This window comes from Blautia sp. AM28-27, from assembly GCF_003480905.1.
GTDB lineage: Bacteria > Bacillota > Clostridia > Lachnospirales > Lachnospiraceae > Fusicatenibacter > Fusicatenibacter saccharivorans.
The window spans coordinates 57,672-173,014 of record NZ_QUJK01000002.1; the positions used below are offsets into that span (position 1 = coordinate 57,672).

General features: G+C 47.3%; 111 protein-coding genes, 2 tRNA genes and 1 pseudogene (2 of these 114 cut by a window edge). 93 read left to right on the plus strand and 21 right to left on the minus strand.

The window, feature by feature from the left end:
* Positions 1-550, minus strand: partial view of a DUF1846 domain-containing protein gene (locus tag DW743_RS04425; protein WP_117509441.1) — the start only. The gene continues 911 nt to the left of window position 1, outside the view; only the first 550 of its 1,461 coding nucleotides appear in the window; it begins with the start codon at positions 548-550; the stop codon falls past the left edge of the window.
* 574 nt (positions 551-1,124) lie between these two features.
* On the opposite strand from DW743_RS04425, the gene DW743_RS04435 reads away from it, so the two are divergent.
* The 4 genes from DW743_RS04435 (at position 1,125) to DW743_RS04450 (ending at position 4,270) form a co-directional block, all read left to right on the plus strand.
* On the plus strand, positions 1,125-1,859 hold the full coding sequence (locus tag DW743_RS04435) for a DedA family protein (RefSeq protein WP_242998601.1): 735 nt from the start codon (positions 1,125-1,127) through the stop codon (positions 1,857-1,859).
* Between the two features lie 307 nt (positions 1,860-2,166).
* Positions 2,167-2,586, plus strand: coding sequence for a hypothetical protein (locus tag DW743_RS04440; RefSeq protein ID WP_117509394.1), 420 nt, complete (start codon positions 2,167-2,169; stop codon positions 2,584-2,586).
* 178 nt (positions 2,587-2,764) lie between these two features.
* Positions 2,765-3,451 (plus strand): tRNA (N6-threonylcarbamoyladenosine(37)-N6)-methyltransferase TrmO, encoded by a 687-nt coding sequence (tsaA, locus tag DW743_RS04445; protein WP_117509440.1) that lies wholly within the window; start codon positions 2,765-2,767, stop codon positions 3,449-3,451.
* Positions 3,452-3,607: 156 nt separating this feature from the next.
* Positions 3,608-4,270 (plus strand): YkgJ family cysteine cluster protein, encoded by a 663-nt coding sequence (locus DW743_RS04450; protein WP_117509393.1) that lies wholly within the window; start codon positions 3,608-3,610, stop codon positions 4,268-4,270.
* 103 nt (positions 4,271-4,373) lie between these two features.
* On the opposite strand, the gene DW743_RS04455 is transcribed toward DW743_RS04450, so the two are convergent.
* Positions 4,374-4,781: a LytTR family DNA-binding domain-containing protein gene (locus DW743_RS04455; protein WP_158554971.1), complete on the minus strand. Its 408-nt coding sequence runs from the start codon at positions 4,779-4,781 to the stop codon at positions 4,374-4,376.
* 428 nt (positions 4,782-5,209) lie between these two features.
* Between DW743_RS04455 and DW743_RS04460 the strand changes: the two genes are divergently transcribed.
* From DW743_RS04460 to DW743_RS04580, 25 genes and pseudogenes are all read left to right on the plus strand, one after another.
* On the plus strand, positions 5,210-5,662 hold the full coding sequence (locus DW743_RS04460; protein WP_022461015.1) for a hypothetical protein: 453 nt from the start codon (positions 5,210-5,212) through the stop codon (positions 5,660-5,662).
* A gap of 62 nt (positions 5,663-5,724) precedes the next feature.
* Positions 5,725-6,804: pseudogene (locus tag DW743_RS04465) on the plus strand (UDP-N-acetylglucosamine 4,6-dehydratase family protein); the annotation flags it as partial.
* On the plus strand, positions 6,801-7,589 hold the full coding sequence (locus DW743_RS04470) for a tyrosine-protein phosphatase (protein WP_055266469.1): 789 nt from the start codon (positions 6,801-6,803) through the stop codon (positions 7,587-7,589). The pseudogene DW743_RS04465 and the gene DW743_RS04470, both read left to right, overlap by 4 nt.
* A 45-nt stretch (positions 7,590-7,634) precedes the next feature.
* On the plus strand, positions 7,635-8,510 hold the full coding sequence (locus DW743_RS04475; RefSeq protein ID WP_055266467.1) for a hypothetical protein: 876 nt from the start codon (positions 7,635-7,637) through the stop codon (positions 8,508-8,510).
* A gap of 11 nt (positions 8,511-8,521) precedes the next feature.
* Positions 8,522-9,925 (plus strand): polysaccharide biosynthesis tyrosine autokinase, encoded by a 1,404-nt coding sequence (locus DW743_RS04480; RefSeq protein ID WP_055266465.1) that lies wholly within the window; start codon positions 8,522-8,524, stop codon positions 9,923-9,925.
* Between the two features lie 15 nt (positions 9,926-9,940).
* On the plus strand, positions 9,941-11,422 hold the full coding sequence (locus tag DW743_RS04485; RefSeq protein ID WP_117509390.1) for a polysaccharide biosynthesis tyrosine autokinase: 1,482 nt from the start codon (positions 9,941-9,943) through the stop codon (positions 11,420-11,422).
* Between the two features lie 12 nt (positions 11,423-11,434).
* On the plus strand, positions 11,435-12,085 hold the full coding sequence (locus DW743_RS04490) for a sugar transferase (protein ID WP_227093694.1): 651 nt from the start codon (positions 11,435-11,437) through the stop codon (positions 12,083-12,085).
* Between the two features lie 291 nt (positions 12,086-12,376).
* On the plus strand, positions 12,377-13,456 hold the full coding sequence (locus DW743_RS04495) for a glycosyltransferase family 4 protein (protein ID WP_117509438.1): 1,080 nt from the start codon (positions 12,377-12,379) through the stop codon (positions 13,454-13,456).
* A 52-nt stretch (positions 13,457-13,508) separates the two neighbouring features.
* The gene (locus tag DW743_RS04500) at positions 13,509-14,618 is read left to right on the plus strand and encodes an EpsG family protein (RefSeq protein WP_117509389.1); all 1,110 of its coding nucleotides are present in this window, start codon (positions 13,509-13,511) and stop codon (positions 14,616-14,618) included.
* Complete coding sequence (locus tag DW743_RS04505) at positions 14,615-15,454, plus strand: glycosyltransferase family 2 protein (protein ID WP_117760625.1); 840 nt, start codon at positions 14,615-14,617, stop codon at positions 15,452-15,454. The genes DW743_RS04500 and DW743_RS04505 overlap by 4 nt, the downstream gene beginning before the upstream one ends.
* 17 nt (positions 15,455-15,471) lie before the next feature.
* Positions 15,472-16,170, plus strand: a complete 699-nt coding sequence (locus DW743_RS04510; protein ID WP_117509387.1) for a glycosyltransferase family 32 protein — start codon at positions 15,472-15,474, stop codon at positions 16,168-16,170.
* Positions 16,167-17,387: a glycosyltransferase gene (locus DW743_RS04515; protein ID WP_117509386.1), complete on the plus strand. Its 1,221-nt coding sequence runs from the start codon at positions 16,167-16,169 to the stop codon at positions 17,385-17,387. The genes DW743_RS04510 and DW743_RS04515 overlap by 4 nt, the downstream gene beginning before the upstream one ends.
* 166 nt (positions 17,388-17,553) lie before the next feature.
* On the plus strand, positions 17,554-18,579 hold the full coding sequence (locus DW743_RS04520) for a glycosyltransferase (protein ID WP_117509385.1): 1,026 nt from the start codon (positions 17,554-17,556) through the stop codon (positions 18,577-18,579).
* Positions 18,579-19,556 (plus strand): glycosyltransferase family 2 protein, encoded by a 978-nt coding sequence (locus DW743_RS04525; RefSeq protein WP_117509384.1) that lies wholly within the window; start codon positions 18,579-18,581, stop codon positions 19,554-19,556. The genes DW743_RS04520 and DW743_RS04525 overlap by 1 nt, the downstream gene beginning before the upstream one ends.
* Complete coding sequence (locus DW743_RS04530; protein WP_117760626.1) at positions 19,553-20,554, plus strand: glycosyltransferase family 2 protein; 1,002 nt, start codon at positions 19,553-19,555, stop codon at positions 20,552-20,554. Before DW743_RS04525 ends, DW743_RS04530 begins: the two co-directional genes overlap by 4 nt.
* A gap of 4 nt (positions 20,555-20,558) precedes the next feature.
* Positions 20,559-21,467 (plus strand): glycosyltransferase family 2 protein, encoded by a 909-nt coding sequence (locus tag DW743_RS04535; protein ID WP_117509382.1) that lies wholly within the window; start codon positions 20,559-20,561, stop codon positions 21,465-21,467.
* Complete coding sequence (locus tag DW743_RS04540) at positions 21,464-22,411, plus strand: glycosyltransferase family 2 protein (protein WP_117509381.1); 948 nt, start codon at positions 21,464-21,466, stop codon at positions 22,409-22,411. Before DW743_RS04535 ends, DW743_RS04540 begins: the two co-directional genes overlap by 4 nt.
* Positions 22,412-22,413: 2 nt before the next feature.
* Positions 22,414-23,583 carry a polysaccharide pyruvyl transferase family protein gene (locus DW743_RS04545; protein ID WP_117509380.1) on the plus strand — a complete coding sequence of 390 codons (1,170 nt, stop codon included), beginning with the start codon at positions 22,414-22,416 and terminating at the stop codon, positions 23,581-23,583.
* A 14-nt stretch (positions 23,584-23,597) separates the two neighbouring features.
* A complete protein-coding gene (locus DW743_RS04550; RefSeq protein WP_117760627.1) occupies positions 23,598-25,163 on the plus strand; it encodes a lipopolysaccharide biosynthesis protein in 1,566 nt (521 codons plus the stop codon).
* Positions 25,156-26,136, plus strand: a complete 981-nt coding sequence (locus tag DW743_RS04555; RefSeq protein WP_117760628.1) for a glycosyltransferase family 2 protein — start codon at positions 25,156-25,158, stop codon at positions 26,134-26,136. The genes DW743_RS04550 and DW743_RS04555 overlap by 8 nt, the downstream gene beginning before the upstream one ends.
* A 140-nt stretch (positions 26,137-26,276) precedes the next feature.
* Entirely contained in the window at positions 26,277-27,455 is a 1,179-nt protein-coding gene (locus DW743_RS04560; protein WP_117760629.1) for a Coenzyme F420 hydrogenase/dehydrogenase, beta subunit C-terminal domain, read from the plus strand.
* Between the two features lie 25 nt (positions 27,456-27,480).
* Entirely contained in the window at positions 27,481-28,365 is an 885-nt protein-coding gene (locus DW743_RS04565; protein WP_117760630.1) for a metallophosphoesterase, read from the plus strand.
* Positions 28,366-28,531: 166 nt separating this feature from the next.
* Positions 28,532-30,304, plus strand: coding sequence for an NTP transferase domain-containing protein (locus DW743_RS04570; RefSeq protein WP_117760631.1), 1,773 nt, complete (start codon positions 28,532-28,534; stop codon positions 30,302-30,304).
* A gap of 12 nt (positions 30,305-30,316) precedes the next feature.
* Complete coding sequence (locus tag DW743_RS04575; RefSeq protein ID WP_243001878.1) at positions 30,317-31,105, plus strand: NTP transferase domain-containing protein; 789 nt, start codon at positions 30,317-30,319, stop codon at positions 31,103-31,105.
* Between the two features lie 37 nt (positions 31,106-31,142).
* On the plus strand, positions 31,143-32,714 hold the full coding sequence (locus DW743_RS04580; RefSeq protein WP_022461560.1) for a BCCT family transporter: 1,572 nt from the start codon (positions 31,143-31,145) through the stop codon (positions 32,712-32,714).
* Between the two features lie 78 nt (positions 32,715-32,792).
* Here DW743_RS04580 and DW743_RS04585 read toward each other — a convergent pair whose 3' ends face one another.
* Together DW743_RS04585 and DW743_RS04590 are read right to left on the minus strand one after the other, a co-directional pair.
* Positions 32,793-32,984, minus strand: a complete 192-nt coding sequence (locus DW743_RS04585; RefSeq protein WP_055266438.1) for a hypothetical protein — start codon at positions 32,982-32,984, stop codon at positions 32,793-32,795.
* Positions 32,984-34,114, minus strand: a complete 1,131-nt coding sequence (locus tag DW743_RS04590; protein WP_117760632.1) for a glycoside hydrolase family 27 protein — start codon at positions 34,112-34,114, stop codon at positions 32,984-32,986. The genes DW743_RS04585 and DW743_RS04590 overlap by 1 nt, the downstream gene beginning before the upstream one ends.
* Positions 34,115-34,244: 130 nt before the next feature.
* On the opposite strand from DW743_RS04590, the gene DW743_RS04595 reads away from it, so the two are divergent.
* Positions 34,245-35,048, plus strand: a complete 804-nt coding sequence (locus DW743_RS04595; protein ID WP_117509373.1) for an AraC family transcriptional regulator — start codon at positions 34,245-34,247, stop codon at positions 35,046-35,048.
* A 10-nt stretch (positions 35,049-35,058) separates the two neighbouring features.
* Here the strand turns inward: DW743_RS04595 and sigG are convergent, their stop codons facing one another.
* Positions 35,059-35,844, minus strand: a complete 786-nt coding sequence (gene sigG, locus DW743_RS04600; protein WP_055220491.1) for an RNA polymerase sporulation sigma factor SigG — start codon at positions 35,842-35,844, stop codon at positions 35,059-35,061.
* Between the two features lie 220 nt (positions 35,845-36,064).
* Between sigG and DW743_RS04605 the strand changes: the two genes are divergently transcribed.
* The 4 genes from DW743_RS04605 to DW743_RS04620 all read left to right on the plus strand — a co-directional run bounded on the left by DW743_RS04605 (position 36,065) and on the right by DW743_RS04620 (position 38,826).
* Entirely contained in the window at positions 36,065-36,580 is a 516-nt protein-coding gene (locus tag DW743_RS04605) for a transcription repressor NadR (protein WP_055220692.1), read from the plus strand.
* Positions 36,581-36,733: 153 nt separating this feature from the next.
* Positions 36,734-36,807, plus strand: a tRNA-Arg gene (locus tag DW743_RS04610).
* Positions 36,808-37,007: 200 nt separating this feature from the next.
* Positions 37,008-38,510: an alpha-N-arabinofuranosidase gene (locus DW743_RS04615; RefSeq protein WP_117760633.1), complete on the plus strand. Its 1,503-nt coding sequence runs from the start codon at positions 37,008-37,010 to the stop codon at positions 38,508-38,510.
* A 61-nt stretch (positions 38,511-38,571) separates the two neighbouring features.
* Positions 38,572-38,826, plus strand: coding sequence for a DUF6171 family protein (locus tag DW743_RS04620; protein WP_055220495.1), 255 nt, complete (start codon positions 38,572-38,574; stop codon positions 38,824-38,826).
* 83 nt (positions 38,827-38,909) lie between these two features.
* Here DW743_RS04620 and DW743_RS04625 read toward each other — a convergent pair whose 3' ends face one another.
* Positions 38,910-40,262 carry an MATE family efflux transporter gene (locus tag DW743_RS04625; RefSeq protein WP_117760634.1) on the minus strand — a complete coding sequence of 451 codons (1,353 nt, stop codon included), beginning with the start codon at positions 40,260-40,262 and terminating at the stop codon, positions 38,910-38,912.
* A 184-nt stretch (positions 40,263-40,446) separates the two neighbouring features.
* Here DW743_RS04625 and DW743_RS04630 point away from each other — a divergent pair, with 184 nt between their 5' ends.
* The 23 genes from DW743_RS04630 to DW743_RS04740 all read left to right on the plus strand — a co-directional run bounded on the left by DW743_RS04630 (position 40,447) and on the right by DW743_RS04740 (position 59,815).
* Positions 40,447-41,286: a MerR family transcriptional regulator gene (locus DW743_RS04630; protein WP_055227940.1), complete on the plus strand. Its 840-nt coding sequence runs from the start codon at positions 40,447-40,449 to the stop codon at positions 41,284-41,286.
* A gap of 148 nt (positions 41,287-41,434) precedes the next feature.
* A complete protein-coding gene (gene rfbB / locus DW743_RS04635; RefSeq protein ID WP_117760635.1) occupies positions 41,435-42,457 on the plus strand; it encodes a dTDP-glucose 4,6-dehydratase in 1,023 nt (340 codons plus the stop codon).
* A gap of 59 nt (positions 42,458-42,516) precedes the next feature.
* The gene (locus DW743_RS04640) at positions 42,517-43,698 is read left to right on the plus strand and encodes a MerR family transcriptional regulator (protein ID WP_117760637.1); all 1,182 of its coding nucleotides are present in this window, start codon (positions 42,517-42,519) and stop codon (positions 43,696-43,698) included.
* Positions 43,699-43,887: 189 nt separating this feature from the next.
* Complete coding sequence (locus DW743_RS04645) at positions 43,888-44,616, plus strand: CpsB/CapC family capsule biosynthesis tyrosine phosphatase (protein ID WP_055227942.1); 729 nt, start codon at positions 43,888-43,890, stop codon at positions 44,614-44,616.
* Positions 44,617-44,635: 19 nt separating this feature from the next.
* Positions 44,636-45,379 carry a YveK family protein gene (locus DW743_RS04650; RefSeq protein WP_055228010.1) on the plus strand — a complete coding sequence of 248 codons (744 nt, stop codon included), beginning with the start codon at positions 44,636-44,638 and terminating at the stop codon, positions 45,377-45,379.
* A 15-nt stretch (positions 45,380-45,394) separates the two neighbouring features.
* A complete protein-coding gene (locus tag DW743_RS04655; protein WP_055227943.1) occupies positions 45,395-46,096 on the plus strand; it encodes a polysaccharide biosynthesis tyrosine autokinase in 702 nt (233 codons plus the stop codon).
* Positions 46,097-46,101: 5 nt separating this feature from the next.
* Complete coding sequence (locus DW743_RS04660) at positions 46,102-46,836, plus strand: immunoglobulin-like domain-containing protein (protein WP_117760639.1); 735 nt, start codon at positions 46,102-46,104, stop codon at positions 46,834-46,836.
* 138 nt (positions 46,837-46,974) lie between these two features.
* On the plus strand, positions 46,975-47,811 hold the full coding sequence (gene yqeC / locus DW743_RS04665; RefSeq protein ID WP_117760641.1) for a selenium cofactor biosynthesis protein YqeC: 837 nt from the start codon (positions 46,975-46,977) through the stop codon (positions 47,809-47,811).
* A gap of 25 nt (positions 47,812-47,836) precedes the next feature.
* Positions 47,837-48,325: a cyclic pyranopterin monophosphate synthase MoaC gene (moaC, locus tag DW743_RS04670; protein ID WP_022462471.1), complete on the plus strand. Its 489-nt coding sequence runs from the start codon at positions 47,837-47,839 to the stop codon at positions 48,323-48,325.
* 3 nt (positions 48,326-48,328) lie between these two features.
* A complete protein-coding gene (locus tag DW743_RS04675; RefSeq protein ID WP_117509367.1) occupies positions 48,329-48,844 on the plus strand; it encodes a MogA/MoaB family molybdenum cofactor biosynthesis protein in 516 nt (171 codons plus the stop codon).
* A 21-nt stretch (positions 48,845-48,865) separates the two neighbouring features.
* A complete protein-coding gene (selD, locus tag DW743_RS04680; RefSeq protein ID WP_055220516.1) occupies positions 48,866-49,909 on the plus strand; it encodes a selenide, water dikinase SelD in 1,044 nt (347 codons plus the stop codon).
* A gap of 26 nt (positions 49,910-49,935) precedes the next feature.
* On the plus strand, positions 49,936-50,550 hold the full coding sequence (gene yedF / locus DW743_RS04685; protein ID WP_334294816.1) for a sulfurtransferase-like selenium metabolism protein YedF: 615 nt from the start codon (positions 49,936-49,938) through the stop codon (positions 50,548-50,550).
* A complete protein-coding gene (locus DW743_RS04690; RefSeq protein ID WP_055266420.1) occupies positions 50,547-51,695 on the plus strand; it encodes an aminotransferase class V-fold PLP-dependent enzyme in 1,149 nt (382 codons plus the stop codon). The genes yedF and DW743_RS04690 overlap by 4 nt, the downstream gene beginning before the upstream one ends.
* 57 nt (positions 51,696-51,752) lie before the next feature.
* Positions 51,753-51,989 (plus strand): DUF3343 domain-containing protein, encoded by a 237-nt coding sequence (locus DW743_RS04695; RefSeq protein ID WP_022462466.1) that lies wholly within the window; start codon positions 51,753-51,755, stop codon positions 51,987-51,989.
* Positions 51,990-52,004: 15 nt separating this feature from the next.
* The gene (locus DW743_RS04700) at positions 52,005-52,376 is read left to right on the plus strand and encodes a winged helix-turn-helix domain-containing protein (protein WP_022462465.1); all 372 of its coding nucleotides are present in this window, start codon (positions 52,005-52,007) and stop codon (positions 52,374-52,376) included.
* A gap of 150 nt (positions 52,377-52,526) precedes the next feature.
* Positions 52,527-53,372: a selenium-dependent molybdenum cofactor biosynthesis protein YqeB gene (yqeB, locus tag DW743_RS04705; RefSeq protein ID WP_117760645.1), complete on the plus strand. Its 846-nt coding sequence runs from the start codon at positions 52,527-52,529 to the stop codon at positions 53,370-53,372.
* 29 nt (positions 53,373-53,401) lie between these two features.
* Positions 53,402-54,427, plus strand: coding sequence for a molybdopterin-binding protein (locus DW743_RS04710; RefSeq protein ID WP_055227949.1), 1,026 nt, complete (start codon positions 53,402-53,404; stop codon positions 54,425-54,427).
* A 3-nt stretch (positions 54,428-54,430) separates the two neighbouring features.
* Positions 54,431-55,402 carry a GTP 3',8-cyclase MoaA gene (gene moaA / locus DW743_RS04715; RefSeq protein WP_055227950.1) on the plus strand — a complete coding sequence of 324 codons (972 nt, stop codon included), beginning with the start codon at positions 54,431-54,433 and terminating at the stop codon, positions 55,400-55,402.
* Positions 55,403-55,439: 37 nt separating this feature from the next.
* On the plus strand, positions 55,440-55,877 hold the full coding sequence (locus tag DW743_RS04720) for an MOSC domain-containing protein (RefSeq protein ID WP_022462461.1): 438 nt from the start codon (positions 55,440-55,442) through the stop codon (positions 55,875-55,877).
* A 29-nt stretch (positions 55,878-55,906) separates the two neighbouring features.
* Positions 55,907-56,929, plus strand: coding sequence for an XdhC family protein (locus DW743_RS04725; RefSeq protein ID WP_117760647.1), 1,023 nt, complete (start codon positions 55,907-55,909; stop codon positions 56,927-56,929).
* A gap of 26 nt (positions 56,930-56,955) precedes the next feature.
* Positions 56,956-57,903, plus strand: coding sequence for a molybdate ABC transporter substrate-binding protein (gene modA / locus DW743_RS04730; RefSeq protein WP_117760649.1), 948 nt, complete (start codon positions 56,956-56,958; stop codon positions 57,901-57,903).
* Between the two features lie 153 nt (positions 57,904-58,056).
* Positions 58,057-58,761 carry a molybdate ABC transporter permease subunit gene (modB, locus tag DW743_RS04735; protein ID WP_117760651.1) on the plus strand — a complete coding sequence of 235 codons (705 nt, stop codon included), beginning with the start codon at positions 58,057-58,059 and terminating at the stop codon, positions 58,759-58,761.
* 10 nt (positions 58,762-58,771) lie between these two features.
* Positions 58,772-59,815, plus strand: coding sequence for a sulfate/molybdate ABC transporter ATP-binding protein (locus tag DW743_RS04740; protein WP_117760653.1), 1,044 nt, complete (start codon positions 58,772-58,774; stop codon positions 59,813-59,815).
* 91 nt (positions 59,816-59,906) lie between these two features.
* Here the strand turns inward: DW743_RS04740 and DW743_RS04745 are convergent, their stop codons facing one another.
* Together DW743_RS04745 and DW743_RS04750 are read right to left on the minus strand one after the other, a co-directional pair.
* Entirely contained in the window at positions 59,907-61,280 is a 1,374-nt protein-coding gene (locus DW743_RS04745; RefSeq protein WP_117760655.1) for a sodium-dependent transporter, read from the minus strand.
* 124 nt (positions 61,281-61,404) lie between these two features.
* A complete protein-coding gene (locus DW743_RS04750; protein ID WP_117760657.1) occupies positions 61,405-62,481 on the minus strand; it encodes an NAD(P)H-dependent flavin oxidoreductase in 1,077 nt (358 codons plus the stop codon).
* A gap of 462 nt (positions 62,482-62,943) precedes the next feature.
* Between DW743_RS04750 and DW743_RS04755 the strand changes: the two genes are divergently transcribed.
* The 12 genes from DW743_RS04755 (at position 62,944) to atpC (ending at position 74,200) form a co-directional block, all read left to right on the plus strand.
* The gene (locus DW743_RS04755) at positions 62,944-63,522 is read left to right on the plus strand and encodes a nitroreductase family protein (protein ID WP_117760659.1); all 579 of its coding nucleotides are present in this window, start codon (positions 62,944-62,946) and stop codon (positions 63,520-63,522) included.
* Positions 63,523-63,932: 410 nt separating this feature from the next.
* Positions 63,933-66,530: an alpha-L-rhamnosidase gene (locus DW743_RS04760; RefSeq protein WP_117760916.1), complete on the plus strand. Its 2,598-nt coding sequence runs from the start codon at positions 63,933-63,935 to the stop codon at positions 66,528-66,530.
* Positions 66,531-66,778: 248 nt separating this feature from the next.
* On the plus strand, positions 66,779-67,063 hold the full coding sequence (locus DW743_RS04765) for an AtpZ/AtpI family protein (RefSeq protein ID WP_055227958.1): 285 nt from the start codon (positions 66,779-66,781) through the stop codon (positions 67,061-67,063).
* Positions 67,064-67,167: 104 nt separating this feature from the next.
* Positions 67,168-67,590 carry a hypothetical protein gene (locus DW743_RS04770; RefSeq protein ID WP_117509356.1) on the plus strand — a complete coding sequence of 141 codons (423 nt, stop codon included), beginning with the start codon at positions 67,168-67,170 and terminating at the stop codon, positions 67,588-67,590.
* A gap of 166 nt (positions 67,591-67,756) precedes the next feature.
* On the plus strand, positions 67,757-68,518 hold the full coding sequence (locus tag DW743_RS04775) for a F0F1 ATP synthase subunit A (RefSeq protein ID WP_022462450.1): 762 nt from the start codon (positions 67,757-67,759) through the stop codon (positions 68,516-68,518).
* Positions 68,519-68,568: 50 nt separating this feature from the next.
* The gene (gene atpE / locus DW743_RS04780; protein ID WP_022462449.1) at positions 68,569-68,847 is read left to right on the plus strand and encodes an ATP synthase F0 subunit C; all 279 of its coding nucleotides are present in this window, start codon (positions 68,569-68,571) and stop codon (positions 68,845-68,847) included.
* A gap of 37 nt (positions 68,848-68,884) precedes the next feature.
* Complete coding sequence (gene atpF / locus DW743_RS04785; RefSeq protein WP_022462448.1) at positions 68,885-69,388, plus strand: F0F1 ATP synthase subunit B; 504 nt, start codon at positions 68,885-68,887, stop codon at positions 69,386-69,388.
* Positions 69,385-69,924, plus strand: a complete 540-nt coding sequence (atpH, locus tag DW743_RS04790; protein WP_117760661.1) for an ATP synthase F1 subunit delta — start codon at positions 69,385-69,387, stop codon at positions 69,922-69,924. Before atpF ends, atpH begins: the two co-directional genes overlap by 4 nt.
* A 9-nt stretch (positions 69,925-69,933) precedes the next feature.
* Complete coding sequence (gene atpA, locus DW743_RS04795) at positions 69,934-71,463, plus strand: F0F1 ATP synthase subunit alpha (RefSeq protein WP_117760663.1); 1,530 nt, start codon at positions 69,934-69,936, stop codon at positions 71,461-71,463.
* 18 nt (positions 71,464-71,481) lie between these two features.
* On the plus strand, positions 71,482-72,348 hold the full coding sequence (atpG, locus tag DW743_RS04800) for an ATP synthase F1 subunit gamma (RefSeq protein ID WP_055227962.1): 867 nt from the start codon (positions 71,482-71,484) through the stop codon (positions 72,346-72,348).
* A gap of 35 nt (positions 72,349-72,383) precedes the next feature.
* A complete protein-coding gene (gene atpD, locus DW743_RS04805; RefSeq protein ID WP_022462236.1) occupies positions 72,384-73,784 on the plus strand; it encodes a F0F1 ATP synthase subunit beta in 1,401 nt (466 codons plus the stop codon).
* Positions 73,785-73,798: 14 nt separating this feature from the next.
* A complete protein-coding gene (gene atpC, locus DW743_RS04810) occupies positions 73,799-74,200 on the plus strand; it encodes an ATP synthase F1 subunit epsilon (protein ID WP_022462237.1) in 402 nt (133 codons plus the stop codon).
* Positions 74,201-74,292: 92 nt separating this feature from the next.
* On the opposite strand, the gene DW743_RS04815 is transcribed toward atpC, so the two are convergent.
* The 8 genes from DW743_RS04815 to DW743_RS04850 all read right to left on the minus strand — a co-directional run bounded on the left by DW743_RS04815 (position 74,293) and on the right by DW743_RS04850 (position 83,008).
* Positions 74,293-75,690 (minus strand): Na+/H+ antiporter NhaC family protein, encoded by a 1,398-nt coding sequence (locus DW743_RS04815; RefSeq protein WP_117760665.1) that lies wholly within the window; start codon positions 75,688-75,690, stop codon positions 74,293-74,295.
* Positions 75,691-75,753: 63 nt separating this feature from the next.
* The gene (gene aguB / locus DW743_RS04820; RefSeq protein ID WP_117760667.1) at positions 75,754-76,632 is read right to left on the minus strand and encodes an N-carbamoylputrescine amidase; all 879 of its coding nucleotides are present in this window, start codon (positions 76,630-76,632) and stop codon (positions 75,754-75,756) included.
* Positions 76,629-77,759 (minus strand): agmatine deiminase, encoded by a 1,131-nt coding sequence (gene aguA, locus DW743_RS04825; RefSeq protein ID WP_117760669.1) that lies wholly within the window; start codon positions 77,757-77,759, stop codon positions 76,629-76,631. Before aguA ends, aguB begins: the two co-directional genes overlap by 4 nt.
* A complete protein-coding gene (gene nspC / locus DW743_RS04830; protein WP_117760671.1) occupies positions 77,731-78,864 on the minus strand; it encodes a carboxynorspermidine decarboxylase in 1,134 nt (377 codons plus the stop codon). Before nspC ends, aguA begins: the two co-directional genes overlap by 29 nt.
* Before the next feature lie 4 nt (positions 78,865-78,868).
* Positions 78,869-80,128 (minus strand): saccharopine dehydrogenase family protein, encoded by a 1,260-nt coding sequence (locus DW743_RS04835; RefSeq protein WP_022462242.1) that lies wholly within the window; start codon positions 80,126-80,128, stop codon positions 78,869-78,871.
* Positions 80,129-80,598: 470 nt separating this feature from the next.
* On the minus strand, positions 80,599-81,129 hold the full coding sequence (locus DW743_RS04840; protein ID WP_022462243.1) for a GNAT family N-acetyltransferase: 531 nt from the start codon (positions 81,127-81,129) through the stop codon (positions 80,599-80,601).
* 2 nt (positions 81,130-81,131) lie between these two features.
* On the minus strand, positions 81,132-81,650 hold the full coding sequence (locus DW743_RS04845) for a peptidylprolyl isomerase (RefSeq protein ID WP_055227969.1): 519 nt from the start codon (positions 81,648-81,650) through the stop codon (positions 81,132-81,134).
* Positions 81,651-81,799: 149 nt separating this feature from the next.
* Positions 81,800-83,008, minus strand: a complete 1,209-nt coding sequence (locus DW743_RS04850; protein ID WP_117760673.1) for an aspartate kinase — start codon at positions 83,006-83,008, stop codon at positions 81,800-81,802.
* A gap of 245 nt (positions 83,009-83,253) precedes the next feature.
* Here DW743_RS04850 and tsaE point away from each other — a divergent pair, with 245 nt between their 5' ends.
* From tsaE to DW743_RS04875, 5 genes are all read left to right on the plus strand, one after another.
* The gene (tsaE, locus tag DW743_RS04855; protein ID WP_022462246.1) at positions 83,254-83,673 is read left to right on the plus strand and encodes a tRNA (adenosine(37)-N6)-threonylcarbamoyltransferase complex ATPase subunit type 1 TsaE; all 420 of its coding nucleotides are present in this window, start codon (positions 83,254-83,256) and stop codon (positions 83,671-83,673) included.
* A 118-nt stretch (positions 83,674-83,791) separates the two neighbouring features.
* Entirely contained in the window at positions 83,792-84,544 is a 753-nt protein-coding gene (tsaB, locus tag DW743_RS04860) for a tRNA (adenosine(37)-N6)-threonylcarbamoyltransferase complex dimerization subunit type 1 TsaB (protein ID WP_117509348.1), read from the plus strand.
* A complete protein-coding gene (gene rimI, locus DW743_RS04865; RefSeq protein WP_179965869.1) occupies positions 84,541-84,996 on the plus strand; it encodes a ribosomal protein S18-alanine N-acetyltransferase in 456 nt (151 codons plus the stop codon). Before tsaB ends, rimI begins: the two co-directional genes overlap by 4 nt.
* Positions 84,997-85,164: 168 nt before the next feature.
* Positions 85,165-85,407, plus strand: coding sequence for a hypothetical protein (locus DW743_RS04870; RefSeq protein ID WP_022462249.1), 243 nt, complete (start codon positions 85,165-85,167; stop codon positions 85,405-85,407).
* 46 nt (positions 85,408-85,453) lie between these two features.
* Positions 85,454-86,452: an alpha/beta fold hydrolase gene (locus tag DW743_RS04875; protein WP_117509347.1), complete on the plus strand. Its 999-nt coding sequence runs from the start codon at positions 85,454-85,456 to the stop codon at positions 86,450-86,452.
* Positions 86,453-86,524: 72 nt separating this feature from the next.
* Here the strand turns inward: DW743_RS04875 and DW743_RS04880 are convergent, their stop codons facing one another.
* Complete coding sequence (locus tag DW743_RS04880) at positions 86,525-87,613, minus strand: MFS transporter (RefSeq protein ID WP_117760675.1); 1,089 nt, start codon at positions 87,611-87,613, stop codon at positions 86,525-86,527.
* A 356-nt stretch (positions 87,614-87,969) separates the two neighbouring features.
* On the opposite strand from DW743_RS04880, the gene DW743_RS04885 reads away from it, so the two are divergent.
* The 11 genes from DW743_RS04885 (at position 87,970) to DW743_RS04940 (ending at position 101,640) form a co-directional block, all read left to right on the plus strand.
* A complete protein-coding gene (locus DW743_RS04885; protein ID WP_238061242.1) occupies positions 87,970-89,106 on the plus strand; it encodes an aldo/keto reductase in 1,137 nt (378 codons plus the stop codon).
* Between the two features lie 390 nt (positions 89,107-89,496).
* Positions 89,497-90,453: a substrate-binding domain-containing protein gene (locus DW743_RS04895; protein ID WP_117760677.1), complete on the plus strand. Its 957-nt coding sequence runs from the start codon at positions 89,497-89,499 to the stop codon at positions 90,451-90,453.
* 189 nt (positions 90,454-90,642) lie between these two features.
* Positions 90,643-91,497 carry a phosphate ABC transporter permease subunit PstC gene (gene pstC / locus DW743_RS04900; RefSeq protein WP_022462254.1) on the plus strand — a complete coding sequence of 285 codons (855 nt, stop codon included), beginning with the start codon at positions 90,643-90,645 and terminating at the stop codon, positions 91,495-91,497.
* A complete protein-coding gene (pstA, locus tag DW743_RS04905; RefSeq protein WP_330378100.1) occupies positions 91,487-92,389 on the plus strand; it encodes a phosphate ABC transporter permease PstA in 903 nt (300 codons plus the stop codon). Before pstC ends, pstA begins: the two co-directional genes overlap by 11 nt.
* Before the next feature lie 20 nt (positions 92,390-92,409).
* Positions 92,410-93,162, plus strand: a complete 753-nt coding sequence (gene pstB, locus DW743_RS04910; RefSeq protein WP_022462256.1) for a phosphate ABC transporter ATP-binding protein PstB — start codon at positions 92,410-92,412, stop codon at positions 93,160-93,162.
* A 1-nt stretch (position 93,163) separates the two neighbouring features.
* Entirely contained in the window at positions 93,164-93,808 is a 645-nt protein-coding gene (phoU, locus tag DW743_RS04915) for a phosphate signaling complex protein PhoU (RefSeq protein WP_022462257.1), read from the plus strand.
* A gap of 3 nt (positions 93,809-93,811) precedes the next feature.
* The gene (locus DW743_RS04920) at positions 93,812-94,483 is read left to right on the plus strand and encodes a winged helix-turn-helix domain-containing protein (protein ID WP_022462258.1); all 672 of its coding nucleotides are present in this window, start codon (positions 93,812-93,814) and stop codon (positions 94,481-94,483) included.
* 9 nt (positions 94,484-94,492) lie between these two features.
* Positions 94,493-96,151 (plus strand): sensor histidine kinase, encoded by a 1,659-nt coding sequence (locus DW743_RS04925; protein ID WP_117760681.1) that lies wholly within the window; start codon positions 94,493-94,495, stop codon positions 96,149-96,151.
* A 439-nt stretch (positions 96,152-96,590) separates the two neighbouring features.
* A complete protein-coding gene (malQ, locus tag DW743_RS04930; protein ID WP_117760683.1) occupies positions 96,591-98,072 on the plus strand; it encodes a 4-alpha-glucanotransferase in 1,482 nt (493 codons plus the stop codon).
* 98 nt (positions 98,073-98,170) lie between these two features.
* Positions 98,171-99,205 carry a LacI family DNA-binding transcriptional regulator gene (locus DW743_RS04935; RefSeq protein WP_117760685.1) on the plus strand — a complete coding sequence of 345 codons (1,035 nt, stop codon included), beginning with the start codon at positions 98,171-98,173 and terminating at the stop codon, positions 99,203-99,205.
* A gap of 170 nt (positions 99,206-99,375) precedes the next feature.
* Entirely contained in the window at positions 99,376-101,640 is a 2,265-nt protein-coding gene (locus tag DW743_RS04940) for a glycogen/starch/alpha-glucan phosphorylase (RefSeq protein ID WP_117760687.1), read from the plus strand.
* A 73-nt stretch (positions 101,641-101,713) separates the two neighbouring features.
* On the opposite strand, the gene DW743_RS04945 is transcribed toward DW743_RS04940, so the two are convergent.
* The 3 genes from DW743_RS04945 to DW743_RS04955 are packed head-to-tail and all read right to left on the minus strand — an operon-like array spanning position 101,714 to position 103,609.
* On the minus strand, positions 101,714-102,547 hold the full coding sequence (locus DW743_RS04945; RefSeq protein ID WP_117760689.1) for a hypothetical protein: 834 nt from the start codon (positions 102,545-102,547) through the stop codon (positions 101,714-101,716).
* A complete protein-coding gene (locus DW743_RS04950; protein WP_117760691.1) occupies positions 102,541-103,239 on the minus strand; it encodes an ATP-binding cassette domain-containing protein in 699 nt (232 codons plus the stop codon). Before DW743_RS04950 ends, DW743_RS04945 begins: the two co-directional genes overlap by 7 nt.
* On the minus strand, positions 103,232-103,609 hold the full coding sequence (locus tag DW743_RS04955; RefSeq protein ID WP_022462266.1) for a GntR family transcriptional regulator: 378 nt from the start codon (positions 103,607-103,609) through the stop codon (positions 103,232-103,234). Before DW743_RS04955 ends, DW743_RS04950 begins: the two co-directional genes overlap by 8 nt.
* 202 nt (positions 103,610-103,811) lie before the next feature.
* Between DW743_RS04955 and pepF the strand changes: the two genes are divergently transcribed.
* The 4 genes from pepF to DW743_RS04980 all read left to right on the plus strand — a co-directional run bounded on the left by pepF (position 103,812) and on the right by DW743_RS04980 (position 108,274).
* The gene (gene pepF, locus DW743_RS04960; RefSeq protein WP_243004541.1) at positions 103,812-105,620 is read left to right on the plus strand and encodes an oligoendopeptidase F; all 1,809 of its coding nucleotides are present in this window, start codon (positions 103,812-103,814) and stop codon (positions 105,618-105,620) included.
* 339 nt (positions 105,621-105,959) lie between these two features.
* Positions 105,960-106,724, plus strand: a complete 765-nt coding sequence (locus DW743_RS04965; protein WP_022462268.1) for a nitroreductase family protein — start codon at positions 105,960-105,962, stop codon at positions 106,722-106,724.
* A 430-nt stretch (positions 106,725-107,154) separates the two neighbouring features.
* A tRNA-Gly gene (locus DW743_RS04970) sits at positions 107,155-107,226 on the plus strand.
* Positions 107,227-107,746: 520 nt separating this feature from the next.
* Entirely contained in the window at positions 107,747-108,274 is a 528-nt protein-coding gene (locus tag DW743_RS04980; RefSeq protein ID WP_117509337.1) for a flavin reductase, read from the plus strand.
* Positions 108,275-108,578: 304 nt separating this feature from the next.
* Here DW743_RS04980 and DW743_RS04985 read toward each other — a convergent pair whose 3' ends face one another.
* The gene (locus tag DW743_RS04985; RefSeq protein ID WP_117760695.1) at positions 108,579-109,766 is read right to left on the minus strand and encodes an MFS transporter; all 1,188 of its coding nucleotides are present in this window, start codon (positions 109,764-109,766) and stop codon (positions 108,579-108,581) included.
* 368 nt (positions 109,767-110,134) lie between these two features.
* On the opposite strand from DW743_RS04985, the gene DW743_RS04990 reads away from it, so the two are divergent.
* The 4 genes from DW743_RS04990 to DW743_RS05005 form a co-directional block, all read left to right on the plus strand.
* The gene (locus DW743_RS04990; protein WP_117760697.1) at positions 110,135-111,547 is read left to right on the plus strand and encodes an amidophosphoribosyltransferase; all 1,413 of its coding nucleotides are present in this window, start codon (positions 110,135-110,137) and stop codon (positions 111,545-111,547) included.
* A gap of 106 nt (positions 111,548-111,653) precedes the next feature.
* Positions 111,654-113,216: a response regulator transcription factor gene (locus DW743_RS04995; protein ID WP_117760699.1), complete on the plus strand. Its 1,563-nt coding sequence runs from the start codon at positions 111,654-111,656 to the stop codon at positions 113,214-113,216.
* Positions 113,217-113,469: 253 nt separating this feature from the next.
* Positions 113,470-114,411 carry an ABC transporter permease gene (locus DW743_RS05000; RefSeq protein ID WP_243004542.1) on the plus strand — a complete coding sequence of 314 codons (942 nt, stop codon included), beginning with the start codon at positions 113,470-113,472 and terminating at the stop codon, positions 114,409-114,411.
* 38 nt (positions 114,412-114,449) lie between these two features.
* Positions 114,450-115,343 carry the 5' portion of a carbohydrate ABC transporter permease gene (locus DW743_RS05005; RefSeq protein ID WP_117760703.1) on the plus strand. It continues 18 nt past the right edge of the window, so only the first 894 of its 912 coding nucleotides appear in the window; the start codon lies at positions 114,450-114,452; the stop codon falls past the right edge of the window.

A 115,343-nucleotide genomic window follows, 5' to 3' on the forward strand; every position in this document is an offset into this window, starting at 1 on the left:
CCATCTTTCCGCTTCCCGGTCCCGGTGCGGTAACGACAACGAGCGGGCGTGTCGTTTCGATGTATTCGTTCTTTCCATATCCCTCATCGCTTACGATCAGCGGTACATTGTGCGGGTAGCCCGGAATTGTGTAGTGAATGTAAACCGGGATGCCGAGCTTTTGCAGTCTCTTTTTAAAGGCATCTGCGCTGTGCTGGCCGGAATACTGGGTAATTACTACGCTTCCGACGTAGAGGCCGCGTCCGCGGAACTCGTCGATCAGACGGAGTACATCACTGTCGTAGGTGATGCCGAGGTCACCGCGGATTTTGTTTTTCTCAATATCGGATGCGGAAATTGCCATAACAATCTCGGCCTGATCGGAAAGCTGCATCAGCATGCGCAGTTTTGCGTCCGGTGCAAAGCCCGGAAGAACGCGGGATGCGTGGAAATCGTCGAACAGCTTTCCACCGAATTCCAGATACAGCTTGTTGTCAAACTGGTTGATGCGGTCGCGGATGTGCTCGGACTGCATTTTCAGGTATTTTTCATTGTCAAATCCAATTTTCATGGTATTTTTCTCCCTTTTTTCCATGGTATTTGTTTGAAAGAAACGGATCATTCCTGCAGGGATGATGCAAAGTTTTCCCCATTGGGTTCTGAAGAGTTACAAACAACTGATTTTATTTTACTATAGAGAAAAGTCACGTGCAAGAAAAAAATGCGGCAGGAATAGAAGCGATTCAGAAAAAGCACTCCTTCGCGCAAGCATGATTCGCGATTTTTCCGGAATTTCGCATGGATCTGAATCGTTACAAAAAAAATCTCCCCAAAAGGAGAGAGGCCGGGACTTGGTTGAAGCCCCGGCGGTATGAAAAAGAAATCTATCTATTAGAAAGGTTGGCGTTGGAGACGTGCTTCCAGAAATGCTTTGCCGTCTCCGGTTTATTTATAGAGAAACAATGGAGGTTGTTTTTTACTTCCTTTGTTGTTGATAAGATTAGTATACGGGAAAATTGTGACCAGAATGTGTACACGGGATAAAGCTTTTCTGAAGAGAACATGAAAACAAAAGGAAGAAAATCTGACGGAATTGTAAAGAAGTAGTCAAAAAGGATTCATGCACCGTGGAAAAGGCGCATAAAATGCAGGAGAAGAAAAAGAGCATTTCCGGCAGGAAAACCGATAAGACCGGAAAACCGGCTATCTGGCAGCTGCGGGGAAGAGGTTTCTATGCCGGAAATGAAAAGGAAGAGAAAAATTTGCAGAGCGTGATTCTGGATATGGTCAACCGTTTTGGCTATCTTGGTATTCTGATTCTGATTGCGGTGGAAAATGTATTTCCACCGATTCCCTCCGAGGTGATTCTGACCTTTGGCGGTTTTCTGACAACGTGTACTCGGCTGCACCCGGCGGGGGTTGTGCTGGCATCTACGGCGGGCTCACTGCTTGGCGCGCTGGTGCTGTACGGAGCCGGAACCCTCGTCAGCCCGGAAGGGCTTGCCGAGCTGCTCGAGAGCCGGCCGATGAAGCTTCTGGGGTTTCGGGCAGAGGATGCCTGGAAGACCATTGCCTGGTTTCAGAAAAAGGGGCAGCGGGCTGTGCTGCTCGGCCGATGCATTCCGATTATCCGAAGTCTCATCTCGGTTCCGGCCGGCATGGCGGGGATGAAGATGCCGGGATTTCTGCTATATACCATAGTCGGGAGTACGGTCTGGAATCTTCTTCTGGTTGGCATCGGTGCAGCGGTCGGCGCTGCATGGGAGCAGGTGGCAGAATATGTGAAGCTATATGCGGATGTGGTTTTCCTTATTTTAATGGTGGGAACCGTATGCTTTCCGGCATTCCATTTATATAGGAAGAAACACCGTCAAAAATAATAGGATGCATGAAATCATGCATGATATGCAAAAAATATGCTTGCAATTTAGCAATAAGTGTGCTAAGATTCATCTCAACAAATAAAAGGGAGTAGCGAAACGCCGCGGGATCTGAAATAAAAACATCCCGTGCGGGTTTGAAACCGTCAGCCGATGTTGAGAAACATCCGTATCAAATGAGAACGCAAGACTTTTATTGTGGCAGATGTCATGATAGGAGTCTTTTTTTATCCTTCGACTCCTGAATACCAAACATGAACTGCCATCCGTTGCCAGCGAAAGAAGCGTGGCGGAGAGAGAGGAATGTATGAGCAGCCAAAGAGTAAAAAAAGAATTGTACGAAACTGCAATGACAGGAGAAAAGGCACTGACCAGCCTGATGTATGTACAGATGACACTGTATGCAGCAAAAAGCCAGAAAACGTATGCCAGGGTGCGAAGCGAGGGGCGTGCAAGGATGCGCCACACGGGGCTTCATATGAATCAGTATTTAAGAGCGGCAGGAAAGGATCTGGAAAGCTTTCGAAACCGTCTGAAAGAGACACATCTGCCGGAAGAGCTTCAGTCAAAGGCAGAAACATTTCTGGTCCAGACGGTACATGCGCTGGATGTGACGGAGAAAAAACAGATGTACCGCAGGGAACTGATCGGGATGGAAGAGAAAGTAAAGGAAACAGCAGAACAGATCGAGGAGCTGCTGAAAAGCATGCGGGAGCTTGGAGTATAAGTCACCGTCTGGCAGGCTCTGCGTGACCCGTAACGTGTAGTATCCGCAGGGGAGTCGGCGAAGGGGAATGCGCATGGTGGACTTTTCAAAAACAAAATGTTAAGATAAAACATATGGTAATGATTCAGAGCCATGCGAAATAGAAGAGAAGATGCAGGAAAGAAAAGGAGTAAGAAACGTGGCAGAAGAAATTGCAATGAAGGTGATCGCCCGAATCCACACGGATTTCCCGGAAAAATTCGGGATTCCGAGGCAGAGCGGACTGATCGAAGAACTAAAGAGTACGATCGTTTTTGAACCGGAGTTCCGCGATGCAAATGCACTGAGGGGGCTGGAAGAATATTCCCATCTCTGGTTGATCTGGGAGTTTTCGGAAGCCGTGCGGGATACCTGGTCTCCGATGGTGCGGCCGCCGCGGCTTGGCGGAAATAAGCGTGTCGGCGTATTTGCTACGCGTTCGCCGTTCCGTCCGAATCCGATCGGTCTTTCTTCGGTAAAGCTGGAATATGTGGAGCAGCATCCGTCGCTTGGTCCGGTATTGCACCTTACGGGAGCAGATCTGATGGACGGCACACCGATTCTGGATATCAAACCGTATCTGCCGCATGTAGACAGTCACGTGGAGGCACTTGGCAGCTTTACGGAAAAGACGAAAGAATACTTTATTCCGGTTGAGATTCCGGACGAGCTGCTGGAAAAGGTTCCGGCAGACCACCGTGCGGCGCTGAAAAAAGTGCTGGAGCAGGATCCGCGTCCATCGTATCAGAACAGCGAAGAACGCGTCTACGGACTTTCCTTTGCGGGAATGGAAATCAAATTCCAGGTAAAGGACGAGGTACTGCATGTTGTGGGAGTAGAAATGTGAGGAAGAAATAAAGATCGGGAGAAAAGACCGAAAGCAAGGATCGAAAGCAAAGATCAAAAGCGAAGATCAAAAGCAAAGATCAAAAGCAAGGATTAAAAGCAAAGATCGAGAGAAGAGACCAAAAGCAAGGATTAAGAGAAAAGATAGGAAGAAAAAATGGAACGAAATGTAGAGATAGATAAAATTTCAGATGGAAAACGATACGGAGCTAATGATCTTGTAAAAGTGGGCTGCGACGACTGCCGCGGATGCTCCGCCTGCTGTCATGGGATGGGAGATTCGATTGTACTCGACCCGATGGATGTCTACCGCCTGGAGAAAAAGCTGGGAAAGACGATGGAAGAGATTTTGCTGGCTGGGAACGTGGCGCTTCGTGTCGTGGACGGTGTTATTCTGCCACATCTGAAGATGACAGAGCAGTCAGACCGGTGCAGCTTTTTAAATGAAGAAGGCCGCTGCAGCATCCACGATGCACGCCCGGGCTTCTGTCGGATGTTTCCGCTGGGTCGGCTGTATGAGGATGGAACATTTTCTTATTTCCTTCAGGTGAACGAATGTCCGAAGGAGAACAAGACAAAGGTCAAGGTCCGCCGCTGGCTCGATACGCCGGAGCTTGGGAAATACGAAGCCTTTACGACAAAATGGCATTATTATCTGAAGGAAAAACAGAATGCGGCGCGCGAAAGCGAGGACGATGCATTCCGGCAGCAGATCAGCATGAACATTCTGAAGCTGTTTTATCTGCTTCCGTATGACGGAAATACAGATTTTTATACACAGTTTGCAGCTCGAATGGAGCTTGCAGCAGACAAGCATTAAGCAAAAACATATATTAACAGGAGAGGCTGTCGCACGAAGCGAAAACACTACAAAATCTATATTTTGTGGAAATTTTTCTTCGTGCGGCAGCCCTCCTGTTTTTTTATATCGTTTCGTAGGAAAACTTTCCTGCTCCGGCGTAGACCAGGAAGGCTTCCCGGGTCTCACGCCTTCGCCGGCGGCTGCAGAAAATGATCTGCCCATTTTTCAGCAGAACTTCGCCAGTTACCTGTACAAGGGAAACGTGGGCAAAGTTGATCAGCAGACCTTTTCCGCCGTGGAAAAAACGATCACTTGGTGTAAGGCAGACCGTCAGGTCGGCAAATGTGCAGCGGGTTGTAAAATCTCCCTGAATGGTGTGGAGAATCAGTCGGTGCTGGCAGGCTTCAACGTAAATCAGGTCGTCGAGCGCCAGCCGGTATTTTTGGGAAACACCCTGTGAGATAATGACTGGAATTTCGAGCAGAACAGAATCGTTCGGATCGAGTGGGAATATTAATTTGGAATACAAGAAAAACACCTCCGGGAAAGTATACCGTTTGCGTCGAAGTGCAGCCGTTCAAGTCGAAGCGGTTGTCCAGCGCAAAGAAACATGATAGGGTACAAAATAAAAGCAGGAGGAGAGCATTACAGCAAACATCATAAAAATACAAAGTGTAGTTTAACACAGTGACAGAATCTCATTCAAGCCGAATTGACGGACTTCTGTTAAAATCGTTCGACAGAAAGTGACACCGTATGGCAGAAAGGGGCGAAAAAAGTAAAAAAAGGAACGATAGACAGAAAAAGCAGAAGAAAAAAACAGGAAAATCAAAAGAAAATCGAAAGAAAAGGAGGCAGAGAAGATTGACGATGCGAGATTGATTTGGTATAATATTCCAAAAATAATTATTACATATAACATTACCATAAAAGAATAAATATCATATGGAGAGAAATATGAACAGAGAAGTAGAAACAATCAGAGAAAAAGTACATACAACAGCAGATGCAGCATTATTTTTATGCTTTCAGGAAGTGAAGGGAAGCCATTCCAAAGGAGTGATCCGGCTGCCGCTGCTTCATTATGACATTCCGTTTGAGGGATACGGAGAAATGCTGCTTCGGATGAACCGCATTTATGACCTGCTCGGCATGCCGGATGCAGGAAGCTGTATGCGGAGCCTTTCAGAAGGGGAAAAAGAAGAGTGGGAATTTACAGATGAAATGAAGAACAATCAGGATACAACGCTTCCAGCCGGAACCGAGCGTATGGTCAGTATTCAGATTCAGTTCCGACAGCACTGTAGTCTGCAGGGATTTCTGATCTGCGGAAAACAGAAAGCAGGTTTTCGTTCAGCACTTGAAATGCTGTATTTACTGGAAGATTGTCTGCAGGAACAGGATAACTGAATACGGGAGAAAAACGCAACAGAATGAGAGTGGGAGCTATGAAGGAAGAAAAAAAGATCAGAAAGAAAATAAAAATTGAGGATTTGTTGCCAAGAGATCCCATCCGGGTGGATCTCGATGCAATCCTGGGCTATGTGAAGGGAAAAACAATCCTGGTAACAGGCGGAGGCGGTTCGATCGGAAGTGAGATCTGCCGCCAGCTGGCCGGACACGACGTCGGGCATCTGATCATTTTTGACATCTACGAAAACAATGCGTACCAGATTCAGAAATCTCTGGAATGGGAGTTCCCAGATCTCAATTTGACAGTACTGATTGGTTCTGTGCGGGATGAGCGGAGGCTGGAATCAATTTTTTCGAAGTACTGGCCGGACATCGTCTTTCACGCAGCAGCCCACAAGCATGTGCCGCTGATGGAGGACAGCCCGAATGAAGCGATTAAAAACAATGTTATTGGAACCTTAAAAACGGCGCGCACAGCAAGCCATTATCAGGTAAAGAAGTTTATCCTGATATCAACAGACAAGGCAGTCAACCCGACCAACATCATGGGAGCGAGCAAGCGGCTCTGTGAGATGGTGATTCAGCTGATCGGAAGACACAGCACGACAGAGTTTGCGGCAGTGCGCTTTGGAAATGTACTGGGAAGCAACGGAAGTGTCATTCCGCTGTTCCGCCGTCAGATCGAACACGGCGGTCCGGTGACGGTTACGCATCCGGATATCATTCGATATTTTATGACGATTCCGGAGGCAGTCAGCCTTGTACTTGAGGCAGGCGCCTATGCGAAAAACGGTCAGATCTTTGTCCTGAATATGGGAGATCCGGTCAGAATCGCAGACCTGGCCAAAAATATGATCCGCCTTTCCGGATATGAGCCGGAAAAAGAAATCAAGATCAAATACATTGGCCTGCGACCCGGCGAAAAGCTGTATGAGGAACTTCTGATGAATGAAGAGGGCATGCAGACCACAGAAAACAGCCGGATTTTTATCGGCAGACAGATTGCATTTGACGAGAAGGTATTCCGGGAGCAGATAAAGGAACTCGCGAAGGAAGCGGAAAACGAATGTCCGGACATCTGTTATCTGGTAAAGAAAATGGTACCGGAATACCAGTACGAAGGAGAAAAACAGGGATGACGGACCTTCATGTACATATTCTGCCGGGAGTGGACGACGGATCCCCGAATTTGTCCACCTCCCTTGAAATGGCAGAAATGGCGGCACAAAGCGGGGTGCGTATCCTCGCGGTGACGCCGCATGCAAACCAGACGGGAATCGAAGGCGTGGAGGACGGATACGTCAACTACGAATCGGAACAGTTAGAAGAGCAATTTTACCGTCTGGAGAGGGAAATCAACAGAGAACACATTCCCATCAGCCTGGTGCGCGGCATGGAAATCATGAGCATCGGACCGCTGGAGAAAAAAATCAGAGAGAGAAAGCTGATACCGCTCCATGAGAGCCGCTATTATCTGATCGAGGTGCCGTTTGATATGGCGCCGGACGGAATCAGAAAGCGGCTGCTGGAATTTCCGGCGATGGGAAAAATCCCGGTGCTGGCGCATCCGGAGCGGTATTTCTGCGTGCAGGATACACCGGAGCTTCTATACGAATTCCGGGAAATGGGCGCGGTTTTGCAGATCAACAAAGGAAGCGTGTTTGGAAGATTTGGAGAAGAGGCTGAGCGGACAGCAAGGTTTCTACTGGAAAACCGCCTTGCGGGCTGTGTGGCAAGCGATGCCCACGGAGCCGATTACCGGACCACGGACATGCGGCCAGTCCGGCAGTTTCTGGAGGAGCGGTATGGAGAAGCGTATGCACAGCTTTTAGTGAAAGTGAATCCGAGAAGAATCCTGGAGGACCGTCAGATTTTCTATGAACCGTCCCCGGAACGAAAACGGAAAAGACGCTGGTTCCTCTAAAAACAGGAAGAATGGCGTTACAGAAACGAAAGGAGCATCTTTGATATGCACAAAACGAGAGCGGCAGTTCTCATTCTGTTTCTGGCTTCCACACTTGCCTTTGGCGGGTGTCTGGTGCGGCAGCAGACGGGAAAAGACGGAAAAGGGCCGGAAATTACGATGGACAACAGTGAGATTTCTGCCAGCATCCATGCAGAGGAGTCAGAACTTCTGGCCGGAGTAACTGCTTACGATAAAAAAGACGGCGATGTGACGAGTTCTCTTGCTGTGGAACATATTTCGAATTTTGTGGAAAAAGGGCGGCGGAAAATCAGTATCGTCGCCTTTGATTCCGATAACCACGTTACGCATGCGGAGCGGGAACTGGTGTATAACGATTACACCTCACCGGTCTTTTCCCTGGATCGCCCGCTGCGGTTCAGCCTGAATGCAGATGATCTGACAGAGGGACTTTCCGCGGAGGACTGCCTGGACGGAACGATTACCGACCGCATCCGGATTTCTTACGAGGATGAGATCAGCAGTACACCGGGACTGTACCACGTGACATATTCGGTTGCAAACCGCGCCGGAGATGTGACAAGTCTTCCGGTGACAGTAGAACTCTACGATCCGGCAGAGGAGAACGGAAGGCCGCAGATTACCCTGAGCGATTACCTGATTCATCTGGATCTGCAGCAGCCATTTGATCCGCAGGCATATCTGGAAAGCGTGAGTGTGGATCAGATGCTGTATGAAAAGAGAGAAGACGGTGCGCTTCATGCAGCTTCGTATGAAGAAGAGCTTCTGGGAGAAAATCAGTTTTCCATTGACAATCCGGTCGATACCGGCAGTGCGGGTGTTTATGAAGTGACATACACTGCGACAGCGGAGGATGGGCAGACAAGCTCCGTCCGCCTGATCGTCTGTGTAAACGAATAGGGGGGATCCAGATGGGAGAATACGACAGAACAGGAAACGGGCAGAGCAGCAAAACAGACTGGGATCTCCGAAGTATCCTGTGCGACATTGCAAAAAACTGGTGGGTCATCCTTCTGATTGCCTGTTCGGCGGCAATGATAACCTATACTGTGATGGCGACCGTACACAAAGACCGGTATACGGTAAAAACCACATTTGCCGTTATGGGACGCGGGGTGGATGCCAATGCGGCATCGAGCCTGTCGGCCACATATGAGATGGCACAGAAATTTGAAGCAATTCTGGAAAATACGATTTTGAAGAAAAAAGTGATGGAGGAGCTCAGCCTGTCCTCGTTTCCGGCAAAAATGAATGCTTCCATTGTGCCGGAATCCAATCTGATGGAGCTGTCTGTGACCGCAGATTCGCCGGAAATGGCATTTCGGATCTTAAAGTCGGTACTGAACAATTATACGAGCATTTCCGACTATATTATTCCGAATGTAGTGTTGGAGACACTGCAGCAGCCGCAGGTTTCCGGTGTGCCATCGAACCAGATTCCGACCAAAAAGTATGCCGCGACCGCATTTCTTGCGGCAGCCCTTGCTATGGCGGCACTCATCGGACTCTTTTCCTTTCTGCGGGATACCGTCAAAAATGAGGCAGAATTCACCCGCAAAATCGATGCGGACCTGCTGGGCGTTGTGTATCACGAAAAGAAGAAGAAAAACAGCTCCATGCTGATTACCAATCCGGCGCGGAGCTTTCTGTATGTGGAATCCTTAAAGCGTATTGCATCGCGTGTGCGGGGGCGTCTGGACCGAAAAGGCGGAAAAGTGCTGCTGGTGACCAGTGTGGCGGAAAATGAAGGAAAATCGACCCTTGCGGCAAATCTGGCGCTTGCTCTTGCAGAAGAGCAGAACCGTGTACTGCTTTTGGACTGCGATTTCCGACAGCCGGCGTTACATAAAATCTTTGAGATTCCGGAAAAAGACGGAAAGGATTTCGGAAAGGTTGTCCTCGGAAAAGAGTCGGCATCCGGCGTTTTTGAGAAACACAAGGATACCAACGTATATACCGGAATCTGCCGTAATCGTCTGGAAGAGCCGTCGCTTGCAATCGGCGGTGAGATTTTCCACCGGATTCTGGAGACATGCCGGACCAATATGGACTACATTATTCTGGATACGCCGCCGATGGGAATGACGGCGGATGCAGAAGAGCTTGCAGAGTATGCCGATGCGGCAGTTCTTTCCGTGCGGCAGGACGGCGTACTGACGAGGGATATCAACGATGCGATTGATGCATTGAACCAGAAAGAGGAAAAAGTGATCGGCTGTGTATTTGGAAATGTTTACCCGGGATTCGGTGAGCGGATCGGCAACAGCTACGGTTATGGATATGGATACGGCACCTACAGCAGGGCAGAACGATAAGAGGGAGCAAAGAGCATGAGCAGAGAAACGTATGAAACCTATTCGGCGGAACCGGAGAAAATCGATCTGATCGCCTTTCTGGCAGAATATTTCCAGGCATTCCGAAAATTCTTTTTGGGCGTGCTGATTCTTGTGATCCTCATGGGAGGCGGCTCCTTTCTGACGGCAAAGCTGCGGTATCAGCCCATGTATGAGGCATACACCTCATTTGTGGTCGGATCAAACCGCGCGGTCGGCTATTCCTATTATGACAATGTGACGGCGCAGCAGCTTGGAAAAACCTTTCCTTATATCGTAACAAGCGGTGTATTAAAGGATGTTGTAGCACGGGATCTTCAGGTGGGAGCAGTGACATCCCAAATTGAGGCGAGCGTGATGGAAAACACCAACCTGTTCACAATTCGCGTAAAAGATTCTTCACCGGATACGGCATATCGCGTACTTCAGTCCGTCATTACCAATTATCCGGAGGTAGCAGAGTACATAATCGGTGCGACAACGCTGACGGTGGTAGACGACAGCGGCGTACCGGTATCCCCGATCAACAGCCAGGATGCGGTACATGCCGGAATGATCGGAGCAGCGGCGGGACTTGCCGTTGCACTGCTTTTGGTCTTCATCTATGTGAGAACAAGAAAAACAATTCGCCAGGCAGATGACGTGAAAAAGCTGACGAACGCAGCGTTCCTTGGAAATCTGCCGGAGGCGAAAATCAAGAAACGAAGCAACGTAAAAGAACAGACCATCACGATCTGTAACCCCAAAGTGCCGGATTCCTTCAAAGAAGCAATGCAGCTCATCCGGACAAGAACAGAGGACGGGCTTGGAAAAGCCGACTGTCCTGTTTTGCTTGTGACAAGCTCTGTGCCGGGAGAGGGAAAGACAACCGTTGCCGTGAATCTCGCAGAAGCATTCGCAAAGAAGAAGTACCGCGTAGTGCTGCTGGACGGAGATCTGCGAAATCCGTCGGTATTGAAGTGTATCGGACTTTCCGAGCGGAAGGGACGTGGAATCATAGGAGTGCTGAAAGGACAGATCAGCCTGGATGAGGCACTTACCGATTATCGGGATCTGTCGCTGAAAATTCTGCCGGGTGTCGGAAGTACACAAAATCCGGCCGGCCTGCTGCGTTCCGCGCGGATGAAAACGCTGATCGAAGAATTGAAAGAGGATGCGGATCTTCTGATTATTGATACGCCGCCGTGCGGAGTACTGTCGGATGCATCCCTTTTGGGCGGAATCGCAGATTCTGCAGTTCTTGTCGTACACCAGGGAACTACCAAGGACCGTGAAGTACAGCGGGCACTGGAATTCTTCGAGGATTCGCAAATTCCGGTCTGCGGCTATGTACTGAACGGCGTGCCGGAGGGTGCGACAGGCTACGGATACAGCACCTATGGCGGTTATGGCTACGGAAAATATGGTTATGGTTACGGAAAGTACGGCTATGGAAAAGAAAAAGAAGGCCGGAAAAGTAACCAGTCGGTGAAAGAATAGGGGGAAGAAAACATGAGGGAATCTGGAATTTATCAAATGTATCTGAAAAATCTGCTGGACCGGCTGCTTGCACTGGTTGGAACGGCAGCACTGTCGTGGTTGCTGATTTTGCTTGGCATAGCGATCCATCTCGATTCGCCGGGACCGATTTTCTTCCGGCAGAAGCGGGCAGGAAAGAACGGCACGTATTTTTACATATATAAATTCCGCACGATGCGTATCGATACCCCACATGATATGCCGACCCATATGCTGAATAATCCCGATCTTTTCATCACAAGAGTCGGACGGTTTCTCCGGAAAACATCCCTCGATGAGCTGCCACAGCTCTTTAATATCCTGAAGGGCGATATGGCGCTGGTTGGCCCGCGTCCGGCACTCTGGAATCAGTATGACCTCCTTGTGGAGCGTGAGCAGTACGGCGCAAACAGCGTCCGTCCGGGTCTTACCGGATGGGCACAGATCCATGGACGGGATGAGCTGCCGATCCGGCAAAAAGCTGAACTGGATGGATATTATGTGCACCATATCCAGCTCAAAATGGATCTGGAATGTCTCTGGAGAACAGCAGGAGCCGTACTGCGGCAGGATGGAATTCACGAAGGCAGACTGGAAAAACAGCAGATGAAGGGTGCAAAAGAGGTTGTGAAGGTTGGAAAATAGAAGAAGATAAAAAAGATAGAAAAAGACAGAGAAAGATAGAAAAACAGCAAAAGATAGAAAAAGTAGTAAAAGACAGCAAAAGATAGAAAAAATAGCAAAGATAGCAAAAGATAGGAAGAAACGGGCAGGATGTTTTTGGGAAGGAAAGCATGCTGCCTCGTTTTACATAGAAGCTGGAAAATAATGAGAAAAGTAATTGCATATTGATTGAAAGATGATATAATTTATAAAGAAAATAATGAAATTAGTAATGAAACAATGCGGAATATTACACCGAAACAGGAAAGAAAAATGAAAAAACGAATTCTAATTGTAACCAATCATTCGTATATGTTCTGGCAGTTTCGCAAAGAATTGGTGGAAGCCTTGCAGAAAGAGCATGAAGTGATTCTTGCCATGCCATTTGTCGGGCATGAAGAAGATTTTCGGAAAATGGGAATCGAGTGTATTCCCGTATCCATGAACCGACGTGGCGTGAATCCTTTTGCCGAGGCAAAGCTGTTGCGGGACTATAAGCGGCTTCTGCAAAAAATCAGCCCGGACTTTGTGCTTACATATTCCATTAAACCAAATATCTATATGGGTCTGCTCTGCAGTTGCAAAAAGATTCCCTATTATGCCAACGTACAGGGACTTGGAACTGCATTCCAAAAACCAGTACTGGCCGGATTTGTTACGGTACTGTATCGAATCGCTTTCCGAAAAGTAAAATATGTCTTTTTTGAAAATAAAGAAAACGCCCGCGAATTTGGCGAACGAAACATCGTATCGGCAGATCGTCAGGTTGTTCTGCCCGGTGCGGGAATTAACCTGGAAAAATACAAAATGGAACCTTACCCGAATCACAGCCGTGTCCATTTTCTGTATCTCGGACGAATCATGAAAGAAAAAGGAATAGAAGAACTCTTTTATGCCGTTCGGCGGCTGAAAGAAGAAAACGAAGACTTTGTCCTTGATCTGGCCGGATTCTTTGAAGATATCTACAAAAAGCAGGTAGAAGAACTGGAACAGCTTGGAATCGCCCATTTTTACGGCTTTCAGTCAGACCCGCGCCCATTTTATGCAGAAGCAGACTGTGTCGTTCTTCCCAGCTATCATGAAGGCATGAGCAACGTCCTCCTGGAAGCAGCGGCAACCGGCCGCCCTGTTATCACAAGCAATATCCCGGGCTGCCGGGAAAGCGTAGAAAATGGAAAAAGCGGTCTGCTGGTTGAAGTAAAAAACAAAGAGATGCTGTATCAGGCAATGAAAAAGATGCTGCATTGCAGCAGAGAAGAACGGGAAAAAATGGGTAAAGCAGGAAGAGAGAAGATGAAAAGAGAGTTTCGGAAGGAAGCTGTGGTGGAGAGAACGGTGAGAAGTCTGGAGTAAGATGAAAGAGGAAAGAGAAAATTTTAGTAAGACAAAAGGAGAAATGTAAAAGATGTCCATAACGAATTATTGGTTTCAATTAATCTGGCTTTTGACAGTAGGAATGGTTCTGGCAATATCTCTGCCGAAAAAGCAGGAAATCGTTATGGGAAGGATAGAAGAAAGATGGCAGATAGCACCGGCAGTGCTTCTAGTGGTTCCATATATATTGGCGGCAACACTAAGATCCGATAATTTTGGAGATACCTATGCCTACCGAAGTGTCTTTAGAGAAGCACCTAGTAAAATAGCTGCGCTTCCACTCTATCTCGAGGGAATAAAAAAAGATAAAGGTTTTTCGGTCTTAATTGTGATTATAAAAGCTCTTATTGGAAATTCACCTATTCTGTTTTTCATGTTCATAGCTACTGTGCAAATGTTATGTATGGCATTTATTTATCGAAAATATAGTGAAAACTATTGGATGAGTATTTTTGTTTTTGTTGCGGGAACAGACTATATGTCTTGGTGTCATAATGGTATCCGACAGTTTTTGGCAATTGCCATTATCATGGCAGGATTTCCATTACTGCTAAAAAGAAAATATATACCACTGATAGCAATTATTCTATTAGGAGCGACATTTCATGCGTCAGCATTGCTTATGATCCCGATCATTTTTATTGTGCAGGGAAAGGCATGGAATAAAAAGAGTGTGCTGTGCATTTTGGGATGTATTTTAATATTAATATTTGTAAATCAGTTTACAGATGGAATGAACAATATACTATCAAATACACAATATTCTAATATGGTAGCGGATTGGAAAGAGTGGGAAGATAACGGAACTAATCCGATCAGGGTATTTGTCTATTCCATTCCCATGATTTTATCTATTATTGGACGTAAGCAAATCAAAGAAGCAGACAATCCGGTAATTAATATTGTGACAAATTTCTCGATTTTGACCAGTGTAATTGCAATGGTGTCTATGAAAACTTCTGGAATATTTATAGGACGATTGATTTCATATGGATCTATGTATTCTGCATCCATTTTACTACCTTGGGAAATTGAAAATATTTTTACGAGAAATTCAACCATAATCATAAAAAGTGCTACTGTGTTAGGATATATTGGATTCTTTTATTATCAGATGCATTTTACATGGGGGCTTATATGAAAAATCCAGAAATTAGTGTAATTATGGGGATATACAATTGTGCAGATACGTTGTCAGAAGCGATTGAGTCTGTTTTAGGTCAGACGATGAGTGAATGGGAATTGATTATGTGCGACGATGGATCATCCGATGCAACGTCTGAAGTGGCAGAATTCTATATAAAAAAATATCCAGAAAGAATGGTATTGCTGAAAAATAAAGAAAATAGAGGACTTAACTATACCTTAAATCGTTGTTTAAAAATGGCAACAGGAAAGTATATTGCAAGAATGGATGGAGATGATATTTGTTTGCCAGAACGATTTGCGGTTGAGTATGAAATATTAGAAAAAGAAAAAGCAATTTCGATTGTAAGCACAGATATGGGGTATTTTGATGAGACAGGAATATGGGGGAATATAAGTCATCCTGAATATCCCAAGAAAGAGGATTTTTTGCATGGATCTCCGTTTTGTCATGCACCATGTATGGTGAGAAAAGAAGCATATGATGCGGTGAAAGGATATACAGAGAAAAAGCGTTTGTTGCGAGTAGAAGACTATCATTTATGGATAAAAATGTACGAGGTCGGATATAGAGGCAAAAATATTCCCAAACAGCTTTATCTTATGCGAGATGATAAAGCAGCATATAAGAGAAGAAAATTTCGATATAGAGTAAATGAAGCATATGTACGAGGAATGGCAGTGCGAAAACTTGGACTGCCGATAAGCGGATATCTATATGCGATACAACCAATTATTATAGGCATTTTACCTAAGGTGGTATATGACTATTTTCATAAAAGAAAATTGGAAAGTAATTCGAAAAAAAATAATGTGTGCAAAAATAAGTGATAGGAAGGGATGGATACATGATACCGAAGAAAATACATTATTGTTGGTTTGGAAAAGGGAAGAAATCCAAATTAGCTTTAAAGTGCATAAGGAGCTGGCGTCAGTATTGTCCAGAGTATGAAGTTATTGAATGGAATGAGGAAAATTTTGATATAGATATGAATGGGTATACGCGAATGTGTTATGCCGAAAAAAAGTATGCGTATTTAAGCGATTATGTCAGACTTTGGGTAGTGGAAAAGTATGGAGGAATCTATTTTGATACAGATGTAGAAGTAATTAGATCGCTGGAAGAATTGTTAAGAAATGATGCATTTTTTTGCTTTGAAAATAAGCAATATGTAGCTTCGGGATTGGGATTTGGATCTGTTGCACATGGAAAAGTGATTCAAGCGATGTTGAAAGAATATGAGATATTACTGGACGGGAAAAATGGAGTAAGAATGTGTCCGAAATTGAATACACAAGCGTTGGTAGCATTGGGGTTAAAACAGAATGGTAGAAAACAAAATGTGTGTGAAGCGGTAATATATCCTATGGATGTTTTGAATCCATATAACAGCGCTACCGGAAAATTAGAAAAAACAGAAAATACATTTTCCATTCACTGGTATGAGGCAACGTGGATGAGTAAACACTTAAAAATTCGTGGCATGATAACAAGACCAATACACAGAATATTTGGTGTAGATGTCTTTCAGAGGTTCCGCAAATGAAAAAGAAATTGCTAATTGTGTCTCATGCTTTAGAATTAGGTGGAGCAGAAAGAAGTCTTATCGGGTTATTAAATGCATTTGATTTTGAAAAATATGATGTAGATTTATTTTTATTACGGCATGAAGGGGAATTAATGAGAGAAATCCCATCAGCTGTTAATTTATTGCCAGAAATTCGCGCTTATACAGTATTAGCGCGACCGATAAAGCGGACTTTAAAGGAAGGACATTTCATATTAAGTATGGCAAGACTTGCGGGGAAAATGGCAGCGGCAAAATATAATCGAATACATAAATATACAGACAGTGATGTGGCGTTAGAATATAGTCATAAATATACTTGTCCATTTATGCCAAAAATTCAATCCAATGAAGTATATGATTTAGCAATCAGCTTTTTGACACCGCACTATTTTGTTGATAGAAAAGTACATGCAAAAAGAAAAATAGCCTGGATTCATACAGATTATTCTCGTATACAGGTGAATATTGCTTCTGAAACCGCAATGTGGAAGAACTATGATTATATTGCTTCGATTTCTGATGCAGTAACAGAGAATTTTCTTTCGGTTTTTCCTATGTTCAAGGAAAAGATTATTTTGATTGAAAACATCTTGCCGGAAGAATTTGTGAAAAAGCAGGCAAATGAATTTTTAGTGGATAAAGAAATGAATGCAAAAGGGATAAAAATACTATCTATTGGGCGATTCTGTAAGGCTAAGAATTTTGATAATGTACCAGAAATTTGTCAACGGATACGTGAAAGAGGGATGGATATAACATGGTATTTGATTGGTTTTGGCAGAGACGAAGAATTGATTAAAAGAAAAATTGCAGAAGCTAATATGCAGGAATATGTAAAAATTCTTGGAAAAAAAGAGAATCCATATCCATATATTCAGGCATGTGATGTTTATATACAGCCTAGTCGATATGAAGGTAAATGTGTTACGGTTCGTGAGGCTCAGATGTTAGGAAAACCTGTAATTATTACAAATTATGAGACAGCTAAGGAACAATTGGAAAGTGGTGTAGAGGGCATAATTGTACCTATGCAAAATCAGGAGTGTGCGGATCAAATATTTGATTTGCTAAATAATAATTGTCTGTTAGAGCAACTATCATTCAACTGTCAAATGAGAAAGTATTCAAATAAGGAAGAAGTGAAAAAAATATATCGTATATTGGAAAAGAGTAATTGTGTGGGTAAAAGGTAGAAATGGTGCAAAACAATTATAATAATGATGTTGGTTAGATATTATAGCTATCCATAAGTGGGAGTATCTGAGGGTGTTATATTGAGAGCAATAGTATGTTGCGATTTGTACAGGATATTTTATAGATGAAAATAAGGCAATTGATGTTGATAAGGGAGAAATTTCTATGCCTAAAATAAGTGTGATTGTACCAGTGTATAAAGCAGAAAAATTCTTAGCTACTTGCATAGAAAGTATTTTAAATCAAACATATGGCAATTTGGAAATAATATTAGTCGATGATGGATCACCTGATTCATGTGGAAAAATTTGTGAAAAATATGCTTTAAGTGATAGTAGAGTTAAGGTGGTTCATCAGAAAAATGCAGGAGTTGCTGCTGCAAGAAATGTAGGATTAGATTTAGCTGAGGGAGACTATGTAACTTTTGTTGATAGCGATGACTATATTCAACCTCAGATGTATGAAAAAATGATAAGATGTGCGGAACATAATCATTGCGATTTAGTAATGTGTGATTGTATAAAGGTATATTCGGATGGAAGAAAAACTATTTATTCTCACAATATTCGTGGCGGGTTATATGAGGAGAAACAATTGCATCAAGAATATTATCCTCATTTACTAATTACTCGTTCGATAGAATATCCTGCTACAATTTCCAACTGTGTGTGCATGGTAAAAAATATGCGACAAAGAATGCCACGATATGAGATTGGAATTCGATTTTCTGAAGATTGGTTTTGGGGATGTCAATTGATGCTTAGAATACATTCGTTTTATTATATGAAAGGACAAGCCTACTATATGTATAACTGCAGCAATCAAAGTTCAGTAACACATACATTTACGTCTGATAAATGGGACGATTATAAGGCTTTGTATGCACGATTCCAGGAAGAATTTGGTCGAAGCGAAATATATGATTTTAGGGATCAACTTGACAAGGTATTATTATTTTTTATTTATAACGCTATTGGGGATATATTCTGTTCGAGTGTTCTTACTATAGGTGAAAAAAAAAGAATGGTTAATAAAATATTATATGAAGATAGCGTTAGGAATATGTTTAAACAGTTGAAAATTGGCAAATTGTGTGTTCCTAAAAAACAAAAACTATTAACATTTTGTTATTCGCATCCTGTTTTGCTACCGTTGATATCTTTTTATTTTGAAAAGAGGTATAGAGTGTAATGAAAACACAGCTTTCTGTAATAGTACCAGTTTATAACACAGAACGGTTTTTAAGAAGGTGTATTGAAAGTATTTTAAACCAGAATGTGGAAAAATGTGAATTGATTTTAATTAATGATGGAAGTACGGATTCTTCTGGAAAGATCTGTGACGAATATGCAAAAGAAAATCAATGTATAAGCGTAATTCACCGGAAAAATCAAGGGGTTGGAAAAGCTCGAAATAACGGTGTTTTAGCATCAAGTGGGAAATATATTACTTTTGTAGATAGTGATGATTATTTACCAGATGATCCTACTATATACAGTAAAGCAATTTCAATTTTAGAAAACCATGATGTTGATATAGTAACGTGGCTTTGGCAATTTCAGAATGAAGAGGGAAAATTGACAATAGATCCACATAAAATCCCAACATTTTTTTGTGGAAAAAAATCCATGTTAGAATTTGCAAAAGGGTTGTATTATGGTAGCTATGCAAATGGATTGGTTGTTGGAGTTTGTAATAAGCTGTATAAAAGAGATTATATAAAAAACATTCCATTTGAGGGACGGATATATGAGGACGATGATTGGATGAGCCAGGTGCTAGCTAAAACAGGAAAAATTTTTTGTGAAAAGAAATTCTGGTATATATATGTTCAAAATAATACTTCGCTGACGCATCAAAAATTTCAAGAGCAGAATTTGGTAATGTTGGATATTGTGAAAAGACGAATGTGCTTATTTAAACAAGATAGTTTTATTTGTAGGGAATCGATGAAACTATTTCTGAATTTATATATAGAATTTTGGTTTCGTGCAAAGGAATCGAAAATACAGCCCTATCATGACAGTCAAACATATATACAATTTATGCGAACATTGATGAGGGGAAATGGACTTTGTCTTAAAGATTTTATACGTTACAGTATATTTTATGTTTCACCCAATTTATATCAAATATTAATTTTTAAAATGAGAAAAAGAAAACTATGAAAATTAGTGTTGTTATTCCCGTATATAATAAAGAAAAATATATGGATGATTTATTTCAATGCTTGCTTAGCCAAACATTTGAAGAGTTTGAATGTATTTTAATAGATGATGGATCTACGGATGCATCAGGGGAAATTTGTGACAAAGTTGCTTGTATTGATAAAAGATTTGAAGTAATTCATATTCCAAATAGTGGCGTATCTCATGCGAGAAATGTTGGGATTGATGCCTCGTGTGGAGAATATATTACATTTATTGATGCAGATGACCGCATACCAAATAACTATTTGGAAAATTTGTATGAAACTATTATTGAGAGCGGTGTAGATCTTTCAATATGCACGATTACAAAAATATGGCACTCAGGAAAAAAAAAGAAAATACAATTACCTGGAAGTGGCACTTTTGATATAAGTGAATTGCTTTTGAATTTTGCGGATTATCAAAAAAAAACAGGTATTTATGGATATTGTTGTGGAAAGATAATCTTAAAAGAATTAGTTGGGAATATCCGATTTGATGAAAGAATTAAATTGGCGGAGGATTTTGATTTTTTTCTGAAATTATATCCTAAAGTGAGCAAAATTTGCTTTAATGATAAAACAGAATATTTTTATCTTCAGGAATCAGAGAATTCATCAGCTATGGTTAAGGATAGTGAAATTGACTATAGAACACAGCTGTTTATTAATATTCGCTATAAACATTTTCTTGAAAAAGAAAATGTTTATAGCGGAAGTAATGAGTTGATTGTTTCACAGTTGCTAAGTAATTATGTGATTTTTTCATTGTTGTATTGCAATATTGAAAAATTGAAAAACTGTTTCGAGGAATTACAATTAATTTGTAAATCTGAGGGAATTAAAGCATGCGGACGGAATTTCTTTGAAAAATGGATTTTGTTATTACTATATGAAAACAAATACTATTTATTGAAGATAAGTTTACAGTTAAGACGTTTAATGAGACATTTAATAAGGCGTTTGCTAAGGAGATGATGAGATGCCATATTTTACGGTATTTACTTCGACATATAATAGAGGATATACACTTTTCAGATTATATGAGTCGTTGAAAAATCAGGGAACGACAGACTTTGAATGGTTGATTGTTAATGATGGATCGACAGACAATACGCATCAATTAGTTGAAGAGTGGATCAGGAAAGAAAAAGAATTTTCAATTAGATATTTGGAAAAAGAAAATGGAGGAAAACCAAGAGCAATCAATTATGGGATTCGGTATGCGAGAGGTAAATTCTTTTTTATGGTTGATTCTGATGATTTTCTATTACCGAATGCGTTATCAAAAATGAAAAATTGGTGCAAAGAGATTGAAAATAATTCAGATTATATTGGTGTTGGAGCAGCCAGGGGATTTCCAGATGGTTCTTATATAAAGGGTGTTTCACCTATTGTAAACGAACAAGGATATGTAGACGCTACGAATCTACAGAGAATACAATTTAATTTGGATGCAGATATGTGTGAGGCATATAAGACAAAAATATTGAAAAAATATCCGATGCCGGAATGGCCGGGCGAAAAATTTGCACCAGAACAAATCGCATTGAATGAAATTGCGTTGGATGGTTATAAATTGCGGTGGCATTCAGATATTATTTATCAGTGTAATTATCTGGATGATGGCCTTACCAAGGGAAGCAAAGTATTAGAAAAAAATAACCCAATGGGTTATGCGATGATGTATTGTCATATGCTGAAATATCCTGAGTGTTCAAAAAAGCAAAAATTTTATGCTGCCTGTCAAGTGGTTGCATTATCAATAGTTGGGGGACATATAGAATATGGTTTTCAAGGACAGAATAAAAGATTGATATTATGCGCACTTATTCCGGGTATTTTTTTAGCAATTCGGCGTAGATATCAATTCAGAAAGGTATCAACATGATTTCAATTATTATACCTATTTTTAACGCAGAAAATTATTTGAAAAGAATGTTAGAAAGCATTTTGGGTCAATCATATCAAAAGTTTGAGTGTATTTTAATTGATGATGGTAGTAGTGATTCATCTTATAGTATATGTAAGGAGTATGAAGAAAAAGATACTCGCATGCGTTGCTTTACGCAGAAAAATCATGGAGTTTCTTACACAAGAAATAAAGGAATAAGTTTGGCAAGAGGAAAATTCATAGCGTTTTTGGACGCTGATGATTTTATTCCACCCAATTATCTGTATGAACTAGTAAAATGTTGCGAAATAGGCGATGTTGCAATATGCGATACAGTGTTTCTTGATGAAAAAGCGGTGAAATTTAGATTTACAGTAGGAAAAACTGTATTAACACGAACCGATGCGATAAATGCTCTTTTGATTCGGAAATCTATTAATTCGGGTCCGGCAGGAAAATTGTACAAAAAAGAATTGATTGCAAATTTAAAATTTCCGTCAATAAAAACATATGAAGATATTCTTTTTACATTGGACGCGTTATTAAATGCAAATAAAATTGTAACGACAGATCGAACACAATATTTTTATGTTGAAAATAATAATGGAGCAATGAGTAAGATGATAAAAAATCCTTCATTGGATATCATTATTGCAACAGAAAGGTTGCTTCAGGTTATCGCACAAAGGAAGGATTTAAAGCCAGAATGTTGTTATGTTACAGTATCCCATTTGTTTCAATATGTAATAGGACTTTTTCAGGAGAATAATTATAGAAATTCAGAATTTGTTGATGGGACAAGAAAATTATTCCGGAAATATATGTGTCTTATTCTTACTTGTAGAGCAATTCCTTGGAAAGAGAAACTTGTGTTTTTTTTATTTGGTCAGGGAATATTTTTGCAAAATGGAAAAAGAATTCATTGGATAAGGAAGGAATGAAAATGGCAAAAATTTATATGTATGCTCATGGCGGGAGTGGAAATCATGGATGCGAAGCAATTGTGCGTTCTACATGTGATATGTTAAACAATCCATTATGGGATGAAATATTGCTCATTTCTTCTAAAACGGAAGAAGATATAAAATATGGGTTAGATAAAATTTGTACAATTAAGAAAGATGTACAGTCATATTCCAAAATAACTTTACCATTTATTCGGGCATATATAGCATTAAAATTAAAAAATGACTATGTGCCGTTAGATAAACTTAACTATAAGAAAACCATTGACATGGTGCATAAAAACGACATTGTATTATCTATAGGCGGTGATAATTATTGTTATGCTGATGTGAATAAATATATTATGCTACATAATATGATGATTTCTAGGGGAGCCAAGACAGTATTATGGGGATGTTCTATCAATCCGGAAGTATTGAGTAATCCGGAAATTGTTAATGATGTGAGACAATATCAGCTTATTACAGCAAGAGAATCTATTACTTATAATGCACTGAAAAAAATAAATCCCAATACCATACTTGTTGCAGATCCTGCATTTGGACTCAAAACAGCATATGCAGAAATTCCATCTAAGTTTATCAATAAAAACATGGTAGGAATTAATTTGAGTCCGATGGTACAAAAAGAAGAAAAGATTTCAGGAATTATAATGAAAAATTATGAGATCTTGATAGAACATATTTTGAAAGAAACAGATATGGCAATTGCATTAATTCCTCATGTAATCTGGGATGACAGTGATGATAGGATACCATTAATGCAGTTGTATGAACGTTATAAAAAAAGTGGAAGAGTTTTAGTAATAGAAGATCAAAATTGTTCAAAACTTAAGTATGCGATTTCAAAATGTAGATTTTTTGTTGGGGCAAGAACGCATTCCACTATTGCGGCATATTCTTCGGGGATACCAACACTGGTTGTAGGATACTCTGTAAAGGCAAGAGGAATTGCTAGGGACTTGTTTGGAGATGAAGAACAGTATAGTTTATCTGTTCAAAGGCTGAAAGAAACAGATGAGTTGCTTAAAAAGTTTAGATGGATATTAGAAAATGAAGAATTAATCAAAAAACAATTAAATAGCAAAATACCAGAAGTTATTAAAAGAGCATTAACTGCAAAAGAATATGTTGAGCGATTACTTTAAAGAGGAGATGGTTCATGTCTAGATTAGAAAATTCTGCTAAGAATATTTTGGGGTCATTTGGGAATAATTTTGTGGCTTCTTTATTAGGCTTGATTTCTAGAACTGTGTTTATCTATACATTGGGAGCGGATTACTTGGGACTATCTGGGCTCTTAAGTAATGTTTTAGGATTTTTGGCGATTGGTGAATTGGGGATTGCAACTGCAATTGGGTTCAGTCTTTATAAGCCCTTAGCTGAGAAAGATTATAAGTCCATCAGTACATTAATGTCCGTCTATAGAAAAGCATATTCGGTTATAGGTGTTATTGTGCTTTTAGCTGGAATTATTCTATTTCAATTCTTAGATTTTTTTGTTCCCGTAGAACAACAGCCAGACGGAACAACCTTTGCTTACTTTGCGTTTTTAATTAATACTGTTATTGGTTATTTTTTATCATATAAGACCACACTGATATCCTCAGATAACCAAGCGTTTAGACTGATTCCAATTAATGTATCAATAAATTGTGTTCAAACACTTTTGCAGATTATTGCATTGTTAATTTGGAAAAGTTATATTGTATATTTAACAATACAGATCGGATGCTCGATCGTTTTGATGGCCGCACAAAATTTATACATAACAAAAAAATATGATAAAGTTACTTTTTATTCAAAGGATAGACTGACAGGTGCTCAAAAACAGGAAATTCAAAAAAATATATCAGGATTGATTGTTGCAAAAATAGGAGACTATTTGGTTAATTCAACGGATAATCTTATTATTACAAAACTTGTAAGCTTAGTAGCCACAGGAATATATTCCAACTATCTTTTGATTCGGAATCTGATCAACGGATACATAAGTGCTTTGTTTGCAGGTGTCACTGCTGGAATAGGAAATATAGTGGCAGTGGAGAATGATGAAAAAAAATTAGATGTATTTAATACAATGTTTTTCATTGCCTTTTTTATTTATAGCATAGAAGCTACATGTTTTATGTGTTTATTTAATCCATTTATTGGTGAAATTTGGATTGGTGAAAAATACTTATTTAGAACAGGAACTGTAGCAATTATTGTAATAAATAATTATCTGACAGGATTACGAATGCCACTCATTACCATGAAGGGAGCAGCGGGGAAATATTTAGAAGATGCTTGGGTTCCATTTGCTTTTGCGATTATTAACTTGGTTGCATCTATCTTATTTGCTAAGCCGTTTGGGGTTTCAGGAGTTTTTCTGGGTACAATTGTTGGCAGTCTACTTACTGCTGATTGGTATAGGCCAATTGTAATCTATAGATCTGTATTTCATTGTCCTGTTAGAGCGTATTATAAACGATATGTATTATATGTTTGCTTAGGGATTATCTATATTGCACTGGCATATTGGACTTGCACCTGGATTTCTAGGGGAAATATCTACTTTAGATTTGTAGAAAAAGCGGTTGTTGCTATTGCTATTCCAAGTGGATTTAATTATATTTTGTTTCACCATACCAATGAATTTAATTCTGTAATGAAGCTTATGAAACGTATTGGAAAAAGACCGTTGGGCAAAATTAAAGACTTTTTAAAACGGAGAAATTATGAATAAAAAAGTTAGCATTATTATTCCATGCTTTAATGGAGAACGTTTTATTGATAGATGTTTACATTCTATTGAAATTCAAAATTATCCACATATTGAAGTGGTTGTGGTAAATGATGGATCGATAGATCAAAGTGAATCCAAGATATTGGAATGGAAAGAAGTACTGGAAAATAAAAAGATTTCATTAATATATATTAAACAAAAAAATCAAGGGATTGGAAGCGCAATAAATACCGGCCTGAAATATATTTCTGGAGAGTATTTATTATTATTGGACATCGATGACGAGTATTTGCAAGGTGCATTGTTAGAGCGAGTACAGTTTTTAGAAAGTCATAGGGAAATGGATGTAGTGCGTTCGAATGGGTGGTATGTAAGAAAAAATGGAAAAAGCCTGTTTATTTATGATGAATGTGAGAAAAATATTCAGGATGTTTTTACGGCATTATTGGAAGGGAAGACAAATAATTGGGCTGGAAGTTATATGGTTAGAGTGTCTTCCTTGTTTAAATTTTATCCTGAAAGAGAAATTTATCAATCAAAATATGGACAAAATTTACAACTGTTATTGCCATTGCTTTACAATAAAAAATGTGGATTTATTGATAAACCACATATGAATTATAACCAGCAAGAAAATTCATTAACCAAAACTAATGTTGAAAAGAGTAAAAAGAAAAAGAGTTTAGATAATGCGAATGGTTTTCGTGATATTAGAGAACATATGGTTCAGATTATTATTCATGATGAAAGGGAACGAGAATATTATCTAGATATTATACAAAATTTTTACTGGAGAAGTGTCATGCAGATTGCAGGGGTGTATAATGATGACATTTTGATGAAAGAAGCTTTTTTGAAATTAAAAATAAATAAAAATGTACAATTGGATGACAATATTATATATTGTCGTTTGACACATCCTGAACTTGTTTTATTATTACGTTTGTTTAGAAAAATAAAATCTAAATTATGAAATTTGTGAAGGCAGATCATGCAAAGGGCTATGATGATTATATATATGGCCGTGAGACTATGTGATGCTTATGTCAAAAAAAGTGCAAAAGAATTACAGTATGATTACAACAGGCTTTGTTGAACAGGAAGGTGAAGATTATGCCTAAATTCGCAGATAAAAGTCAATGCACAGGTTGCACTGCCTGTGTAAGCATTTGTCCACGGAACTGTATTCAGATGAAAAAAGATAATGCAGGATTTGAGTTTCCGGTAATTATGGAGCGGTCTGCGTGTATTGCTTGTGGGGCTTGTGAAAGAGTATGTCCCGTGTTAATGAAGAAAAAAGATGATGAAAACCTATCAACGTCTGCATATGCGGCATTCTCTAACAATAATGCACTTCGACTGGAGAGTTCCTCCGGTGGAATTTTCTCTGAGTTAGCAGCTACCATTTTACAGCGAGGCGGAGTGATCTATGGTGCAAGCTATGATGACGAAGGCGTAGTCAGACATATTGAGATCAAAGAGCAAACAGAACTCGGCAAACTACAAGGAGCGAAATATTCGCAAAGTATTTTAGGAGACTGCTTTTTAAGCATAAAAAAACAACTGGATTCCGGACGAATAGTGTTGTTTTCAGGTACACCTTGTCAGGTAGCCGGATTGAAAGCTTTTTTAAAACGAGATTATGAGAATTTGGTCTGCATAGATTTTGTATGTCATGGAGTGCCGTCTCCGATGGTATGGGAAAAATATGTAAAGTATCGATCTCTAACGGATAATAGTGATTCATTTCCACAGCATATAAATTTGCGAAATAAGGAAAGTGGTTGGAGTCATTACGCATACTCGGTTGAATTTGCTTATGCAGACAAGAAACGCTATTTATGTAAAAATGGTGATGATCCCTTCATGCAATTATTTGTAAAAGATTGTATTTTGCGGGAATCTTGTAGTAGCTGTCATTTTAAAGGATATCATCGTGTTAGTGATATAACATTAGGCGATTTCTGGGGAATATGGAATATTAATCCCAAAATGGACGATAATAAAGGAACATCTCTTATATTAACGCATACTGCAAAAGGCGAAAAAATGATGAACGCAGTTTCTGAAAACATAAAATGTGAACAAGTTTATTTGGAACAGGCGGCAAGAGAAAATCCATCGTTATTGAGATCATCAGTTCATAAACAAAATAGAGATATTGTTTTAAAAACTATTGAAAGCGAAAATTTTCAGGAAATATTGCCATTACTTCAAGTAAAACAACCACAAAGGCGAAGTAAGAAGGAAATAATTAAGCGTGTACTCAAAAAGCTGTGTGGGTTAGGATGAGTCACGATAACGGAGGACATTATCAATGAAATGGCTACGGCAGCACAAATGGACGCTCATTATCAGCGTACTTCTATTCCTCGGAATCACAAACTGCCAAAACCTCGACCAATCAAAACACTCCCTAAGCTACTCTTCCTATCAGATCCCCTCCGACAAAATCGATACCCCAATCCGGATTTTGCAGCTGACGGATCTGCACAACAGCGAGTTTGGAGAAGACAATCAGGAGCTGATTGACCGGATAGCAAGTCAGTCTCCCGATCTGATCCTGCTCACGGGGGATCTGTTAAATTCCGGAGAGCCTGTCACAGAGATTGCTACCAATTTGATTTCTTCTCTATGCGAGATTGCTCCCGTCTATCTGTCCTTGGGAAATCATGAGATAGAATACCAGGACAATTTTGGCACAGACGTCACACAATTGTATCAGGCCGCCGGTGCAATCGTTCTGGAGCACCAATACCGGGATATCACCGTAAAAGGCCAGTCTCTTCGCATTGGCGGCATTTACGGTTACTGCCTGCCGGACAAATACCTGGAAACGGAGGAAGCTGATCTTAGCGAATGCATGTTTTTATGGGATTTTGAGAATACCGACCGTTACAAGATCCTGCTTAGTCATCTTCCGATTGCCTGGCTGAAAAATGATGCCCTGGAGGAATGGAACATGGACTGCGTGTTTTCTGGTCATCTTCACGGAGGGCAGGTCATTTTGCCTGGAATCGGCGGCGTATATGCGCCGGATATGGGCTGGTTTCCGGGACGGCTGAAGGGTGTTTTTGATTCAAAGGATGGAAAACGGCATCTGGTTTTGTCTGCGGGGCTTGGAAATACGGAGGTGATTCCGCGGTTCAACAATATTCCGGAGATTGTCTGCGTGGATCTTGTACCGGAAGGAGGATGGTGAAAAAACTTGCACATGGATTAGGGCTGCGAATGTTACGGTTCGCTGGGAACCAGTGAACCGTAACTTAATCTGGGCATATTGTTTCACAGGATCGGCTGGCAGCTTGACATGTCGCCGGTCCTGTATTATAATAACGATGTTCACGAAAATGAAAGGATAGATGTACATGAACAAACAAGAATCTGATATTTTGAACGTGATCCTGCAATACCACTGCCGGAACCAGCGTGCGCTGGCGGAGCGGTGTGGGTTTTCACTGGGAATGGTAAACCGTTCGGTGAAAGCGCTGCAGGGGCAGGGTTTTTTAACAACAGATATGGAGCTGACGGAAAAAGCCAGGCTTGAGATGGCAAAGCATCGCCCGAAAAACGCGGTGATTCTGGCTGCCGGATATGGAATGCGGATGGTGCCGATTAATATGGAAACGCCGAAAGGACTTTTGGAAGTAGAGGGGGAACCGCTGATCGAGCGGCTGATCCGTCAGCTTCATGCGGTAAAGGTGAAGGAAATTTATGTTGTCGTTGGTTTTAAAAAGGAACAGTACGATTATCTGGTTGACCGGTATGGCGTGAAGCTGGTTGTCAATATGGAGTATGCAGAGAAAAACAACCTGCATTCCCTGGCAAAGGTATTGCCGCAGCTTGGTGAAACGTATCTTATGCCGTGCGACCTCTGGTGCCGGGAAAATCCGTTTTCGGAGTATGAGTGGTATTCCTGGTATCTGGTGAGCGATGCAAAAGATCCAGACAGTACGGTTCGTGTGAGCCGGAAGTGGGAGCTTGTGCCCTCAGGCGGGGAAAAAGAAGGAAATCATATGATCGGCATCAGCTATCTGACGGATTCTGTGGCACAGTCGATGGCGCGGCGAATCGAAACGATGGTACAGGATCGCCGGTATGACCATGTTTTCTGGGAGGATGCCCTTTTTGCGGAAAACGGAATGCCGGTGCAGGCAAAGCTTGTCCCGGAAGGAGCTGTGGTGGAGATCAATACCTACGAGCAGCTGCGGGAACTGGATGAAAATTCGGATCAGCTGAAGTCGGATGCGATGGCAGAAATTGAACGGGTGCTTTCGGTTTCCGGTGAGGAGATTACGGGAATTGAGGTCCTGAAAAAGGGAATGACAAACCGTTCGTTTTTATTCCGCTGTCGCGGCGGGCGGTATATTATGAGAATTCCGGGGGAAGGCACGAGTCTTCTGATCAACCGCAGGCAGGAGGCGGCGGTATATCGGACACTGGACGGAAAGGGCATCTGCGATGAAATCGTGTCGATCAATCCGGAAAACGGCTATAAGATTACGAAATACCTGGAGGGTGCGCGTGTCTGCGATCCGGAAAACCCTGAGGATGTGCAGGCCTGTATGAAAAAGCTCCGTTCCTTCCATGAGGAGCATCTGAGCGTGGAGCATACGTTTTCGCTGTTTGACCAGATCGCATACTATGAAAGTCTGTGGGAGGGAGAACCGTCTGTTTATCGGGATTACAGCACGACGAAAGCGCATGTGCTGGAGCTTGAGGCTTATCTGGAAGCGCAGCCGAAGGTGTGGACGCTGACGCATATTGATGCGGTGCCGGACAATTTTCTGTTTGTGGAGAAAAACGGCGGAACGGAAATTCGTCTGATTGACTGGGAATATGCGGGCATGCAGGATGCACATGTGGATCTGGCGATGTTCTGCATTTACGCCATGTATGACCGTCCGCAGGTGGATGCGCTGATCGACAGTTATTTTACGGAAGGCTGTCCGCAGGAGGTGCGCACGAAAATTTATGCATACATTGCGGTGTGCGGGCTTTTATGGAGCAACTGGTGTGAGTACAAGAGCCGGTTAGGCGTGGAGTTTGGCGAGTATTCGCTGAAACAGTACCGATATGCTAAGGATTACTATAAACTTGTTAAGCAGGAGCTTGCCAAAAGCAAAGGTCAGGAAGAATAAGAGGGTGGAAGAATGAAAGCGATGGATGTGGGGCAGAGACCGGGAAGTGAAATTCAGCAGAAAAATCATGTAGAACGTGCAATTATCATGGCGGCGGGAACGGGAACGCGGATGCGGCCGGTAACGCTTACTACGCCGAAACCGCTGATCCGTGTGAAGGGTGTCCGCATGATTGATACGGTGATTCAGGCGCTGCATGAAAATGGAATTTATGAGATTTATGTAGTAGTGGGATATCGGAAAGAGCAGTTTGCGTGCCTTACCGCAGAATATAAAGGTGTGACACTGATCGAAAATCCATACTGGGATTCCTGCAATAATATTGCATCGCTCTATGTGGCGCGGGAACAGTTGGAAAATGCAATGATTCTGGATGGGGATCAGATTATATACAAAAAAGAAATTCTTGCACCGGAATTTACGCATTCTGGCTACAATGCTGTCTGGACGGACGAAAAGACGGATGAATGGCTGATGCAGGTGAAGGATGGAATCGTGTGTTCCTGTAGCCGGACCGGCGGTAAGGGCGGCTGGCAGCTCTTCAGTGTATCACGTTGGAACCGGGAGGACGGAAAGCGGCTGAAACGCCACCTGGAACTGGAATTTGAAAAAAAACAGAACCGCCAGATTTACTGGGATGATGTGGCGATGTTCTGTCATTTTGAAGAATATGAGCTTGGCATTTATCCTATGCAGGAAGGCGATCTGATTGAGATTGATGATTTCTCGGAACTCTGCGATCTGGATCCGTCTTACTGCGGATATGAGGCACAGGGGCAGGAAAAATCAGAAGAAAAATAAGCTGGATCGGGCAGTATAGCAGAAAGGAACAGAAAACATGAATACAGTTGATGAAAACAGAGTGGCGAAAAAGAAACAGAGCGGAAAAATACGGAAAAAAGGTCAGATTGACTGGATGATCACGCTGCTGCCGCTGGGACTGATTGCAGCGCTCAGCATTTTGTTTTTCCTCCTGCCGGAACAGTCCAACACAGTTCTTGCGAAGGTACGCTTCTTCTTGGGAGATACCTTTGGAGTCTATTATCTTGCAATTGGCCTTGGCGTTTTTCTGCTCTCTTTGTATCTGGCATTTTCAAAATATGGCGATATTGTGTTAGGAGAGCAGGATGAGAAACCGAAATATTCTTTTTTTGCCTGGGGATCCATGATGTTTACGTGCGGCCTTGCGGCAGACATTCTGTTTTATTCTTTTGCAGAATGGGTGATGTATGCTGCTGATCCGCAGATTGAAAAGATGGGCGGAATCCAGGAGTGGGCGGGCGTGTACCCGCTGTTTCACTGGAGTCTGATTCCGTGGGGCTTTTATCTCGTTCTCGCTGCCGCATTTGGGTTTATGCTGCACGTGCGGAAACGGAACCGGCAGCGGTATTCAGAAGCCTGCCGTCCGATTATGGGAAAACAGACGGACGGCATCGGCGGACGGCTGATTGATCTGCTGGCGGTATTTGCACTCCTTGCAGGAACGGCAACGACATTCAGCGTGGCAACGCCGCTGATGGCAAGTGCAATCAATGCATTGTTTCATATCAATCTGGACCGGAACGCAGTGACAATTGTGATTCTGCTGATTACGTGTTTTGTGTACACGTATTCGCTGCTTCACGGCTTCCGCGGAATCGGTTTTCTGGCAAAGCTCTGCATCTATCTGTTTTTCGGGCTACTGGCGTACGTGCTGCTGTTCGGCGGACAGACGCGGTATATTATCGAGACGGGATTTTCATCGCTGGGACGGATGATTCAGTATTTCCCGACGTTGGCGACCGATACCGATCCGCTGCGCGAGACGCATTTTCCGCAGAACTGGACTATTTATTACTGGGCATACTGGATGGTATGGTGCGTGGCGGCGCCATTTTTTATCGGAAGTATTTCCCGGGGAAGAACGGTGCGGCAGACAATCCTTGGCGGATATGGATTCGGCGTTGGCTCCACGATTTTAAGCTTTATCATCCTGGGAAATGAATCGATGGGGATGCAGATGGCGGGAAAAGCGGATTTTATCGCGCGGTATGCCAAAGACGGTGATCTCTATGGAATGATTATCGCCATGATCCAGAAGATCCCGTGTGCATCGCTGGTTCTTGTCGTTCTGCTGCTCACGATGATTGCCTTTTATGCGACCTCGTTTGATTCGATTGCGCTGACGGTTTCCTGCTACAGCTACCGCCGTCTGGAAGAGGGACAGCAGCCATCGAAAGCGATTCAGCTTATGTGGTGCCTTCTGCTGATTCTGCTTCCGATTGCACTGGTCTTTTCCGAAAGCTCTATGAGCAATCTGCAGTCGGTCAGTATCGTGGCAGCGTTTCCGATCGGAATGGTAATTCTTCTGATTGTGGCGGGATTCCTAAAGGATGCCGGAGCATATCTGAAAGAAATAAAGAAGAAATGATTTTTTATGCAGCATGAAAATAGAGCCGGATTTCTATTTGGCGGAAATCCGGCTGTGTGCATTTCAGACAGTGTAGGTCTATACAAACAGTGTACACCCCTGCCGCTTGAACTGTTCGATTTTTTCGTCAATGAGCTCCGGCGTTACACCGAGATGCTTAGAAAGACACTGCTTGCAGAAAAACTGTTCTGCGCCGCGGTTGATAAATTTACGGTGGGCACCGATCTCGTTATGTGTGAGTTCTTTGCCGCACTGCATACAGCGTGCCATCAGAGTTTTACGACCTTTGCACGGTATACTTTTGATGCAAACGGCTCGAGTTCTGTGACAAGGGATGCATTGTTTGCACACAGGTTCTCGCAGGTCCAGACCTCAGTAAGTTCCAGAGTACGGCCGGTGGAGAACGGAAGGCCGATTTCATCGAGATTCATGGCTGCACGTGATTTTTCATCACTGAGATTGAACATACCGATGGCGAGATCTCCGTCTGCGAGTGCCTTCACATAGATCAGAACCTTGTCATTCCATGCATGGTTTTTCACTTTATACGGCTGACGGCAGAGCGGATCCTGGTTGATGCGGATCATTTCGTCATTCATGAGAATGCGGCGGGTTTCGTCGCTCATCTCGCGGATGTCGCAGCCGATCATCAGCGGGGAGCCAAGGAATGCCCACAGTGCATAGTGTGTCTGATACTGGACATCGCTGCAGCCGGCCAGTCCAACATTTCCTTTTCCATGCATGCCGACGATCAGCATGTCCATATCGTTGAAGCAGCCGACGCCGTTGTACGGATGCAGTTTTTCCTGCTGTGCCACGAGATCTTTGACAGAATCCCAGGTATCAAAGATGTCGCCGGTGGAACGCCACATGGAAGCGCCGGTTTCTTTGATCCACTCATGCGTTTCATCAGCACCCCAGGAGCAGGCAGAGAAGAGAATGTCGCGGCCGCAGTTCTCGAGTGCCAGTCCCATGCGGCGGTACAGATATTTTCCGTGCAGGATCGGGCTGTGGTAGCAGTAGTCGTATTTTAAGAAATCAACATCCCAGGATGCGAAAGTTTCCGCATCGACAAATTCGTGCTCATAGCTGCCAGGGTAGCCGGCACACGTCATGTTTCCGGCGCAGGAATACATACCGAATTTCAGCCCTTTGGAATGAACGTAATCGGCAACGGCTTTCATACCATGCGGAAATTTTTCCGGATCCGGCAAAAGATGGCCGTTTTCATCGCGTTCACGTAAAGACCAGCAGTCGTCGATGACAAGATATTCGTATCCTTTATCGCGCAGGCCGCTCTCGGCCATGACATCAGCAGTTTCAAAAATCATTTTTTCATTGATATTTTCTCCGAAGGTGTTCCAGGAATTCCAGCCCATCGGCGGTGTAAGTTTGATCATAGTATTGACCTCCCGTAAGTTTTGATGTACTTTGAGTATAGATGGATTTCCAGAGCAAAACCATGGAATTTTAAGACAAAAGCATGGATTTTTGCTTCATAAAGAATAAAATACGGGAAAAGGAAAGAATATGCTTGTATCAGAAATGAACGGGATCCGGCCTGTCGATGCCGGGCGGCAGGACTGCCATGATCTGCATTCCTGGGGGCCGGGTGTACGGCAGTGCTATATTATACATTATATTATAAGCGGAAAGGGAACGTTTACCTGCGGGAAAAAGACGTACACACTTACCGCCGGACAGAGCTTTTTAATCTGTCCAGAGCAGGTGGTGCAGTATGCGCCGGATGAGAACGAGCCGTGGGAATATGTGTGGGTTGATTTTGTCGGGGAACAATGCCGGCAGATTCTGGCACGGTCGGTACTGAACCCACAGCAGCCGGCGGCGCCGCCTCTCCGTCAGGAAAGGCTTCTGCCGTATTTTGAGCGTCTCTGCCAGATGGAACTCTATCGCCGGAACAGCCAGGAGGCCGTCGGTGTGCTGCTTGCGCTTCTGGGCGTGTACCAGGATCTGGCGGAGCCGCAGCGGGAGGAGAGAAAGAAGGAGGATCCGCGGATTATGGAAGCGATGGCTCTGATTGCCGCAGGGTATCACAGGAGTGAGTTCTGCGCGGAGACAATTGCGCGGAAAATGGCGGTCAGCCGCACAACGCTGAACCGTCTGTTTCAGAAGAAAATCGGCTGGTCACCAGGACAGTATCTGCTGGAATATCGGCTGCAGCAGTCAGAAAAGCTGCTGCAGATGGGGATGACGGTCAAACAGACGGCGCTGTCGTGCGGATTTGAAGATCCCTTTTACTATTCCCGTGTGTTCCGGAAACACTATGGAATGCCGCCGTCGGATTACCGGCTGGAGTTTGCAGAAATTCAGTGAACGGCGGGCGTTACCGCTCGTCGGAGAGATAATTCCGCATAGAGCGCAGGGCGGACTTTTCCAGCCGGCTGACCTGCGCCTGCGAGATGCCGATTTCCCGGGCAACCTCCATCTGGGTCTGCCCCTCATAGAAACGCATGCGGATGATCTGGCGTTCGCGCTCATTGAGACGGGCGACCGCGTCCTGCAGGGCGAGGTTCTGCACCCAGTTTTCTTCTTTATTTTTCTTATCACTTAACTGATCCATGACATACAGGGTATCGCCGCCTTCCGTGTAGACGGGCTCATACAGACTCATTGGGCTTTGGATTGCATCGAGGGCATAGACGATATCCTCTTTTCCAATGCCGATTTCAGCGGCGATTTCCTCGATCGAAGGCTCTTTCTGGTTCTGCTTGAGATAAAGTTCGCGGGCGCAGATGGCGCGGTAGGCAGTATCCCTGAGGGAACGGCTGACGCGGATCGCATTGTTGTCACGCAGATACCGCCGGATTTCACCGATGATCATCGGCACGGCATAGGTGGAGAAACGGACGTTTAAGGTCGTGTCGAAGTTATCAATCGCCTTAATCAGGCCGATACAGCCGATCTGAAAGAGATCGTCGGCGTTTTCACTGCTGTTGGAGAAGCGCTTGATCACGCTTAAGACAAGGCGCAGATTGCCCTGAATGTAGCGTTCGCGGGCAGCAGCATCTCCTTCGCGGGCCTTTTTCAGCAGAGTCTCTTTTTCTTCGGCATTCAGTACGGGAAGGCGTGATGTATTGACTCCGCACAGTTCAACTTTATTGATCGCCATGGTATGCATCCTCCTGAAACATGGAACGTATGGTTACCGTTCGTTACTGTTATACGTTCATGATTGGCAGTTGGCGGGACGAATATACGAGAGCCCGGAAAATTTCATAAAGTTTTAGTCCTTGACAAAGCTTTTGGAAAATGATTTCCTGCTATTGTAGAAACGGCGGAAAGTGTGATAAGATAAGGGAAGTGTACGAAATGCGAGGTCTTGTTTTATGATGAGTGGAAAGGAACGAAGAGAAGAGATTCTTCAAAGAATAACAAACAGTAAGACGCCGGTCTCCGGTGCAGCGCTGGCAAAGAGCTGTGAAGTCAGCCGTCAGGTGATTGTCCAGGACATTGCCCTGATCCGCGCTGCCGGATACGATGTGATTGCGACAAACCGCGGCTACATCTGCAGCAGCCCGGTGAGAGAGACGCGGGTCTTTGAGGTGAATCACACGGATGAGCAGATGCAGGACGAGCTGAATACAATTGTGGATTTCGGCGGCGTTGTGCTGGATGTGATTGTGCGTCACGAGGTTTACGGAGAACTGCGGGCGGAACTTAATATCAGTTCACGAAATAAGGTGGCACTGTTTATGGAAGAAATCCGGCAGGGAAAATCACGGCCGCTGAAGAATATCACATCAGGGGAACATTTTCATACCGTATCGGCAGACTCTGCGCAGACCCTGGATCTGATTGAAGAGGAACTGCGAAAGAAAGACTACCTGGTGCGGACTGTGAAATAGGGGAAAAAGCCCTTATTTTCACAAAAAACTGTTATTCGAAAAAATTTTAAATTTTTTTCAAAAAGGTGTTGACTTTTCTCTTAGGATAGTGTAATATACATGATGTCAGCGGGAACGAGTGATAAACAAAGAGTTCTAAAGCGACAAAGAAATGTGCGTTTAGCTCAGCTGGATAGAGCGTTTGGCTACGGACCAAAAGGTCGGGGGTTCGAATCCTCTAACGCACGGACGGTAACCGTCCTGGTGAAAACCAGGGCGGTTTTTTCGTATGCAGAATGAAAAATAAAACAAGCGGCCTTTTGGTCAGCAGCCAGACGGCCGCACTTTTTGAAAAAATCATGGGGAAACAACTTGTACGCTCATTGACACAAGTGAGATACATCTCCTATAATAAAGCCAAATTTAAGATCTCGAAAGGGGACAAGTTATGGCTAAGTTAGTAATTGATGCGAACAGAAAGCTTTCAAAAATCAATAAGGAAATCCAGGGACAGTTTTCGGAGCATCTGGGAAGATGTATTTATGAAGGACTCTATGTAGGAGAAAATTCCGATATTCCGAACGTGAACGGAATGCGTACCGATGTTGTTGAAGCACTGAAAAATATCAAAGTTCCGGTACTGCGCTGGCCGGGCGGATGTTTTGCAGATGAATATCACTGGAAAGACGGTATCGGACCGAAAGAAAGCCGCAAAAAAATGATCAACACCAACTGGGGCGGTGTTGTCGAGGACAACAGCTTCGGTACCCACGAGTTTTTTGAACTCTGCCGTCAGATCGGATGTGAAACCTATATCAACGGAAATATGGGAAGCGGTACTGTACAGGAGATGTCGGAGTGGGTTGAATATATGACATTTGACGGTGTATCTCCGATGGCAGACCTTCGTGCGGAAAATGGGCACGAAAAGCCATGGACCGTCGATTTCTTCGGCGTCGGCAATGAGAACTGGGGCTGCGGCGGAAATATGAATCCGGAATTCTACGGAAATATGTACCGCAGATATCAGACCTTTGTGCGTGATTACGATGGAAACAAAAAGATCCGGAAGATTGCCTGCGGCGCCAATGCGGATGATTATGAGTGGACGCAGGAAGTGATGAAAGCATGCTTCCGCAGAACCTCCCCACAGCAGCATGGCATGATGGATGGCCTGTCGCTTCATTACTATACGGTGCCGGAAACCTGGGATCACAAGGGAAGTGCAACGGAGTTTGCGGAAAAAGACTGGTATAAGACCATGAAAAAGACGATGTATATGGAAGAGCTGATCCGTCGCCACAGCGCCATTATGGATCAGTATGACCCGGACAAAAAGGTCGGCATGATCGTGGATGAGTGGGGTACCTGGTATGATGTGGAGCCTGGAACGAATCCGGGATTTCTGTATCAGCAGAATACCATGCGTGACGCACTGGTCGCAGGGATCAACCTGAATCTTTTCAACAAACACAGCGACCGCGTCAAGATGGCAAATATCGCACAGATGGTCAATGTTCTGCAGTCGATGATCCTGACCGAGGGGGAAAAGATGGTCAAAACTCCGACGTATCATGTTTTCGATCTGTATCAGGTACATCAGGAAAATGATCTTCTGGCAAGCTCTCTGGAAACGGAGCAGGTTGGTCTGGAAGATGAATACATGGTTCCGAATCTGACGGAATCTGTTTCGGTAGATGCCAACGGTGTACTTCATATTACGATGACGAATGTGGATCTGGAGAAAGCATATCCGGTAGAGGCGGTACTTCTTGGAAAAGAAGCCGGCGAGATCAAAGCCGAGATCGTAACCGGCCATATGCAGGATAAAAACACCTTTGAAGCGCCGGAGACGGTTGGCGTTCAGGGCTTTGACGGTGTGCAGGCAACAAAAGAGGGAATTTCCTTTACCATTCCGGCGTGCAGTGTGCTTCATATCGCCGTAAAATAGGGAAACCATAAAAACCAGAAGATATCTGGGATGAAAAAAGATTCGGTTCCGGAGGAGTTTGATGGACGGAAATACCAGGATCTGTAAAAAATGCCTGCTTCGTGAGATGGACGAGGCAGGCTTTTTTCAGAATATGTATGATTATATTGCAAGAATTCCGGCGGACGATAAAACGCCGGAGGAGGAATACGAGCGGCGGCTTTCCATCTGTAAGGAGTGTGAAAAGCTGCTGTCCGGCATGTGCCGCATGTGCGGCTGCTACGTGGAGATGCGGGCAGCGATTGCACTGCGGGACTGCCCGGGGAAAAAGTGGTAGCAAAAGAGAAACCCCGCACAGCGGATCCTGTGAAAACAACGGATCCCTGTGCGGGGTTTTGAGAATCAGCGAAGTCGGTAAGATCAGTTGGGACTTGTTTGCGTCTCCGTTGCGACTTTCGGATCCTTGAAATAGCGGGACAGCTTCGGCACGGAGATGAACAGCGTCAGAAATTCGGCGACCGGAATCGACAGCCACACACCGTTGGTGCCAAGCACGAGCGGCAGAAGCAGCGCGGAGAGAACGATAAAGACGAAGGTTCGCAAAAAAGAAATCAAAGCAGAGGTCTTTCCGTCTGACAGTGCCGTAAAAATGCCGGAGGCGACGATATTCGTACCGCAGAACAGGTAAGCGATGGAGAACAGATATCCGCCGTGGCGTGTCAGTTCAAAGCCGTACGTGCCTTTCTGCATGAAAACGGCGGAAATGACCGGAGAGCCGAAGGCGGCCACAAGTGCGATGATCACAGAGCTTACCACAACGAAGCGGATACTGATGCGGTAAAGCCGGATCAGCCGCTGTTTGTTCCGGCTGCCGTAGTTGAAGCTGAACACAGGTGCAACGCCGATACTGTAGCCGAGGTACAGCGCAACAAAGAGAAACTGTCCGTACAGAATCGCCGTGATGGCGGCAACACCGATTTCGCCCTCAAATTTCAGCATCAGCATGTTGAAAAGGTAAGTGACAACGGCTGCGGAAAGATTGCTGACCATCTCGGAGGAACCGTTGAAGCAGCTTGTGGAGAGCAGGCCTTTGGAAAACTCCGGCCGGGTGAAACGAAGGCCTTTTCGGGCAAAGGTAAAGTATAAAATACCGGCAACGGCCGGGATACACTGGCCAAGGCCGGTGGCAAGGGCCGCTCCCGCAACACCGAGATGGAGCGGAACGACAAACAGATAGTCCAGAATCATGTTGGTAATGCCGGCGGACACCGTAAGGGAAAGTCCGAGTCCCGGGCGTCCTGCCGTTACAAAGAAGGACTGGAACAGCGCCTGGAGAAGACAGACAGGGGCAAAGGAAAGGATCGTCCGCAGATAGGCGATACCGTAATCCATCAGCACCGGCGTTGCACCAAGCAGACTGCAGATCTGGCGGCAAAACAGGTTGCCGAGCGCTGCGCCCAGAATACCGATGATCAGTGTGGTAAGGGTAAGGGCAGAAAAGTTACGGTTGGCTTCCTCCAGTTTTCCCTGTCCGATCTTTGCGGCGACAACGGCGCTGCCTCCGGTACCGAACATGATGCCGACGGCAAGAAGGATGCTGACGGCAGGATAGACGATATTGGCGGCGGAAAGCGCCATGCTGTCCACGTACTGTGCGATGAAAAAGCCATCCACAATACTGTAGAGAGACATAAAGATCATCATGATGATCGATGGAAACGCAAACTTCAGCAGAGAGCGGAAGTTGAAATCCTTGGCGAGTGACTGGCTCATAATCAAAAACCTCCTTTTTATGTGTGAAAAGCCTTTTTCAGACACGCTTTAGATGGGAAAGATTTCTTGTGAAAATTTGAATCGTTTGCTATTATAAAGGATAGGGTAACCCTATAGTCAAGTGCAAAAAAGGTGAAAAACAGGAAAAATTCCGAGAGCACATATTCAGGAAAAGGAGTCAGAAATGGGAAAACAGGAGTATTTAAGCGCGGGGCGATTTGCAGCGCTGGTAGGCACGACAAAGGAAACGCTCTTCCATTATGATGAGATTGGGCTGTTCGTACCAAAAAGAAGAGGGACAAACGGCTACCGGTATTATGCGATGGATCAGATGGAAACGTTTGATGTGATCGGAATGCTGCGGGAGCTGGGCATGCCGCTGGCAGAGATTCGAAATTATCTGGAACAGCGGAGTCCTGAAAAATTCGGAGTACTGCTGGAACAGGAGGAGAAGGTGGTGCGCGAAAAAATGCAGCGGCTCCGCGAGATGCAGCGCTGGATTGGGGAAAAGAAGCGGTTTCTGGCACAGGCATCGGCGGAATGCCGTGAGGCGTTTGAAAAAGATCCCTTCTGTCCTGTGGGGATCCATACCCTTCCATTGCAGTATCTTGTCACAAACCACAGCGAGTCAGCGGATAATCTGGCAGTCAATCAGAAAATCGGAGAGCTCTATGCTTACTGCGGGCAATACGGAAATCGAAGTTCGTATAATGTGGGGTTTGTTCAGAAACGGGAAACACTGGAAACGGGGAATTTTCTGGATTACCGTGATTTCTATCTGATTTTTGATCGTGTGCCGGCGAAAGTGCGATACACGGTTCGGCCGGAGGGAGAGTATCTTTGCTATTATTATAAAGGACCATGGCAGGGAATTGAAGCGGCGTACCGGAAGCTGTTCCGATATGCCACGGAACAGAAATTTTTGCTGGATGACCGCTTTTATGAGGAATATATGGTGGACGCGCTGACCAGTCAGGAAATGGAACAGTATATTACGAGAATCGCCGTAAAAATTTTAAGATAGACAGGTAGGAGGGGAAAAAACAAGATTTTCACAAACTTTTTTCATTCTCCTCTTGACCATGACGCAACGTCACCCATTATAGTGAGGGTACAACAAGTTGAATTGACATAAAACTGAGACGATAAACACACCAAAAAGGAGAAAAAGCATGAAAGTATTAGTAACAGGCGGAGCCGGATTTATCGGCGGAAACTTCGTACATCACATGGTAAACAAATACCCGGATTATCAGATCGTAAACCTGGACCTGCTGACCTATGCGGGAAACCTGGAGACTCTGAAACCGGTTGAGGACAAACCGAACTACAAATTTGTAAAAGGTGATATCGCAGACGAAGCTTTCATCATGGATCTGTTTGAAAAAGAGAAATTTGACGTTGTTGTCAACTTCGCAGCAGAGAGCCATGTAGACCGTTCCATCGAGGATCCTGGCATCTTTGTTCAGACCAACGTAATGGGAACCCGTGTACTGCTGGATGCTTCCAGAAAATTCGGCGTAAAGAGATATCATCAGGTATCTACCGATGAAGTTTATGGAGACCTTCCGCTGGATCGCCCGGACCTGTTCTTTACAGAGAATACCCCGATCCACACCTCCAGCCCGTACTCTGCATCCAAAGCAAGCGCAGACCTGTTTGTACTGGCTTACCACAGAACCTTCGGTACCCCGGTTACCGTTTCCAGATGCTCCAACAACTACGGCCCGTATCACTTCCCGGAAAAGCTGATTCCGCTTATGATCAGCCGCGCACTGGCAGACGAAGAGCTTCCGGTATACGGAAACGGTGAGAATGTCAGAGACTGGCTGCACGTATCCGACCATTGTGAAGCAATCGACCTGATTATCCATAAAGGTAAAGTAGGCGAGGTTTACAACATTGGCGGACACAACGAGAGAACAAACCTTCAGGTAGTACAGACCATCCTGAAAGCTCTGGACAAACCGGAATCTCTGATCAAATACGTAAAAGACCGCCCGGGCCATGACAGAAGATATGCAATCGACCCGACCAAGATCGAGATTGAGCTTGGATGGAAACCAAAATACAACTTCGATACCGGAATTGCACAGACAATTCAGTGGTATCTGGACAATGAAGACTGGTGGAAACACATCATCAGCGGTGAGTATCAGAACTACTTCGCTGAGATGTACAAAGACCGTCTGTAAGAGAGAAAAGTGAAATGCAAAGGCCGCAAAAAAGCGGCTTTTGCGAAGGAGTGGTGGATATGGATCAATATTATACCACTGGTGAATTTGCCCGGATGGCCCATGTGACCATTCGGACAATTCGCTATTACGACAAAAAAGGGCTGCTGAAGCCGAGCTTTATTAACGAATCCGGTTATCGGATGTATTCGGATGAGGATTTTCTGAAGCTGCAGAAAATTTTATCGCTGAAATATCTCGGATTTTCGCTGAATGAGATCGGAAATATGACGATTCACGATACGAGCGCGGATATTCTGAAGTCATTGAAAATGCAGATCGGACTTGTGCACAAGAAAATGGAAAATCTGGAGCAGATGGAAAAGGCACTGCAGAATACGACACAGATTCTGGAGGAGACGAACCAGATTGACTGGACCGGTATTCTGAACCTGATTCATCTGACCGATATGGAAAAGATGCTGGTGGAGCAGTACAAAAACGGGGAAAACCTGAATATCCGTATTTCGCTGCACGAGCAGTATTCCCAAAATAAAAAGGGATGGTTTCCATGGCTTCTGGATCAAATGGATTTTGACGGTGCGCGCCGGATTCTGGAGATCGGCTGCGGAAACGGGCAGCTCTGGAAAAAAGCGGAGCCATCCGTGCTGAAAGGAAAGTATATCTGTCTGTCTGACCTGTCGGACGGCATGATCCGGGATGCGGCAGAAAATCTGGGAGAAGAAAAGGCATCCTGTTTTGATTTCCGGACACTGGACTGCCAGAAGCTTCCGTTTCCGGATGCGGAATACGACCGGATTATTGCAAATCATGTTTTGTTCTATGTCCAGAATCTGTCCCGCGGTCTGCAGGAAATCAGCCGTGTGCTTTCAGATGACGGCGTGTTCTACTGCAGTACATATGGAAAAGGCCATATGAAAGAGATTACCGATCTGGTACAGGAGTTTGATCCGCAGATCAATCTTTCGGAGGTGGCGCTGTATACTATTTTTGGTCTGGATCACGGAGAAAAGCAGTTAAAGCCTTATTTTGGCAGCGTAGAGAAAAGAATCTACGAGGACAGTCTCTGGGTCGACCGGCCGGAGCCGCTTCTGGACTATATCCTTTCCTGCCATGGAAATCAGAATGAGTATCTGTATCCGAGACAGCGGGAATTCAAAGAATTTCTGGAAAAGAAAATTCAGAAACACGGCGGAATTGCGATCACAAAAGAGGCAGGGGTTTTCATCTGCAGAAAATAACGGGAGAGGCCGACATGAAAATGGAGGTCTCTTTTTTATCCCTCATTTTAGGCAAGTTTGACAAAAATGTTAAAAAATAAATACAGAGTATGTTTTTTGTATTGCCAGAGATCACAAAAGGATGTATACTAAAGTAGAATGTCTAAGTATGCGTGACTTGAAGAAAGAACACAAAAAGAGGGATAAGGTATGAAGGAATTATTTGATGTACACTGCCATATGGTCCCGGGGGTAGACGACGGTGCAGCTGACCTGGAAGAGTCGCTGGCGATGCTGAAAATGCAGCACGAGGACGGGGTCAGGAAGATTATCATCACACCGCATTATCGGCGGCGGATGTTTGAAACACCGGCAAAAAAGGTACATGAGCAGTTTCTGAAACTGCAGGAAGCGGCAAAAAAGGAATATCCGGATATGTCGCTTTATCTCGGGTGTGAACTTCACTCGAACATGGATCTTCAGGATATCCTGGAAAAACGGAAATATGTGACCATGGCCGGTTCATCCTATGTTCTGTTGGAATTTTCCGAGGGAGATTCCGCACAGCATATCCGTGAGAGAGTCTACAATGTACTGTCCTGCGGTTATGAACCGATTATCGCGCATGTGGAGCGCTATCAGGCAACGGTAAAGAGCGTCGGATTTTCCAGCGATCTGGTGGATATGGGCGCAAGACTGCAGGTGAATGTGGAAAGTATACTTGGAAAGTATACGTGGGGGGCAAAACGCTACTGCAGAAAACTGATGAAGGAAGATCTGCTCGGTTTTGTCGGCAGCGATTCCCACAACACAAAAACACGTATTCCCAACATAGGAGCAGGCGCTGCCTATGTTTCAAAAAAAATGGGAGAGGCATATGCCGAAAGGATTTTCCACGATAATCCGATGGAAATCTTAAGGGATGCCGGAGAAATCTAAAAAAAGTCAGGAGAAGAAGATGGAAACGAATCAACAGAATCAGGATGAAATTGAAATCGATTTACTGGAACTGCTTCGTGTGCTCTGGAGCAAAATTGGCTATGTGATTTTAGCTGCATTGGCACTTGGCCTTCTGATGGTACTGGTCAGCAAAGTATTTATGAAGCCGCAGTATGAATCGACGACAAAAATGTATGTACTGTCAAAACAGGACAGCAGCAGTACTGTAACAAGTGGAGATCTGCAGGCAAGTTCTCTTTTAACCAAAGACTATGCGGAGCTGATTCAGAGCCGTCAGGTTGTTGAAACCGTTATTGCACAGTTAAATCTGGATCTTACCTATGAGGAGTTTTTGAACAAAATTACTGTTACTACACAGAACGATACGCGTATCCTTTCGATTACAGTAAAAGACGAAGATCCGTATGTAGCAAGCCAGATGGCGGATGCAATCCGTGTAGCAGCATCAGATCATATTCAGAACGTTATGAACACAGAAGCTGTAAATGTGGTAGATGAGGCGAATATTCCAGATGAGCCGGTAAGCCCAAGTATTAAGAAAAACGGGCTGATCGGTGCAATAGCAGGTGCATTTATCGCGATTGTCATCATCATTATTGTTTATCTGACAAATGACACCATCCAGACCTCCGAAGATGTAGAACGTTATCTGGGTGTCAGTACACTCGGCATAATTCCTCTTGCAGAAGGACAGAAAAAGAGCAAGAAGAAAAACAAAAACGGCCGTGGAAGAAAGAAATAAGGGAGGATACGGAACGTGAATCAGGTAGTAGTAAAACAGGAAAAATCAGGCTATCAGATTGTGGAAGCCTACAAATCTCTTCGGACCAACCTTCAGTTCTGCGGAGAAGATAAGAAAGTAATCGCGGTTACAAGCTGTACACCAAATGAGGGAAAGAGCAGTGTTTCTATGCAGCTCGGCATTTCTCTTGCAGAGAGCGGAAAAAGAGTGATTTTGATCGATGCCGATCTTCGGAAATCGGTTCTTCTTGGAAGAACGAAAACACAGAAATCTGTTCGCGGACTGGCACACTTCCTGTCCGGTCAGGCAACTCTGGAGGATGTCATCTGTTCTACCAATGTAAAGAACTTTTACATGATTTATTCCGGCCCGTTTCCGCCGAATCCGGCAGAGCTTCTGGGGGGAAAGAACTTCCGAAGTCTTTTAAATGCACTTCGTAAAGTTTACGATTATGTGATTGTGGATACTCCTCCGCTTGGAAGCGTTATCGACAGTGCAATCGTTGCAGAAATCTGTGATGGTTCAATCATGGTCATTGAGTCCGGTGTGATCAGCTATCGTTTTGCACAGGAAGTAAAGAGCCAGCTCGAGAGAAGTAACTGCCCGCTGCTTGGCGTTGTCCTGAACAAGGTGGATATGCAGAAACAGGCGTATGGTAAATACGGAAAATACGGTCAGTACAAATATGGAGATTACGGCCAGGAGGAGGACGATTAACTGCCATGAAAAAAGGGATTGTTGCAGGTTTGATTGTCCTGTGCGTGGCGCTAGGAGCCGGTACAGCAGCTGTCGTAGTGACGGACGACCGAAAAGGCCCGGAAATCGAGCTTCCAGCTGATGGGGATGTAACGTATGAGGAAGGCAGTGATACAGCGCCTTTGCTGGAAGGCGTTACTGCAACGGATGAGAAAGACGGAGATGTGACAGATTCGCTGATGATTGAAAACATTTTCCCGAACGATGACCATACCAGTGCATCGGTTGTCTATGCGGCAAAGGACAGTCACAATAATGTATCAAAAGCAACACGCCGCGTGAATTATAAAGCTGCAGCGGAAGATACCCCGGCGGAAAATGAGGCTACGCAGGAAACGGATAACAGTGGGGCGGCAGATGAGTCTGCACCGGCAACAGAGGAGCCGCAGCAGAATGACACAGAGGGCACAAAAAATGAGACAGATGCGCAGATGGAAATCGAAGCACTGCCGGCGGAAAGCCCAAAACTGTACCTGAATACGTATGAAGTAACAGTGGAAGCCGGAAACGATCTGGACAAAACCAGCTATATCAAAGAGATGACCGATGATGCAGACAGCCAGGAGTCACTCTTTAACCAGATTGAGATCGACGGCGATGTGGATACTGCAGTGCCGGGAGATTACACGCTGACGTATCATGTGACGGACAGCGATGGAAACAGATCAAATGCAGCGGTGCTTACCGTACACGTTCAGTAAGAATAGAAGAACTGCTCTGATGGGGATGCCCGATCGGGGCAGTTCTTTTTTCAAGTTTTTACGGCGCGAGTAAAATTTGACAGCCCAAAATGAGTATGGTAGAGTGAGAAAGAAAGACGGCAGAAGGGGGCAGAGGAGATGCTTCGAATCTGGCAGAAAACAGAAAAACAGAAGCTGGAGCCGGTAGGAATGGGAACGGCGTTCCCCTTTTTAAAGGAAAAGAACTATGTAGTTTCTATCATCGGCGGCGGCGGAAAAACGACGCTGCTGTACGAGATGGCAGGCTTTTGCGTAAAAAACGATCAGAAGGTACTGGTGACAACTTCGACGCACATTTACCGTCCGCCGAAGGAATGGCATGACCAGAGTCTGGAAGCGGTCGAAAGAAAATTTCGCACAGGCCGCGCAGCGATTATCGGGAGTGCCTGCCGGGATACGGAAAAGCTTTCCATGCCGGAAACGGAACTATTTGAAGCGGCACGCAAAAAGGCCGATCTGACGCTGATCGAGGCGGACGGCGCGAGGCACCTGCCGTGCAAGGCACCGGCGGAACATGAACCGGCGCTGCTTTCCTCTTCAGATCTTGTGATTGGTGTGACAGGTCTTTCGGCACTGGGACAGCCGCTTGGCAAGGGCTGCTTTCGGGCAGAACGGGCGGCGGAACTGCTTGGCTGTACGATGGAACACCATATCACGGAAGAAGATCTGGCACGGCTGATCGCATCGGAACAGGGACAGCAGAAGGATTTGAAAGGCAGAACGTTTTATGCGGTACTGCACCAGTATGAGGAAAAAGAACACCGGGCGGCCGCAGAGAAACTTGTGGAGCTGCTGCGCAGGCAGGGGATCGAGCATGTTCTGGTTACGTGCGCGACAGGAAACAGAAGACAAAGCGGTGAGAACACGAATCCCTGGTATGGGAGAGCAGAGCTTCCCGTGCGTGAAGCGGAAGAAGAGTGGGAACCCGGAGAATAAAACGGAAATAGAATGGAGGAGACAGATGGCGGAATTTACCCATTTTAAGAAAGACGGCAGCGCCGTCATGGTTGATGTCCATGAGAAGCCGGACACGTACCGGGCAGCATCGGCGACGGGAACCATACAGGTAAGCCCGGAGGTATTTGCAGCCGTGCGGGATCATACGGCAAAAAAAGGCGATGTGCTCGGCGTTGCACGGCTGGCAGGCATCATGGGGGCGAAGAAGAATGCGGAGTTGATTCCGCTGTGCCACATTGTGCCGCTGACGAACTGCGAAGTGACATTTACCACGGACGAGAATACAAATTCTATTACGGCCGTGTGCACCACATCATGTGTCGGAAAGACCGGCGTGGAGATGGAGGCGCTGACTGGCGTTTCCACAGCGCTGCTCACGATCTACGATATGTGCAAGGCGATGGACCGCGGCATGGTGATTCGTGATATCCACATTCTGGAAAAGGACGGCGGAAAGAGCGGTCATTATATCTATCAGAAAGAGGAAAAATAAAGCATGGCAGAAAAGAAAGATTTCCCGGTTTTCCGGGTGGGAATTGTAACGTTAAGTGACAAAGGATATCAGGGCGAGCGCGAGGATAAGAGCGGCCCAAGGATCAAAGAGCTGCTTCCGGCGGAGCAGTATGAGGTCGTTTCGATGCGTCTTCTGCCGGATGAGCGGGCGATGATCGAGGAGGAACTGATCCGGCTTGCCGATCTGGAGCAGTGCGATCTTGTCCTCACGACAGGCGGCACGGGATTTTCCATGCGGGATGTGACACCGGAGGCAACTCTGGCGGTATCCGGCCGTGTGGCACCTGGCATCGCGGAGGCGATCCGCGCGGGCAGCATGGCGATCACAAAACGGGCGATGCTGAGCCGGGCAGTGAGTGCAATCCGTCATCGGACGCTGATTATCAATCTGCCGGGAAGCCCGAAGGCGGTGGAAGAGAGTCTTGGATTTGTACTTGATACCCTGCCGCATGCGTTGGGACTTCTGCGCGGAACGGACGGAGAGTGCGGAAGAAGCTGAAAAAAGAGGGAACAGGTAACGATGGAAGAAGAAAAAATTATTTTCTGTAAGAGCGGCGGCTGTACGGCAAAGCTCGGGGCAGGCGTGCTCGAACATATTCTGGAGAAGCTGCCGAAAGGGGAAAAGGATCCGAATCTGCTGGTGGGCTATGACAGCAAAGACGATGCATCCGTCTACCGGCTGACGGACGACCTTGCGATGGTCCAGACGCTGGATTTCTTTCCGCCGGTGGTGGAGGATCCGTACACGTTTGGAAAAATTGCGGCGGCGAATGCCTTAAGCGACATCTATGCGATGGGCGGAGAGGTGCGGACAGCCCTGAATATCGTCTGCTTTCCGGAACAGATGGATCTGAATGTCCTCGGAGAAATCATGCGCGGCGGCGCGGAAAAGGTGCAGGAGGCGGGCGGATCGCTCTCCGGCGGTCATTCGATTGCGGATGACAGTGTAAAATACGGCCTTTCTGTCACGGGAACCGTGCATCCGGACCGGATCTGGCAGAACAATACGGGCCGCGTGGGTGATCTGCTCATTCTGACGAAACCGCTCGGAACCGGCATTCTCTGTGCGGCGCACCGCGTCGGGGAGGAAAACCCGGGTGGATTTCAAAAGGCAGTGGAATCGATGATGACGCTGAATAAGTACGCCTCGGAGACGGCACGGAAGTATAACATTCATGCCTGTACCGATGTAACGGGCTTTAGTTTCCTAGGACATCTGCATGAGATGATGGAGTCGGGCGTGTCCTGCCATATCTGGGCGGATCAGATTCCGGTGTTCCCGGGGGCTGTGGAAGCGGCGGAGGAGTTTCTGATCACTGCGGCAGGCCAGCGGAACCGGAATCATCTGGAGCAGCATGTGACCTTTAAGGATATACCGTTCGGCATGCAGGAGGTGCTGTTTGATCCGCAGACATCGGGAGGGCTTCTGATGGCCGTGGATGCCGTGGATGCAGAAAAAATGCAGAGAAAACTGCTGGAGCAGGGGATTCCGGCAGCAATCGTTGGAAAAATCACAGAGCCGGCAGGAACCGAAATTTATGTGACACAGAGCAGGAAATGGTAAGGCAGGGAGGATGAAAAATGGCAGAGATGGAGAAAAAGACAGTAAACGCAATGGGTGATGTGTGCCCGGTACCGCTGGTAAAGGCAAAAAATGCGATTGCAGAACTTGCGGGAAGCGGAAAAGTGGAGGTTCTGGTGGATAATGAAATCGCCGTGCAGAACCTGGAAAAAATGGCGCAGCAGAAAGGATATGGCTTTCTGGTAAAAGAGAAGAAAGAAAAAGAGTATCATGTGGAGTTCACCGTATCGGAAACAGAGCCGGCTGAAACAGAAGAGAAAACCGTATGCCTCGTACCGGCGGCAAAGAAAACAAAACTCGTCGTTCTTTCTGCAGACCATATGGGCGAAGGAGCCGAGGAGCTGGGTAAAATTCTGATGAAGAGCTTCCTTTATGCACTGACCCAGCAGGATGAGCTGCCGGATACGATTCTGTTCTACAACGGCGGTGCAAAGCTGACCTGCGAGGGTTCCGAGTCCCTGGAGGATCTGAAAGATCTGGCAGCGCGCGGCGTTGAAATTCTGACCTGTGGAACATGCCTGAACTTCTACGGCATCACCGAAAAGCTGCAGGTCGGCAGTGTGACCAACATGTATGACATCGTGGAGCGCATGAGCAGCGCAGACCGCGTGATTAAGCCATGATTTACCTCGATTCGGCGGCAACGTCGCTGTGGCATCCAAAAGAAGCAGAGGAGCGTATGATCCAGGCACTGCGCGGCTGTGGAAATGCAGGCCGCGGTGCACACGATGCGACACTGGATGCGGGCCGCATCGTCTTTGAGACGAGAATGCGGCTGGCAGAGTTGTTTCACGCGGAGAGTCCGGAGCGGATTGCGTTTACGTGCAACGATACGGAGGCACTGAACACGGCAATTTTCGGACTCTTCGGGCCGGGGGATCATGTGATCACGACAGTCTGCGAGCATAATTCCGTTCTGCGCCCGCTGTATGCACTGGAAAAACAGGGACTGGAGCTTTCCGTGATTCCGGCGGATGTATCTGGAAGGATCGATTATGATCAGATGGAAGCGGCAGTGCGGAAAAACACGAAAGCGTTTGTCGTCACGCATGCCTCCAACCTGACCGGAAATATCACGGATCTTGCGCGGGTGTGCGAAATTGCGGAACGCCATTCCCTGCGTCTGATCGTCGATGCGGCGCAGACAGCGGGGATTCTGCCGATTGATGTACAGAAAAGCGGGATCGACGTGCTCTGTTTTTCCGGCCACAAGGGACTATTAGGGCCGCAGGGAACCGGCGGAATCTACGTTCGTCCCGAACTTTCGATCCGGCCGCTCAAAATGGGCGGAAGTGGAATCCGAAGCTATGAAAAAGAACAGCCTGCGGCGATGCCGGAGCATCTGGAAGCGGGAACTTTAAATGTCCACGGAATTGCGGGACTTCTGGGAGCGCTGGAATATCTGGAGAAGACGGGGATTGAAATGATTTACAAAAGAGAGAGGGAGCTGATGCATCTCTTTCTGGAGGAAATTCAGGGAATCCCGGGACTTACTTTATATGGAACAGACGATCTGCAGCAGCGGGTACCAACGGCGGCATTAAACATCGGCTCCTGTGATTCGGGATATGTCAGCGACTGGCTGTATGAGAACTATGGTATTGCAGTCCGAAGCGGGGCACACTGCGCGCCGCTGATGCACGAAGCACTCGGGACACGGGAGCAGGGAGCCGTGAGGTTCAGCTTTTCCCATGTACTGACGGAAGAAGAAGTCCGGATTGCCGCGCAGGCTCTGCGGGAGTTTGCCGAAGAAGAAATGCAGCAGTGAGAGAGGCGGCAGCCGGCATCCGGGATACAAAAGAAGCTGGAAAAAGGAAGAAACGATATGAGACAGCGAAAAGAAACCTGGATTCTGACGTTTGCGGGGACAACGCAGGCGATGCAGATGGAGCAGTATGCGAGAGCGCACGGCCTGCCGGGAAGGATGATCCCCGTTCCGCGGGAAATTACGGCGGGCTGCGGCCTTTCCTGGAAAGCAGCGCCGGAAGAGGGAAAAGAAATCCTTGCGGCACTTCAGACGGCGGGACTTGCCTATGAGGCGGAGTACCGTGTGCTGTTGTAGAGGTGTGAGGTGGAAATGGAAGAAAAAGAAGAAACATTACGACAGAAGCTGCGGTACGACATGCGGCTGCGCGTCAGCCGGACGGATCATGCCTTCGGTCCCGGTGTGGCGGAGCTGATGGAGCATGTGGAAGCAACCGGCTCCCTTTCGAAGGGTTGCAAATGCATGCAGATGGCGTACTCGAAGGGATGGAAAATCTTAAAGCGCGCCGAGGAGGATCTCGGCATCCCGCTGGTACAGGGCAACCGGGGCGGCAGCAACGGCGGCCAGACGGTACTGACCCCGGAGGGAAAAGAATTCCTGAAGCGGTACCGGAAGTTTGAACAAGAAGTCCGCGCAGGCGCCGATGCGTCGTTTCAGAAGTGGTTTGGAACAGAAGAAAAATAACATTTTTTACGGGGACACGTTGACAAAACGGGTCCTTTCCTGTATTTTATTAATGGAAAAAGCGTTATTCTCGCACGAGAATAACGAGGCAGACCGCGGAAGACGGAAGAAAACGGCGGCTGCTGAAACGAAAGAAGGAAGACAGCGAAGATGAAAAAGAAAGATCTGATCGTGGTGCGGGGAGCAGGAGATCTTGCAACCGGTACGATCCATCGTCTGAAAAAAGCGGGCTTTCGTCTGCTGGTTCTGGAAGCAGAGCACCCGGCGGCGATCCGGCGGCAGGTGGCTTTGAGCGAAGCGGTATATGCCGGCAGTGCCAGGGTAGAGGACGTGGAAGCCGTGCACATGGACGTGGATCTCGCAGAGAAAAAGAACCGGAAAGAACTTCTGGAACAGGAAATGGAACGGATCTGGAAGAAAGATGGTGTTCCGGTGCTCGTGGATCCGGCGGGACTAAGCATTGCAGCACTTCGCCCGGCCGTCGTGGTCGATGCGATTCTGGCGAAGAAAAATCTCGGGACGACAAAAGAGATGGCGCCGCTTGTGATTGCCCTCGGACCGGGCTTTACGGCAGGAGAAGATGTGGATGTTGTAATTGAGACGAAGCGCGGTCATAATCTTGGACGCGTGATCCGAAGCGGAAGCGCGGTTCCGAACACTGGCATTCCGGGCATCATCGGCGGGTACGGAAAAGAGCGTGTGATGCATGCACAGGCGGAAGGTATTCTGCGGAATGCGGCTTCGATCGGAGACATTGTGGAAGCCAGGGCTGTGATTGCAGAGATTGAGACAGAAAACGGGACGGTACCTGTGGAAGCATCTCTCTCCGGTCTGCTGCGCGGGCTGATCCGCGACGGCTATCCGGTGACGAAGGGATTTAAGATTGCGGACATCGATCCGCGGAAAGAAGAACTGCAGAACTGCTTCACGATTTCCGATAAGGCGCGGTGCATCGCCGGAAGCGTGCTGGAAGTGATCTGCGGGGAACTGGAATAGATTCAAATAGAAAAAGTGAGGCGTTTCAGATGAAACTGATGAAAACAGAAGACGCGGTAGGCCAGGTGCTCTGCCACGATATTACACAGATTATCAAAGGTGTGACAAAAGATGCGGTATTCCGCAAAGGCCACATCATTACAGAAGAAGATATTCCGGTACTGTTAAGTGTCGGAAAGGACAACATTTACATCTGGGAAAAGGACGATACAATGCTGCATGAAAATGAGGCGGCACAGATTCTTTACGATATGTGTAAAAACGATCACATGCATCCGTCCGATGTCAAAGAAGGAAAAATTGAACTGATCGCGGACTGCGACGGTCTTTTGAAAGTGGACCGCGAGAAGCTGAAAAAAGTAAACAGCCTCGGCGAGATGATGATTGCGACGCGCCACGGTGATACATACGTGAAAAAAGGCGACAAACTGGCGGGAACGAGAATTATTCCGCTCGTCATCAAAAAAGAGAAGATGGAGACGGCACAGGCAGTCTGTTCCTACGGGCCGATCCTGACCTTAAAGCCGTTCCACAAGAAAAAATTTGCGGTTCTGACAACGGGAAATGAAGTGTATTACCATCGGATCGAGGACACCTTCACACCGGTTATCCAGGAAAAGCTGGCAGAATTCGGCGCGGAGATGATCTTTCATGAGGTTTACGATGATGATGCATCGAAGATCACAGACGGATGCCGCCGCGCGATGGAAGCGGGTGCCGATCTTGTCTTCTGCACCGGAGGAATGAGTGTGGATCCGGACGACAAGACGCCGCTGGCGATCAAAAATACCGGAGCACGCATCGTTTCCTACGGCGCGCCGGTGCTGCCGGGAGCCATGTTCCTTCTGGCGTATGCCGAAAATGGAACACCGATCGTCGGCCTGCCGGGATGCGTCATGTATTCGAAACGGACGATTTTCGATCTTGTCCTTCCGCGCCTCATTGCAGATGATGAGGTGACAGCGGAGGAGCTGGCCGGTCTTGGCGAGGGCGGTCTCTGCCTGAACTGCAAGGTCTGCACCTTCCCGAACTGCGGTTTTGGAAAAGGCAGATAAACGATGAAGGATCAGTATGACAGAACGATAGATTACCTGCGGATTTCCATCACGGACGCGTGCAATTTGAGATGCCGGTACTGTATGCCGGAGAGTGCGGCGGGCTGTGCACTGGAGCAGGCGGAACAGAATCCACCGCTTACCGTCGAAGAGATGCTGAAGATTGTGCACGCCGCGGCTGGGCTTGGCATCACGCATTACCGGATTACCGGAGGGGAACCGCTGGTAAGAAAAGAGTGCGTGGGGCTGGTGCAGAAAATAAAAGCAGTGCCGGGCACCGCATCCGTTGGGATCACGACGAATGGCGTGCGCCTGGCATCGTGTGCGAGGGATCTGAAGGCGGCTGGCTGTGACAGTGTGAATGTGAGCCTGGATACCGTGGATGCGGCAGAGTTTGCGGCGCTTACCGGACGCGATGCGCTGGAGCAGGTAAAGCAGGGCATCTGCGCGGCCAAAGAGGCGGGTCTTTTAGTGAAGCTGAATGCGGTGCATCGAAAAGAACTGCATGCGCAGGAACTGATTGAATTTGCAGAGCAGGAAAAAGTCCCGGTGCGGTTCATCGAGGTGATGCCGGTGGGCGCCGGAAAATCGTACGTGGGTCCGTCGAATGAGGCGCTGAAAACAGAGCTGGAACAGTGGTATGGGGCATGTACGCCGGACCAGGAAAAAGAAGGAAACGGTCCTGCGGCTTATGTGCGGTACGAAAAGCTGTCGATGCCCGTCGGCTTTATCAGCGCGATCCACGGAAAGTTCTGCGGAAGCTGCAACCGCGTACGGCTGACAAGCCGCGGCTTTTTAAAGCTCTGCCTCTGCTATGAGAACGGCGTGGATCTGCGGGAGGTTCTGCAGAACGGAACGGCGGCGGATCTGCGGGATGTGATGGCACAGGCAATCTTAAAAAAGCCGATGGAACACTGCTTTGAGCGGCCGAAGGATATGACAGAGCACCACCTGATGTCCGGTATCGGCGGATGAAATGACGGCGGTTCGAAAAGAAGAGGAAACAAAAGAAATGGGAAAAATCATAGGAATCTGTATCAGTGAAAAACGGGGAACGGCAAAGCACGAGGTGGAAACGGCGAAGCTGGTGGAAGACTGGGGCATCGAGGGCGATGCACACGCCGGGCACTGGCACCGCCAGGTGAGCCTTTTGTCGTATGAAAAAATAGAAGCCTTCCGTGCAAAGGGGGCGGATATTCCGCTCGGCGCCTTCGGGGAAAACCTGATCGTGGAAGGATATGATTTCCGGAATCTGCCGGTCGGCACGCGGTTTTCCTGCGGGGATGCGCTGCTTGAGATGACGCAGATCGGAAAGGAGTGCCACAGCCACTGCGAGATTTTCAAACGCATGGGTGAATGCATCATGCCGCGGGAGGGCGTTTTCGCGGTGGTGCTGCGCGGCGGCACGATTCAAAAGGGTGACACCATCGAACTGGTGACGGAAAAGTAGACCAGAGATCAGACACAAGGAGAGGAAACATGGACGAACTTTACCGGAAACTGCTTGCACAGCTGGAAGAGGGACAGGACACGGTTCTTGCCTTTATCACCGAAGGGGACGGCTCCATTCCGCGCACGACGGGCGCCTATATGCTGGTCGGCCGGGAAGGACGGATTTTCGGAACTATCGGCGGCGGAAACCTGGAATATCAGGCGGTTCTGCATGCGCAGGAGCTGGTGCAGGAGAAGAAAAGTGAATACAGAGAATACGATCTCGGAACCGGAGAGGGGAAGGGGCTTGGCATGGTCTGCGGCGGCAGAGTGAAGGTGTGCTTCTATTTTATGAATGGAGCGCACGGCGAAGCAGAAAGTCTGGCGCAGGCACTTGCGGCGCAGGAGCGGTACCGCAGTTACTGGATTTTTTTTGCGCTGGACGGAACCGGCATCCGCGTGCTGGAAAAAGAAGCGTGGGAAATGCTTCCGGCGGCACAGGAAAAAGCGGGCCACTGCCGGATTCTGGAACTGGACGGGAAAACGTATTACGCCGAGGAATTCTGCTACGACGGAAAGGTTTATCTGTTCGGCGGCGGCCATCTGGCCCAGGAACTCGTTCCGGTGCTGCATCATCTGGATTTCTGCTGTATCGTACTCGATGACCGGGAGGAATATGTGGACAAAGCATTGTTCCCGGATGCCGGGCAGACCATGCTGGTGGATTTTACGAAATTGGACGAGATTCTTTCGATCCGGAAAAATGATTATCTCGTGATTGTGACACGCGGCCACCGGTGCGATGCGGATGCCGAGGCGTTTGCGCTTCGCACCGGCGCGTCGTACATCGGTGTGGTGGGAAGCCGCAGAAAGACAAAGTATGTGCGCGAAAAACTGGAAGCGCAGGGTTTTACCGGAGAACAGCTCGACAGTGTCTATGCCCCGATCGGAATCGAAATCGGAAGCGAGACGCCGGCGGAGATTGCAATCAGCATTGCCGCACAGCTCATTCAGATCCGGTCAGCAAAAACCGGAAAACGAAAAGGTGCACATCCGGCGCTTCATACGTAAATATACAAAATGAGGAGTCAATTATCATGAAAAAGAAAACAGTATCCATTCTTCTGATGGCAGCTATGGCACTTTCTCTTGCCGCATGCGGATCTTCCAATTCCACAGATTCTTCCAGCAAGAGCAGCTCCAAGGCAGAGAGCACATCTGCATCCAGCGCTTCTTCGGAAGCAGAGAGCGCATCCAGCGCCAAGAGCACAGCAGACGGCGAAGTATTTGACGATACCACCGTCACCGTATTTGCCGCAAAGAGCCTGAACTCCGTAATGGAGATGCTGATCAGCGAGTACAATAAGACCCAGCCGAATGTCAAACTGGTTGGAAGCTATGACAGCTCAGGAACCCTGATGACACAAATCGAAGAGGGTGCATCCTGCGACGTATTCTTCTCCGCAGCAGCAAAACAGATGGATCAGCTTGAGGGTGAGAATCTCCTGGTTGAGGGAACCCGCCACAACATCGTAAACAATCAGGTCTGCGTTGTAACCTATGAGGGAAGCAATACAGAAGTTACGGGCCTGGAGGATCTGAACAAGGCATCCAGCATCGCACTGGCAGACGGTTCCGTTCCGGTTGGAAAATACACAAGAGAAGCACTGGTCAATGCAGGCATTCTGGAGAAAGCAGACGACGTATCGGCCATCACAACCCAGCAGGTTTCCGAAGCGCTCGGCGGCGTGGAAATCAATGAGTGTGCAAACGTAGGAGCCGTTACTTCCGCAGTTGCAGAGGGATCCAACGAGGTTGGTACGGTTTATTATTCCGATACCTACGGTCTGGAGGACCGTCTGAAGGTTCTGCAGGTCGTTCCGTACGATCTGACCGGAAATGTCATCTACACGGCAGCACAGGTTGTCAACAAAGAGGCAGATGAGACCGAGCAGGCAGCAGCGAAAGACTTTGTAGAGTTTCTGACTTCCGATGAGGCAGCCGCCATCTTCCGGAATTATTACTTTGATACAGAGGTAGAATAAAAAGAAGATCCCACAAAAAACAGCAGGGATTTGGAATCACCGTCCGAAAAAGAAAGATTTCGTTTCTACGGACGGTGGTTTTGCATCAGAGAAAATCCGGGCAGGATGCGTGATGCAGGTATGCAGGGCTGCCGTGGATAGAAAGGAAATGTTATGCAGGAAATACTGGATTTTTTACAGTTACTGGACTGGAGCCCGCTTGTCATTTCGATCAAGACCGGTATTGTGGCGACGATTCTGTCCTTTTTCTTTGGTATTTTTGCCGCGCGTGCGGTGATGAAGCTGCGTCCCGGCGCGCGTGCCGTAATTGACGGCTTTCTGACACTTCCGATGATTCTGCCGCCGACCGTTGCAGGCTTTTTCCTGCTTCTGATTTTCAGCCTCCGCCGTCCGTTTGGTGCTGCACTGTATGAGAATTTCAGTATCAAGGCAGTACAGACATGGCTTGGCTGTATTCTGGCGGCAACGATTATCGCGTTTCCGCTGATGTACCGCAATACGAGAGCGGCATTTGAGCAGGTGGATACGAACCTGATCTATGCGGCGCGGACGCTTGGTATGTCGGAGTGGAAGATTTTCTGGAAAGTGGTCATCCCATCGGCAGGTCCCGGCGTGCTCTCCGGTACGGTACTGGCATTTGCAAGGGCGCTCGGTGAGTACGGTGCGACGTCGATGCTGGCCGGAAATATTCCGGGAAAGACGGGTACCGTTTCCCAGAAAATCGCAATGGTGATTCAGGACGGGGATTATAAAACGGCGGGTTTTTGGTCTGTTGTCGTACTGCTCGTCGGATTCCTTGCGATGACGGCAATGAACCTTCTCGGTAACCGGAGAAAGAAAAATCAGAAACAGTGGTAGAGGATAAAGAATGGCGCTTGAAGTAGATATTACGAAAAAGCTGGACGGCTTTTTTATGCATATGCAGTTCCGGGCGGAGCAGGAGATTTTTGCGATTCTCGGCGCGTCGGGCTGTGGAAAAAGCATGACCTTAAAGTGCATCGCCGGAATCGAAAAGCCGGATGAGGGGCGGATTGTCCTTGACGGCAAGGTGCTGTTTGATTCGGAGAAAAAAATCAATCTGCCGCCGCAGAAGCGGAAAGTCGGTTATATGTTCCAGGATTACGCCCTGTTTCCGCATATGAATGTTGTGCAGAATATTGAGGCAGGCATGGGAAAACGGCCGGACCGGAGCCGGACGGAATCGTTAATCCGCCAGTTTCAGCTGGAAGGGCTGGAGAAAAAGATCCCGGGACAGCTTTCCGGCGGACAGAAACAGCGCGTCGCGATGGCACGGATGCTCGCAGCAGAGCCGGAGCTGATTCTGCTCGACGAGCCGTTTTCAGCGCTCGATACCTATCTGAAATGGCAGTTGGAGCAGGAGATGTACAAACATCTGAAGGAGGCCGGAAAACCGGTCATCTTCGTATCACACAACCGCGATGAGGTGTACCGCCTCTGCGATACGGTCAGCTGTATGAACCGGGGAAAGATGGAAGTCATGGAACCGCTGAAGGAATTTTTCCAGAATCCGAAGACGCGCACAGCGGCAATTTTGTCGGGCTGCAAGAACATTTCGGCGGCCGAGCGGGTGGATGCGCACACGCTGCGGGCCGTGGACTGGGGCGTAACGCTGCACGTAAAGGAGCGGGAAATTGCAGACGATATCCGCGCAGTCGGCATCCGGGCACATTTTCTGGCCACAGTAGAAAGGCCGGGTGAGGAAAATGTATTTCCGGTCAACGAATCCGAAATCTGGGAAGATCCGTTTGAATGGAACATTTCGTTCCGGAAGAATGCCGAATGCAGCTGGCTGCAGTGGAATATCGCAAAAACAGACTGGAGCCCGGAAATGGGGATTCCAAAGGAGCTGTATCTGAAGGAGGAAGATATTCTGCTGCTGACGGATTCCTGATGCTGGTGTGACAGATTTGGATAAAAAAAGATTGTTTTCGAAATCGTGATCGTGTTTCGAAAACAATCTTTTTTCATCGTTTACAGATTCATTACATGGTGATCCAGCCGAATGCATTTGCCACGGAACTGAACAGAATGATCAGTGCAAACACCGGGCAGAGATACTGGATCATGACAAGAAAGATTTTCTTTCTGCGGAAGCGGCTCTCACCGTGGATGATTTCTTCCTCGATTTTTGCCACACCGATGACTCTCGAAACGAGAAGACAGGTGGCAATGGCAGCAATTGGCATCATCACGGAGTTCGTCAGGAAGTCGAAGAAATCCAGGAACTGCATGCCAAGAATGGTGACGGAGGAAAGCGGTCCGTAGCCAAGGCAGGAGAGCGTTCCGAGCGCAATCATGATAACGCCGATCAGAACGGTCGATTTTTTACGGCCCCAGCCGAGCTCATCCTCAAAGGTGGAAACGGCGCTTTCTGTCAGTGCGATGGAGCTGGTCAGTGCGGCAAACAGCACCAGAAGGAAAAACAGAATACCGATCACAGTGCCAAAGCCCATATTGGCGAATACCTTCGGGATGGTGATAAACATCAGGGAAGGTCCTGCCTGCAGGGTATCCGGATTTCCGCCGGAGAAGGCAAAGACGGCAGGAATGATCATCAGGCCTGCCATGATCGCAATGGCAGTGTCAAAGATTTCGACGTTGCGTGTGGAATCCTCGATCGAGGTGTCTTTTTTCATGTAGGAGCCAAAGGTGATCAGAATACCCATCGCAATCGAGAGGGAGTAGAACATCTGTCCCATGGCGGCAACAACGGACATCCATGAAAAGTTTTTGAGGTTCGGAACAAGGAAATACTTCACGCCTGCCAGTGCGCCCGGTCTTGTTACGGAATAAACGGCAATGATAACGGAAAGGACGATCAGAATCGGCATCATCACCTTGGAAACGCGTTCAATGCCGTTTCGCACACCGGCGTAGATGATGGCGACCGTAATAAGGCAGAAAACGGCAAAACAGAGCTCTGTGGAAACTCCGTTTGAGATGAAGCCGGAAAAATAGCCGTCCTCTGCGAGCAGGGTACTGTTGCCCTTCACGTATTCGATCAGATATTTGATGACCCATCCTCCGATGACAGAGTAGTATGGAACGATCAGAATCGGGATAATGGCGTTGATCCAGCCCCCGGCGGAAAGCCATTTCGATTTGCCGAACGACTGGAAAGCGCCGACCGGGCTTTTTCGTGTCATGCGTCCGATGGCGGACTCGGCAACGATCATGGAGTAGCCGAAGGTGAGCGCCAGCAGGATATAAATGAGGAGGAAAATTCCTCCGCCGTATTTTGCTGCGAGGTAGGGAAAACGCCAGATATTTCCAAGTCCGACGGAAGCGCCTGCTGCAGCCAGCACGTAACCGATTTTGCCGGAAAACGAGCTGCGGGATTTGTTGTGTTTGTTCATAGAGTTCCTTCCTTTTGTGTGTTACAAAAATTTTGGGTTTATGGTCAGTTCTTGAAGATTTTTTATGCTGACACCATAAAGAAGATTGTAACATTATTGGGAAGGAAAGTCACTACTAAATTTTTTATTTTTTGCTGTCCGGCAGGGATTCCCCGGCCAGTTCCGCCATCAGCTCCGGCACGGTGGTCATGTGATCGAGACGCCATGCATTTTCTCCGCAGAAAAGGAGAGCGTTGTCGGTATCGCCATCGGCAGCGCGGGTCAGGGCAGTGGTAATACAGTAGGGAATGGAGGCTTTGTCGCATTTTTTGAGGCACTGGTAGCAGTGTGAGATTTTTTCCCGTTCCTGTTCGCGTTCCGTCAGAAACGGATTGCGGATTGCGCGGCCCGGCATGCCGACCGGACTGTGCATGATCGTGATATCTTCTTTTTTTGCATTCAGGTATGCCTGTTTGTAGCGGGGATCGGCATCGCATTCTTCCGTGACAACGAAACGGGTAGCCATCTGGACGCCTGCGCAGCCAAGCGACAGATAGTGAAGGATATCCTCATGGGTGTAGACGCCTCCGGCAAAGACGACGGGGATGGTACAGGCATATTTTTCTTCGTAGCCATGTACAATCTGCAGAATTTCCCGGATTTCGTCATCGTAGCCGCGCCGTGCTGTTTCTTCCACGGTTTCGGCGGAGTAGCCCAGATGGCCGCCGGCCGCGGGACCTTCGATGACAACAAGGTCAGGGACGCGGTGATAGTGATTATCCCAAAGCTTCAGAAGAACTTTGGCAGTCCGGGGCGGGGAAACGATAGGGGCGAGCTTGATGGAGCTTCCCGCTGTGTATTTTGGCAGATCAGTCGGGAGACCGGCCCCGGAGATGATGAGATCGGCTCCGTTTTCGATGCAGCAGCGGACGTATTCCTCGTAGTGGGTCAGGGCGCACATGATATTGACGCCGATGATGCCGCCGTTTGAAATTTCTTTGGCGCGGCGGATGTGGAAGGCGAGTGCGCGGAGATTGGCACTTAAGGGATCACGCGCGAATTCCGGATCGCGCCAGCCGGGCTGGGCGGCGGAGATGACGCCGATTCCGCCGGATTTGGCGACGGCGCCGGCGAGGGATGAGAGGCTGATGCCGACGCCCATTCCGCCTTGGATGATGGGGTATTTGGCAACTAAATTTCCTATTTTTAATTCTGGAAGCATATAAATTCTCCTTTGTGGTAGGAAGGACGACCTCAAGCCAGTCGCCGCGCCGTGGAGCGTCTTCCGGGCAGGCGCGGTTTCGGAGGCCGGGAAACTCTAAGTCCATGAAATTTTGCTAAAAGCGCTTTCGAAAACGGCAAACTCGCTGCGCTCAGACAGTGCCGTTTTTGAAAGCAACGCAAAATTCCATAGACTAAGAGTTTGCGGGCCTCCTGCAAATGCGCCTGCCCAGAAGATGCTCCATGGCGCGGCGACTGGCTTGAGGTCTGGTTATTGGTGACGAATAAATAGAATAAATATGTGATGTAAAATACTTTAGCATGTGGTTTTTAAAACTAGATATATAATACTTTGAATATCAAAGTATGTCAAGAGGGAAAATGAAAAAGGTGATTGCGGGGGGTGGGGAGGTGTGGTAGAGTGGGTGGTAGAAAGTAAATTTGAGACAGGAGGATATGGGACATGTTAAGGGATCTGGTGTTGAAGAACAGGAGTTATCGTGGATTTGATGAGTCGGTGCGGATTTCGCGGGAGACGTTGGAAGTGTTTGTGGATTGCGCGCGGCTTTGTCCTTCGAGTGTGAATAAGCAGCCGTTGAAGTATTTTCTGGCGTGGGAGCCGGAAGAAGTGGAGAAGGTGCAGGGGCTGACAAAGTGGGCGCGGGCGCTGCCGGATATGGTACTGCCGCATCCGGGAAAACGGCCGACGGGTTTTGTTGTGATCTGCCAGGATAAGAGGATTGATGAGAATCTGAACCGGTATCAGAAGGATGTCGGGATTGTGGCGCAGACGATGCTGCTTGCGGCTGTGGAGCAGGGGCTTGGCGGCTGCATGATCGGGAATTTTCAGGCGGGCGAGGTAATGGAGGTACTTGGACTGCCTGAGGAGATCCGGCCGCTTTTGATTGTGGCGTTTGGAAAACCGGCGGAGGAGATTCATCTGGTGGATGTGCCGGAGGATGGGAATACGAATTATTACCGGGATGAAAATGATGTGCACTATGTGCCGAAGAGAACGCTGGCGGATGAATTGCTGAACTGAAGATAGAAACTGAAGATAGAGCCGGAAAATTCCGGAAAAATGTCGGATGAACCGTCCTAAAAAGTTAGATCTAAAAAATCTGATTTCTTGGGGCGGTTCAAAGAATCCGGCATTTTTTTACTTTACAGGAAACTTCGTTGAATTTTCCTGTAAAGTCAAAAGCCCTCCGGGCAGGATCGCACTGCGGCGGAGGGGAAAGGAAAGCACAGGCTCTTATTAGTTTCGGTGTAGCCCGAAAAAGGGAAAATGTCCCATACTTTCTGGCAATCCGGGAGATGTCTGGTGGCAGGAAATGGTGCAAATAAAGATGTTTTTTCCTGCAAAACAGAACCTTTTTTCTCGAAAGGGATCATGATAAAATGAGAAAAAATGGGGGAATTTTCAAAAATAAGGTGGAGGAGGATATTGAAATGAAAATTTATCACGCACAGGTGAATCATCTGGAAAATCCAATGGGGTTCCGAATGGAGAGAACGGTCTTTTCCTGGAAAGTGAAAGACGCGGAAGGAAAAAAACAGAGCTATGCGAGAATCCGTGTAGCATCGGATGCAGCGATGGAGCATCTGCTGTTTGATTCCGGAGAGGATGATAAGGCGAGCAGTCTTTTCTATCCGGTGAAGCTGGATCTGGAGCCGAGAACGCGGTATTACTGGAACGTGGAAGCGGGCAGTGATGCCGGGGAGACGGCGGTGAGTGAAGTACAGTTTTTTGAGACCGGAAAACGGAATGAAGCATGGACAGGAAAATGGATTTCCTGTGACAGTAAGGAGAACCGTCATCCATATTTTGAAAAAGAAATTGTTCCGGCAAAAGAGGTAGCGAAGGCCAGGCTGTATGTCTGCGGACTTGGACTGTATGAGGTGTATGTGGATGAGAAGCGTGTCGGGGATGAGTACCTGACGCCGTACAGCAATGATTACAATGAATGGGTACAGTATCAGACGTATGATGTGACAGAGGAGGTTTCAAAACAGGGAATGCTCCGTGTGCTGCTTGGAAACGGCTGGTACAAGGCGCGGTTTGGATTCAGTGCGTTTGAGGACAAGGGATTTTACGGCAATGAGTGGAAGCTGATTGCGGAGCTGCATCTGACGTATGCGGACGGTTCGGAAGAGGTGATTGGCACGGATGAATCGTGGCAGGTGCGGCGCAGTAAAATTGCATTCTCGAATCTTTACGACGGTGAGCACCGGGACGACACGCTGTCGGAACTGCCATTGGAGAAGGCGGTTTTTTGTGAGGCACCAAAAGGAGAACTGACGGAACGCATGAGCCTTCCGGTGACGATTCATGAGACGTTTGAACCTAAAGAACTGCTTCATACTCCGGCCGGCGAGCTGGTCTTCGATATGGGGCAGGAGTTTACGGGAATTTTCAAGCTGCATGTCAACGTGCCGGCAGGAACCAAAATTCATGTTCAGACAGGTGAGATTTTGCAGCGCGGCAATTTCTACAATGACAATCTGCGGAGTGCAAAATCCGAATACATCTATATTTCCGATGGAACCGAAATGGATCTTGTGCCGCATTTTACGTTCTACGGCTACCGTTACGTGAAGATCGAAGGCATTCCGGATCTGAAAAAAGAGGATTTCACGGGTCTTTCTTATTACAGCAACATCACAGCGACAGGCTGGATGAAAACAGGAAGTGATTTGGTCAATCAGCTCATCAGCAATGTGCGCTGGGGCTTAAAGTGCAATTTTGTGGATGTTCCGACCGACTGCCCGCAGCGTGATGAGCGCATGGGATGGACGGGTGATGCGCAGGTGTTCTCGCCGACGGCGATGTATCTCGAAGATACGTATGCATTTTATGCAAAATACCTGTACGACATGGCAAAAGAGCAGAGCGTGCTCGGCGGAAAGGTGCCGCATGTGGTGCCATCGTGCGGCATCGAGGATGCAGCGTGTGTCTGGGGCGATGCGGCGTGTATCATTCCGTGGAATCTATATCTGTTTTATGGGGACAAGAGCATTCTGGAAGATCAGTTTGTGAGCATGAAATCGTGGGTGGACTACATCACGAAAGTGGATGGGGACAACCATGGCTGGAGATATGTATTCCACTTTGGCGACTGGCTGGCGCTTGACAATCCGGTGCAGGGCGCTGAGCAGGTCATGGGTGCAACGGACGAGGAGTTTATTGCAAACCTGTATTATGCGATCAGCGCAGGAATCGTGGCAAAAGCGGCCGGTGTGCTGGGATACCGCGAGGAGCAGGAGAAGTATCAGAAGCTGTCCGAGGAGCAGTTTGCTGTGGTACAGGAAGAATATTACAGCGCAACAGGCCGCTGCTGCATCAAAACACAGACGGCGCTGCTGCTGACGCTGAAATACCATCTGTCAAAGAACGAAGAGCTGACAAAACGGCAGCTTCTGAAGCTGTTTGAGCAGAGTAACCACAAACTGAAGACGGGATTTGTCGGAACACCATTGCTGAACAATGTGCTCACCGACAACGGCATGAATGATCTTGCCTACGAACTGTTGCTGAACGAGGAATTTCCGGGTTGGCTTTATGAGGTTAAGCTTGGTGCAACTACCGTCTGGGAACGCTGGAATTCCCTTCTTGCGGACGGTACGATTTCCGGCATCAGTATGAACAGTATGAACCATTATGCTTACGGCTCCATCCAGGAATGGATGTTCCGTCACGTTGCCGGCATCAACACGATGGAATCCCATCCGGGTGTCAGGACCGTACAGTTTGCACCGACGCTGAACTGGGATTTGAGGTATGCAGAGGCAAAATATGATTCTGCATCGGGAATGTACAGCATTCGCTGGGAGCTTTCCGACAAAGAGCACGTGACCATCACCATGGATGTTCCGTTCGACTGTACCGCAGAGGCCGTACTTCCAATGGTTGCCAAAAGTGAAAAAGAAGCGGTTGCAGAAGTGCTCGGATCAGAAGAAAACGGTAGATACCTGCTGGAGCCGGGACACTATGAGGTAAGCTATCAGCTTTCCGGTTGGAAAGAAAAAACGGCAGTATGTGTGGAATAAAACCGCAGTTTTTTTCAAAAAATAAGAAGCGAGGTGAACGCTGCAATTTTGCAATGGGACAAAATGAGAAAATTGTTCCAATTATTATGAAAAGAATGTAAATAAAAACAAATAATTTGGAAAATATACAAATTCATTTGTCTTATGAAAACGTTTATGATACAATCTGACTAAGCGGTTACAAAAATGGAAGACAGAACGCAGACCCGAAAGTCTGACAAAAAAGAGACGGCAGAAAGGGACAGGATATGAAGAAGTGGACGGGGATGATTACCAATCTCACAATGTTGACACAATTCGGACTGTCCCTTGTGACGCCTCTTTTTCTTTGTCTGGCACTTTGCTGGTGGCTTTGCGACCGCTTTTCGGTTGGAACATGGATTTATCTGCTCGGCTTTTTCTTTGGGATCGGAGGCGGTGCCGTGACAGCCTGGAAATTCGGGCAGAGCGTTCTGCGGCATCAGAAACGCATCGAGACGGAGCCGGACGGAAAAAAGAAGAAAAAGCGGGTGTCTTTCAACCGACATATTTAGAACGTGTCTGAAAAAGTTTTCACAGTTGACGAAGATCAAGTGGCAGAGAAAAGATTTCAGACTGATTTTAAGGGGAAAATCCATTAGAAAGGAAACAAGGCGATATGAGCAATTTCGGAGACAAGGTCCAGCCGGCCGTAAAAAAGGAGACGAAAAATGTTGCCATCTATACTGTTGTCGGCGTGGTTGTGATGTGGGTCGGGTTTCTGATCCTGCACCTGATCTGGCCGGAAAAAATCCCATTTGACTATCGGGTGATCCTCGGGGGAATCGGAGGCGGTGCCGTTGCGGTGCTGAACTTTTTCCTGATGGGCATGGCAGTACAAAAAGCAGTGTCCGAGACAGACGAGGCGGGAGCAAAACGGCGGATGCAGGCAAGCTATTCGCAGAGAAACCTGATGCAGATGCTCTGGGCAGTTCTGGCGATTGTGCTTCCATGCTTCCAGTTTGCTGCAGGAATCCTGCCGCTTTTAATTCCGGGAACGGCCATCAAGCTGAAGGGCATAAAAAACAGCATAAAGCGCTGAACCTGATCTTTGGCGAAAGCCGCAAAGACGGGACGGCGTTTTGAAACCGAAACAGCGAAGCAGCGATTCGGTTATGAGCAAGCAGCGAAGCGGATTGTGAAGATCCGCTTTGACAAAAGGTTCAAATTTTTTATTTTATCTCATACAGAGGAGGTGAGAAAAGAGAATGGAGGTTGATATCTCCGGTGCAAAAGTCTTTTTTACGATCCCGATCGATTTTCCGCTGTTCGGGAAAATTCAGATCAGCGAAACGCTGGTGGTAAGCTGGATTGTAATGGCACTCATTACCGGACTTTGCATCTGGCTCACAAGAGATTTGAAGATACGGAACATCTCCAAACGCCAGGCGGTGGCAGAAATGATTGTGGAGACCGCAAATAAATTCGTCATCGGCAACATGGGAGAAAAATTCCGGTATCTGATTCCTTTTGTGTCGGCGCTTTTCGCGACCAGCGTTGTCTCGAACCTGATCAGCCTGATCGGACTTCGAAGTCCGACAGCAGATCTTTCCACCGAGGCGGCCTGGGCTGTTGTGGTTTTCATCATGATCACCACACAGAAGATCAAAACCAACGGTTTTGGCGGATATCTGAAGGGCTTCACGACTCCGATTGCGGTTATGACACCGTTTAACGTTTTGTCGGAGCTCGCAACGCCGATCAGTATGGCGTGCCGTCACTTTGGAAACATTCTTTCCGGCGTTGTCATCAATGCCCTGATCTACGGATCGCTGGCACTGGCAAGCGGAAAGCTGCTGGGACTGCTTCCCGGCGTGCTCGGAAGAACCCTTTCACAGATCCCGATTCTGGACGTCGGTGTCCCGGCTGTTCTGTCGGTCTATTTTGACTGGTTCTCCGGCGTGATGCAGGCCTTTATTTTCTGTATGCTGACTGTCATGTACATTGCGAATGCAGCAGAAGAAGGCTAAAGAGATTAAAAAATGAGGTTTACAAAAAGAAAATACAGGAGGAAAACAAGATGGATTTTCAGATTTTAGCAAAAGGTATCGCTCTCGCAGGATGCGCAATCGGCGCAGGATGCTCCCTGATCGCAGGTATCGGACCTGGTATCGGTGAAGGTAACGCCGTAGCAAAGGCACTTGAGGCAATCGGACGTCAGCCGGAATGCAAAGGTGATGTAACAAGTACGATGCTTCTTGGCTGTGCGATCGCAGAGACCACAGGTATTTACGGTTTCGTAACCGGCCTGCTTCTGATCTTCGTAGCACCGGGAATGTTCATGAACTTCCTGAAATAGTTGCAAGGAGTAAATGATTGCTAGGAGGAAAGAAACTATGCAGGTTCAGGAACTGGTAGGAATTGTCCCCTGGACTTTTATCGCACAGATCTGCAACCTCTTCATCCAGATGTATCTGATCAAACGGTTCCTTTTCAAACCGATCAATGAGATGCTGGAAAAACGGCGTGCGGCAGCCGATGCGGAGATCACAGACGCAGAGGCGGCAAAAAAAGAAGCCAACGCCATCAAAGAGGAATATGAGCAGAATATGCAGGAGGCCAAGGCAAAGGCCAACGAGATTCTCGAAAGCGCCAGAAAGACAGCGACGCTGCAGAGCGAGAAAATCGTAAAAGAGGCTTCCGAACAGGCAGCTGCCCTGAAAAACAAGGCAGAAAAAGAGATTGCCCAGGAGAAAAAGAAAGCGGTCAATGAAGTCAAAGGCGAGATCGGCGGCATTGCCATGGATATTGCCGGAAAGGTCATTGAACGTGAGATTAATGAAAAAGACCATGAGAAGCTGATAGATGAATTTATATCGAATGTAGGTGAAGCATCATGACAGAAACTGCCAGAGTATACGGTGGGAGCCTGTATGAGCTGGCCCAGGAGGAGCATCTCGAAGAGGAAATCCTTTCCGAGATGAAGGAGATCCGAGCTCTGTTCCGGGAAAACCCGGAGTATCCGCGCCTTTTATCGGAGCCTTCGATTCCGCGAAAAGAGCGGATCGGGCTGATCGACGCGGCATTTGGCAGCCAGGCGGAACCGTATTTGGTCAATTTTATCAAACTGCTGTGTGAAAAAAATCTTCTCCGTGAATTCGGCGGATGCCAGGAAGCATTCCAGCGCAGATACTACGCAGCCCACAATATTGCTGAGGCAGTTGTGACGAGCGCAGCATCCCTGTCGAAGGAACAGGAAGAGCTTCTGAAGAAAAAACTGGAAACAATGAGCGGAAAAACGGTCGTGATGGAACTGAAAACCGATCCGTCCGTTCTGGCGGGTGTCCGCGTGGAGCTCGACGGAAAGCTGTTTGACGGAACCGTAAAGGGACGTTTGGCCGAGCTTTCCAGAAGAATCAGCGATACAGTGGTGTAGGAGGAAAACATGCAACTGAAACCAGAAGAAATATCCAAGGTCATCCGCAGCCAGATCAAATATTATGAAAATGCGATCCGGCAGGATGAGACAGGCACCGTTCTGATGGTCGGAGACGGAATCGCGAGAGCCAGCGGTCTTTCGAACTGTATGGCAGGCGAGCTGCTGGAGTTTGAGGATGGAAGCTATGGAATGGCACAGAACCTCGAGGAAAACAGCGTATCTGTCGTTTTATTCGGTTCCGGCGAGAACATCAGCGAGGGACAGCTTGTAAAAAGAACGGGAAAGGTCGTTTCGGTTCCGGTCGGAGAAGGTATGATCGGACGCGTTGTCAACGCGCTCGGCCAGCCAATCGACGGCGCAGGCCCGATTACGGCAGCAGAGTACCGTCCGATTGAAAGCCCGGCACCGGGCATCTGTGAGAGAAAAGGTGTTAATCAGCCGCTGCAGACCGGTATTAAAGCGATCGATTCCATGGTTCCGATTGGAAGAGGTCAGCGAGAGCTGATCATCGGAGACCGTCAGACCGGAAAGACAACGATCGCAACCGATACCATTCTGAACCAGAAAGGCAAGGATGTGATCTGTATCTACGTTGCCATCGGACAGAAACGTTCGACAGTAGCGTCCTTAGTAGAAAATCTTGAGAAGAACGGCGCAATGGCGTACACCATCGTCGTGGCAGCGACGGCATCCGAAGCGAGCCCGCTGCAGTATATCGTACCGTATTCCGGCTGTGCCATGGGCGAGTACTTTATGTATCAGGGAAAAGATGTGCTGATCATTTATGATGACTTAAGTAAGCACGCGGTTGCATACCGTGCACTCTCATTGCTGATCCGCCGTCCACCGGGACGTGAGGCTTATCCGGGAGATGTTTTCTATCTCCATTCCAGACTTCTGGAGCGTGCCGCAAAGCTGGACGATGAACACGGCGGCGGATCCATGACGGCCCTGCCGATCATTGAGACCCAGGCAGGCGATATTTCCGCCTATATTCCGACGAACGTCATCTCCATCACAGACGGACAGATTTTCCTTGAGACAGAGCTGTTCCACTCGGGCGTTATGCCGGCGGTAAACCCTGGCGTATCCGTATCCCGTGTCGGTGGAAATGCGCAGATTAAGGCGATGAAGAAGGTAGCCGGAACTTTGAAACTGATCTATTCCCAGTACCGCGAGCTGGCAAGTTTTGCACAGTTCGGATCCGATCTGGATGCCGATACAAAGGCGCGTCTGGAGCAGGGTGTGCGTATCGTGGAAGTATTAAAACAGAACCAGAATGCACCGGTTCCGGTAGAAAAACAGGTGGCCATTCTTTATGCGGTAACGAAAGGAATTCTGTCAAAGGTTGCAGCTGAGGATGTCCGCGCCTATGAGGACGGACTGTATACCTGGCTTGATACCGATGCCGAGGGTGTTGCCGTGATGCAGGAGATTTCCGCAACCGGAAAACTCGAGGCAGATACCGAAGAGAAGCTGAAAAGTGCGCTCGAATCGTACACCGAAAACTTTATCAATACAAGACCTGCAAAATAAGGAAAGAAGGAGGAGCCTATGGCTGCAAACATGAAAGCCGTAAAGCTGCGGATCAAAAGTGTCGAAAGCACGATGCAGATTACCAAGGCGATGGAACTTGTAGCGTCCTCCAAGCTGCGAAAAGCGAAGGAGCGGGCTGATACCTGCCGTCCGTATTTTCAGGAGCTGTACCGCACTTTGCAGGATATTGCAAAAGGAAACACGGAATTTTATTCCATTTATGCAAAAGAGGCAAAAAACGAGAAATGCTGCTACGTGCTGGTTGCCGGAGACCGCGGCCTTGCGGGCGGATACAACGCGAATCTGTTCCGATGCTTTGAGGCAGATGCCAAAGGAAAAGAGATCTGTGTGGTTCCGGTCGGCAAAAAGGCAGTGGAGTATGCAAAATCCCGGAAGCTGGAAATCCTGACGGACAGCTTTGCCGAGATCGCAAATCTTTCTGTGGCAGACAGCTTTGAGATCGCGCGCGCACTGTGCCGTGAGTTCCGGAAAGGGACCTTCGGACATGTGGAGCTTTGTTACACAAAATTCGTGTCGATGCTGTCGCAGATGCCGGTTTCCGTGCCGATCCTGCCTCTGATTGACATTGCAAAAGAGGACGGAGAGGATCCGGAAGCGAAAAAAATCCGGAATCTGATCCTGTATGAGCCAAACGGTGTCGAGGTATTTGAAGCGATTGTGCCGGAATACTTAGGCGGCCTGATCTACGGCGGTATCTGTGAGAGTGTGGCAAGTGAGCTTGCGGCACGCCGTACCGCAATGGAGGCGGCAACGGGAAATGCAGAGGAGATGATTGAACAGCTCAATCTGTATTACAACCGTGCCCGTCAGGCAAGCATTACGCAGGAGATCACGGAGATCGTCGGCGGTGCGGAAGGCGTGTAAGAGTGGAAACAAGAAAAGTGAGGAGAAGTCGTTAAATGAGTGAAAAACACATTGGCGAGGTTGTGCAGGTAACGGGTCCTGTTCTAGACATCCGTTTTCCGGAAGGAGAGCTGCCGGCACTTCTGAATGCCATCGAGATAGACAACCACGGCGAGAAGCTGGTTGTGGAAGTGGCGCAGCAGACGGGCGACAACATGGTCCGCTGCATTGCCATGAAGTCCACAGACGGACTTGTCCGCGGAACAAAAGCAGTTGACACGGGCGGCCCGATCGCCGTTCCGGTCGGAGAGGAGTGCTTAGGCCGCGTGTTCAACCTGCTCGGTGAGACCGTAGACAATAAGCCGGCACCGGAAACAGCAGAAAAATGGCCGATCCACCGCGATCCGCCGTCCTATGAGGAACAGGTTCCGGCAACGGAGATCCTCGAAACCGGAATCAAGGTCGTTGACCTGATCTGCCCGTATGCCAAGGGCGGAAAAATCGGTCTGTTCGGTGGTGCCGGCGTTGGAAAAACAGTCCTTATCATGGAGCTGATCCACAACGTGGCAACGGCACACGGCGGACTTTCCGTTTTCACCGGTGTCGGAGAGCGTACCCGTGAAGGAAATGACCTTTACAACGAGATGAAAGAGAGCGGTGTTATCGACAAAACAGCACTGGTCTATGGACAGATGAACGAGCCGCCGGGAGCGCGTATGCGTGTCGGACTTTCCGGCCTTACCATGGCAGAATATTTCCGTGATGTGAAAAATCAGGATGTGCTGCTGTTCATCGATAATATTTTCCGATTTACGCAGGCAGGTTCCGAGGTTTCGGCTCTGCTTGGCCGTATGCCGTCCGCAGTAGGATACCAGCCGACGCTGGCAACCGAGATGGGCGCACTGCAGGAGCGTATTACTTCCACAAGAAAGGGATCCATCACATCGGTACAGGCTGTTTACGTGCCGGCCGATGACCTGACCGACCCGGCTCCGGCAACAACGTTTACCCATCTGGATGCCACGACGGTACTTTCCCGTGAAATCTCCAGCCAGGGTATTTACCCGGCTGTTGATCCGCTCGATTCTACCAGCCGTATCCTGACACCGGAAATCGTAGGCCATGAGCACTATGAGGTAGCACGTGCCGTACAGCAGGTGCTGCAGAGATACAAAGAGCTGCAGGATATCATCGCCATCATGGGTATGGATGAACTGTCCGAGGAGGATAAGCTGACGGTCAGCCGTGCCCGTAAGGTACAGCGTTTCCTGTCCCAGAGCTTCTCGGTAGCGGAGCAGTTTACCGGTATGGAAGGAAAATATGTGCCGTTAAAAGAAACTCTGCGCGGATTCCGCATGATCCTTGACGGCGAGTGCGACGATCTTCCGGAGAGCTGCTTCCTGTTTGCAGGTACCATCGACGAGGTATTTGAAAAAGCAAAAGCACTGAATCAGTAAAGGAGGAATGACGTATGAGTACATTTCCTTTACGTGTCGGCACGCCGGACGGACTTCTCTATGAGGGTGACGTAGCGCGAGTTGTCTGCAGAACCATCAGCGGCGACCTGGCAATTCTGCCTGGGCACTGCAATTACTGCACTGCACTTGGTATGGGCGAGGCGCATATTGTGCTGGAGGACGGAACGAGAAGAAATGCCGCCTGCATCGGCGGAATGCTTTCCATGATGAATGGGGTCTGCCGTGTCCTGGCAACAACCTGGGAGTGGGAAGAGGATATTGATGCAGAGCGCGCCGAGGCTGCCAAACACAGGGCCGAGCAGGCGCTGGCAAACGGCGGTCTGACAGACAAAGAATACCGTATTGCCGAAGCCAAGCTGCAGCGTGCGCTGGTGCGGCTGAGTGTAAAAGAATAAAAAACAAAAAGCCTTCGACGAATTCAGAAAAATCCTATCGTCGGAGGCTTTTTTAATTTACAGGAAACTTCGTTGAAATTTCCTGTGTGTCTTTAAAGAGCAAAAATTCCGCAGATTAAGAATCCCGATACGGCGAGAGCAGCACTGATCAGGACGTAAGGAAACTGCGACACGGCATGTGACATATTGTCAATCTCGCAGGTCGCGGAGGAAAGAACCGTTGCGTCGGAATAGAAGCATGCATGGCTTCCGAAAACACCGCCGGATACGACAGCGCCAAGCGCCAGAAGTACATTAGCATCAAGGGCGATGGCAAGCGGAACAACGATGGAAACGGCTACGGCCTCAATTCCCCAGAAAGAGCTGGTGACAAAGGTCAGAACTGCAATGACAACAAAAATAATAGCTGCCAGTGTTTTGGCATTCATATACGGAACACACAGGTTGATGACGTATTCCGAGAGTCCCATTTCGCCGCAGGCAGTCTTGATCATAAAGGATGCAAGAAGAATGGCGAGAACCGGAAGAATATCTGCAAAGCCGGCAAAAAACAGTTCCACGTACCGCGTAAAGGTCATTTTCTTCCGCGGAAGATAAAGAATCATACAGGAAGCAAGAGCAAGAATAATCGCCTGCATCATATCCTGTGTGGCTACTGTCACACCGATCAGAATGCCAATAGGGATCAGAAAATCCAGTATATTTCCGGTATTGGTATTTTCGGGCGGGTAATCAACGCTCATTCCGGCCATGGCAAGGTCGACGGAAGGGGCATTGTGCATTTTGGGATGCTCCGGTGTCTGCTCTTTCTTTTCCAGATCGGTATAGGCATCTTTCATTTTTCCGAGCTTTGGCATCAGTTTGCAGGCAAACAGAATGACAACCAGAAGTGCAGCCATGGGATAAAACATATAAGGAAGCACTTTTAAGTAAACACTCATACCGGTGGAAAAGCCCATATTGAGAATGCCCGGTTCCTGAATAAAAACACCGGAATAAAAAACTACCCAGGTGGAAAAGGGAATCAGTGCACAGACAGGTGCACCGGTTGAGTCAATGATATAGGCAAGGGCCTGGCGTGGGACTTTTCGTTTATCACAGACATCCTTCATACAGGTTCCAACGGTCATGATGTTGAGATAATCATCGACAAAAATAATGATTCCGAGAAATACCGACATCATCATGGTGATCCGTTCATTTTTACAGAAACGGCTTAACAGGTTGGAAAAACCAAGTGTTCCTTTTGCCTCGCGGAGCAGGAAAATGAAGCCTCCGAACAGTCCGCAGAGAAGAAGAATATACTGGTTATCTGCGTTGCTGATTTCTGAAAGCAGCAGATCACACCAGGGTTCGATAAAAGCCGCTTTATACATGATGAGATAGGCAACCAGGGTTCCAAAAATCAGAGCTTCGAAGGATTTTTTTGTTTTTAATGCAAAAATCAGCATCGCTGCAGGCGGCAGCAGACATAAAACTCCATATTGCATAGCGGTTCTCCTTTGTAGTTAGAATATGTGATGCAGCGTACCGCTGTAGGAAGCGACGGGGCTTTACTGTTTCGTCATGATACGGTAGGTTTCCGGCCGCCGGTCACGGAAAAGGCCCCAGGAAAAACGTTCTTCACGCAGGCCATCCAGATCGAAGGAAGCATACAGGATTTCCTCGGTATCTCTTCCGGCAGATGCCACGAGTTCACCGGTTGCATCGGCAATAAAGGAAGAACCGTAGAAAGTAAGAGAAGAGGACTGGCCGCCATTTTCTTCACAGGGCATTACGGTTTCAGTACCAATCCGGTTTGCAGCAGCAACCGGAACAAGATTTGCGGCCGCATGTCCCTGCATGACGCGTCGCCAGTGCCCGCTGCTGTCTACATTCAGGATCGGCTCACTTCCGATAGCGGTAGGATAGAGCAGGATTTCAGCACCCTGAACGGCCATGCATCGTGCTGTTTCCGGAAACCACTGATCCCAGCAGATGCCGACGCCGACGGTTCCAAAACGTGTTTCAAAGACTTTGAATCCCGTATCTCCCGGAGTGAAATAGAATTTTTCCTGATAAAAATGATCGTCCGGGATATGGGTCTTGCGGTAAACGCCAAGAATGGATCCGTCTGCATCAATCATGGCAATGGAATTAAACAGGCGCTGAACATCCCTTTCATAAAAGCTGACCGGAATCACGACCCCAAGTTCTCCGGCAACGGCCTGAAAACGCCGGACAGCGGGATTTTCTGTCAAAGGCAGGGCATAATCATAATAATCGTATCGCTTTTCCTGACAAAAATACGGTCTTTCAAATAATTCAGGAAGAAGGATGAGATTGGCGCCGTTGGAAGCGGCTTCACGGACCATGGTCTCTGCTTTGTCTATATTTTCCTGTACCTGGCTGCAGCATGAAAACTGCAGTGCGGCAATTTTTATATTTCTCATAATCTGTTTCCTCTTTTCTTTGCCGGAATCTGCTGGGTAATACAGTGAATGTTGCCTCCGCCGGTCAGAATGACGCGTGCATCGACAGGGAGGATCCGTCGATCCGGAAAGCATTTTCCGAGAATTTCTGCAGCCACGGTATCGTTTTCATCGCCGAAACGGGGAAGAAGGACACAGTGATTGGCAAGATAAAAATTGATATAGCTGGCGGCAAGGCGTTCCCCGGCTTCCCGCTGGTCTTCGCCAGCTTCAAAATCATAGCCGAGAAGATCTTCTTCTGTAATACAGATGGGATGCTTTGGAATGGGCAGCTTGTGAATTACAAAGCTTCGTCCCTTCGCGTCAACGGTATGGGAGAGAAGATCAAAAGCGGCCCTGCTTCTGGCATACTGAGGATCGTTTTCGTCATCTGTCCAGGCAAGAAGTACTTCTCCTGGCTTTACAAAGCAGCACATATTATCGATATGGCCGTTGGTTTCATCGTTGTAAATACCAAAAGGCAGCCAGATGATTTTCTCGACCGAAAGATACTGACGCAGCTTTTCTTCAATTTCCGCTCTTGTAAGAGAAGGATTGCGCCCCGGACTCAGCAGACATTCTTCGGTCGTAAGCAGGGTTCCTTCCCCGTCAACATGGATGGAGCCGCCTTCCAGAACAAAGGGGCGGGCATTATAGAAGGAATCTCCGAGAAAACTGCAGATTCGTTCCGGAACCTCACGGTCATGTTCAAAGTGGGAGTACAGACCGTCATACTGGCCGCCCCAGGCGTTGAATTCCCATTGAATGCCTCTTCGCCCGCCCTGATCGTTGACCACAAACGTAGCGCCGGTATCTCTTGCCCAGGCATCCTCTGTTTGGGCTTCGATCAGATGAATCCGGTCGGAGGAAAGCAGTTCCTGTGCCGATGCTTTATCCTGTGGCCGGACGAAAAGATAAACCTGCTCATAAGCGGCAATTGCTTCTGCAATTTCTGCAAATGCAGCTCTTGCCGCTTTTGCCCCGTAATTCCAGGAACCGGGGCGCCACGGCCAGATCATCAGCGTGCCTTCGTGGGGCTCAAATTCGCCCGGCATGTAAAAGCCATCGGCTTTTGGGGTTCTAAGACAATCGGTTTTTGAAATCTTCATATCCAAACTCCTTTATGATTCGGCAGTTTCCAGCTTTGTCCATCACCGCGATGGAAGGGAGTGGGATTCCGTTAAAGGTATTGGTTTTTACCATCGAATAAATCGCCATATCTTCAAAATACAGTCTGTCACCGATCTGGATTTGGGAATCGAAGGAATATTCGCCGATTACGTCGCCCGCCAGGCAGGTATTGCAGGAAAGGCGGTAGGTATAAGGCTTTTCCCCGGGCAGTCCGCTGTCTTTGAGCGGAGGGCGGTACGGCATCTCAAGCACATCCGGCATATGGCAGGCGGCGGAAGTGTCAAGAATTAAAATTTTTCCGTTATTTTCGACAATATCGAGAACTTCTGTGACATTGTAGCCCGCGTTTAAGGCAACTGCTTCCCCGGGCTCCAGGTAAATCTGAAGACCATATGTTTCTTTCATATGGTTGATACAGGAAATCAGGCGTTCGATATCGTAATCATCACGGGTGATATGATGTCCGCCTCCCATGTTAAGCCAGTTCATTTTAAAAAGCCACTTGCCGAATTTTTCTTCCACGGCACGCAGCGTGGTTTCCAGATCATCCGAATTCTGTTCACAGAGGGTATGAAAATGAAGACCATCCACAAGATCAGCCAGTTCGTCTGTAAAATCGCAGGCGCGGATGCCCATGCGGGAGCCGGGCGCACAGGGATCATAAATCGCATGGCCTTCCTGCGTGGAGCATTCCGGGTTGATGCGAAGTCCGGCTTTTGCGGTTCCGGAAGCCTCAAGTACGGGGAGGTACGTTCGGAGCTGCTTTTCTGAATTGAAAATAATATGATCGCAGATCTGTGCGAGCTCTTCCATATCCTGCGGGCGGTAGGCCGGAGAATACACATGATTCTCCAGCCCCATTTCTTCCTTTCCAAGCCGCGCCTCATAGAGTCCGCTGGCAGTTGTTCCGCTGATATATTTTCCGATCAGCGGATATTCCGAAAAGCAGGAAAAGCATTTTTGAGCCAGCAGAATTTTTGCACCGGTGCGTTCTTCTACCTGGTGCAGGAGCTTTAAGTTTTCTTCCAGTTTGCCTTCATCAATGACAAAACAGGGAGTTGGCAGTTCGTTTATCTTATACATAGGCTTAATCTACTAAAACAGGATTTTCTACGACCTTCCACGGAAGACCCCACTTGTTGAGTGCTTCCATATACGGATCCGGATCGAATTCATCTGTGGTGTAGACACCCGGCTTGTTCCAGAGGCCGTTCACGACCATCATGGTTCCGATCATAGCCGGAACGCCGGTGGTGTAGGAAATCGCCTGAGACTCTACTTCCCGGTAGCATTCCTGGTGGTCACAGACGTTGTAAATGTAAATGCTTCTTTCTTTTCCGTCCTTGATACCGGTAAAAATACAGCCGATATTGGTTTTACCCACGGTGCGCGGGCCAAGAGTGGAAGGATCCGGGAGAAGCTCTTTTAAAAACTGGATCGGTACGATCTGCTGTCCATTGAAGGTAATCGGAGTGGTCGAGAGAAGTCCTACATTTTCCAGACATTTCATATGGGTCAGATAGCTCTGGCCGAAGGTCATGAAAAAGCGGATTCTTTTTACGCCCGGGATGTTTTTGGCAAGAGCCTCAATTTCTTCATGGTGAAGAAGGTACATATCCTTCTCGCCTACCTCATCGAAGTTATATTCCCGTTTGATCGACATTGGCGGAATTTCCACCCAGTGGCCGTTTTCCCAGTAAGAACCGGGAGCGGATACCTCGCGGAGGTTGATTTCCGGATTGAAGTTGGTTGCAAACGGATATCCATGATCGCCGCCGTTGCAGTCCAGAATATCAATCGTGTGAATTTCATCGAAATAGTGTTTCTGTGCATAGGCTGCAAAAACGCTGGTGACACCAGGGTCAAAGCCGGTTCCGAGAAGACCGGTGATGCCGGCTTCCTTGAAACGGTCCATATAGGCCCACTGCCAGGAGTAATCAAAGTAAGCAGAAAAGCCAAGCTCTTCGCATCTCTTTTCGTAGATCGCACGCCATGCCGGATCATCCGTGTTTTCTGCTTCGTAGTTTGCAGTATCAATGTAAGGAACCTTACATGCAAGGCAGGCATCCATAATGGTAAGATCCTGATAAGGAAGAGCCAGATTTAATACGGCATCCGGCTGATACTGTTTGATTAAGGCGATTAATTCTTCTGTACAGTCGGCATCCACCTTTGCTGTTGTGATAATGGTTTTTGTGGTCGGAGCCAGCTTTTCTTTTAAAGCATCGCACTTGGAAAGGGTGCGGCTTGCAATCATAATTTCAGAAAATACTTCGCTGTTCTGGCAGCATTTGTGAATGGCTACGGATGCAACACCGCCGCATCCGATGATCATAACTTTTGACATTGTTTGGTTCTCCTTTTTCAGAAAATGGTGTTGGGTTCATCTTTGGCTATAAGCACGAAAAAAAGACAGATGACGTGCATCATCTGTCTAAAAATCGAAATTTATACATGATCGTATTGTGCAAACTTCAGGGGATGGACAAAAATCCAGGCTTCTCCCTGTTTTCCTATGCAGAAATATATAGTCACGTACTCTTATTGACCGTTTCATAAGATGATGTGCTCGTCGTAGAGCATCGATTATAAAGTAATCAACTCATAAAATTTGCGCTTTTAACGCAATCAATAATGTGGCTCTTAACCACGCTCGGCAACTACCCCTGCCTGTCCGTCGGTTTTTTACCAGGGGCATATATTTTGCATAAGAACAGAATTGTTCGCTTGCAGTTCCAAATTATAAAGTGAAATGACATGGATGTCAAGAAAAATTTGTGAAACTATTCAGAGCTATGCGAAATGGAAGATTAAAAATCACAGGGTGATCCAGTAACGCTCCAGTGTTTTGTTTTCATCGGCACGATAAGCGGTGCCGTCGAACCGGCCGCCATTTTTCAGGATCGTTCTGCGGCTTCCCTCGTTGGTATCCAGGCAGCAGACCAGAATTTCGGAAAGGCCGAGGCTTTTGCAGTACGGCTGCACATTTTTCAGCATCCAGGAGGCATAGCCTTTTCTGCGTTCCGACGGGCGGACGGAGTAGCCGATATGGCCGCCAAAGGTGCGCAGAAAATCGTTCAGGTAGTGGCGCACCTGAATCATGCCGACAAGGCGGTTGTCTGATTTGCGGATGCACAGAAACTGTGTTGCGAGAACCATGCCCTCCGGCAGAGTCTCCTCTCTGGTATACCGCATGGTATCTTCAAGATACGCCTTCATATCATCAAACCGGCGAAGCGGTCCGCAGCCGTCCATGGAATCGCTGTTTTCCAGAAAATCGTTCCGGTAGGCGGCGAGCTCGGCGAAGTATTCCTCCGACGGTTCAACTAACATCAGTTCATCGTTCATCCTTAGCATTTCTCCGGTTCCGGATACTCGACGCCGAAGGTCTCAACGGTAACGGTAGCCATTCTCTGCGGCTGCAGCGGTTTGTCGCTGTAGTCGGTGTTGACAGATGCGATTTTATCTACGACTTCCAGGCCTTCTGTTACTTTTCCGAAAGCAGCGTATGCGCCGTCCAGATGCGGAGCAGCTTTGTGCATGATGAAGAACTGGCTTCCTGCGCTGTCCGGGAACATGGTACGTGCCATGGAGAGAACGCCTGGGGTGTGTGCGAGGTTGTTCTCAAATCCGTTCTGGGAGAACTCACCCTTGATGCAGTAATCCGGGCCGCCGGCGCCTGTGCCTGCCGGATCTCCGCCCTGGATCATGAATCCCGGGATGACGCGGTGGAAGATCAGGCCGTCATAGAAGCCTTTTTTTACCAGACTGATGAAGTTGTTTACGGTGTTCGGGGCGATTTCCGGGTAAAGCTCTGCTTTCATCACATCGCCGTTTTCCATAGTAATTGTAACGATTGGGTTAGACATCATTGTTTTCCTCCTGATTTTTAAACGATTTTTTGATAAGACGTAAGCAGCCATTTTTCGAAGAAAATGAGCGGATTACGAATGTTTTTGATGATTGCCGGAGTGCAAAGCACGTAGCAATCTGGTATCAAAGGGGTCCCCCCTTTTTTTCAGACACGCTCCAGGAATGTCTCATGGATCGCACGCATTGCCTGATCTGCGTATGCTTCGTCGATCAGGGCAGTGATGCGGATTTCTGAGGTGGTAACCATCTCGGTATTGATTCCTGCATTGGCGAGCGCGCCGAACATTTTGGCAGCCACGCCCGAATGGGAGCGGACACCGGCTCCGATGACGGAAATCTTTGCCACGTTCTCATCATAATCCAGCTTTTTGATGCCGAGCAAATCCTTGTTGTCGTTCAGCACATCGATCGTGCGCAGCATATCCGGCTTTGCAACGGTAAAGGAAACGGACTTTGTGCCGTCCTTTCCGAGTGACTGGATCATGACATCGATGTTCAGATTGTTCCGATCCAGTAAATTTAAGAGGCGGAACGTGCTCTCCGGATCGTTGCCAAGGCCTGCAACACGGATTTTTGCCACATTTTTGTCGGCAGCCACGCCGCTGATTAACATTTTTTCCATTTTGGTTTTCTCCCTTACCATCGTTCCGGAATTCCGGTTCAGACTGGAGCAGACCAGAAGTTCCACGCCGTATTTTTTTGCGATTTCCACGCATCTGCTGTGAAGGACTTTTGCGCCGAGCGAAGCCATCTCCAGCATTTCATCGTAAGTTACCTCTTCCATTTTGCGCGCATTCGGTACAATCCGCGGATCTGCGGTGTAGACGCCGTCTACATCCGTGTAGATTTCACAGACATCCGCGTGCAGCTCTGCAGCGAGGGCAACCGCAGTCGTATCGGAGCCGCCGCGTCCGAGCGTTGTGATATCATCGTATTTGTTGATCCCCTGAAAGCCGGTGACAATGACAATTTTGTTGTCATCCAGCTCTTTACGGATGCGCTCGGTGTCGATCCGTTTGAAGCGCGCGTTCTGATAATCGGAGGTCGTGTGCATCGGTACCTGCCAGGCATTTAAAGAAACAGCACTGACGCCCATCTGAATCATGGTTATGGCCATCAGGGAAACGGAAACCTGTTCACCGGTGGCAAGAAGCATATCCATCTCGCGGCGGGACGGTTTTTCCGTAATCTGTTTTGCGGTTGCAATCAGTCCGTCCGTCGTTTTTCCCATCGCGGAGAGAACGACAACGACCTGGCTTCCGGCCTGCTGTTTTTCGATGCAGCGCTGTGCTACATTGCGGATGTGCGCAAGATCTGCGACGGAGCTTCCGCCAAATTTCATTACAGTCAGCATAACAGTTTTGATCTCTTTCCTTTTTGATTTACGCGGACAAAAGCGCAGAGCGTGTTTTACCGCGTTTTCCGGGCCGAAAAAACAGGAGTGGGACGTTTTTGGGCCGCGAAACTCTGATACATAGTATAGCGAAAACAGATAGAAAAAGCAAGGAAAAGCACAAGGAAAAGCGGTTTCGTTCTGCGGTTGTATTACCTTTTTGTTTGTGTTAAAATGATAGGCAGAAAAAGAGGAGAAGAAAGCATATGATCATAGAAACAAATTCTGCGTCGGAGACGCTTGCCCTTGGCGAAAAGCTGGGAAAAGCGGCGAAGCCTGGCCAGATTTATACATTAAACGGAGACCTTGGTGTTGGAAAAACCGTTCTGACGCAAGGCTTTGCAAAAGGACTTGGCATCACAGAGGCAGTCAACAGTCCCACATTTACCATTATTCAGGAATATACGGAAGGACGTCTGCCATTTTATCATTTCGATGTTTACCGGATCGGTGATATAGAAGAAATGGAAGAAATCGGATACGATGATTATTTTTTCGGTGAGGGTGTCTGCCTGATCGAATGGGCAGAACTGATTGAAGAGCTGATCCCGGAGGGTGCGATTTCGATTACGATAGAAAAAGACCTCGAAAAAGGGTTTGATTACCGGAAAATTACGGTGGAATAAAAGAAAAAAATCCTGAATGTGGTGGAAAAACAAAAGGAAATCGTAAAGATTCCTGTTTCCGGCAGACTGCCAAAATGAGTTGCACAGGAAGGAAATATCGGAAAGGAAACAAAAAATTATGAAAATACTTGCACTGGACAGCTCCGGCCTGGTGGCTTCGGTGGCTGTTGTTGAAAATGACACACTGCTTGCGGAATACACCGTAAATTATAAAAAAACACATTCCCAGACTCTGCTTCCGATGCTGGATGAAATCTCGAACATGACAGAGCTGGATCTTTCGACGATCGATGCGATTGCAGTTGCTGGAGGTCCGGGCTCGTTTACCGGTCTTCGCATCGGTTCTGCAACAGCCAAGGGACTTGGTCTGGCACTTGAAAAACCACTGATTTCCATTCCAACGACGGCGGCAATCGCGTACAATATCTGGGATACTGACAAATTTGTCTGCCCGATCATGGATGCGAGAAGAAACCAGGTCTATACCGGAGTTTACTGCTACACGGATCATCGTCTCGATACGGTCTGGGAACAGGATACGATGAGCATTGAGGCACTAGCGGAGGGCCTGAACTGCCTCGACCACGAAGTGATTTTCCTCGGGGACGGCGTTGCGGTTTACCGGGAAAAATTAGAGGCACTGCTGACGATTCCGTTTTCCTTTGCACCGGCACACGTCAACCGCCAGAGAGCGGCAGCCGTCGGAGCACTGGCTGAGGTTTATTACAAAGAAGGTAAGATTCAGACGGCAGAAGAGCACGAGCCGGAATACCTGAGAAAATCGCAGGCGGAGCGTGAAAGAGCGGAGCGGGAATCTGTGAAGCATGCCGATGTGGTGAAAAAACAGGAGAACGGAGAAAAAAGCGAATGATCACAATCCGTGAAATGCAGATCGATGATCTGGAGCAGGTGATGCCGATTGAGGAGGCCAACTTTTCGATTCCGTGGACAGAAACCGGATTTTTTACATTTCTGATCCGTGACGACGCACTGTTTCTTGTAGCAGAGGAGGACGGTGAAATTTTAGGATATCTCGGAATCCTGATTTCCTTTGATGAAAGTGAGATCACAAATGTCTGCGTGGCAGAAAAAGCGAGAAGACGCGGCATCGGCCGTGCACTGATGGAAGAACTGTTCCGTCGGATGCAGGAGAGAAAGGTGCGCGTCATTCATCTGGATGTGCGCATCGGCAATACGCCGGCGCGGAATCTGTATGAGAGTCTTGGCTTTGTGCAGGACGGCCTCAGGAAGGGGTACTACGATCTTCCAAAGGAGGATGCGGTGCTGATGAGCCGGACGGATGAATCGGTTCCGAAGAGGTAGAGAGAAATCGTTATTGTATACGCATTTAACGCACAGGACTTTCCTTTCATTCCCAGTAGGAATGGCGGGAAAGATGTGTTACAATCGACAGGACACAGGAGAATCTGATTTCTGTTTTGTGTCAGGAACGAAGAAAGAAACGTTTTTTGATACACGGGAGGAAGAAAAATGCGGAAATACAACAAAAACACAAATGAGCTGGAAGCGGCGGTGTGTAACTGCTGCGGAAAAAGCATGAAAATACAGAATGGAATGCTGCTGGAGGGGATCTGCTCGGTCGACACGACGTGGGGGTACTTTTCCGGGAAAGACCTGGAAAAGCATGAGTTTGATCTGTGCGAGGAGTGCTACGATCGGATTACATTGTCGTTTGCGGTTCCGCCGGAAATTTCGGAGGACACGGAGGTTTAGAATTTCGGGCAGTTCGGCATCGTTCTGGAAGAAAGGGGAAGGTGCAATGCAAAGAGGTTTTACGATTCAGTCGAAGGTGGATGGACTGATGCTTGACGGGCTTGTGGTGGAGCCGGAGGAGGGCGTACAGCGGACGGCGCTTCTGCAGCTCAGCCATGGAATGAGCGAATACAAGGAGCGGTATCTGCCGTTTATGGAGTTTATGGCGGAACACGGTATAGTGTGTGTGATTCATGATCACCGCGGGCACGGAAAGAGTGTGAAGTCGGAGCAGGACCTCGGATTTATGTACGGCGCAGGCGGCGCAGGACTTGTGGAGGATCTGTTTCTTGTCACGAAGTGGGCAAAGAAGGAGTACCCGGATCTTCCGTTTGTTCTGATGGGACACAGTATGGGATCCCTGGTTGTGCGCGCATACGCGAAGGAACACGACCAGGAGCTGGATGCGCTGATTGTGTGCGGTTCGCCGAGCAAAAATTATCTGCGGCCGCTGGGGGCGGCTGTAGGACACGCGGAAGCGGCGGTGCTCGGGGATGGGCATCGGAGCAATCTTCTGGAGGCGATGTCGTTTGGATCGTTTGCGGCGCGGTTTGCGGATGAGAAGAGCCGGTTCGCCTGGTGCTGTTCGGACCCGGAGGTGGTGCGGGAGTATGAAGAAAATCCGCTCTGTGGCTTTACGTTTTCGGATGATGCTTTTTTTGCGCTGAATGATCTGCTGAAGGAGACGTATGGATTTCATGGATGGCATTGCACAAACCGGAAGCTGCCGGTGCTGTTTTTGTCCGGCGGGGATGATCCGTGTTATGTGAATGTGCGGCGCTTTAAAAAATCCATCGACCATATGCGGCTGATCGGGTACCGCAATGTCAGAGGAAAGCTGTATCCGGGAATGCGGCATGAAATACTGAACGAGAAAGAGAAGTACCGCGTATATGGCGATGTCTGGAAGTGGTTGAAGAAAGAAAAAGTGGTGGAGAATGTGGAGGGGGGAAGCACACCTCCGCAGACCCCGGACGGCGTTCCGGCAGGGAGCGGCGGTGTTTGATCATTTTTTGAAAAAAACGCTCATCAGCAAAAAACTGATGAGCGTTTTTCAATGAAAGTAAATTTTTGACGATCACATGATCCATCCAAATACGGTGGAAAGGACGATCATAATCATGGAAAAGACAAACGAGTTCACCGACATCAGCGTCGCCCGCTGCCTGGACGGGATCATGTCATTGAGCAGAATATCGGTCCGGACTTCAAGAAAATCATCGGAAAAGGATCCGATAAATCCGCCGAAGACCATAAGGGCCGGCAGTCCGGTAAAGCTCATAAGAAAGGCGAAAAGTACACCGATCGTGCCAAACAGCAGAATCGCGCGGTAGCGGTATTTGTGAAAGTATGCCGTCATCCGCGATCCCAGTGCCGCGCCGAGTCCCATCACGAAGAGGGCAGGTCCAAGCAGCGCGCTGTTCATGCCGGTGAGTGGCAGCTTCGCCTGTAAAAAGAAGAGAACCAGCGTAGAAATGGCACCGATGAGTGCGTTCACCAGCATAATATTTCTTGCTTTTTTCTCACGGACAAGAAACTGCCAGCTTTCCTGCACAACCGAAACGATTTCCTGTCCAACAGGATAATGAACTGGTGTTGCGTCCGTTTTTACTTCCGCAAGGCGGAATGAAATGCCAAGCGCAATCAGCCCGAAGAAGAGATCAATCGCATACGCGCGCCGGTATCCCAGCCACAGGGCAAGGCCTGCGCAGAGCGTTGCGGTGGAATTGGTGATACGGTACAGCATCATTTCGGTAGAAGAAAAACGGGCATAAAACCATTCGTCCCCGTTCTGCTTCAGACTGTCATACGCAAGTGCCTCCCGTGTGCCGGATGCAAGGTTATAGCTGAGCGCACTGCATCCAAGCGCAAGCGCCGTTGTAGCAAAGCCGGTGGAAAAAATCATCAGCGTACCGGAAATCAGGGAGGCCATCTGACTTGCAATCAGCGTTTTCCGTCGCCCGAAAACATCGGCGACAACGCCGGAGGGGAGTTCAAAGCAGAGGCTCACGATATGGAAAATACTTTCGAGCATCCCGATCTGCAGCAGCGAAAATCCACGGAGTGCGAGCAGTGCAACCCACGAAGCCGCCGCAATCTGAAAATAGCCGACCGTGGTCATAAGATATAAAGTTCGTATTTGTTTTCTGGTATTTTTCTCAGACATAAAAAAATCTCCTTGTCAAAATATAGTAAAATTCTGATGGGGAGATACGTGCATTTTCTGTGTGATTTTAAGAATACAAGATGTGAAGTTTACTTAAAAAAGAGCGCACTATCCCCATAAACAGCTGAAACATCGCCATTTGTGAGGTGAAGAAACTGGTTTTTCCAGATCATAGTGCTACTCCTTTTGTAATCATAATTTTTTATCAGAATACCACCGGAAACGGAAAAAGTCAAAGAAAAATTTTGACGAAAATAAAAAAAACTATTGACTTTCAAGTATACTTTAATGCTACAATTTTCTCAACAATACTGAGGAAACGAAGGTTTTCCGCGGAAAAGAAAGGGGATTTTATCATGAGTGTAGATGTAACAAAAATGCCGAAATTAGGATTTGGCATGATGCGCCTTCCGGAGAAGGACGGAGAACTGGATCTGGAGCAGATCTGTAAAATGGTCGATGCGTACCTTGCCTCCGGAATGAACTATTTTGACACCGCCTATATGTACTGCGGCGGAAAATCGGAGAGCATCGTGAAAAAAGCGCTGGTAGAGCGTCATCCGAGAGAAAGCTTTACTCTGACGACAAAACTCCCGCAGTGGATGATGGACGAGGGCATCGAAGGTCGTGACCGCATTTTCAACGATCAGCTCGCGCGCACCGGAGCAGGCTACTTTGATTATTACCTGTTGCATAGCGTAGAAGACGGCGCAAACTATGACGGCTATGTGAAATACGACTGTTTCAACTGGGCCAAGAAGAAAAAAGAAGAGGGATTGATCAAACACTTTGGTTTCTCCTTCCACGGAACGCCGGAGCTGCTTGACAAGATTCTCTCCGAGCATCCGGAGGTCGAAATTGTCCAGATCCAGATGAACTATGCTGACTGGGACAATCCGCTGATCCAGTCCGGACGTCTGTATGAGGTGCTTCGGAAATACGATATGCCGTTCCTTGTTATGGAGCCGGTAAAGGGCGGTTCCCTTGCATCAGCAGGCAAAGAGATTGAAGCAGAGATGAAACGTGTTCATCCGGATGCATCGATTGCGTCCTGGGCACTCCGCTTTGCGGCTTCCCTCCCGGGTGTTGCAACCGTGCTCTCCGGTATGTCAAACGAGGAACAGATGGAGGATAATATCAAAACCTTCCGAAATTTTGTACCGTTAAACGAGGAAGAAAAAGCAGTGATCGCCAAAGCACAGGAAGCGCTGAAAAAGAGTCCGGCGGTTCCATGTACCGCCTGTCGTTACTGCTGCGACGGATGTCCGATGGGAATCGCGATTCCGGATGTGTTCAAGGCATTGAATACCATCCGCCTGTATGGAGAAGAAGACCGCGCGAAAAATTATTATAAAAAGCTGCTGGAAACATCGGGAAAAGCAGAAGACTGCGTGCAGTGCGGTCAGTGTGAGAGTGTATGCCCGCAGCATCTGCCGATCATTGACCTGTTAAAAGAAGCGTCCGAAAAGCTTGACGTGCCGGTGACGGAATAAGAGGATTGCGAATATCCGCTTTTGCATATGCTTTAGAAAAAGGCTCCCCGGAATACTCTGAAAAAAGAGTATTCCGGGGAGCCTTTTTTTCTATGGGAAATCTTGTTGGAATTTCCTGCGGAGAAAAAGATCCTTTGGGCAGGATTGCACTGCGCGGAAAAAATGTGCCACTTGCGAGAGATGTGACGGAGCGGTTTACGACCGGAAAAATGGAATGTAAAAAAGAAAAAACTCATGTTTTACATAAACTTAACATCTCTGAGATTTTGCATTTTACACGCCGTTGTTATGATGAAACCTGTAAAAACGAAATGTAAAAAACGTCGGGATTGCGATTTTACAAAATAGAAATCACAAAAATCCCGTGTGAAAAGAGGAGAAAAGAATATTATGAAGAGAAAAGTAATTGCAATCACCTTAACCGCAATGATGGCTGCAGGAATGCTTGCAGGATGTGGAAGCAGCGATAGCAGCAGTTCTTCCACAGCAGACACTACAAAAGAGGCTTCTGCAACAGAGGCAGATGGCAGCACAGACGGTGACAGCACCGCAGCAGGCGGAGATTTTTCCGGACAGATCGGCGTGATCTCCCGTGAGGATGGTTCCGGTACCAGAGGTGCATTCATCGAGCTGTTCGGTGTAGAAGAGAAAAACGATGCAGGTGAGAAAGTGGATAATACCACCGTTGATGCACAGATCACCAACAATACTTCCGTTATGATGAGCACAGTGGCAGGTAACCAGCACGCAATCGGTTATATCTCCCTTGGATCCTTAAATGATGAAGTCAAAGCACTGAAAATCGACGGAGCAGAGGCAAGCGCAGAGAACGTAGAAAACGGTTCCTATAAAGTAAGCCGTCCGTTCAACATTGTAACAAAAGACGGTCTTTCCGCAGATGCGCAGGATTTCATGGACTACATCTTAAGCACCGACGGACAGCAGGTTGTTTCAGATGACGGATATATTGCAATCAAAGATACCAAAGCCTACGAAGGAAACTGCAGCGGTGAAAAGGTTGTGGTAGCAGGATCTTCCTCTGTAACACCACTGATGGAAAAATTAAAAGAGGCTTATACAAAAGTAAATTCAAACGCTAACATCGAAGTACAGCAGAGCGATTCCACAACAGGTATCACTTCCGCAAGCGATGGCCTCTGTGACATTGGTATGGCATCCCGTGACTTAAAGGATGAGGAGAAATCCTCAGGGCTTACCGCAACCGTAATCGCAACCGACGGTATTGCTGTCATCGTAAACAAAGAGAACCCGACCGATGGGCTGACCAGTGATCAGGTAAAGAGCATCTATGTTGGCGACACAACCGACTGGGCAGATGTAAAATAAAGAATGTATAAAGCAATGGAAAAAGAAGTAAGGGCGAACAATGGAAAATCGCTCTTACTTCCGTATCCGAAAATGTTCAGAAAAAGAAGCTGTCTTTCGGAACGTGCTTGAAAAAGCAGTTCGTAAGAAAAAAACGAAAGTCTTTTTCAAACACGCTCCGCGAAACAATGAAATGAAAGGATTTATCTTATGAAACTAAGAGAAACGATCATGAAACTTGTATTCCTGATTGCGGCGTGCTGCTCCGTACTGGCTGTTGCACTGATCTGCATTTTCCTGTTCATGAATGGCGTTCCTGCCATTTTTAAAATCGGACCGCTGAAATTTTTGACCGGTACCGTGTGGAAACCGGGAAACAATATTTTCGGTATCCTGCCGATGATTGTCGGCAGTATCTGCGTGACCGGCCTTGCAATCCTGATGGGTGTGCCGGTTGCCATTCTTACTTCGGTGTTTCTTTCCCGTTACTGTCCGAAAAAGTTTTACGGCATCTGCAAATCAGGTATTAACCTGATGGCCGGTATTCCGTCTATCGTATATGGATTTTTCGGACTGGTTGTGATCGTCCCGTTGATGGCACAGCTGACCGGCAAAAACGGAAACACAATGCTGACGGCATCTATTCTTCTGGCCGTTATGATTCTTCCGACCGTGGTCGGTGTAACAGAATCCGCCATTACAAGTGTTCCGGAATCCTACTATGAAGCAAGCCTTGGCCTTGGTGCAACGCATTCCCAGAGCGTTTTCTTTGCAGTTGTTCCGGCGGCAAAATCCGGAATCCTGGCCGGCATCGTTCTTGGCATCGGACGCGCCATCGGAGAGACGATGGCAGTGATTATGATTGCCGGAAACCAGCCTCGTATGCCAAAAGGAATCACAGAAGGCCTTCGTACCATGACAGCCAATATTGTACTGGAGATGGGATATGCATCCGGACTTCACCGGGAAGCGCTGATTGCAACGGGTGTTGTGCTGTTTGTCTTTATCCTGCTGATCAATTTATCGGTGTCTATGCTGAACCGGAGGGTACATTATGGTGATTAAAGGAAATGGAGCTGTAAATACAATGGAAGCTGTAAAAATAAATACAAAAGAAAAAGAAAGAACAAAGGTTACGTATCACAAAAGTGTTTTTTCTTCGGTACTGACCGGAATTACCTGTGGAGCGGCCATTCTTGCACTTGCTATTCTGGTTTTTCTGGTTGGATTTATTCTGATCCACGGTGTGAAAAACCTGACACTGGAGCAGTTTGCATGGACCTATAATACAGAGAATGTTACGATGCTTCCGGCGATCATCAACACTGTTACGATGACAGTACTTTCCCTGCTGCTTGCTGCGCCCCTCGGCATTTTCTCGGCGATTTATCTGGTTGAATATGCCAACAAACGCGGAAAACTGGTTGGCCTGATCCGGATTACGGCAGAGACCCTTTCCGGTATTCCGTCGATCGTTTACGGTTTGTTCGGTATGCTGTTTTTTACGAAAACCCTGAAAATGGGATACTCGATGATGTCCGGTGCCTGTACCCTTGCCATCATGATTCTTCCGCTGATTATGCGAACAGCAGAAGAAGCCTTAAAATCGGTTCCGGATTCCTATCGGGAAGCAAGCTTTGGACTGGGAGCCGGAAAGCTTCGTACGATTTTTAAAATTGTTCTTCCATCTGCCGTACCCGGCATTCTTTCCGGTGTCATTCTTGCGACAGGCCGTGTTGTAGGAGAGACGGCAGCGCTTCTTTTCACAGCAGGAACGATTGCAAAGGTGGCAGGCCTTATGGATTCCGGCCGTACCCTTGCCGTTCATATGTATGCACTTTCCAGTGAAGGCCTTTATATGAATCAGATGTATGCAACCGGCGTCATCCTGATGCTGATTGTCCTTCTGATCAACGGCTGTTCCGGAATGATTGCGAAGAAAATTGCAAAGAAATAAAAGAGAGACGAGGAAAAAACATGAGTAAAATAGATGTATCCAATATGGATCTTTATTACGGAGACTTTCATGCCTTAAAAAATATCAATCTGAGCATTGATGCCAATGAGGTGACGGCTTTTATCGGACCTTCCGGCTGTGGTAAATCGACCCTGTTAAAATCCATCAACAGAATGAACGATCTCGTTCCGGGTTGCCGGATCACCGGTGAAATGCTGTTGGACGGAGAAAACATCTACGGCGGAAAAATGGATGTCAACGGACTCCGAAAACGGGTCGGCATGGTATTCCAGAAACCAAATCCGTTCCCGATGAGCATTTACGACAACATTGCCTATGGCCCCAGAACCCATGGTGTCCGTTCCAAAGCGAAGCTGGATGATATTGTGGAGCAGTCTCTTCGACAGGCGGCAATCTGGGATGAGGTGAAGGACCGTTTGAAGAAAAGCGCACTTGGCATGTCCGGCGGGCAACAGCAGCGTCTTTGCATTGCGCGTGCTCTTGCCGTACAGCCGGAGGTTCTTCTGATGGACGAACCAACCTCAGCACTGGATCCGATTTCTACTTCCAAAATCGAAGATCTTGCGGTAGAATTGAAAAAAGATTATACTATTGTCATGGTAACCCACAATATGCAGCAGGCAGCCAGAATTTCCGACAAAACCGCATTTTTCCTGTTAGGAGAGGTAGTAGAATACGGAGAGACCGAACAGATCTTCTCCATGCCGAAGGATAAACGGACAGAGGATTACATTACAGGGAGGTTTGGCTGATATGAGGGAAAGATTTGAGCAGCAGATGGAAATTCTGCACACGGAGCTGATTGAGCTTGGCGCACTCTGCGAGCAGGCAATCGGACGGACATATGAGGTTCTGCTGGAGGGAAACCAGAGAGCGGCAGAAGAGATTATCAAAAAAGACCAGGTTGTCGATGCGAAAGAACGGGAGATCGAGGATCTCTGCTTCCGCATCATTTTACAGCAGCAGCCGGTAGCACGTGATCTGCGTCAGGTATCTGCGGCATTAAAAATGATTACCGATATGGAGCGGATCGGAGACCAGGCAGCAGATATTGCGGATATCGTAAAAGTAACGAGTCTTGGTGTGCCGGATGCAAGCATCCGTCTGAAGGATATGGCGAAAGCAACAGCTTCTATGGTAACAAAATGCATCGATGCATACGTTAAGCAGGATCTGAAGCTTGCACGGGAGGTTATCGATTTCGATGATATCGTGGATGATCTTTTTGATGAGGTCAAGGATGAAATTCTGCAGGGTATGCGAAAGGGAATTACCACAGATGTCCAGTCTCTGGACTATCTGATGATTGCAAAATATTATGAAAGAATCGGTGACCATGCAACAAACATTGCGGAATGGGTTGTGTACTCCATTAACGGTCACCATAAAGGGGAATAACAGATGATCTACTGCGTGGAAGATGAAAGAAATATACGGGAACTGATCGTATACACACTGGAATCGAGCGGTTTTACCGCAAGAGGCCTGGAAAGCGGAAAAGAGCTGAATGCAGCTATTGCAGAACAGCTTCCGGATCTGATTCTCCTGGATATCATGCTTCCGGGAGAGGATGGTCTTGAAATTCTTTCACGCCTCAAGGCATCGGAAGTAACAAAAGAAATTCCGGTTATTATGGTAACGGCAAAGGGCGCTGAGTATGATAAGGTCATGGGCCTGGACTGCGGAGCCGATGACTATATTACCAAGCCGTTCGGCATGATGGAATTTATCGCAAGGGTACGTGCCGTGCTGCGCCGTGCCGGAAAAGAAGAGAAGGAAAACGATGTGCTGGAGACCGGGGATCTGCAGATCCAGGTGAAACAGCATCAGGTTCTGGCCAAAGGGGAGAAGGTTACCCTGACCTTAAAAGAGTTTGAACTGCTGAAATTTTTAATGGAAAATAAAGGAATTGTCCTTACGAGAGACCGTCTGCTCGGCCATGTCTGGGGCTATGATTTTGACGGAGAAACCCGTACGGTAGACGTTCATGTGCGTACACTCCGCCAGAAGCTGGGCGAATGCGGCGAGCTGATCGAGACGGTCCGCGGCGTGGGATACCGGATAGGAGGCTGAGAAAGTAAGATGCGTAAAAAAGTCTTTCAACATGCGGGAGCGTTGATTATCGCTGCGATTATCCTGACTTTTTTCACCATGAGCTGGGCAATGTACAACAATACGGCGGAGCAGCTTCGTGTTTCGGTGAGAAATGAATGTGAGTATTACAGGTATTTTCTGGACAAGATGGGTGATGACAGTCTGGATAAACCGGCCGGAAAGATTACAGCAAGTCGGGTCACCCTGATTGACACGGACGGAACCGTTCTGTTTGATTCGGTCGAGGATGCGAAGATGATGGGAAATCATTCCGGGCGGCCGGAGGTGATTGAGGCAGAAAAGACAGGGGAAAGCAATATTTCCCGTTATTCCGAAACGCTGCGGAGCAAAACATATTATACGGCACTGCGCCTGGACAATGGAAAAATCATCCGTGTTTCCCTGACAACGGACAGTGTGTTCGGTGTGATGCTGCGGAATATATGGCTTGTGGCTGTGCTGATTGCGGCAGTCCTTGTCGTGGAGCTGCTGATGGTCAGCCATATGACAAAGGCGCTTGTAAAGCCGATCAATGAGATTGATCTGAATCATCCGCTGGACAACAAAGCATATGAGGAATTGAGTCCGCTGCTTGGAAGAATTCATCAGCAGCAGAAGCAGATCCAGCAGCAGATGGAGGAGCTCCGCCATAATCAGGAGGAGTATCTTGCCATCACGGAATATATGAAGGATGGTCTGATCGTGACAAACCAGTCAGTCGTACTTTCCATCAACCGTTCGGCACAGAATCTGTTTGATGTGACGGCAGAGGAATGCATCAACCACAATATCGTGACAGTCAGCCGCAACGAGCAGCTGAAGGAGGCACTGGATCATGCGCTGGAGGGCAGTTCCGAGGAACGGATGCTGGAGATAAATGGAAGAGTCTATCAGCTTCTTGCAAATCCGGTGCGTGTGGACCGTGTTGTATCCGGTGCGGTCATCCTGGTGCTGGATGTGACGGAAAAACAGAAAGCCGAGGTGATGCGCCGTGAGTTTTCAGCCAATGTGTCACATGAGCTGAAAACACCGCTGATGTCGATTTCCGGATATGCGGAGATCATCGAAAATAACATGGTAAAACCGGAGGATATTCCCAAATTTGCGGGCAGAATCCACAGTGAGGCGAGCCGGTTAAGCTCTCTTGTCGAGGATATTATCAAGCTGTCCAGACTGGACGAAAACGACCAGTCAATCCCGATGGAGGAAGTGGATCTGATGCAGACCTGCCGTGATGTCGAGGGACATCTTTCCATACGGGCAAAGGAGCAGCAGGTGAAGATGACACTGAGAGGAGAGAGCTGCCGGATCAAAGGTGCACGACAGGTTCTCTATGAGATGATCTACAATCTCTGCGACAATGCGATCAAGTACAACCGCAAGGACGGTGAAGTTGAAGTGACGGTTTCACGCGGAAGAAACGGACGGGCAGTGGTATCTGTGGCAGATACCGGAATCGGAATTGCAAAGGAAGATCAGGAGCGGATCTTTGAACGGTTCTATCGTGTAGATAAGAGTCATTCCCGTGAAACGGGAGGTACCGGACTTGGACTTTCCATTGTGAAGCATGGAGCGATTCTTCATGATGCGAAGATTAAAATTGAGAGTACACTTGGAACCGGAACAAAGATTATTCTGGAGTTTTAAGTGAAAAACAGATACCGCAAAAGACAGCATGCGGAGGAAGAATCTATGCGGGAGGCCTGGAAAATTCATGATTTCCAAGCCTCCAAAGTGGTTCCGTCCCCACATGCTGTCTTTTGCGGTATGGTTTTGCATCGTTACAAAAATGCAAATTCGTTGTTTTGAATAAACATAGTATTCAATATTTGGTAAATATGATAAGGGGCTTGGGGGTTGTTTTTTGATGCAGAGTATGGTATTGTAAATATAACGAGTTCCGGAAACGTTACCGACACCGTTTCCGGAAATACAGACGAGATACAGGCAGCCCTGTTTTTACGAAACAAAATGAGCTGGCTAGAAGGGCTGTATAAGTTACAATTTGCTGCGTATCCGTGAACAGGAATTATGTATTTGTGGGGTCGGATGGATAGAAAAAACGACAAGGAGAAAGGGTTTAAAAATGAGAGCAAGTGGTATTTTACTTCCGGTAGCTTCGCTGCCGTCCCGATATGGTATCGGATGTTTTTCGAAAGAAGCATATGAATTTGTGGATCGCCTGGAGGAGGCCGGCCAGAGCTACTGGCAGATTCTTCCACTTGGACCGACGGGATATGGAGATTCGCCGTACCAGTCGTTCTCTACTTTTGCAGGAAATCCATATTTTATTGATCTGGAAACCCTGGTAAAAGAGGGACTTCTGACAGAAGAAGAGTGTGATGCGTGCGATTTCGGCGACAATGCAGAGTATATTGATTACGAAAAGATTTATCTGTCCCGTTTCAAAGTACTCAGAAAAGCATTTGAAAGATTTGTGGCAGATGACGTATATGATGCATTTGTATCGGAAAATGGTTACTGGCTGGAGGATTATGCGCTGTATATGGCGATTAAGGATGCACTCGGCGGAATCAGCTGGAGTGAGTGGCCGGCAGAATTAAAGGACAGAGAAGAAGCAGCACTGAATCAGAAACGGGAAGAACTTGCCGAGGAGGTTGCATTTTACAAATTCCAGCAGTTTATGTTCCTGAAACAGTGGAAAGCACTGAAGGCATACGCAAATGAAAAGGGTATCCGTATCATCGGTGATATTCCGATTTATGTGGCATTTGACAGCGCTGACACCTGGGCAAATCCGGTTCTGTTCCAGTTTGATGAGGACAACCAGCCAAAAGCAGTTGCCGGATGCCCGCCGGATGCGTTCTCCGCAACCGGACAGCTCTGGGGCAACCCGTTATACAAATGGGACTATCATAAGAGCACAGGTTATGCATGGTGGCTGTTGCGTCTGGCTCACGTGTTTAAACTGTACGATACTGTCCGCATCGACCATTTCCGCGGATTTGATGAATATTATTCCATCCCGTTCGGTGATCAGACGGCAGAGCGCGGCCACTGGGAAAAAGGACCGGGCATGGATCTGTTCAACACCGTCAAAGAAAAGCTCGGCGATGTGGATGTCATCGCAGAAGACCTGGGATATCTTACCGAGAGCGTGATCGAAATGGTGAAAGAATCCGGCTATCCGGGTATGAAGGTGCTGCAGTTTGCTTTTGACTCCCGTGAGGAGAGTGATTATCTGCCGCACAATTACGAGAGAAACTGTGTTGTCTACACCGGAACGCACGACAATGATACCATTCTTGGATGGTATTATGTCATGAGTGAGGAAGACCGCGAATTCTCCAAAGAGTATATGGGAAATGCAAAGAGTACCGACGAGGAACTCCCGTGGGATTTCATTCGCATGTCAATGGAGAGCGTGGCAAATCTGGCTGTCACTCCGATGCAGGAATTTTTAGGTCTTGGAACGGAGGCGAGAATTAACTATCCGTCTACACTTGGAAATAACTGGAAATGGCGCCTGCTTCCGGGACAGTTTACACAGGAAATGGCAAAGAGAATTCACCGGCTGACACAGATTACAGCACGTATTGCAAAATAAAAATACGCGCCGGAGAGAAAGCAAAACAGGCCGGGAAAACAAGCCGGAAGAGATTCCGGCAGAACAGGTACAGAGTTTAAAGGAGAGGCCTGCAGAATATGGAACAGGTAACAATCAGGGACATTGCCCGCAAATGTAAGGTAGGCGTGAGTACCGTATCGAGAGCGATGAACAATCATCCGGACATCAATCCGGAAACAAAAGCGATGATCTTAAAGGTGATTGCCGAATCGAATTACGTACCGAACAACAGTGCCAGAAACCTGAAGCGGTCGAATGCCAAAGCGATTGCCATTCTGGTAAAAGGCATGGACAACATGTTCTTCAACAACATGATCAGTGTGATTGAAGAGGTTGTGCGAAAAAAGAAATACGCCTGCATTATTGAGCGAGTAGAGGAAAAGGCAAATGAGGTAGACTCCGCGATCGAGATCGTCAAAGAAAAACGGCTGCGCGGCATCATTTTCCTCGGCGGAAACTTTACGCATCCGCATGAGAAAATGGCGCAGATCCCGGTTCCGTACGTGATCAGTACAATCGGGGCGGTTTCAGACGGAGGAAAACCGTGCGCGAGCGTATCGGTCGATGACTACAGGGAAAGCTATAAGATGGTAGATTATCTCTGTGGTCTCGGGCACCGGCGCATTGCCATCATTACCGCCTGCGAGGACGACATCAGTATCGGACGCCTCCGTCTGAATGCGTACCGCCAGGCTTTACTGGATCATGGGATACCTTATGACCCTGATCTGGTATTTCATATGACGAAGGACGACACGTATTCTTTCGCCACAGGGTACAAGATAACAAAAGAAATTCTGGAAAAAAAGACGGAGTTTTCCGCGCTATATGCCACCGCGGATACGCTGGCAATCGGTGCGTGCCGTGCCTTAAAAGAGGCCGGGCTTACCGTGCCGGATGATATTTCCGTTGCAGGATTTGACGGAATTGATGCGGGAGAGTATTATATACCCAGTATCACAACGATCCGCCAGCCGGTGGAGCAGCTTGCTGCAGAGACGGCAAAGATGCTGTTTTCCTTAATTTCAGGAAAAGAAGAACCCTGCAGCAAAGTATACGATGGGGAACTCGTCGTAAGGGAATCCACAAAGTCGCGGATCGCGCAGCAGTAAAACCCTTGCAGTTTCGCTGCCGCAAAAAAGTGATTCAGAAGTGAACCGTCCCATTCAGGGAAAAGCTTTGAATGGAACTGTGAAAGCTGCCGATCGCAGAAAATCTGGAACGGCAGCGCAACCAAATTACACTGTGGGAATCTTCCACAGCAACACGAGGAGAAAAAAGAATGGAAGAAAGAATTCAGGCAATCTTAAAAGAGCGTTTTGGAAGAGATCTGGACAACTGCACAAAGAGCGAAATCTTTGAAGCCCTGATGGTTATCACCAAACAGGAGATGGCAGGTCGTAAAAGAAACACCGGAAATAAGAAGCTGTATTATATTTCAGCAGAGTTTCTGATCGGAAAACTGCTGTCCAACAACCTGATCAACCTTGGTATGTACGAGGAAGTAGAAAAAGCACTCGCTACTCACGGAAGAGAACTGACGGAGATCGAGGAGATGGAGATGGAGCCGTCCCTTGGAAACGGAGGCCTTGGCCGTCTGGCAGCATGCTTCCTTGATTCCATCGCAACACTTGGATTGCCGGGAGACGGTATCGGCCTTAATTATCACTTCGGTCTGTTCCGCCAGCTTCTGGTCGATCACAAACAGAAAGAAGTGAAAAATCCATGGATCACAAATGAGAGCTGGCTCGTCAGACAGCCGGTATCCTTTGCAGTTCCGTATAAAAACTTCACGATGCATTCTACCCTGTATGATATCGACGTACCGGGTTACAACAATGGCTGTAACCGTCTGCATCTGTTCGATGTAGACACGGTAGATGAGAGCATCGTTCCATCAGACAGCATCAACTTTGACAAGCATCAGATCCAGAAAAACCTGACACTGTTCCTCTACCCGGATGACAGCGACCGTGCCGGACAGCTGCTTCGTATCTACCAGCAGTATTTCATGGTCAGCAACGGTGCACAGTTCATCCTGATGGAGTGCGAGCAGAAGGGCTACGATCTGCATAAGCTGTATGATCACGTTGTGATCCAGATCAACGATACCCATCCGTCCATGGTCATTCCGGAGCTGATCCGTCTGCTGCAGGAGAGAGGCTTTACCATGCAGGAAGCCATCGATGTTGTAAGCAAGACCTGTGCTTACACCAACCACACCATCCTGGCAGAGGCACTGGAAAAATGGCCGATCGATTACCTCGAGGAGGTTGTTCCGCACCTGATGCCGATTATCCACGAGCTGGACGCACAGGCAAAGAAGAAATACAAAGATGAGAAAGTAGCGATCATCGACAAGGATCAGCGCGTCCACATGGCACACATGGATATCCACTACGGATTTTCTGTTAACGGCGTTGCAGCACTGCACACCGAGATCCTGAAAAACTCCGAGCTGAAACCGTTCTACGATATTTATCCGGAGAAATTCAACAACAAGACAAACGGAATCACTTTCCGCCGCTGGCTGCTGCACTGCAACCGTGAACTGGCACAGTATATCGAGAGCCTGATCGGACCGGGATTCAAAAAAGATGCCGACGAGCTGGAAAAACTGCTCAAATACAAAGACAACAAGAAGGTTCTTGCAAAACTTGAGGAGATCAAACACAACCGCAAACTGGATCTCAAACAGTTCCTGTATGAGACACAGAATATCGCGCTGGATGAAAATTCCATCATCGATGTACAGGTAAAACGTCTTCATGAGTACAAACGCCAGCAGATGAACGCCCTGTACGCTATTTACAAATACATGGATATCAAGAGCGGCAACAAGCCGAAAACCCCGATCACCATGGTATTCGGTGCAAAGGCTGCACCGGCTTATATCATCGCAAAAGATATCATCCATCTGATCCTGTGCCTGCAGGAGCTGATTGATAACGATCCTGAGGTAAGCCCGTACTTCAAAGTGATTATGCTTGAGAACTACAACGTATCAAAAGCTGCAAAGGTGATCCCGGCAGCAGATATCTCCGAGCAGATCTCCCTGGCATCCAAAGAGGCTTCCGGAACCGGAAACATGAAATTCATGCTGAACGGTGCCCTGACGCTTGGAACAGAAGACGGTGCAAACGTTGAGATTGGCGATCTTGTCGGAAAAGAGAACATCTACATCTTCGGAAAGAAACCGCAGGATGTCATCGACCTGTACGCAGATGCTGCTTACTGCTCAAAAGACATCTATGACGAAGATCCGGAGATTGCAAAGCTGGTTGATTTCATCGTCAGCGATGAGCTTCTTGCTATCGGCGACAAGGTTTGCCTGGAGAGACTCTACAAAGAGATCTTGAACAAAGACTGGTTCATGACGCTGCTCGACCTGAAAGAGTACATCAAGACAAAAGAAAGAGTATACAAAGACTACGAGAACAAAGATGCATGGAACAAGAAGTGCCTGATCAACATCGCAAAAGCAGGCTTCTTCTCCTCCGACCGTACCATTGCACAGTACAACGAGGATATCTGGCATCTGGCATAAGTGCAGAACATGCATACAAAACGCCGCCGCAGACGATTCGGTTCGTCCGCGGCGGCGCTTTTTAATGTAATTTTTATGAAAGATTCAGCCGTCTGCTTAAGATATAGCGGCAGATCAGGAACAGAACAACGCAGAGCACCACGGTGATGATAAGTGTGGAAACCGAGGATGTGGTAACCACAGCAGTCGGTGTGGAGTCCTGGAAAACACGGACGATGCTGATTCCGCCGAAGATCTGGATCACGGTAGTCATGCCGATGTAAGAGAGGACAGCCGTCAGAATTTTGTGGCTGGATACCAGGCTTCCGATGCTGATGGCGGCATAGAACAGAAGAATGCCAAAGAACAGCGAAGCGAAGAAGCCAACGATGGAAAACAGTGCCATACCGATGTGGTTCGTGATGCCGATCAGGGAAAAAGCAGCATCGGCAACACCGGTAATCTGTGCCCAGAGATAGGACAGAAAATCGGAAAAGGTCATGGTCTTGTTGTAAAAAAGCAGGGTGTTTGCGGTAAAATACCGGATTGCGGACGGCAGAAGCAAAAAAGCGAAGGAAGCGAGAACGGAAAGTGCGTTTAAGATGCTCCATGCGCCGAAAACCAGCATTTTGGAGAGAATATGATCCGTTGCCGATACCGGAAGGACGTTGGTCAGATACCCTTCGTCGGTAAAAAGATTTTTATAGTAGCGCTGGATCATCAGCACCTGTGTCATGACGGATGCGGCGATCACAATCAAAACGTACGCAAACAGATAGAGGACGATCAGCAGATCTGGCAGCTCAGAAATCTGGGAAAAGAGGAATCCGAAGCCTCCGAGAGCGCCCATGAAAATGGCGGCACCGTTCAGCAGCGCCATGTTTTTCCAGCATGCTTTCCACTCATGTTTCAGACATTTTTTTAACATTTGAATACCTCCCTGAAATAAGAATCAATCGATTCACCCTCCTGCATCCGGATATCCTCAACCGAGGCGTGCAGTTTTAACTGGCCCTCCTGGATAAAGATGACCTCATCGAGAATATTTTCGACGTCGGAAATCAGATGTGTTGAGATGAGGATGGATGCGTCTGGTTCGTAGTTGTTTAAAATCGTAGATAAAATGTAATCGCGTGCTGCCGGATCGACGCCTGCAATCGGCTCGTCGAGGCAGTAGAGCTTTGCGCGGCGGCTCATCGTGAGGATGAGCTGGACTTTCTCTTTCGTTCCCTTCGACATCGTTTTCAAACGGTCCTTCGGGCTGATTTTTAAGGATTCCAGCATGGCATTGGCGCGGGACATGTCAAAGTCCTCAAAGAAATCGCTGTAATACGTTAAAAGATCCGAGACGCGCATCCAGCTGCCGAGATACATTTTATCCGGCAGATAGGAGACGATCCGTTTTGTCTCAATACCGGGATGATTTCCGGCGATGAGGACTTCACCCTCACTCGGGGTCAGCAGTCCGTTCAGCAGCTTTAAGAGCGTCGTCTTTCCGCTTCCGTTGGGCCCCAGCAGTCCGATAATTTTCCCGGAATCCAGGGAAAGGTTGAGATGATCGAGCGCGGTGTGGTTTCCGAAGCGCTTCGTCAGGTCTTTACACGTTATAAGTTCACTCATGATTTTCTTCCTCCTCAATCGTTTCGGCAAGTAGCTGCCGGATTTCCTCCGGGGTTATGCCGAGCTGTTTCATGTGGGCAACAAAAGCAGATACTTCTGCGGCGGCAAGTTCTTTTTTCATCTGATGAATCAACTCCTTATCTTCGGTAATAAAGCGTCCGCTGGTCCGCTGGGAATAGATCAGTCCGCTGCGTTCCAGTTCGGAAAGCGCTTTCTGCATTGTGTTCGGGTTGACGGCGGCCTCCTGCGCGAGATCGCGGACGGACGGAAGCTTATCGCCCGGCTGATAGCGCCCGGTGATGATGTCCATCTGTACCCGCTCGATGATCTGCAGATAGATCGGCCGCGAGGAATCAAGATTCCATGGCATATGGCATTCACTCCTTTTGTACTACTGTATTAATTTGATAGTACAATCATACAATCGCTTTATGGATTTGTCAAGAAAATTAAGAAAAAATTTTAGATTTAGAGGTTAAATTGTGGTAAACTAAGCGTAAGTGCGGCACATTAGTATTAGAAGAAAAACCGCAGAAATAGTTCCGTCTAAAAAGATGGATGAAGGGAGAAATATGGCAGAAATTAAACTGAAAAAAAGAGAAGAGATGGATCCGGCGTACTGCTGGGATCTTTCGAGTTTGTTTGGTAGTGATGAAGAATTTGAGAAAACAGAGCAGGAGCTTGCGAAGAAAATAGAAGCGTTCCGCGCAAAACAGGGAACAATGAAAGAGAGTGCAGAAGCGCTGTATGACGTTCTTTCCGGTCTGGATGACATCAGCCGCGTCTTTTCCAGCCTGTATGTCTATGCAAGCCAGAAATATCACCAGGATATGGGAAATCAGAAGTATCAGGGCTATGCCGGAAAGATGGACAGCATGATGGCTGTTCTTGCGGATGCCTCTTCTTTCGTAGAGCCGGAGATCCTGGAGCTTGACGAGGAGACGGTTACAGAATTTGAAAAAGCATATGAGCCGCTCCGTCTGTACGATCGCATATTAAAAGAAAATTTCCGCAAGAAAGAGCACATTCTCTCGCCGGAGATGGAGGCGGTTCTTGCAAAAGCCGGAGAGATGGCATCCAGCCCGGATCAGATTTTCTCGGCATTTTCGAACGCAGACCTCAAATTCCAGCCGGTCACGGATGAAGAGGAAAATCAGGTTCCACTGAGCCACGGCACCTTCGTCGGATTTTTACAGTCGAAGGACCGCCGGGTCAGAAAAGAAGCGTTTGAGAAGTATTATGCGGAGTATGAAAAACACAAAAACATGCTCGCCGCAACGTTCGGTGCCAATCTGAAACAGGCCGCATTCTTTGCAGATGTAAGAAAATATCCATCTGCACTGGCTGCATCGCTGGATGGCGGAAATATCCCGGTTTCGGTTTACGACAAGCTGCTCGAGGCGATCCATGCAAAAATGCCGGCGATGTACCGCTACGTGGCACTGCGTAAAAAGCTGCTCGGTGTGGATGAACTTCATATGTATGATGTTTACGTTTCTCTGACGAAAGAGTACGAGCAGAAATATACGTATGAGCAGGCGATCGAGATCGTGAAGAAAGCGCTTGCCGTGCTCGGGGATGATTATGTGGCACTGCTGGACAAGGGCTTTTCGGAGCGCTGGGTGGATGTTTATGAGAACGAAGGAAAAAAGAGCGGTGCTTACTCCTGGGGTTCTTACGATTCCCATCCGTATGTGCTGATGAGCTTTAACGGAAATATCGATTCGGTCTTCACACTGGCGCATGAGATGGGCCATTCGCTGCATTCCTGGTATTCGAACCATACACAGCCGTTTACGTATGCGGAGTACCGCCTCTTTGTCGCTGAGGTGGCATCAACCTGCAACGAGGCACTGCTGATCCGCTATCTGCTGAAGCATGCGAAAGAAAAAGAGGAGAAGATTTTCCTGCTGAATTATTTCCTGGATCAGTTTAAGGGAACGGTGTTCCGCCAGACGATGTTTGCGGAGTTTGAGAAGCGGATTCATGAGAAGATGGCAGAGGAAGGCACGCTGACGGCGGACGGTATTTCGGAGCTGTATCTGTCGATCAACAAGGAGTATTTCGGACCGGATATGATTTCGGATCCGCAGATCGCGCTGGAATGGGCGAGAATTCCGCATTTTTATACACCGTTCTATGTATATCAGTATGCAACGGGATTTTCGGCGGCGATTGCGATCAGCAGCAAGATCCTGGCAGGGGAGCCGGGTATTGTGGAGAAGTACAAACAGTTCTTAAGCGGCGGCTGCTCGATGGATCCGATCGACCTTTTGAAGATCTGCGGCGTCGATATGACGAAGCCGGAGCCGGTGGAAGAGGCGCTGGATGTGTTTGCTTCTTATGTGGAGGAGCTGGAGAAGCTGACCGCGGAAGCGTAAGCACAGGTTTTAAAGTTGCATAAATTTGATGGGAAATATGTGTGAAAAATATACAAAATTTGGCGCGTTTTTCCCTTGAAAAAGTTTTTGGATATGTTACAATATTATTACAGAGTAAAAATGGATGAGCTGGAAATTGAAAAATATTTGCGATTAAGAGGGAGAATTTCCGTATTTCTGTCGAATGCGGAAGATTAAACGTAAATTTTTCGGAATGCGGCTTTGCTCCTGTAAAAATGGGGAGCGGGCCGCGGCCGGCTATGAAAGAAATATTACTGTTCATTCAGCAGTGAACTGTAACAAAAACAGACGGATAGCAGATGAAGTAAGGGTGAGAGTATGAATTTATATGAGGCTATTTTTGTTAGAAAATCAGTAAGGAATTATTGTTTTGATACGCTTCCGCCGCAGACTTTGGATAAGATTTGGGAGCATTATAAGGAGATGCCGGCACTGTTTTCGGGCATCGGTGTGGATATGGCGATTCTGGACAACAGAAAAGGGCAGGAGAGAATGCTCAGTATGTTCAGTGTGAAGGCGCCGTATTATATGGCTTTTTATTCGGAGGAGTCAGAACGATATCTGATGAACGTGGGTTATATTATGGAACAGATGGTGCTGTATCTGTGCAGTATCGGACTGGGAACCTGCTTTATCGGAAGTAATCGTGTGAAAAAGGCGGAGCTTGAGAAGAACGGAAAGCGGCTGGTGGGGATCGTCGCTTTTGGTAAGAGTCATGGTTCGCATACGAGACGGCAAAGTGAAGCAAAGAGACTGCCGCTGGAGGATCTTTGTGTGTTCAAAGAGGTGCCGCGGCAGTGGATGACGCAGATGCTGGAAGCGGCGAGACTGTCGCCATCCAGTATGAACAGCCAGCCGTGGAGATTTGTGGTGTATGATAACAGAATTCATATTTTCTCGAAGAAGCACAGTGTGGAGAAGCTTCGGAAGTGGGATGAGGTGAATTTCGGGATTATGTTTGCAAATATGATGGTGGCAGCAGAGGAGCTGTGGCTGGATGTTGACCTGATCAGACTCGGGGATATTTCGCAGAAAAACTTCTCAAATAATCAGTATGTGCTGAGCGCGATTCTGAAGGCGTAGAGGTGAATACGGACGACCGCGGACGACTTCGTGCGGCTTCGTGCCCGCTGCACCGCAGGTACGAAGCCGCACGAGGTCTGACGGTGGGGACGGGGGTAAAGCGTCTGGATCCGCCAGGAGGCGGATCGGCGTGAGCATGTGGGGTGGATAGAGGTCTGGATCCGCTAGGAGGCGGATCGGCGTGAGTATGTGAGGTTGGGAGGACGGATGGAAAGGAGTCTGGATTCGTCAGGAGGGTGGTTCGGTGTGAATTTGTGGGGGGAAGACAGCTGTGCGGGTGTCTGATGGAGAGCGAAAATTGAGGGAATCGTAGATACTTTTGATTTTTTTTGAAAAAAATTGAAAATAGGTATTGACAAATGAGGGGAGTTCCTGTATAGTATCATTTGTAAGGTGCAGCGAGCACTTAGCAAGATAAAAATTAATAAATGCGCGAGTGGCTCAGGGGTGGAGTACAACCTTGCCAAGGTTGGGGTCGCGGGTTCGAATCCCGTCTCGCGCTCTGCTGGAAACCGGAATGTGTAAGCATTCCGGTTTTTGCGTTGTGGAAAAATAGATGAAAAAGAAATCTTATTTTTAAAACTTAAGAATATTGCATTTTAAATTTTCATATGCTATAATGCCGATAGGCAATGAAATGAATGGCTTGCAAAGTCAACAAAAGCCCCACGAGCTGCAACTCGTGGGGCTTTCTGTGCCTTTTGGGCAAGGCGGCTTAAACCTTAGGCTGGCTGCCAGTTATTTCTTACCGTCCAGCCATTTGCAGATATAGTAGGCTACTATACTTGCCATAACGGAAAGAAAAAATGAAATGAATAGTTCTTGCACTGTCAACCCTCCCTTCTCTGCCTGTCTGGGAGTGGCAACGTTCATTAGTATAACATACAATTCTTATTTCTAAAATAAAAAAATTCCCTGTTTTTATAAAAATTCAAGGCTTCGAAAAAAAGTTCTTGCCCGGTAGTTACTACCGTACGGTATGCTAAGGATAACAAAGCAAATCAGCGAAAGGGGAATGTAGTATGAACATTACGATGGAGAATTTTAAAACCGCAAAGTATGATGTGTTTTCTATTTTTGATGACCGCTGGGGTTTGTGTACTGCGGGTACGCCAAGGGAGTATAATACGATGACGATCGGATGGGGTACGATGGGGACGATCTGGGGACCGCCAAAGAAAGGAAAGCAGATCATTACCGTATTTATCCGGGAAAGCCGCCGGACGCATCAGATTCTGCAGAAGGAAGACGAGTTTACGGTCTGCTTTTTTCCAGAGAAATATCGGAAGGATCTTGGAATCCTGGGATCAAAATCGGGAAATGATGTGCCGGATAAGATCAGTCTGACCAGTCTGACACCGAAGATGCTGGGAAATGCGGTTGGATTTGAAGAGGCAGAGCTGACCTTTGTCTGCAAAAAAATCTATGCGGTCAGAATGGAGAAAGAAGATCTGCCGGAATTTACGCGCGATACTTTATATAAAGATGGCGATCTCCATTATCTGTATATGGGCGAGATTGAAGATGTCTTTGGCATGATTGAGGAATGAAACAGGAAAATTGGCGTGATGTATCAGTATTTCTTATCACAATCTTGTATGTACTGCACCGGGCAGAAAGGCATCAGACTGCGTGAAATGCGGGAAATGTGAGAAAGTATGTCTGCAGCACCTGCAGATCAGAAACCTGCTGGAGGATGTGGTGAAAGAGTTTGAAGCGGAGCGTGCTTGAAAAAATTTCCGAAATTTACAAAAAGTACATCTGATCAGGGAGTAACCTGATCAGATGTACTTTTTTGTACGCAGTATATCAGAGTTTGATCCAAGGGGACCATTCTGCTGCAGAATAATTGGATTAATAGTTGGCTTTATAAGAATTTCTCTTTTCCGCCGTTACGCGGTGCATCCGCTCTGCCATTACAACCATCAGAATCAAAATGGCCATCAGGAATACCGGATACAGTCCGAAGGAAATATGCTGGCCGAGAACGCCGAAAACCGGCGGCATCAGGCAGGTTCCGATGTAAGCAAAGGCCATCTGGATGCCGATGATTCCCTGGCTTAAGTCGGCACCGAAGTTTGCCGGTGTCTCGTGAATGATGGAAGGATAAATCGGCGCACAGCCAAGTCCGATCAGGATCAGGCCGATAAACAGAAGGGAATCGCCAAGCGGCAGCAGCATCAGAATCGTGCCGACTGCGATCACAGCCTGTCCGAGCCGGATCATTTTCTGGTCATTTAATTTCATTGTGATGAAACCGCAGAAGAACCGTCCGATCGTGATGCCAACGTAGAACAGGCTTGCCCAGCTTGCCGCACGCTTTGCATTGATGCCGCGGAACAAAGTACAGTAGCTTGCAGCCCACATGCCGGCAGTAGATTCTACCGCGCAGTAGCAGAAGAAGCAGGTCAGAACCTCTTTGACACCGGGAACGCGGATCAGGCGGGAAAAACTTCTCTGTTCCGGAACGGAGGTCTCATCTGCAGAAGCATCAGCAGATGGCTTCTGCCAGAGCGGAAGACTGAAAAATAAAATCAGAGTCAGCACAATCTGAAACAATGCGATGGTACGGTAGCCGTTGTTCCAGGTGGAATGATTGATGGCATATCCCATGACGACCGGCCCCGTGCTGCATCCGACGCCCCACATACAGTGCAGCCAGCTCATATGGCGGGCTTTATAGTGCAGGGCAACGTAGTTGTTCAGGGCTGCGTCCACGCTTCCGGCGCCGAGGCCATAGGGGATACCCCAGAGGCAGAGGGCGAGAAAAGAGTGGCTGACGGAGAATCCAAACAGCGCCACTGCTGTTGTGAGAACGCTTACTGCCGTGATTTTTCCGGTGCCGAAGCGGGTATTCAGACGGTCGCTGTTCAAACTGGATACGATTGTTCCGGCGGCAATAATCATAGAAATGATGCCGGCAGAAGAAACAGAAGTTCCAAGCTCCTGATACATGACCGGCCACGCTGAGCCGAGCAGAGAATCCGGCAGTCCGAGACTGATGAATGCCAGATAAATGACTGGTAACAAAAGTGAAACCATGGTAAAAACCTCCTCTTAAGAAAAGATAAAATAAGAATGAATCGTTTTCTTGCGTTTAACGCAAAACCAAGATTCATAAGCAGTTTTAAAGTATCATAACCGATAAAAAGAATCAATACTTTCTTTTTTTGATTTTACAGTAAAATCTTTGTGGAAAAAGCTGTAAATTTATTTATTAATGTAGATTGTTTTTTATATCAAATTTATTAGTTGTACTTTACAGTACGGAGAAGATCGTGGTACACTAAAAGAAGACTGGTTGCGGTTCCCGCATCGGTGAACAGTAACCGGGCATCCCGGTTTGCCGGGGCATTCATATTTAAGAGAACACAAGGGAGAAAAAATACACAAAGAGAGGTAGACAAGAAATGGGAGGCTTTTTTGGAGTTGCATCAAGAAAAGACTGTACACTGGAACTGTTTTATGGAGTAGACTATCACTCACATCTCGGAACAAGAAGAGGCGGTATGGCGACATACGGAGCAAATGGCTTTTCACGTGCTATCCACAACATTGAAAATTCACCGTTCCGTACAAAATTTGAGCGTGATGTGGAAGAAATGGAGGGAAACCTCGGCATTGGCTGCATTTCCGACTATGAACCGCAGCCGCTTTTGATCCAGTCACACCTTGGAAGCTTTGCGATTACCACGGTTGGAAAAATCAACAACATGGATCAGCTTTTAAAAGAGGTTTACGGCAACGGCCGCACCCATTTCCAGGAGATGAGCACCGGTCAGATCAATGCGACCGAACTTGCGGCATCTCTGATCTGCAGTGAAAAGACGATTCCGGAGGGCATCCGCCATCTGCAGGATGTTGTTGACGGTTCCATGACGCTGTTGCTGCTGACAAAAGACGGCATCTACGCTGCGCGCGATAAAAAAGGCCGCACCCCGCTTGTTATTGGAAAGAAAGAGGGAGCGTACTGCGCATCCTTTGAAAATTTTGCATATCTGAACCTGGGTTACACGGATTACCATGAACTCGGACCGGGTGAGATTGACTTTATTACGCCGGAGAGCGTCGAGATGCTCGTGCCGCCGCAGGAGGAGATGAAGATCTGTTCCTTCCTGTGGGTTTACTATGGTTACCCGACTGCGTCCTATGAGGGGATCAATGTAGAGGAGATGCGGTATCACTGCGGTGCCATGCTTGCCAAACGTGATGCGGGAAGCAATGTCCACCCGGATCTCATTGCAGGCGTGCCGGATTCCGGAATTGCCCATGCAATCGGCTATGCGAATGAGTCCAAAGTTCCGTTTGCAAGACCATTCATCAAATATACCCCGACCTGGCCACGCTCCTTTATGCCGACAAATCAGGAACAGAGAAATCTGATTGCCCGAATGAAGCTGATCCCGGTGCAGGCACTGATCAATCAGAAAAAACTGCTGCTGATCGACGACTCCATCGTGCGCGGTACGCAGCTCCGTGAGACAACGGAATTTTTATATCAGAGCGGTGCAAAAGAAGTTCATGTCCGCCCGGCGTGCCCGCCGCTGTTGTATGGCTGCAAATTCCTGAATTTCTCCCGCTCCAAATCCGAGCTGGATCTGATCACCAGACGGATTATTCTGGAAAAAGAGGGAGAAAACGCAGAGAAAGTACTGGAAGAGTATGCAGATCCGACCAGCGACCGCTACGAGTCCATGTGCCAGGAAATCTGCCGCCGTCAGAATTTCACCAGCCTCAGATATCACCGTCTGGACGATCTGGTAGAGTCGATCGGACTGCCGAAATGCAAAATGTGTACCTATTGCTTTGACGGAAAAGAATAAACAGGTTATAATGGTTTTTAAACAGGCCAGCTGACAGAAAAATAAGAGTCTGTCGGCTGGCTTTTTTCTGTAGGAAAAAGAAGAAAAATATATTGGAGGCTTACCTATGGGGATTAGTATTCTGATTGTAGATGATGATAAGCTTCTGGTGGAAAAGCTGGAAGAAACCGTCAACTGGAGCGGAATTGGAATTGATATGGTATTTACGGCGAACAACATCCGCCAGGCGCAGAAGCTGCTGGAAGAGTATCCGATTGAAATGCTGCTGTGTGACATTGATATGCCACAGGGCAACGGGCTGGAGCTTCTGGAATGGATCCGGTACAAAAAGCTGGATATTGAATGTACCTTCCTGAGCAGCTATGCAAATTTCGCGTATGCGCAGATGGCGCTGAAGCTGTCATCAAGGGAATATCTGTTAAAACCGATTTCCAATGTGGATCTGGAAACAGCGCTGCGCAGAGTTGTCGGGATTGTGCAGGAAAAACATCAAAAACAGAAGAAACAGGAGAAAAAAGGAGAGAATGAAAAGCAATTCTGGGAGGATCTTCTGGTTCAGTGTCTGCAGGAGGAGTATTGGATTGAAAGGGCAAAAAAGAGCGGATATTGTACTCCGGATGAGACCTTCCGTCTGATTCTGCTGCGGGTACTGGAAATTCCGGATAAGGAACATTATAAAAAGGAGATCAGCTTATATAATTTTGTGATTACAAATGTTCTGACGGAATATGTGGAAACAACAGAAATGAAACTGGAAACCGTGGTACATGTCAGCGATCTGGAATGGGCAGTTGTGTTGCGAAATCACGGAAGTGCGATGGGAACGCAGGAGGAACTGGCAGAACTGCGGACCTGTCTGGCGGGTGCGTTTCCGGCAAGATTCTGCATGTACATGGGAAAACCGGCGGTACTGGATGAGATTTCAAAGAGCCGCGATCAGCTCGAAGAGATGGAAAAGTATGTAGTGCCGGATGAAACAGGGATTCTGTATGAGACACGCTGGTCTTTCGTAGAGCGCGATTATCAGGAAGTGCCGTGGAAAACGTATCTGGCTGAGATGGAGCGATCCGATTCCCTTGCGGCTGTGCGGGAAAAGCTGCAGGAATATCTGAAAAAGCGTGAGAAAAGCGGCGGTCTGCGAAAAGATTTCACAAGTCGTTTTTTTGAAGAAATGATACAGAATATATATGTTTATTTAAAAGAGAGCAATATTGTTTTCGGACAGATTTTTGACAGTGAAGAGTATGAAACGAAACGGAGAGAGGCGGTTCTTTCTGTGGTAGGTGCCCATGCGTTCATCGATTATCTGTTTGATGTGCTGGAAGGTCAGAAAAAGAACGAATCCCGCAGTGACAATGTGGTGGAGCAGCTAAAAGACTATATCGAACAGAATCTGAACGAGGATCTTTCAAGATCCGTGCTTGCAGGAAAAGTGTTCCTCTCAGAGGACTACGTTTCCAAAATTTTTATGAAAACAACGGGAATGTCGCTTCCGAATTATATTGCTGAGCGGCGCATTGAGCGGGCAAAGGAGTATTTGCGCGGTTCATCGCTTCCGATTAGCAAAATTGCGATGGAAGTCGGCTATGGAAATTTTTCTTATTTCAGTAAAACGTTCCGGGAGCTGGTCGGATGTACACCAAATGAGTACCGGAGCAGACAAAAATAACAAAAAAACGATGTCAATAACAAAAAAACGTTCTGATTAAAAAAGAGATGTGAAAAGACATCTCTTTTTTAATATACAGACTGCCGGAAAATGATAGAAAAACGCCCCTCTTTTTTGTATAATATGTTCATCGGTTGAAACGAGAGCATGAAAAAGAAAAATTGTAACGATTCAGAGCCATGCGAAATGGAAGAAAAATCGAGATGGGACTCTGAACAGTTACGAAAAATTTAAAGGAAAGAAGGGATGATATGTGAGCGCCAACCATAGTAAAACCAAAAAGAAAAGCTCCATAGGATTTGTAGAGGAAGTGAGAAGAAGCAGGCCATTATATTTACTGATGCTTCCTTCCATCATCATTTTTGCACTGTTTACGTACTATCCGATGTACGGAATTGTGATTGCATTTAAAAACTTTACACCTGCGGATGGAATTATGGGAAGCAGCTGGGCTGGACTGAAATACTTCAAACAGTACTTTAACTCCTATCAGTTCGGTCTGACCATTAAAAACACAATTATCATCAGTCTTTACACCATCGCGGTAACATTTCCGCTTCCGGTTATCATGGGACTGCTGGTTAACCAGATGAAGGCACAGAAGTTTAAAAAATTCTTCCAGGTATCAACCTATCTGCCGCACTTCATCTCCACCGTTGTTATGGCCGGAATGCTGATCCTGTTTCTCTCCCCGAGTACAGGTATTATCGCAAAGCTGGTGGGACTGCTTGGATTCAAGCTCCCGAACCTGATGGGAAGTGCAAAAGCATTCCCGCACATTTATGTATGGTCTGAGGCATGGCAGCATGTAGGATGGGACAGTATCCTCTATATCGCAACACTTTCCTCTGTAGACCCGACCCTGTATGAAGCGGCAACAATGGACGGTGCCAACAAATGGCACAAAATGATCCACATCGATGTTCCGGCTCTGCTGCCGACGGCAACCATCATGTTTATCATGAGAATGGGAAGCGTTATGAGCATTGGATTTGAGAAGGTTTACCTGCTGCAGAATACACTGAACAGTACTTCAAGTGAGATCATTTCCACCTATGTGTATAAGATGGGTCTTGTGAGCAGCCAGTACAGCCTTTCCGCTGCAATTGGCCTGTTCAACAACATTATCAACCTGATTCTTCTTCTGGCAGTCAACTTCATTTCCAGTAAAATGAGTGATACCTCACTGATCTGACAGAATTTTGAGCCTACATAGGAATGGAGAGCAAAAATATGAGTAAAGCAAAAGCAGTATCAACAAATAAAGTAAAGAAATCCAGAGAAGACTGGATTTTCGATATCATCCTGTATACGATCGGCGTGCTTCTGATCATCATCACCCTGTATCCGATGTACTTCATCATCATTGCATCGTTCAGTGATCCGGCAGCCGTATCCAACGGACAGATTATGTTCCTTCCGAAAGGAGTTAACTTCAAAGGATACAAACAGCTGGCGAGCTATGCAAAGCTGTGGACCGGCTACCGTAACACGATTGCTTACGTAATTATGGGAACACTTGTGACAATTGTTGTCAATATTCCGGCTTCCTACGCGCTTTCCAGAAAGCATTTATATGGAAGAAAATTCTTCACGGCATTTTATCTGATCCCGATGTTCTTCACCGGTGGTCTGATCCCGACCTACCTGGCAGTACAGAGATTTCATCTGCTGGATACCTTCTGGGTTATGGTTGTTCCGTTCTCCGTTGTAACGTATTACATCATCGTAGGACGAACGTTCTTCAACAACAGTATCCCGGAGGATCTCTGGGAGGCGGCGCAGCTCGATGGATGCGGATACCTTGGATTCTTCTTCAAGATTGTGCTTCCGCTTTCCAAAGCCGTTATCGCTGTTATTGCCCTGTGGGCAGCAGTAGGACAGTGGAACTCCTACTTTAATGCATTGATTTATATCCGAAGCGAAAGTCTGCAGCCGCTGCAGATTGTCCTTCGAAGCATTCTGGTCGGCAATCAGACCATGAGTGCCATGAGTACCGGCGCTGCAGCCGTTGAGGCAAAGCAGATGGCCGATCTTATCAAATACGCGATCATCGTGGTTTCCTCCGCGCCGATCATGTGTATGTACCCGTTAGTGCAGAAATACTTCAATCAGGGTGTTATGCTC

Bases quoted from the DNA above. Each gene is read 5' to 3' on its own strand.
- DW743_RS04435 (WP_242998601.1), top strand. From the start codon at position 1,125: ATGCAGGAGAAGAAAAAGAGCATTTCCGGCAGGAAAACCGATAAGACC.
- DW743_RS04440 (WP_117509394.1), top strand. From the start codon at position 2,167: ATGAGCAGCCAAAGAGTAAAAAAAGAATTGTACGAAACTGCAATGACA.
- DW743_RS04450 (WP_117509393.1), top strand. From the start codon at position 3,608: ATGGAACGAAATGTAGAGATAGATAAAATTTCAGATGGAAAACGATAC.
- DW743_RS04460 (WP_022461015.1), top strand. From the start codon at position 5,210: ATGAACAGAGAAGTAGAAACAATCAGAGAAAAAGTACATACAACAGCA.
- DW743_RS04470 (WP_055266469.1), top strand. From the start codon at position 6,801: ATGACGGACCTTCATGTACATATTCTGCCGGGAGTGGACGACGGATCC.
- DW743_RS04475 (WP_055266467.1), top strand. From the start codon at position 7,635: ATGCACAAAACGAGAGCGGCAGTTCTCATTCTGTTTCTGGCTTCCACA.
- DW743_RS04480 (WP_055266465.1), top strand. From the start codon at position 8,522: ATGGGAGAATACGACAGAACAGGAAACGGGCAGAGCAGCAAAACAGAC.
- DW743_RS04485 (WP_117509390.1), top strand. From the start codon at position 9,941: ATGAGCAGAGAAACGTATGAAACCTATTCGGCGGAACCGGAGAAAATC.
- DW743_RS04490 (WP_227093694.1), top strand. From the start codon at position 11,435: ATGAGGGAATCTGGAATTTATCAAATGTATCTGAAAAATCTGCTGGAC.
- DW743_RS04495 (WP_117509438.1), top strand. From the start codon at position 12,377: ATGAAAAAACGAATTCTAATTGTAACCAATCATTCGTATATGTTCTGG.
- DW743_RS04500 (WP_117509389.1), top strand. From the start codon at position 13,509: ATGTCCATAACGAATTATTGGTTTCAATTAATCTGGCTTTTGACAGTA.
- DW743_RS04505 (WP_117760625.1), top strand. From the start codon at position 14,615: ATGAAAAATCCAGAAATTAGTGTAATTATGGGGATATACAATTGTGCA.
- DW743_RS04510 (WP_117509387.1), top strand. From the start codon at position 15,472: ATGATACCGAAGAAAATACATTATTGTTGGTTTGGAAAAGGGAAGAAA.
- DW743_RS04515 (WP_117509386.1), top strand. From the start codon at position 16,167: ATGAAAAAGAAATTGCTAATTGTGTCTCATGCTTTAGAATTAGGTGGA.
- DW743_RS04520 (WP_117509385.1), top strand. From the start codon at position 17,554: ATGCCTAAAATAAGTGTGATTGTACCAGTGTATAAAGCAGAAAAATTC.
- DW743_RS04525 (WP_117509384.1), top strand. From the start codon at position 18,579: ATGAAAACACAGCTTTCTGTAATAGTACCAGTTTATAACACAGAACGG.
- DW743_RS04530 (WP_117760626.1), top strand. From the start codon at position 19,553: ATGAAAATTAGTGTTGTTATTCCCGTATATAATAAAGAAAAATATATG.
- DW743_RS04535 (WP_117509382.1), top strand. From the start codon at position 20,559: ATGCCATATTTTACGGTATTTACTTCGACATATAATAGAGGATATACA.
- DW743_RS04540 (WP_117509381.1), top strand. From the start codon at position 21,464: ATGATTTCAATTATTATACCTATTTTTAACGCAGAAAATTATTTGAAA.
- DW743_RS04545 (WP_117509380.1), top strand. From the start codon at position 22,414: ATGGCAAAAATTTATATGTATGCTCATGGCGGGAGTGGAAATCATGGA.
- DW743_RS04550 (WP_117760627.1), top strand. From the start codon at position 23,598: ATGTCTAGATTAGAAAATTCTGCTAAGAATATTTTGGGGTCATTTGGG.
- DW743_RS04555 (WP_117760628.1), top strand. From the start codon at position 25,156: ATGAATAAAAAAGTTAGCATTATTATTCCATGCTTTAATGGAGAACGT.
- DW743_RS04560 (WP_117760629.1), top strand. From the start codon at position 26,277: ATGCCTAAATTCGCAGATAAAAGTCAATGCACAGGTTGCACTGCCTGT.
- DW743_RS04565 (WP_117760630.1), top strand. From the start codon at position 27,481: ATGAAATGGCTACGGCAGCACAAATGGACGCTCATTATCAGCGTACTT.
- DW743_RS04570 (WP_117760631.1), top strand. From the start codon at position 28,532: ATGAACAAACAAGAATCTGATATTTTGAACGTGATCCTGCAATACCAC.
- DW743_RS04575 (WP_243001878.1), top strand. From the start codon at position 30,317: ATGAAAGCGATGGATGTGGGGCAGAGACCGGGAAGTGAAATTCAGCAG.
- DW743_RS04580 (WP_022461560.1), top strand. From the start codon at position 31,143: ATGAATACAGTTGATGAAAACAGAGTGGCGAAAAAGAAACAGAGCGGA.
- DW743_RS04585 (WP_055266438.1), bottom strand. From the start codon at position 32,984: ATGGCACGCTGTATGCAGTGCGGCAAAGAACTCACACATAACGAGATC.
- DW743_RS04590 (WP_117760632.1), bottom strand. From the start codon at position 34,114: ATGATCAAACTTACACCGCCGATGGGCTGGAATTCCTGGAACACCTTC.
- DW743_RS04595 (WP_117509373.1), top strand. From the start codon at position 34,245: ATGCTTGTATCAGAAATGAACGGGATCCGGCCTGTCGATGCCGGGCGG.
- sigG (WP_055220491.1), bottom strand. From the start codon at position 35,844: ATGGCGATCAATAAAGTTGAACTGTGCGGAGTCAATACATCACGCCTT.
- DW743_RS04605 (WP_055220692.1), top strand. From the start codon at position 36,065: ATGAGTGGAAAGGAACGAAGAGAAGAGATTCTTCAAAGAATAACAAAC.
- DW743_RS04615 (WP_117760633.1), top strand. From the start codon at position 37,008: ATGGCTAAGTTAGTAATTGATGCGAACAGAAAGCTTTCAAAAATCAAT.
- DW743_RS04620 (WP_055220495.1), top strand. From the start codon at position 38,572: ATGGACGGAAATACCAGGATCTGTAAAAAATGCCTGCTTCGTGAGATG.
- DW743_RS04625 (WP_117760634.1), bottom strand. From the start codon at position 40,262: ATGAGCCAGTCACTCGCCAAGGATTTCAACTTCCGCTCTCTGCTGAAG.
- DW743_RS04630 (WP_055227940.1), top strand. From the start codon at position 40,447: ATGGGAAAACAGGAGTATTTAAGCGCGGGGCGATTTGCAGCGCTGGTA.
- rfbB (WP_117760635.1), top strand. From the start codon at position 41,435: ATGAAAGTATTAGTAACAGGCGGAGCCGGATTTATCGGCGGAAACTTC.
- DW743_RS04640 (WP_117760637.1), top strand. From the start codon at position 42,517: ATGGATCAATATTATACCACTGGTGAATTTGCCCGGATGGCCCATGTG.
- DW743_RS04645 (WP_055227942.1), top strand. From the start codon at position 43,888: ATGAAGGAATTATTTGATGTACACTGCCATATGGTCCCGGGGGTAGAC.
- DW743_RS04650 (WP_055228010.1), top strand. From the start codon at position 44,636: ATGGAAACGAATCAACAGAATCAGGATGAAATTGAAATCGATTTACTG.
- DW743_RS04660 (WP_117760639.1), top strand. From the start codon at position 46,102: ATGAAAAAAGGGATTGTTGCAGGTTTGATTGTCCTGTGCGTGGCGCTA.
- yqeC (WP_117760641.1), top strand. From the start codon at position 46,975: ATGCTTCGAATCTGGCAGAAAACAGAAAAACAGAAGCTGGAGCCGGTA.
- moaC (WP_022462471.1), top strand. From the start codon at position 47,837: ATGGCGGAATTTACCCATTTTAAGAAAGACGGCAGCGCCGTCATGGTT.
- DW743_RS04675 (WP_117509367.1), top strand. From the start codon at position 48,329: ATGGCAGAAAAGAAAGATTTCCCGGTTTTCCGGGTGGGAATTGTAACG.
- selD (WP_055220516.1), top strand. From the start codon at position 48,866: ATGGAAGAAGAAAAAATTATTTTCTGTAAGAGCGGCGGCTGTACGGCA.
- yedF (WP_334294816.1), top strand. From the start codon at position 49,936: ATGGAGAAAAAGACAGTAAACGCAATGGGTGATGTGTGCCCGGTACCG.
- DW743_RS04690 (WP_055266420.1), top strand. From the start codon at position 50,547: ATGATTTACCTCGATTCGGCGGCAACGTCGCTGTGGCATCCAAAAGAA.
- DW743_RS04695 (WP_022462466.1), top strand. From the start codon at position 51,753: ATGAGACAGCGAAAAGAAACCTGGATTCTGACGTTTGCGGGGACAACG.
- DW743_RS04700 (WP_022462465.1), top strand. From the start codon at position 52,005: ATGGAAGAAAAAGAAGAAACATTACGACAGAAGCTGCGGTACGACATG.
- yqeB (WP_117760645.1), top strand. From the start codon at position 52,527: ATGAAAAAGAAAGATCTGATCGTGGTGCGGGGAGCAGGAGATCTTGCA.
- DW743_RS04710 (WP_055227949.1), top strand. From the start codon at position 53,402: ATGAAACTGATGAAAACAGAAGACGCGGTAGGCCAGGTGCTCTGCCAC.
- moaA (WP_055227950.1), top strand. From the start codon at position 54,431: ATGAAGGATCAGTATGACAGAACGATAGATTACCTGCGGATTTCCATC.
- DW743_RS04720 (WP_022462461.1), top strand. From the start codon at position 55,440: ATGGGAAAAATCATAGGAATCTGTATCAGTGAAAAACGGGGAACGGCA.
- DW743_RS04725 (WP_117760647.1), top strand. From the start codon at position 55,907: ATGGACGAACTTTACCGGAAACTGCTTGCACAGCTGGAAGAGGGACAG.
- modA (WP_117760649.1), top strand. From the start codon at position 56,956: ATGAAAAAGAAAACAGTATCCATTCTTCTGATGGCAGCTATGGCACTT.
- modB (WP_117760651.1), top strand. From the start codon at position 58,057: ATGCAGGAAATACTGGATTTTTTACAGTTACTGGACTGGAGCCCGCTT.
- DW743_RS04740 (WP_117760653.1), top strand. From the start codon at position 58,772: ATGGCGCTTGAAGTAGATATTACGAAAAAGCTGGACGGCTTTTTTATG.
- DW743_RS04745 (WP_117760655.1), bottom strand. From the start codon at position 61,280: ATGAACAAACACAACAAATCCCGCAGCTCGTTTTCCGGCAAAATCGGT.
- DW743_RS04750 (WP_117760657.1), bottom strand. From the start codon at position 62,481: ATGCTTCCAGAATTAAAAATAGGAAATTTAGTTGCCAAATACCCCATC.
- DW743_RS04755 (WP_117760659.1), top strand. From the start codon at position 62,944: ATGTTAAGGGATCTGGTGTTGAAGAACAGGAGTTATCGTGGATTTGAT.
- DW743_RS04760 (WP_117760916.1), top strand. From the start codon at position 63,933: ATGAAAATTTATCACGCACAGGTGAATCATCTGGAAAATCCAATGGGG.
- DW743_RS04765 (WP_055227958.1), top strand. From the start codon at position 66,779: ATGAAGAAGTGGACGGGGATGATTACCAATCTCACAATGTTGACACAA.
- DW743_RS04770 (WP_117509356.1), top strand. From the start codon at position 67,168: ATGAGCAATTTCGGAGACAAGGTCCAGCCGGCCGTAAAAAAGGAGACG.
- DW743_RS04775 (WP_022462450.1), top strand. From the start codon at position 67,757: ATGGAGGTTGATATCTCCGGTGCAAAAGTCTTTTTTACGATCCCGATC.
- atpE (WP_022462449.1), top strand. From the start codon at position 68,569: ATGGATTTTCAGATTTTAGCAAAAGGTATCGCTCTCGCAGGATGCGCA.
- atpF (WP_022462448.1), top strand. From the start codon at position 68,885: ATGCAGGTTCAGGAACTGGTAGGAATTGTCCCCTGGACTTTTATCGCA.
- atpH (WP_117760661.1), top strand. From the start codon at position 69,385: ATGACAGAAACTGCCAGAGTATACGGTGGGAGCCTGTATGAGCTGGCC.
- atpA (WP_117760663.1), top strand. From the start codon at position 69,934: ATGCAACTGAAACCAGAAGAAATATCCAAGGTCATCCGCAGCCAGATC.
- atpG (WP_055227962.1), top strand. From the start codon at position 71,482: ATGGCTGCAAACATGAAAGCCGTAAAGCTGCGGATCAAAAGTGTCGAA.
- atpD (WP_022462236.1), top strand. From the start codon at position 72,384: ATGAGTGAAAAACACATTGGCGAGGTTGTGCAGGTAACGGGTCCTGTT.
- atpC (WP_022462237.1), top strand. From the start codon at position 73,799: ATGAGTACATTTCCTTTACGTGTCGGCACGCCGGACGGACTTCTCTAT.
- DW743_RS04815 (WP_117760665.1), bottom strand. From the start codon at position 75,690: ATGCAATATGGAGTTTTATGTCTGCTGCCGCCTGCAGCGATGCTGATT.
- aguB (WP_117760667.1), bottom strand. From the start codon at position 76,632: ATGAGAAATATAAAAATTGCCGCACTGCAGTTTTCATGCTGCAGCCAG.
- aguA (WP_117760669.1), bottom strand. From the start codon at position 77,759: ATGAAGATTTCAAAAACCGATTGTCTTAGAACCCCAAAAGCCGATGGC.
- nspC (WP_117760671.1), bottom strand. From the start codon at position 78,864: ATGTATAAGATAAACGAACTGCCAACTCCCTGTTTTGTCATTGATGAA.
- DW743_RS04835 (WP_022462242.1), bottom strand. From the start codon at position 80,128: ATGTCAAAAGTTATGATCATCGGATGCGGCGGTGTTGCATCCGTAGCC.
- DW743_RS04840 (WP_022462243.1), bottom strand. From the start codon at position 81,129: ATGAACGATGAACTGATGTTAGTTGAACCGTCGGAGGAATACTTCGCC.
- DW743_RS04845 (WP_055227969.1), bottom strand. From the start codon at position 81,650: ATGTCTAACCCAATCGTTACAATTACTATGGAAAACGGCGATGTGATG.
- DW743_RS04850 (WP_117760673.1), bottom strand. From the start codon at position 83,008: ATGCTGACTGTAATGAAATTTGGCGGAAGCTCCGTCGCAGATCTTGCG.
- tsaE (WP_022462246.1), top strand. From the start codon at position 83,254: ATGATCATAGAAACAAATTCTGCGTCGGAGACGCTTGCCCTTGGCGAA.
- tsaB (WP_117509348.1), top strand. From the start codon at position 83,792: ATGAAAATACTTGCACTGGACAGCTCCGGCCTGGTGGCTTCGGTGGCT.
- rimI (WP_179965869.1), top strand. From the start codon at position 84,541: ATGATCACAATCCGTGAAATGCAGATCGATGATCTGGAGCAGGTGATG.
- DW743_RS04870 (WP_022462249.1), top strand. From the start codon at position 85,165: ATGCGGAAATACAACAAAAACACAAATGAGCTGGAAGCGGCGGTGTGT.
- DW743_RS04875 (WP_117509347.1), top strand. From the start codon at position 85,454: ATGCAAAGAGGTTTTACGATTCAGTCGAAGGTGGATGGACTGATGCTT.
- DW743_RS04880 (WP_117760675.1), bottom strand. From the start codon at position 87,613: ATGTCTGAGAAAAATACCAGAAAACAAATACGAACTTTATATCTTATG.
- DW743_RS04885 (WP_238061242.1), top strand. From the start codon at position 87,970: ATGAGTGTAGATGTAACAAAAATGCCGAAATTAGGATTTGGCATGATG.
- DW743_RS04895 (WP_117760677.1), top strand. From the start codon at position 89,497: ATGAAGAGAAAAGTAATTGCAATCACCTTAACCGCAATGATGGCTGCA.
- pstC (WP_022462254.1), top strand. From the start codon at position 90,643: ATGAAACTAAGAGAAACGATCATGAAACTTGTATTCCTGATTGCGGCG.
- pstA (WP_330378100.1), top strand. From the start codon at position 91,487: ATGGTGATTAAAGGAAATGGAGCTGTAAATACAATGGAAGCTGTAAAA.
- pstB (WP_022462256.1), top strand. From the start codon at position 92,410: ATGAGTAAAATAGATGTATCCAATATGGATCTTTATTACGGAGACTTT.
- phoU (WP_022462257.1), top strand. From the start codon at position 93,164: ATGAGGGAAAGATTTGAGCAGCAGATGGAAATTCTGCACACGGAGCTG.
- DW743_RS04920 (WP_022462258.1), top strand. From the start codon at position 93,812: ATGATCTACTGCGTGGAAGATGAAAGAAATATACGGGAACTGATCGTA.
- DW743_RS04925 (WP_117760681.1), top strand. From the start codon at position 94,493: ATGCGTAAAAAAGTCTTTCAACATGCGGGAGCGTTGATTATCGCTGCG.
- malQ (WP_117760683.1), top strand. From the start codon at position 96,591: ATGAGAGCAAGTGGTATTTTACTTCCGGTAGCTTCGCTGCCGTCCCGA.
- DW743_RS04935 (WP_117760685.1), top strand. From the start codon at position 98,171: ATGGAACAGGTAACAATCAGGGACATTGCCCGCAAATGTAAGGTAGGC.
- DW743_RS04940 (WP_117760687.1), top strand. From the start codon at position 99,376: ATGGAAGAAAGAATTCAGGCAATCTTAAAAGAGCGTTTTGGAAGAGAT.
- DW743_RS04945 (WP_117760689.1), bottom strand. From the start codon at position 102,547: ATGTTAAAAAAATGTCTGAAACATGAGTGGAAAGCATGCTGGAAAAAC.
- DW743_RS04950 (WP_117760691.1), bottom strand. From the start codon at position 103,239: ATGAGTGAACTTATAACGTGTAAAGACCTGACGAAGCGCTTCGGAAAC.
- DW743_RS04955 (WP_022462266.1), bottom strand. From the start codon at position 103,609: ATGCCATGGAATCTTGATTCCTCGCGGCCGATCTATCTGCAGATCATC.
- pepF (WP_243004541.1), top strand. From the start codon at position 103,812: ATGGCAGAAATTAAACTGAAAAAAAGAGAAGAGATGGATCCGGCGTAC.
- DW743_RS04965 (WP_022462268.1), top strand. From the start codon at position 105,960: ATGAATTTATATGAGGCTATTTTTGTTAGAAAATCAGTAAGGAATTAT.
- DW743_RS04980 (WP_117509337.1), top strand. From the start codon at position 107,747: ATGAACATTACGATGGAGAATTTTAAAACCGCAAAGTATGATGTGTTT.
- DW743_RS04985 (WP_117760695.1), bottom strand. From the start codon at position 109,766: ATGGTTTCACTTTTGTTACCAGTCATTTATCTGGCATTCATCAGTCTC.
- DW743_RS04990 (WP_117760697.1), top strand. From the start codon at position 110,135: ATGGGAGGCTTTTTTGGAGTTGCATCAAGAAAAGACTGTACACTGGAA.
- DW743_RS04995 (WP_117760699.1), top strand. From the start codon at position 111,654: ATGGGGATTAGTATTCTGATTGTAGATGATGATAAGCTTCTGGTGGAA.